The 113,294-nt window shown below is 72.6% G+C and carries 108 protein-coding genes, 3 tRNA genes and 2 pseudogenes (2 of these 113 cut by a window edge); 56 read left to right on the forward strand and 57 right to left on the reverse strand.

The features are described from left to right. Nucleotides 1-394: the 5' portion of a hypothetical protein gene (locus ABZ809_RS00550; RefSeq protein WP_357560190.1), read on the reverse strand. 338 nt of this gene lie to the left of the window's left edge; only the first 394 of its 732 coding nucleotides appear in the window; its start codon is at nt 392-394; its stop codon lies off the left edge, out of view. Continuing rightward, complete coding sequence (locus ABZ809_RS00555) at nt 391-939, reverse strand: DUF3883 domain-containing protein (RefSeq protein WP_357560191.1); 549 nt, start codon at nt 937-939, stop codon at nt 391-393. Before ABZ809_RS00555 ends, ABZ809_RS00550 begins: the two co-directional genes overlap by 4 nt. A gap of 174 nt (nt 940-1,113) precedes the next feature. Between ABZ809_RS00555 and ABZ809_RS00560 the strand changes: the two genes are divergently transcribed. From ABZ809_RS00560 to ABZ809_RS00570, 3 genes are all read left to right on the forward strand, one after another. Further along, nucleotides 1,114-1,611: a hypothetical protein gene (locus tag ABZ809_RS00560; protein WP_357560192.1), complete on the forward strand. Its 498-nt coding sequence runs from the start codon at nt 1,114-1,116 to the stop codon at nt 1,609-1,611. Between the two features lie 497 nt (nt 1,612-2,108). Further along, complete coding sequence (locus ABZ809_RS00565; protein ID WP_357560193.1) at nt 2,109-2,330, forward strand: hypothetical protein; 222 nt, start codon at nt 2,109-2,111, stop codon at nt 2,328-2,330. A 580-nt stretch (nt 2,331-2,910) separates the two neighbouring features. Next, a complete protein-coding gene (locus ABZ809_RS00570) occupies nt 2,911-3,651 on the forward strand; it encodes a hypothetical protein (RefSeq protein ID WP_357560194.1) in 741 nt (246 codons plus the stop codon). 278 nt (nt 3,652-3,929) lie between these two features. Here the strand turns inward: ABZ809_RS00570 and ABZ809_RS00575 are convergent, their stop codons facing one another. Beyond that, nucleotides 3,930-4,154 (reverse strand): winged helix-turn-helix domain-containing protein, encoded by a 225-nt coding sequence (locus ABZ809_RS00575; protein WP_357560195.1) that lies wholly within the window; start codon nt 4,152-4,154, stop codon nt 3,930-3,932. A gap of 218 nt (nt 4,155-4,372) precedes the next feature. On the opposite strand from ABZ809_RS00575, the gene ABZ809_RS00580 reads away from it, so the two are divergent. Genes ABZ809_RS00580 through ABZ809_RS00590 form a run of 3 tightly spaced genes read left to right on the forward strand, consistent with a single transcriptional unit; the run spans nt 4,373 to nt 5,027 of the window. After that, entirely contained in the window at nt 4,373-4,642 is a 270-nt protein-coding gene (locus ABZ809_RS00580; RefSeq protein WP_357560196.1) for a hypothetical protein, read from the forward strand. Then, nucleotides 4,639-4,857 carry a flavin reductase gene (locus ABZ809_RS00585; protein WP_357560197.1) on the forward strand — a complete coding sequence of 73 codons (219 nt, stop codon included), beginning with the start codon at nt 4,639-4,641 and terminating at the stop codon, nt 4,855-4,857. The genes ABZ809_RS00580 and ABZ809_RS00585 overlap by 4 nt, the downstream gene beginning before the upstream one ends. Next, nucleotides 4,854-5,027, forward strand: a complete 174-nt coding sequence (locus ABZ809_RS00590) for a hypothetical protein (protein WP_357560198.1) — start codon at nt 4,854-4,856, stop codon at nt 5,025-5,027. Before ABZ809_RS00585 ends, ABZ809_RS00590 begins: the two co-directional genes overlap by 4 nt. A 317-nt stretch (nt 5,028-5,344) precedes the next feature. On the opposite strand, the gene ABZ809_RS00595 is transcribed toward ABZ809_RS00590, so the two are convergent. After that, nucleotides 5,345-5,989 carry a hypothetical protein gene (locus tag ABZ809_RS00595; protein ID WP_357560199.1) on the reverse strand — a complete coding sequence of 215 codons (645 nt, stop codon included), beginning with the start codon at nt 5,987-5,989 and terminating at the stop codon, nt 5,345-5,347. Between the two features lie 484 nt (nt 5,990-6,473). Between ABZ809_RS00595 and ABZ809_RS00600 the strand changes: the two genes are divergently transcribed. Further along, nucleotides 6,474-7,130, forward strand: coding sequence for a hypothetical protein (locus ABZ809_RS00600; RefSeq protein ID WP_357560200.1), 657 nt, complete (start codon nt 6,474-6,476; stop codon nt 7,128-7,130). A gap of 354 nt (nt 7,131-7,484) precedes the next feature. Here ABZ809_RS00600 and ABZ809_RS00605 read toward each other — a convergent pair whose 3' ends face one another. Together ABZ809_RS00605 and ABZ809_RS00610 are read right to left on the reverse strand one after the other, a co-directional pair. Beyond that, a complete protein-coding gene (locus ABZ809_RS00605; protein ID WP_357560201.1) occupies nt 7,485-7,949 on the reverse strand; it encodes a DIP1984 family protein in 465 nt (154 codons plus the stop codon). Nucleotides 7,950-8,083: 134 nt separating this feature from the next. Then, entirely contained in the window at nt 8,084-9,067 is a 984-nt protein-coding gene (locus tag ABZ809_RS00610; RefSeq protein ID WP_357560202.1) for an NAD(P)-dependent alcohol dehydrogenase, read from the reverse strand. A gap of 106 nt (nt 9,068-9,173) precedes the next feature. On the opposite strand from ABZ809_RS00610, the gene ABZ809_RS00615 reads away from it, so the two are divergent. Further along, a complete protein-coding gene (locus tag ABZ809_RS00615; RefSeq protein WP_357560203.1) occupies nt 9,174-9,890 on the forward strand; it encodes a TetR/AcrR family transcriptional regulator C-terminal domain-containing protein in 717 nt (238 codons plus the stop codon). Nucleotides 9,891-9,895: 5 nt separating this feature from the next. On the opposite strand, the gene ABZ809_RS00620 is transcribed toward ABZ809_RS00615, so the two are convergent. The 6 genes from ABZ809_RS00620 to ABZ809_RS00645 all read right to left on the reverse strand — a co-directional run bounded on the left by ABZ809_RS00620 (nt 9,896) and on the right by ABZ809_RS00645 (nt 15,961). Beyond that, nucleotides 9,896-10,729 (reverse strand): TrmH family RNA methyltransferase, encoded by an 834-nt coding sequence (locus ABZ809_RS00620; RefSeq protein WP_357560204.1) that lies wholly within the window; start codon nt 10,727-10,729, stop codon nt 9,896-9,898. Nucleotides 10,730-10,781: 52 nt separating this feature from the next. Beyond that, a complete protein-coding gene (locus ABZ809_RS00625; protein ID WP_357560205.1) occupies nt 10,782-12,020 on the reverse strand; it encodes an RNA polymerase sigma factor in 1,239 nt (412 codons plus the stop codon). 82 nt (nt 12,021-12,102) lie between these two features. Next, nucleotides 12,103-12,474 (reverse strand): YciI family protein, encoded by a 372-nt coding sequence (locus ABZ809_RS00630; protein ID WP_357560206.1) that lies wholly within the window; start codon nt 12,472-12,474, stop codon nt 12,103-12,105. 54 nt (nt 12,475-12,528) lie between these two features. Next, on the reverse strand, nt 12,529-13,173 hold the full coding sequence (locus ABZ809_RS00635) for a DUF998 domain-containing protein (RefSeq protein WP_357560207.1): 645 nt from the start codon (nt 13,171-13,173) through the stop codon (nt 12,529-12,531). Between the two features lie 139 nt (nt 13,174-13,312). Next, nucleotides 13,313-14,812, reverse strand: coding sequence for a SulP family inorganic anion transporter (locus ABZ809_RS00640; protein ID WP_357560208.1), 1,500 nt, complete (start codon nt 14,810-14,812; stop codon nt 13,313-13,315). Nucleotides 14,813-15,100: 288 nt separating this feature from the next. Then, complete coding sequence (locus tag ABZ809_RS00645) at nt 15,101-15,961, reverse strand: SDR family oxidoreductase (RefSeq protein WP_357560209.1); 861 nt, start codon at nt 15,959-15,961, stop codon at nt 15,101-15,103. A gap of 119 nt (nt 15,962-16,080) precedes the next feature. Here ABZ809_RS00645 and ABZ809_RS00650 point away from each other — a divergent pair, with 119 nt between their 5' ends. Both ABZ809_RS00650 and ABZ809_RS00655 read left to right on the forward strand, forming a co-directional pair. Beyond that, nucleotides 16,081-16,698, forward strand: a complete 618-nt coding sequence (locus ABZ809_RS00650) for a TetR/AcrR family transcriptional regulator (protein WP_357560210.1) — start codon at nt 16,081-16,083, stop codon at nt 16,696-16,698. Between the two features lie 128 nt (nt 16,699-16,826). Next, nucleotides 16,827-17,333, forward strand: coding sequence for a hypothetical protein (locus ABZ809_RS00655; protein ID WP_357560211.1), 507 nt, complete (start codon nt 16,827-16,829; stop codon nt 17,331-17,333). On the opposite strand, the gene ABZ809_RS00660 is transcribed toward ABZ809_RS00655, so the two are convergent. Then, a complete protein-coding gene (locus ABZ809_RS00660; RefSeq protein ID WP_357560212.1) occupies nt 17,277-17,768 on the reverse strand; it encodes a GNAT family N-acetyltransferase in 492 nt (163 codons plus the stop codon). The genes ABZ809_RS00655 and ABZ809_RS00660 overlap by 57 nt on opposite strands. Before the next feature lie 76 nt (nt 17,769-17,844). After that, nucleotides 17,845-20,235, reverse strand: a complete 2,391-nt coding sequence (locus ABZ809_RS00665) for a glycosyl hydrolase family 65 protein (protein ID WP_357560213.1) — start codon at nt 20,233-20,235, stop codon at nt 17,845-17,847. A gap of 172 nt (nt 20,236-20,407) precedes the next feature. Between ABZ809_RS00665 and ABZ809_RS00670 the strand changes: the two genes are divergently transcribed. Beyond that, nucleotides 20,408-21,046, forward strand: coding sequence for a phosphatase PAP2 family protein (locus ABZ809_RS00670; protein ID WP_357560214.1), 639 nt, complete (start codon nt 20,408-20,410; stop codon nt 21,044-21,046). 308 nt (nt 21,047-21,354) lie between these two features. On the opposite strand, the gene ABZ809_RS00675 is transcribed toward ABZ809_RS00670, so the two are convergent. Continuing rightward, a complete protein-coding gene (locus tag ABZ809_RS00675; protein WP_357560794.1) occupies nt 21,355-22,110 on the reverse strand; it encodes an A24 family peptidase in 756 nt (251 codons plus the stop codon). A gap of 836 nt (nt 22,111-22,946) precedes the next feature. Here ABZ809_RS00675 and ABZ809_RS00680 point away from each other — a divergent pair. The 12 genes from ABZ809_RS00680 (at nt 22,947) to ABZ809_RS00735 (ending at nt 32,243) form a co-directional block, all read left to right on the forward strand. Continuing rightward, nucleotides 22,947-23,513 carry a hypothetical protein gene (locus ABZ809_RS00680; protein ID WP_357560215.1) on the forward strand — a complete coding sequence of 189 codons (567 nt, stop codon included), beginning with the start codon at nt 22,947-22,949 and terminating at the stop codon, nt 23,511-23,513. A gap of 149 nt (nt 23,514-23,662) precedes the next feature. Then, on the forward strand, nt 23,663-24,535 hold the full coding sequence (locus tag ABZ809_RS00685) for a hypothetical protein (protein WP_357560795.1): 873 nt from the start codon (nt 23,663-23,665) through the stop codon (nt 24,533-24,535). A 114-nt stretch (nt 24,536-24,649) separates the two neighbouring features. Further along, nucleotides 24,650-25,306, forward strand: a complete 657-nt coding sequence (locus tag ABZ809_RS00690) for an SAF domain-containing protein (RefSeq protein ID WP_357560216.1) — start codon at nt 24,650-24,652, stop codon at nt 25,304-25,306. A gap of 2 nt (nt 25,307-25,308) precedes the next feature. Then, on the forward strand, nt 25,309-26,109 hold the full coding sequence (locus ABZ809_RS00695; RefSeq protein WP_357560217.1) for a ParA family protein: 801 nt from the start codon (nt 25,309-25,311) through the stop codon (nt 26,107-26,109). Next, on the forward strand, nt 26,099-27,637 hold the full coding sequence (locus ABZ809_RS00700; protein WP_357560218.1) for an ATPase, T2SS/T4P/T4SS family: 1,539 nt from the start codon (nt 26,099-26,101) through the stop codon (nt 27,635-27,637). Before ABZ809_RS00695 ends, ABZ809_RS00700 begins: the two co-directional genes overlap by 11 nt. Continuing rightward, nucleotides 27,598-28,542 (forward strand): type II secretion system F family protein, encoded by a 945-nt coding sequence (locus tag ABZ809_RS00705; protein WP_357560219.1) that lies wholly within the window; start codon nt 27,598-27,600, stop codon nt 28,540-28,542. Before ABZ809_RS00700 ends, ABZ809_RS00705 begins: the two co-directional genes overlap by 40 nt. A 64-nt stretch (nt 28,543-28,606) precedes the next feature. Next, on the forward strand, nt 28,607-29,473 hold the full coding sequence (locus ABZ809_RS00710; protein ID WP_357560796.1) for a type II secretion system F family protein: 867 nt from the start codon (nt 28,607-28,609) through the stop codon (nt 29,471-29,473). Between the two features lie 25 nt (nt 29,474-29,498). Continuing rightward, a complete protein-coding gene (locus ABZ809_RS00715) occupies nt 29,499-29,702 on the forward strand; it encodes a hypothetical protein (RefSeq protein ID WP_357560220.1) in 204 nt (67 codons plus the stop codon). Nucleotides 29,703-29,798: 96 nt separating this feature from the next. Continuing rightward, nucleotides 29,799-30,227 (forward strand): TadE family protein, encoded by a 429-nt coding sequence (locus ABZ809_RS00720; RefSeq protein WP_357560797.1) that lies wholly within the window; start codon nt 29,799-29,801, stop codon nt 30,225-30,227. After that, complete coding sequence (locus ABZ809_RS00725; RefSeq protein ID WP_357560221.1) at nt 30,212-30,691, forward strand: TadE/TadG family type IV pilus assembly protein; 480 nt, start codon at nt 30,212-30,214, stop codon at nt 30,689-30,691. The genes ABZ809_RS00720 and ABZ809_RS00725 overlap by 16 nt, the downstream gene beginning before the upstream one ends. Then, on the forward strand, nt 30,688-31,137 hold the full coding sequence (locus tag ABZ809_RS00730) for a hypothetical protein (protein ID WP_357560222.1): 450 nt from the start codon (nt 30,688-30,690) through the stop codon (nt 31,135-31,137). The genes ABZ809_RS00725 and ABZ809_RS00730 overlap by 4 nt, the downstream gene beginning before the upstream one ends. 14 nt (nt 31,138-31,151) lie before the next feature. Then, nucleotides 31,152-32,243 carry a LysM domain-containing protein gene (locus ABZ809_RS00735; RefSeq protein ID WP_357560223.1) on the forward strand — a complete coding sequence of 364 codons (1,092 nt, stop codon included), beginning with the start codon at nt 31,152-31,154 and terminating at the stop codon, nt 32,241-32,243. A 38-nt stretch (nt 32,244-32,281) separates the two neighbouring features. On the opposite strand, the gene ABZ809_RS00740 is transcribed toward ABZ809_RS00735, so the two are convergent. Next, complete coding sequence (locus ABZ809_RS00740; RefSeq protein ID WP_357560224.1) at nt 32,282-33,133, reverse strand: Rieske 2Fe-2S domain-containing protein; 852 nt, start codon at nt 33,131-33,133, stop codon at nt 32,282-32,284. 188 nt (nt 33,134-33,321) lie between these two features. On the opposite strand from ABZ809_RS00740, the gene ABZ809_RS00745 reads away from it, so the two are divergent. Together ABZ809_RS00745 and ABZ809_RS00750 are read left to right on the forward strand one after the other, a co-directional pair. Then, the gene (locus tag ABZ809_RS00745; protein WP_357560225.1) at nt 33,322-34,239 is read left to right on the forward strand and encodes an EamA family transporter; all 918 of its coding nucleotides are present in this window, start codon (nt 33,322-33,324) and stop codon (nt 34,237-34,239) included. A gap of 42 nt (nt 34,240-34,281) precedes the next feature. Continuing rightward, nucleotides 34,282-35,025 carry a crotonase/enoyl-CoA hydratase family protein gene (locus ABZ809_RS00750; protein ID WP_357560226.1) on the forward strand — a complete coding sequence of 248 codons (744 nt, stop codon included), beginning with the start codon at nt 34,282-34,284 and terminating at the stop codon, nt 35,023-35,025. Nucleotides 35,026-35,084: 59 nt separating this feature from the next. Here ABZ809_RS00750 and ABZ809_RS00755 read toward each other — a convergent pair whose 3' ends face one another. The 9 genes from ABZ809_RS00755 to ABZ809_RS00795 form a co-directional block, all read right to left on the reverse strand. Continuing rightward, nucleotides 35,085-38,789, reverse strand: coding sequence for a discoidin domain-containing protein (locus tag ABZ809_RS00755; protein WP_357560227.1), 3,705 nt, complete (start codon nt 38,787-38,789; stop codon nt 35,085-35,087). Between the two features lie 184 nt (nt 38,790-38,973). Continuing rightward, nucleotides 38,974-41,859: a discoidin domain-containing protein gene (locus ABZ809_RS00760; RefSeq protein ID WP_357560228.1), complete on the reverse strand. Its 2,886-nt coding sequence runs from the start codon at nt 41,857-41,859 to the stop codon at nt 38,974-38,976. A gap of 138 nt (nt 41,860-41,997) precedes the next feature. Further along, nucleotides 41,998-43,644 carry a glycoside hydrolase family 13 protein gene (locus ABZ809_RS00765; RefSeq protein ID WP_357560229.1) on the reverse strand — a complete coding sequence of 549 codons (1,647 nt, stop codon included), beginning with the start codon at nt 43,642-43,644 and terminating at the stop codon, nt 41,998-42,000. 129 nt (nt 43,645-43,773) lie between these two features. After that, the gene (locus tag ABZ809_RS00770; RefSeq protein WP_357560230.1) at nt 43,774-44,661 is read right to left on the reverse strand and encodes a carbohydrate ABC transporter permease; all 888 of its coding nucleotides are present in this window, start codon (nt 44,659-44,661) and stop codon (nt 43,774-43,776) included. A 12-nt stretch (nt 44,662-44,673) separates the two neighbouring features. Beyond that, the gene (locus ABZ809_RS00775) at nt 44,674-45,630 is read right to left on the reverse strand and encodes a sugar ABC transporter permease (protein ID WP_357560231.1); all 957 of its coding nucleotides are present in this window, start codon (nt 45,628-45,630) and stop codon (nt 44,674-44,676) included. An 82-nt stretch (nt 45,631-45,712) separates the two neighbouring features. Further along, nucleotides 45,713-47,089: an extracellular solute-binding protein gene (locus ABZ809_RS00780; protein ID WP_357560232.1), complete on the reverse strand. Its 1,377-nt coding sequence runs from the start codon at nt 47,087-47,089 to the stop codon at nt 45,713-45,715. Nucleotides 47,090-47,578: 489 nt separating this feature from the next. After that, nucleotides 47,579-48,580, reverse strand: coding sequence for a LacI family DNA-binding transcriptional regulator (locus ABZ809_RS00785; RefSeq protein ID WP_357560233.1), 1,002 nt, complete (start codon nt 48,578-48,580; stop codon nt 47,579-47,581). Between the two features lie 57 nt (nt 48,581-48,637). Continuing rightward, on the reverse strand, nt 48,638-50,122 hold the full coding sequence (locus ABZ809_RS00790) for an NAD(P)/FAD-dependent oxidoreductase (RefSeq protein WP_357560234.1): 1,485 nt from the start codon (nt 50,120-50,122) through the stop codon (nt 48,638-48,640). A gap of 85 nt (nt 50,123-50,207) precedes the next feature. Continuing rightward, entirely contained in the window at nt 50,208-51,161 is a 954-nt protein-coding gene (locus tag ABZ809_RS00795) for a phytoene/squalene synthase family protein (protein WP_357560235.1), read from the reverse strand. Nucleotides 51,162-51,227: 66 nt separating this feature from the next. Between ABZ809_RS00795 and ABZ809_RS00800 the strand changes: the two genes are divergently transcribed. The 8 genes from ABZ809_RS00800 (at nt 51,228) to ABZ809_RS00835 (ending at nt 56,895) form a co-directional block, all read left to right on the forward strand. After that, nucleotides 51,228-52,376 (forward strand): polyprenyl synthetase family protein, encoded by a 1,149-nt coding sequence (locus tag ABZ809_RS00800; protein ID WP_357560236.1) that lies wholly within the window; start codon nt 51,228-51,230, stop codon nt 52,374-52,376. Beyond that, on the forward strand, nt 52,376-53,884 hold the full coding sequence (gene crtI / locus ABZ809_RS00805) for a phytoene desaturase family protein (RefSeq protein ID WP_357560798.1): 1,509 nt from the start codon (nt 52,376-52,378) through the stop codon (nt 53,882-53,884). The genes ABZ809_RS00800 and crtI overlap by 1 nt, the downstream gene beginning before the upstream one ends. 34 nt (nt 53,885-53,918) lie before the next feature. Next, nucleotides 53,919-54,560: an isopentenyl-diphosphate Delta-isomerase gene (gene idi, locus ABZ809_RS00810; RefSeq protein ID WP_357560237.1), complete on the forward strand. Its 642-nt coding sequence runs from the start codon at nt 53,919-53,921 to the stop codon at nt 54,558-54,560. Continuing rightward, a complete protein-coding gene (locus ABZ809_RS00815; RefSeq protein ID WP_357560238.1) occupies nt 54,550-55,515 on the forward strand; it encodes a MerR family transcriptional regulator in 966 nt (321 codons plus the stop codon). Before idi ends, ABZ809_RS00815 begins: the two co-directional genes overlap by 11 nt. A gap of 74 nt (nt 55,516-55,589) precedes the next feature. Further along, nucleotides 55,590-56,384, forward strand: a complete 795-nt coding sequence (locus ABZ809_RS00820; RefSeq protein ID WP_357560239.1) for a polysaccharide deacetylase family protein — start codon at nt 55,590-55,592, stop codon at nt 56,382-56,384. A 154-nt stretch (nt 56,385-56,538) separates the two neighbouring features. Continuing rightward, nucleotides 56,539-56,611: transfer RNA gene (locus ABZ809_RS00825), tRNA-Glu, on the forward strand. A 32-nt stretch (nt 56,612-56,643) separates the two neighbouring features. Next, nucleotides 56,644-56,720 (forward strand) — tRNA-Asp (locus tag ABZ809_RS00830). A 101-nt stretch (nt 56,721-56,821) separates the two neighbouring features. After that, nucleotides 56,822-56,895, forward strand: a tRNA-Phe gene (locus tag ABZ809_RS00835). A 233-nt stretch (nt 56,896-57,128) separates the two neighbouring features. On the opposite strand, the gene ABZ809_RS00840 is transcribed toward ABZ809_RS00835, so the two are convergent. Then, nucleotides 57,129-57,476 carry a hypothetical protein gene (locus tag ABZ809_RS00840; protein ID WP_357560240.1) on the reverse strand — a complete coding sequence of 116 codons (348 nt, stop codon included), beginning with the start codon at nt 57,474-57,476 and terminating at the stop codon, nt 57,129-57,131. Between the two features lie 383 nt (nt 57,477-57,859). Continuing rightward, nucleotides 57,860-58,918 carry a hypothetical protein gene (locus ABZ809_RS00845; RefSeq protein ID WP_357560241.1) on the reverse strand — a complete coding sequence of 353 codons (1,059 nt, stop codon included), beginning with the start codon at nt 58,916-58,918 and terminating at the stop codon, nt 57,860-57,862. Nucleotides 58,919-59,118: 200 nt separating this feature from the next. Here ABZ809_RS00845 and ABZ809_RS00850 point away from each other — a divergent pair, with 200 nt between their 5' ends. Beyond that, on the forward strand, nt 59,119-59,637 hold the full coding sequence (locus tag ABZ809_RS00850; protein WP_357560242.1) for an SRPBCC family protein: 519 nt from the start codon (nt 59,119-59,121) through the stop codon (nt 59,635-59,637). A 67-nt stretch (nt 59,638-59,704) separates the two neighbouring features. Here the strand turns inward: ABZ809_RS00850 and ABZ809_RS00855 are convergent, their stop codons facing one another. Both ABZ809_RS00855 and ABZ809_RS00860 read right to left on the reverse strand, forming a co-directional pair. After that, nucleotides 59,705-60,412, reverse strand: a complete 708-nt coding sequence (locus ABZ809_RS00855) for a DUF2786 domain-containing protein (RefSeq protein ID WP_357560243.1) — start codon at nt 60,410-60,412, stop codon at nt 59,705-59,707. Between the two features lie 114 nt (nt 60,413-60,526). Next, complete coding sequence (locus ABZ809_RS00860; protein ID WP_357560244.1) at nt 60,527-60,916, reverse strand: hypothetical protein; 390 nt, start codon at nt 60,914-60,916, stop codon at nt 60,527-60,529. A gap of 155 nt (nt 60,917-61,071) precedes the next feature. On the opposite strand from ABZ809_RS00860, the gene ABZ809_RS00865 reads away from it, so the two are divergent. Further along, the gene (locus tag ABZ809_RS00865) at nt 61,072-62,424 is read left to right on the forward strand and encodes an ABC transporter substrate-binding protein (protein WP_357560245.1); all 1,353 of its coding nucleotides are present in this window, start codon (nt 61,072-61,074) and stop codon (nt 62,422-62,424) included. A 64-nt stretch (nt 62,425-62,488) separates the two neighbouring features. Here ABZ809_RS00865 and ABZ809_RS00870 read toward each other — a convergent pair whose 3' ends face one another. Beyond that, on the reverse strand, nt 62,489-63,232 hold the full coding sequence (locus ABZ809_RS00870) for an enoyl-CoA hydratase/isomerase family protein (protein WP_357560246.1): 744 nt from the start codon (nt 63,230-63,232) through the stop codon (nt 62,489-62,491). Further along, a complete protein-coding gene (locus ABZ809_RS00875; RefSeq protein WP_357560247.1) occupies nt 63,229-64,086 on the reverse strand; it encodes a 3-hydroxyacyl-CoA dehydrogenase family protein in 858 nt (285 codons plus the stop codon). Before ABZ809_RS00875 ends, ABZ809_RS00870 begins: the two co-directional genes overlap by 4 nt. Nucleotides 64,087-64,248: 162 nt before the next feature. Between ABZ809_RS00875 and ABZ809_RS00880 the strand changes: the two genes are divergently transcribed. Further along, entirely contained in the window at nt 64,249-64,545 is a 297-nt protein-coding gene (locus ABZ809_RS00880) for a hypothetical protein (RefSeq protein WP_357560248.1), read from the forward strand. Nucleotides 64,546-64,632: 87 nt separating this feature from the next. On the opposite strand, the gene ABZ809_RS00885 is transcribed toward ABZ809_RS00880, so the two are convergent. Next, on the reverse strand, nt 64,633-65,412 hold the full coding sequence (locus ABZ809_RS00885; RefSeq protein ID WP_357560249.1) for a class I SAM-dependent methyltransferase: 780 nt from the start codon (nt 65,410-65,412) through the stop codon (nt 64,633-64,635). A 54-nt stretch (nt 65,413-65,466) separates the two neighbouring features. Between ABZ809_RS00885 and ABZ809_RS00890 the strand changes: the two genes are divergently transcribed. Beyond that, entirely contained in the window at nt 65,467-65,865 is a 399-nt protein-coding gene (locus tag ABZ809_RS00890; protein ID WP_357560250.1) for a PPOX class F420-dependent oxidoreductase, read from the forward strand. Between the two features lie 83 nt (nt 65,866-65,948). On the opposite strand, the gene ABZ809_RS00895 is transcribed toward ABZ809_RS00890, so the two are convergent. Then, nucleotides 65,949-66,158 carry a BldC family transcriptional regulator gene (locus tag ABZ809_RS00895; protein WP_007073996.1) on the reverse strand — a complete coding sequence of 70 codons (210 nt, stop codon included), beginning with the start codon at nt 66,156-66,158 and terminating at the stop codon, nt 65,949-65,951. A 250-nt stretch (nt 66,159-66,408) separates the two neighbouring features. After that, complete coding sequence (locus ABZ809_RS00900) at nt 66,409-67,248, reverse strand: hypothetical protein (RefSeq protein WP_357560251.1); 840 nt, start codon at nt 67,246-67,248, stop codon at nt 66,409-66,411. 169 nt (nt 67,249-67,417) lie between these two features. Here ABZ809_RS00900 and ABZ809_RS00905 point away from each other — a divergent pair, with 169 nt between their 5' ends. Both ABZ809_RS00905 and ABZ809_RS00910 read left to right on the forward strand, forming a co-directional pair. After that, nucleotides 67,418-68,500: a Glu/Leu/Phe/Val dehydrogenase gene (locus ABZ809_RS00905; protein ID WP_357560252.1), complete on the forward strand. Its 1,083-nt coding sequence runs from the start codon at nt 67,418-67,420 to the stop codon at nt 68,498-68,500. 287 nt (nt 68,501-68,787) lie between these two features. After that, complete coding sequence (locus tag ABZ809_RS00910) at nt 68,788-69,003, forward strand: DUF3073 domain-containing protein (protein ID WP_357560253.1); 216 nt, start codon at nt 68,788-68,790, stop codon at nt 69,001-69,003. Nucleotides 69,004-69,146: 143 nt separating this feature from the next. Here ABZ809_RS00910 and amcA read toward each other — a convergent pair whose 3' ends face one another. The 5 genes from amcA to ABZ809_RS00935 all read right to left on the reverse strand — a co-directional run bounded on the left by amcA (nt 69,147) and on the right by ABZ809_RS00935 (nt 73,905). Next, nucleotides 69,147-69,383 carry a multiple cyclophane-containing RiPP AmcA gene (amcA, locus tag ABZ809_RS00915; RefSeq protein WP_357560254.1) on the reverse strand — a complete coding sequence of 79 codons (237 nt, stop codon included), beginning with the start codon at nt 69,381-69,383 and terminating at the stop codon, nt 69,147-69,149. Then, nucleotides 69,364-70,455 carry a cyclophane-forming radical SAM peptide maturase AmcB gene (amcB, locus tag ABZ809_RS00920; protein ID WP_357560799.1) on the reverse strand — a complete coding sequence of 364 codons (1,092 nt, stop codon included), beginning with the start codon at nt 70,453-70,455 and terminating at the stop codon, nt 69,364-69,366. Before amcB ends, amcA begins: the two co-directional genes overlap by 20 nt. 169 nt (nt 70,456-70,624) lie before the next feature. Continuing rightward, complete coding sequence (gene purM, locus ABZ809_RS00925) at nt 70,625-71,779, reverse strand: phosphoribosylformylglycinamidine cyclo-ligase (protein ID WP_357560255.1); 1,155 nt, start codon at nt 71,777-71,779, stop codon at nt 70,625-70,627. A gap of 59 nt (nt 71,780-71,838) precedes the next feature. Continuing rightward, nucleotides 71,839-73,380, reverse strand: a complete 1,542-nt coding sequence (gene purF / locus ABZ809_RS00930) for an amidophosphoribosyltransferase (RefSeq protein WP_357560256.1) — start codon at nt 73,378-73,380, stop codon at nt 71,839-71,841. A 171-nt stretch (nt 73,381-73,551) separates the two neighbouring features. Next, on the reverse strand, nt 73,552-73,905 hold the full coding sequence (locus ABZ809_RS00935; protein ID WP_357560257.1) for a sterol carrier family protein: 354 nt from the start codon (nt 73,903-73,905) through the stop codon (nt 73,552-73,554). Nucleotides 73,906-74,065: 160 nt separating this feature from the next. On the opposite strand from ABZ809_RS00935, the gene ABZ809_RS00940 reads away from it, so the two are divergent. Continuing rightward, on the forward strand, nt 74,066-76,018 hold the full coding sequence (locus ABZ809_RS00940; protein WP_357560258.1) for a hypothetical protein: 1,953 nt from the start codon (nt 74,066-74,068) through the stop codon (nt 76,016-76,018). A gap of 185 nt (nt 76,019-76,203) precedes the next feature. Here the strand turns inward: ABZ809_RS00940 and ABZ809_RS00945 are convergent, their stop codons facing one another. The 4 genes from ABZ809_RS00945 to purS all read right to left on the reverse strand — a co-directional run bounded on the left by ABZ809_RS00945 (nt 76,204) and on the right by purS (nt 80,701). Further along, nucleotides 76,204-76,959 (reverse strand): 2-phosphosulfolactate phosphatase, encoded by a 756-nt coding sequence (locus ABZ809_RS00945; protein ID WP_357560800.1) that lies wholly within the window; start codon nt 76,957-76,959, stop codon nt 76,204-76,206. A 4-nt stretch (nt 76,960-76,963) separates the two neighbouring features. Continuing rightward, nucleotides 76,964-79,690, reverse strand: a complete 2,727-nt coding sequence (gene purL, locus ABZ809_RS00950; RefSeq protein ID WP_357560259.1) for a phosphoribosylformylglycinamidine synthase subunit PurL — start codon at nt 79,688-79,690, stop codon at nt 76,964-76,966. Nucleotides 79,691-79,757: 67 nt separating this feature from the next. Beyond that, nucleotides 79,758-80,441, reverse strand: coding sequence for a phosphoribosylformylglycinamidine synthase subunit PurQ (purQ, locus tag ABZ809_RS00955; RefSeq protein WP_357560260.1), 684 nt, complete (start codon nt 80,439-80,441; stop codon nt 79,758-79,760). Beyond that, complete coding sequence (gene purS, locus ABZ809_RS00960) at nt 80,438-80,701, reverse strand: phosphoribosylformylglycinamidine synthase subunit PurS (RefSeq protein WP_155329437.1); 264 nt, start codon at nt 80,699-80,701, stop codon at nt 80,438-80,440. Before purS ends, purQ begins: the two co-directional genes overlap by 4 nt. Before the next feature lie 400 nt (nt 80,702-81,101). Here purS and ABZ809_RS00965 point away from each other — a divergent pair, with 400 nt between their 5' ends. Continuing rightward, the gene (locus ABZ809_RS00965) at nt 81,102-81,785 is read left to right on the forward strand and encodes a trypsin-like serine protease (protein ID WP_357560261.1); all 684 of its coding nucleotides are present in this window, start codon (nt 81,102-81,104) and stop codon (nt 81,783-81,785) included. A 24-nt stretch (nt 81,786-81,809) separates the two neighbouring features. Continuing rightward, nucleotides 81,810-82,376 (forward strand): YbjQ family protein, encoded by a 567-nt coding sequence (locus ABZ809_RS00970; protein ID WP_357560262.1) that lies wholly within the window; start codon nt 81,810-81,812, stop codon nt 82,374-82,376. A 142-nt stretch (nt 82,377-82,518) separates the two neighbouring features. Here the strand turns inward: ABZ809_RS00970 and purB are convergent, their stop codons facing one another. The 7 genes from purB to ABZ809_RS01005 all read right to left on the reverse strand — a co-directional run bounded on the left by purB (nt 82,519) and on the right by ABZ809_RS01005 (nt 90,644). Beyond that, nucleotides 82,519-83,943, reverse strand: a complete 1,425-nt coding sequence (purB, locus tag ABZ809_RS00975; protein WP_357560263.1) for an adenylosuccinate lyase — start codon at nt 83,941-83,943, stop codon at nt 82,519-82,521. A gap of 173 nt (nt 83,944-84,116) precedes the next feature. Next, nucleotides 84,117-85,385, reverse strand: coding sequence for a hypothetical protein (locus ABZ809_RS00980; RefSeq protein ID WP_357560264.1), 1,269 nt, complete (start codon nt 85,383-85,385; stop codon nt 84,117-84,119). Beyond that, nucleotides 85,382-85,891, reverse strand: a complete 510-nt coding sequence (locus ABZ809_RS00985) for a SigE family RNA polymerase sigma factor (RefSeq protein ID WP_357560265.1) — start codon at nt 85,889-85,891, stop codon at nt 85,382-85,384. Before ABZ809_RS00985 ends, ABZ809_RS00980 begins: the two co-directional genes overlap by 4 nt. Before the next feature lie 186 nt (nt 85,892-86,077). Then, a complete protein-coding gene (locus ABZ809_RS00990; RefSeq protein ID WP_357560266.1) occupies nt 86,078-86,326 on the reverse strand; it encodes a hypothetical protein in 249 nt (82 codons plus the stop codon). Between the two features lie 27 nt (nt 86,327-86,353). Next, nucleotides 86,354-87,232 carry a TNT domain-containing protein gene (locus tag ABZ809_RS00995; protein ID WP_357560267.1) on the reverse strand — a complete coding sequence of 293 codons (879 nt, stop codon included), beginning with the start codon at nt 87,230-87,232 and terminating at the stop codon, nt 86,354-86,356. A gap of 128 nt (nt 87,233-87,360) precedes the next feature. Then, the gene (locus ABZ809_RS01000) at nt 87,361-89,073 is read right to left on the reverse strand and encodes a sugar ABC transporter permease (protein WP_357560268.1); all 1,713 of its coding nucleotides are present in this window, start codon (nt 89,071-89,073) and stop codon (nt 87,361-87,363) included. A 278-nt stretch (nt 89,074-89,351) separates the two neighbouring features. Beyond that, complete coding sequence (locus ABZ809_RS01005) at nt 89,352-90,644, reverse strand: acetyl-CoA C-acetyltransferase (RefSeq protein WP_357560269.1); 1,293 nt, start codon at nt 90,642-90,644, stop codon at nt 89,352-89,354. Nucleotides 90,645-90,699: 55 nt separating this feature from the next. On the opposite strand from ABZ809_RS01005, the gene ABZ809_RS01010 reads away from it, so the two are divergent. The 7 genes from ABZ809_RS01010 to ABZ809_RS01040 all read left to right on the forward strand — a co-directional run bounded on the left by ABZ809_RS01010 (nt 90,700) and on the right by ABZ809_RS01040 (nt 98,001). Further along, the gene (locus ABZ809_RS01010) at nt 90,700-92,064 is read left to right on the forward strand and encodes a 3-oxoacyl-ACP reductase (RefSeq protein WP_357560270.1); all 1,365 of its coding nucleotides are present in this window, start codon (nt 90,700-90,702) and stop codon (nt 92,062-92,064) included. A gap of 176 nt (nt 92,065-92,240) precedes the next feature. After that, nucleotides 92,241-93,065, forward strand: a complete 825-nt coding sequence (locus ABZ809_RS01015; RefSeq protein ID WP_357560801.1) for a MaoC/PaaZ C-terminal domain-containing protein — start codon at nt 92,241-92,243, stop codon at nt 93,063-93,065. Between the two features lie 97 nt (nt 93,066-93,162). Next, nucleotides 93,163-93,915 carry an NUDIX domain-containing protein gene (locus ABZ809_RS01020; RefSeq protein ID WP_357560271.1) on the forward strand — a complete coding sequence of 251 codons (753 nt, stop codon included), beginning with the start codon at nt 93,163-93,165 and terminating at the stop codon, nt 93,913-93,915. Continuing rightward, a complete protein-coding gene (locus tag ABZ809_RS01025) occupies nt 93,912-94,883 on the forward strand; it encodes a serine/threonine protein kinase (protein ID WP_357560272.1) in 972 nt (323 codons plus the stop codon). The genes ABZ809_RS01020 and ABZ809_RS01025 overlap by 4 nt, the downstream gene beginning before the upstream one ends. A 9-nt stretch (nt 94,884-94,892) precedes the next feature. Continuing rightward, on the forward strand, nt 94,893-95,849 hold the full coding sequence (locus ABZ809_RS01030) for a hypothetical protein (protein ID WP_357560273.1): 957 nt from the start codon (nt 94,893-94,895) through the stop codon (nt 95,847-95,849). 46 nt (nt 95,850-95,895) lie between these two features. Continuing rightward, nucleotides 95,896-97,158 carry an adenylosuccinate synthetase gene (locus ABZ809_RS01035; protein WP_357560274.1) on the forward strand — a complete coding sequence of 421 codons (1,263 nt, stop codon included), beginning with the start codon at nt 95,896-95,898 and terminating at the stop codon, nt 97,156-97,158. 228 nt (nt 97,159-97,386) lie between these two features. Further along, nucleotides 97,387-98,001, forward strand: a complete 615-nt coding sequence (locus tag ABZ809_RS01040) for a DedA family protein (RefSeq protein ID WP_357560275.1) — start codon at nt 97,387-97,389, stop codon at nt 97,999-98,001. 155 nt (nt 98,002-98,156) lie between these two features. Here ABZ809_RS01040 and ABZ809_RS01045 read toward each other — a convergent pair whose 3' ends face one another. Next, on the reverse strand, nt 98,157-99,596 hold the full coding sequence (locus tag ABZ809_RS01045; RefSeq protein WP_357560276.1) for a hypothetical protein: 1,440 nt from the start codon (nt 99,594-99,596) through the stop codon (nt 98,157-98,159). A gap of 107 nt (nt 99,597-99,703) precedes the next feature. Then, nucleotides 99,704-100,342 (reverse strand): TetR/AcrR family transcriptional regulator, encoded by a 639-nt coding sequence (locus ABZ809_RS01050; protein ID WP_357560277.1) that lies wholly within the window; start codon nt 100,340-100,342, stop codon nt 99,704-99,706. 66 nt (nt 100,343-100,408) lie between these two features. On the opposite strand from ABZ809_RS01050, the gene ABZ809_RS01055 reads away from it, so the two are divergent. The 4 genes and pseudogenes from ABZ809_RS01055 to ABZ809_RS01070 form a co-directional block, all read left to right on the forward strand. Then, the gene (locus tag ABZ809_RS01055; RefSeq protein WP_357560278.1) at nt 100,409-100,861 is read left to right on the forward strand and encodes an SCP2 sterol-binding domain-containing protein; all 453 of its coding nucleotides are present in this window, start codon (nt 100,409-100,411) and stop codon (nt 100,859-100,861) included. Between the two features lies 1 nt (nt 100,862). After that, on the forward strand, nt 100,863-102,077 hold the full coding sequence (locus ABZ809_RS01060; protein WP_357560279.1) for an acyl-CoA dehydrogenase family protein: 1,215 nt from the start codon (nt 100,863-100,865) through the stop codon (nt 102,075-102,077). A 21-nt stretch (nt 102,078-102,098) separates the two neighbouring features. Next, nucleotides 102,099-103,661 carry an AMP-binding protein gene (locus ABZ809_RS01065; RefSeq protein WP_357560280.1) on the forward strand — a complete coding sequence of 521 codons (1,563 nt, stop codon included), beginning with the start codon at nt 102,099-102,101 and terminating at the stop codon, nt 103,659-103,661. A gap of 127 nt (nt 103,662-103,788) precedes the next feature. Then, nucleotides 103,789-105,042 (forward strand): annotated as a pseudogene (locus ABZ809_RS01070) (MFS transporter); the annotation flags it as partial. A 236-nt stretch (nt 105,043-105,278) separates the two neighbouring features. On the opposite strand, the gene ABZ809_RS01075 reads toward ABZ809_RS01070, so the two are convergent. From ABZ809_RS01075 to purD, 3 genes are read right to left on the reverse strand one after another with little or no spacing between them, the layout of a single operon-like run. Then, nucleotides 105,279-106,130, reverse strand: a complete 852-nt coding sequence (locus ABZ809_RS01075) for a hypothetical protein (RefSeq protein ID WP_357560281.1) — start codon at nt 106,128-106,130, stop codon at nt 105,279-105,281. Next, the gene (locus ABZ809_RS01080) at nt 106,123-106,641 is read right to left on the reverse strand and encodes a SigE family RNA polymerase sigma factor (protein ID WP_357560282.1); all 519 of its coding nucleotides are present in this window, start codon (nt 106,639-106,641) and stop codon (nt 106,123-106,125) included. The genes ABZ809_RS01075 and ABZ809_RS01080 overlap by 8 nt, the downstream gene beginning before the upstream one ends. A 59-nt stretch (nt 106,642-106,700) precedes the next feature. Then, nucleotides 106,701-107,948, reverse strand: a complete 1,248-nt coding sequence (purD, locus tag ABZ809_RS01085) for a phosphoribosylamine--glycine ligase (protein WP_357560283.1) — start codon at nt 107,946-107,948, stop codon at nt 106,701-106,703. Nucleotides 107,949-108,201: 253 nt separating this feature from the next. Between purD and ABZ809_RS01090 the strand changes: the two genes are divergently transcribed. After that, a complete protein-coding gene (locus ABZ809_RS01090) occupies nt 108,202-108,861 on the forward strand; it encodes a hypothetical protein (RefSeq protein WP_357560831.1) in 660 nt (219 codons plus the stop codon). A gap of 21 nt (nt 108,862-108,882) precedes the next feature. Here the strand turns inward: ABZ809_RS01090 and ABZ809_RS01095 are convergent. Next, nucleotides 108,883-108,927, reverse strand: a pseudogene (locus tag ABZ809_RS01095) (hypothetical protein); the annotation flags it as partial. A gap of 229 nt (nt 108,928-109,156) precedes the next feature. After that, nucleotides 109,157-110,446, reverse strand: a complete 1,290-nt coding sequence (locus ABZ809_RS01100; RefSeq protein WP_357560284.1) for an adenylosuccinate synthase — start codon at nt 110,444-110,446, stop codon at nt 109,157-109,159. Between the two features lie 123 nt (nt 110,447-110,569). Here ABZ809_RS01100 and ABZ809_RS01105 point away from each other — a divergent pair, with 123 nt between their 5' ends. Both ABZ809_RS01105 and ABZ809_RS01110 read left to right on the forward strand, forming a co-directional pair. After that, the gene (locus ABZ809_RS01105) at nt 110,570-111,646 is read left to right on the forward strand and encodes a hypothetical protein (RefSeq protein ID WP_357560285.1); all 1,077 of its coding nucleotides are present in this window, start codon (nt 110,570-110,572) and stop codon (nt 111,644-111,646) included. Nucleotides 111,647-111,791: 145 nt separating this feature from the next. Further along, nucleotides 111,792-113,294 carry the 5' portion of a chromosome partitioning protein gene (locus ABZ809_RS01110; protein WP_357560802.1) on the forward strand. Its footprint extends 795 nt past the window's final position, so only the first 1,503 of its 2,298 coding nucleotides appear in the window; it begins with the start codon at nt 111,792-111,794; its stop codon lies off the right edge, out of view.

Raw genomic sequence — 113,294 nt, forward strand, 5'->3', positions numbered from 1 at the left:
CGAGGAGCGCTTGCACCGCCCCGGACCGGCTCGTCTTCCCCATCGTGCCCCAGAGAAGGGTGCCAACCTCGTTGACCGCTGCGTTTCGCTCTTCGAGGTCTGGGTGATCCTTGGGATTCTTCTTGAGGAGTAGCCGCTCCTCGTCGTTTAGCTGGTGCTTTTCCCTGAACCCTGGAAGGACCTTGTCGAGCAACTCCGGTTTCGTCAACCCAACCTGAAAGAGTCTGCTCTTCTTGTCGAGCACGTCGTCGTTCGAGGCTCTCACGGGGGTCCGGAGGAAGACATCCCTCAGGGAACTCGCCAAGGTGTCTTGGTGGAGAGTCCTGGTTTCCTCGTCGTAGTAGCCCTGCACTGCAAGGGCGTTGAGGGCCAGCTCATTGTCGCGCCAACTCATGTCAATCCTATCCCTCGTGCGGGTCGACTCCCCAGTGGAGTGTTGCCGGTCAGAGGCCGTTGACGGTACGTGACGATGCTGGGTCGCTGCAACCCTGCTTGGGCCTCCTTCAGGGTCGTCGGGTCGGATGGACTTCCCATCGGAGCGTTGAAGTTCGGTGACCAGGCAATGTGCTGGCGCGGAACCAGCAGTTCGTCGATGTGGGCTGGCGGTCGATACCAGTACCTGGAAGGCGTCAAGTGCTCCTCCGCTGACGTCCGCGAGGTCCAGCGGCGGGCTCGTCCTCCGCTGATCTCGACGGTGCCGTCGGGGAGCTTGCGCCATTGGATCTGGCCGACTATGACGAGGTAAGTTTCGGTGTCGTACGCGTGAGCAACCTCGTTGAAGGTCAGCTCGACCTTGTCTGCCAGTCCTGACGAGCCCTTGACCTCGATGTGCAGCTCCTCGACCCCGCGGGTCGCCCGAACGTCGTAGCTCTCGCGGGCGCCGACATTTTCCACGGCGTATTTTTCGACATCGTGGTAGTGGTTGAGGACGATCTGCACGGCATGACTTCAATCACGGCAGCGTCCACTTTGCGAGGCCTGACGTCGACATTGCCGGAACAGTCTCTTTAGGATCAAGGCGCCGCGCAAGCGCGGCGCGCTCGCTCGCGTTCGGCCTGCTGGCGGCCTCCGGCCGGCATCGGCCGACGCGGCGGGCAGGCATCCTCATCATGGGTGTACAACTACGCCGTGGATGCTGCGGTGCTCAGGCAGGCGCTAGACGACGTTTTCGACCAAGCGCTGGTGTACCACGGGTTTACCGACTACATGCGTGACTACGAGGTCATCGTGTATGCCACTGCGGACCCTGACACCGGGATCCAGCCTGCCTACCTCCGTTACCTGTTCCGGTACTGCGTCGAGGCAAGCTGCCAAACGACTGTAGCGCCGCCGACCTGGCGCGAGTCCCTGGACGATCGCCTCATCGACCATGAGACCGGCGTCGACCTGGACGGCTATGTATGGGGCGTGAAGTGGCACTCCCTCTACCCAGGCGCGCAGGTGGTGGACGAATCGCCTTCGGCGCACAGTTGGGCCGAAGCGGTCGGCATCGAGTTCCATGAGGTGCGGATCGAGACCAACGCTCACGCCCTCACCGTGATCTTCTCCGACTTGCAGGTCAGCGAACTGCCGCACGGATACAGCCCGTTCGTGGCCGGAGAGGACGTCTAGCCAACGGCGGCCCCGGCGATTGAAGCCTACGGCCGTTGCCGAGCGGCACCCATGCGTGTGGATCCCGAGACTTTGTCCGGAGCCCGTGCCCGCGGGCGCAGCCGGAACGCGCGATGCCGTGACGATCGCGTGGGTAGTCGGCTGTCGCTGCACCTGGGGCGATCGACTGCCGCGCCGCTTCGCGGCTTGCCATCGGATACCGGGGTCCAGGCGCGCGGAGAGCTGGCGACACGGCAAGCCGCCCCCGGCCCGAAGGCCAGGGGCGGTGAGCCGCGCCGCCAGACAGCCGCGCACCCCATCGCGCAGCCGTGCCACCCATGTGCCCGTAGCCGGTGTCCCAAACGGTCAGCAGCGGTCATGATCGGGCACCACGGCACCGTCAGTGACCAGGTACAACGGACAGACCGGGACAGCCGGAAACGATCTTTTAAACTGCGGTTGCCGGAAGACGACTGCATGCGTGTCGACTCGTCAGCGGCCCGGGAGAGAATCGTCCAGTGACGACCGTCGAGCCGCCGCAGGTAGTTGCCGAGCAGGCCGTCTTGCAGCTCCTGCACTTGGCCTTCCTGGAGATCCGGTTCTACACGGCTCCGGTGGACGACGAGTCGCTGGAGACCTTGCTGAAGCGGCGTGAGCAGATCAATGAACTTGCCGACCTCTGCCATGGGCTACCCGGCTGTGTCGCCCCGGAGCGACGGCACCTGCTGGGCAAAAACTGAGGTACCTGTGGCGTACCTCCTCTGTCCGGAGGCAACGATGGATGCGTTCTCACTGGGATCATCTTGGCTACGACCACCGCTGGCTCACGGACTCGGATGCACCTCGTCGGGCGGACGCAGCAGCCCAAGACGCCGGACCGGGGGCCGTGCAGAGTACGTGCAATGATCTTGGACGACCGCGTAGGTGACTGAGCCATTCGGCCAGGTCAAGGACATGCTCACCAACCCGCCGCAGTCGCCTTCCTAAACCGTGTGTCGTAGGCGAGCAACCAACAGAGCAGCCAAGCCGACGACCAACGGCGGACCGCAGGCGGGGGGGGGGGACACGGACTAGGACCACGCTGGCGAGCAGGCCGCGAGACTCGTAACGCGTAGGTCGCCAGTTGCACGCCGCGAGGTCCGCTTGGCGGCAGCCCACCCTTCAGAGTCCTCGAAGTAAGGTGCGTCTGTGCGCCAGTTCCCCCCTGGATACCCGGATGACCTTCGGTCTGAGCGGAAGCGCCTCCGAGACTGGTCGAGCTATGAAGGCGACTTTGAGGGTGCCGCCGCCCGAGTAGTAGCCCGGCTCACGGGTGAGTACGTGGTGCTTCAAGATGACGGCAGTGCCGACGGTATGCCGGATCTCCGGATCGAGTATCGGGACGGTCGAACCGCGTACGGTGAGATCACTCAGGACCTAGACGAGGCCTACGCCGCTCTCGGCAGCGAAGTGCTCAAGCGTCAGTTCCAAATGGCCGCCCCAACCCTGGGAAGGGTCTGGTGGGTCACTCTGGCGGCAACAGCCCGAGTCGGCAGGTTGGAACGATCATTACCACCGATCCTCGAAAAGCTCGATGCAAGCGGCGACACCTTCGAGATCGCCGTGTTCGACCAACGCCTCGAACAACACCGCAACGTCGATGTTCGCCTGCTCGCCGCGGCGGGCGTGGTACGGCTGGCGTCGCGGAGCATCCGGGCAGCGGAGACGCCGGTGATCCACATTGCCGCCCATGGGATAGGTGGTCCGGCGGAGTTGGACTGGGCCTTTTTTGGCGACTATCTTGCCTCGTTCGTGCGCGATGAGCGACGGCTCGATGTCCGGCGCAAGCTGGCGACTACGGGATCCGACGAACGACACGCCTTCATAGGCTTCTCGTTCAGCACGCCATGGCCCGCCTGGCATGCACTGGACGAGGGCTACAGCGAGCTGCCGACGGAGCCTCCGCACCTACCGAGAGAGATCACGCACCTGTGGGTGTGGGCCTACCCGCTCGGGCGATGCATCGCGTGGTTCCCCGACCTTGGATGGTTCGCCCCACGTAGCCGCTGGGCTACGCAGTAATCGGGGCCGATTTCCCCAGCGGTGCTGACCGCGAGGCGGCCCGCCACCAGGTGGAAGCGACCGATAGTTCACGTCCGCATCCTCAAGCGGGGCCGACCTGGGGCGCTGACGGAACGGCTGTCGACAGCAACGCTGACAGCAACCGCGCCGGACGGCAGCACGCTGAGGCGCGCTGGCACGGACTAACCTCCGAGCGTGCAGCCCTTCCCGGACGAGGGCGGACGCGACGCACAGAGCTTGTAAGCGAGACGTCGCGCCCTTCAGAGGGCGACCGGGGCTTACCTGGGAAGCGGGTTGGCGATGTAGACGCCCTTGCCTTGCCGGCCGTCGATCAGGCCCTCGGCCTTGAGCAGGAGCATGGCGGCGCGGATGACGGTATTGCTGACCTCGTAGTGCTCACAAAGGGCGGCGAACGAGGGCAGCTTGTCGCCCGGCTTCAACTGGCCGGAGCTGACCTGCTCTCGGATCTCCCGGGCGACCTGTAGGTAGGCAGCTTCAGACATAGGTGGTGCTCCCAGCTTGGCGGCTGGTGCAAGCAGACCACACCTCTGGCTCGACTTACAACGCTATGTGTCGTAGCTGTTGACCCTGCGCACATTGCGTCTTAAGTTGCTCGTGGGGCTACCCAGCTTGGCGGCCGGGTCGTCCTGCCGTGGGTGCCCTGTCTCCGGACACGGCTGACCGGGTGCCCACGGGATCCCAAGCGTCGGCGGGAGGTGTGATGACCAGACCGAACGATGCAACTGGTTCGACCGCAGGTGGCGTGCGGGATACCGGCTACCACCAGAGGCAGGACAACAGCCGGCGGCGCGTGTCCTACGACGAGTACGTCCTGGCTGCGGCGCTGACCCTCGCCCGCCGGCACCGACCCGTCTGGTCATGGCAGCACTGGCGGCGCATCTGCCGCTGTGGCGGCGACCTGCCCTGCCGAAGCCGTCATCCCATCCCGATCAACCGCGGCCACTGGCCGAGCCAGGATGCGCCGCGATGACGACGCACCTCCCGATCACACCAGCTTGGACATGCGACGGATGCGGTGCCGACTGGCCCTGCCAGACCCGAAGGCGCGAGCTACGAGCGGAGTACGACCGCGCCCCGGTGTCGCTAGCCCTCTACCTGGCCGCCCAGCTCGTCGACGCCGCACAGGACCTGGCCCACGTTCACGCCGGCCACCTGCACCACCGATTCCTCGGCTGGACCCGATGAGCATCCTGCGACCCGGCGACGAGAAGTTCCACTACAGCGACGGCTCCCACAAGTGGATCCCACCCGACCCCGACTACGACCAAGAGGCCTGGAACGAGCAGGTCCGCCAGCACAAGGAAGGCCACCTGAGAAACGAGCAGCCCAAGGTCCGCATCCAGCGCCTCATCTGACGCCAGCAGTACAGCAGCGAAGTACAGCAACCGTGCCAGCCGAACCGGACCGAGATACCCGTCTACAGGCCGGATGACCTCGAACAACACCCGGATCCAACCGGTTCGCCGGCAATCCATAGGTTCAGGGTTCGAGTCCCTGGCGGCCCACCACATACCGCCCCTGAGCTGCCGAAACGTCGGACGCCGATCATCGGACACAACCAGGGCACAACTCAGCTCCAATCCTGGTCTGCGCGAGGTGCTCCAGTTGACGCGTGACGGATTGAGGTCAAATGATGGCGACATGTCCGGCTAGACGATCTTGTAGCCGTCGGCTAGGGCATCGATACGGCGCGTGGCCAGCCTCCAAGGTGCGGGAACTGGCGTAGGTAGCGTTCGCATCTCATGACAAACGCACCCTGGCCGCGTGGCAGGCGAGTCGCCGTGACGACGTGGCGGGGGTCTGTGTGGCCGGGGCGCAGCATTTGAATCTGCTCGTCGATGAACTCTCCACCCGCGAGGTCGGCGACGGCCAGAGCCATGGCCGTCGCTACCACAACGCTCACACACGTGCGGTAGGGACTGAAGACGGCTCCGACATCGCCGCCGGCCCCTGGAGCATGGTCCATGAGCATCAGCCAGACGCCGTCCTTGCTGTCCGAGATGTCGATTTCATAGTGGATCGAGCCAGGCGAACCGTTGGACTTGGGGTCGATGGGGCTGCCGATGGCGGTGGACACCAATTCCGCGCTACCAAGCCGCCGACTCGCAGCGATGCGACGCCCCTGCTCGTAACGTCGGTCAACGACCACGTGCAACTCGGGTGTCTCGTCCATGCCGAGAAGTTCCGCCAGGGTGCTCCGTGCGGCAGCCATCACGGCGGCGAACGGGACGGGTCTCGGCAAGAACGCCTCAAGGTCAATCGACACGGGGAAACCGTAGCGCCCGGCCGCGTCGACTCCGTCAATGCCGTCACGCATCAAGTGAAGCCACCGTTTAACGCATCATCCAGAGTCGGACAGGTGGCCGGAGCGTAGTGTGCTCGGACATTCTTTACTTGTCCAGTGGGCACATGGTCTGCCGCTAGACCGTGAATGCCTGAAGCGTGTCGTGCTGGCCCGCCAGCTGCCATCGGAGGGCGCAGGATGCCGATGAGCACGGCGCCCCACGCCTGTACTGGAACACTGAGGTCGACGCGACGATCGCGAGCTATACGACAAGATCGCCGTTCATAGGGGCTATATCGTGTACAACTACTCATGGTCTGCGACTACCACCGTGACGTGAACCGGATGATCTCATCGGCCACGCCGACCCCGCTACTCGACAATAGAGTGTTCGCGAGTCTTTCCCGGAATTGAGAACCACTGACCACAGCGACCAGATGGACGCCCTTGATCTTCCGGGGCGGTTCAGGGGAAACCCTGTGGTCGGGGCTGCCGGGAAGGAGAAGGATCGACCAGCATGACGAAGCAACTGGCATCAGGCGTACGCCGCTGCATCCGGCAGACGTACGGCACCGCCATGTGGCGCAAGCTCGGTGTGGCGGTGGTCGCGGTGCCGTCCGCCATGCGGGCCATCGCGTCCCGCCGGTTCGTGTCCGGCGTACTCGCGCTGCCGTTCGCGGCGGCGGCCACCGCCGTCACGGCCGTGCTCGCCGGACTGATGTTGGTCAACGTCGGCTACCCGCTGCGGCCCCTCCTCGGCCTGGTTGCTCACGACGGCAGCGTCTGGGCCAGCACGTACTACGACGCCTGGGGCGGCCCCACGCTGGCAGGCGCCTGGGCGGTGCACGGCATCGGCGTGCTGTTGTTCGTCTTCCCGCTGCTGGGCTGGGCGGTGCGCGGACTGCTGCGGGTGCAGGCCGCCCTCACCGGCACGGGGCCGGCACAGACCGGGGCAAAGAACGCGGTTTCGGTGCCCGCCCGGGTCCCGGCGGCCGGCTTCGCCACGTGCCGGGACGACGCGACCCGCCGGGACGACGCGACCCGCCAGAACGATACGACCTGCCAGGACCATGCGAGGGGCCGAGGCGATACGGCGCCGGGTCGGCGTGACCGCAGCGGCGCTTTTGTCGGCGTACGGCTTGGCGCTGCGCGCCCACGCGGCGGGGATCGGTGACAACGTGCTCTGGTTGCCGCGCGACTTCCGCAGTGGGCTGGCACTGGTCGTCGTACTCGCACCCGTCGTTGTCGCCGCCCTGACGGTCCGAGCCTGGTGGTGCCAACCGCCCGGCACCGTCCGGGCGCAGTAGGAGGTCGCGGAAGTCCCCTGTCCCACCCTCGCCGTCGTGGATCTGCACCCGGTGGTGTGCCGTGCCCTGTGCGCCGTCACCTGTGTGCTGTGCTGGGCGTGCGGTGTGTGCGGGGAGTCGAACCCCTGCGCCTGCCCTCGGCGCGCCAGGAGTGAGCCGGATTACCCGCCGGCTCTCGGGTTCGTGCACGCCTCCACGTCGGCTACCTGCTCCGCAACTCCTCAGTCCAGCAGCTCGACCTCCCAGTTCGTACGCTGGATCAGCGTGTCGACCTCGCGCAGTTGCCGGGCGAGATCGTCGGCCTGCCTGCGCAGCTCCGCCACCGGCAGTGCCGGGATCATCTTCAGCTCCGACCGCAGCTGCCGGTACGCGCGCTGGCCCTCGCCGGCCGCGGCGTCCGCCGCCGACGTGACCACGTTGTGGCGCAGACGGAGCACGTCGCGGCGCGCGAGTGCGTCGGTGAGCGTGCCACCCTCCAACCTGGTGGCGGCGTTGGTGCGGTTGATCCGCCGGATCAGCGATTCCAGTTCGCCGAGCGCCTCGCCCGCCTCCGCGAGGAGAGCCGAGGCGTCCTCAGCGGGTGCCTCGCCCTCCTGGTAGCGGGCGCTGGCGGTGATGCGGGCGCGGAGTTGCTCGGCGCGGCGCGCCGCATCCGCGCGCAGCGCAAGTGCCTCAGCCAGCTTCATGGACACCAGTATGGCCACCGAAGATCAGCATCGCTCGCCCATTTTCCGCCCTGCCGATACGCCCGTCGGCACATTTCGACGGCACGTTGGTAGTGCCGGAATGGAGAGCAGCACCATCACGCAGGTGCCGTGTATCAGAGGGTGATGACGACTTTCGCCCGGGCGTGTTCGCCTTCGAGGTAGCGGATGGCCTGGGGCACCTCGTGCAGCGGATAGGTCCGGTCGATGACCGGGGTGAGGCGGCCGGCCTCGGCGTGGGCGCGGAGCGTTTCGAGGTGTTGACGGCTGGGCGCCGTCGTGAGGGTGACGATGCGCTGCCGTACGAAGGGGGCCAGCAGCCGCCCGCGCGTGAGGAGCCAGACCGGTCCGACGAGGCTGCCGCCCCGGTACACGCCGCCGCCGGAGAGCACCAGCGTCCCGTTCGGAGTCAGGGCCCGCCGGAGCGCGGCGAGTGAGCGGTTGCCGACCAGGTCGAACACGACGTCGTGCCGGCGGGCGTCGCGGGTGAAGTCGTCGCGGGTGTAGTCGACGACGTGGTCGGCGCCGAGGGAGCGGACCAGGTCGACGTTGCGGGTGCTGCACACGCCGGTCACGGTCGCGCCGAGCGCCTTGGCCAGTTGGACGGCCAGGGTGCCGACGCCGCCGGAGGCGCCGTTGACGAGGACCCGCTGGCCGGGCTCGACCTGCCCGACGTCGCGCAGCCCCATGAGCGCGGTGACACCGGCCAGTGGCAGGGCGGCGGCCTGCTGCGGGGTCAGGTTCGCCGGCTTCGGCGCGATCATGGTGGCGGGCAGGCACACGTACTCGGCGAACGCGCCGTTGGCGTCGCCGAGGTCGCCGAAGACGGCGTCGCCCGGGCGTACCTCTCGCACGTCGGCGCCGACGGCCTCCACCCGGCCGGCGAAGTCGCGGCCGCGGATGCGCGCCCGGGGCCGCGACCGCCCCATGGCCAACCGCGCCATCCGGGGATCGCCACGCATGGCATGCCAGTCGTACGCGTTGAGCGCGGCGGCCTCGACCCGCACGAGCACCTCGCCGGCGGCGGGCACGGGCGCGTCGACATCCGCGAGCTTGAGCGTCTCCGGCGGGCCGTACCGGTCCTGGACTATCGCTTTCATCTTTCCCTCCCTCTGGGTGTACGCCGTACACTCAATGTAGGTGTACGGCGTACACCCGTCAAGGCGGTTATGGTTTCAACCGCCGCCGACGACGACGAGGACCGAGATGGCTGAGCAGGCTGAGACGCTGCGCCGGACCCCGCTGAGCAGGGACCGGGTCCTGCGGGCCGCCGTCGCGCTCGCCGACGGGGCTGGAATCGAGTCCCTCAGCATGCGCAACCTCGCCCAGGATCTCGGCGTCGTGCCGATGGCCCTCTACAAGCACGTGGCCAACAAGGACGAACTGCTCGACGGCATGATCGACGTCGTCGTCGGCGAGATCGACCCGCCGGTGCCCGATGCCGGCTGGAAGCACACGATCCGCAGCCGCATCCTCTCGGCGCGGCAGGTGCTGCGGCGCCACCCCTGGGCGCCGCTCGCGATCGAGACGCGGAGCATGGCGACGCCGGCCGTCCTCGCCTACCTCGACTCGATGGTCGGGACGTTCCGGGCCGGGGGGTTCTCCGCCAACCTCGCCCACCACGTGATGCACGCGATGGGCAGCAGGATCCTGGGCTTCAGCCAGGAGCTCTTCGACGCCTCCCGGCAGGCCGGCCGGTCCGGCGCGACCGAGCCGGAGCCGCCGGCGGCCCTACCGCCGGAGGTCGCGGCCCGGTTCCCCCACCTCGCGGAGATCTCCACGGCGGCGTCCCACGACGACGCGTCGGTCGTGGGGCAGGGCTGCGACGACCAGTTCGAGTTCGAGTTCGCACTGGACCTGCTGCTGGACGGCATCGAACGGCTGCAACAGCAGGACTGGACGTCGTCGCGCCGCCCCCGTTAGGACGGTCAGCGGGCGCGGCCCGCCGCTCGTTGCCGGGCCGCCTCGTACAACACGACAGTCGCCGCCGAAGCCGCGTTCAGGGAGCTGGCCGCCCCGACGATCGGGATCCGCACCATCCGGTCGCAGGACTCCCGCCAGGCGGCGCTGAGCCCATGCGTCTCGTTCCCCACCGCGATGATCTTCGGCCCGCAGAGGTCGTGCTCGGCGATGTCCACGTCGCCGTGTTCGTCGGTCCCGACGACCTCGACGGGCAGCCCGGCGGCGCGCAGCGAGCCGGCCCAGTCCAGCACCTCGCGATGGCTCGGCACCCGGACCACCGGAACCGCGAACAGCGAACCGGTGCTGGCCCGCACCGCCTTGGGGTCGTAGGGGTCGGCCGCGTGCCCGGTGATGACCACGCCGGAGGCTCCGAAGGCGTCCGCCGATCTGACCAGCGTGCCGATGTTGCCCGGAGTGGTCGGCCGGTCGAAGACCATCAGCAGCATGTCGGCGGTACGGGGTACACGTTGCAGATCGTCCTCCGGCAGCCCGACCACCGCGAGCAGCTCGGGCGATTCCTCGTCCTTGCCTCCGAGCTCGCGCAGCAGCTCCGGCGCCAGCGCCACCCGGCTGGCGCCGCCGACCCGTTCGAGGACGCCCCGGGCCCACCCGGAGAGGGCCCGCCCGTCGGCGTACAGCAGTGCGCGGATGGCCCAGCCGTGCTCGACCGCGAGGGTGATGGGCCGGACCCCCTGGACCAGGAACTCGCCCGCCCGCTGGCGCTTGGTGCGGTTGGTCAGCAGCGCCTGCCACTGCTGGAAGGTCGCGTTCCGCGTGGTGATCTTCAGTGTTCTCGCCACGAGTTCAGTAGTCTACGTCCGGGGAAGCGGTTGGTTCGTCACGAGAGGCCGGTCACCTGTCGGCACTCAACGCGTCGGCCCGGGCCTGGAACAGATCGCGGGTCCGGGCGTTGCCGCTCATCCGGGCCGCCCGCTCGAACTCCGCACGGGCCTCCGCGTCACGACCGAGCCGGGCCAGCAGGTCCGCGCGTACGGCCGGGAGCAGCGGGTAGTGCGGCAGGACCAGCCCATCGACGATCTCCAGCCCATGGGCCGCGCCGTACGCGTGGCCGACCGCCACCGCCCGGTTGAGCTCCACGACCGGGGACGGCGAGACGTGGGCCAGTACGGCGTAGAGCGCGGCGATCCGTTCCCAGTCGGTCTGCTCGTTGCTGCGCGCACGGGCGTGGCAGGCCGCGATCTCGGCCTGCAGGACGTACGGCCCGAAGGTGCCTTCGGCGTGCGCGAGTGCCGCCAGTCCCCGCCGGATGAGCAGGCGGTCCCAGCGCCCCCGGTCCTGGTCCTGCAACAGGATCGGGTTGCCGCGCGGATCCGTCCGGGCGGGCGTCCGCGACGCCTGCAACTCCATGAGCGCGACAAGGCCGTGCACCTCCGGCTCCCGAGGAGCCAGGGCGGCGAGGATCCGGCCGAGCCGTAACGCCTCCTCGCAGAGCGCGGGCCGCAGCCAGTCCGTGCCGGCCGTCGCCGCGTACCCCTCGTTGAAGATCAGATAGACGGCCTCCAGCACCGAGGCGAGCCGCTCGCCGGCCTCGGCCGGCGGCGGCAGTTCGAAGGGCACCCGTTTCTCGGCGAGGGTGCGTTTGGCCCGGCTGATGCGCTGGCCGACCGTGGCCTCCGGGACCAGGTAGGCCCGCGCGATCTCACCGGTGGTGAGCCCGCCCAGCAGCCGGAGGGTCAGCGCGACCCGGGACTCGGTCGACAGCACCGGGTGGCAGGTGGTGAAGATGAGTCGCAGGACGTCGTCGCCGACGTAGTCGTCGAGTGCGCCGGCCAGGTCGGGCTCCTCCGCCTCCGGCGTCGCCCTGCCGATCTCCTCAAGTTTCCGCTGGTAGGTGCCGCTACGCCGGAGCGCGTCGATGGCGCGGTGTTTGGCGGTGGCCATGAGCCAGGCACCGGGCTGGTCCGGCACCCCGTCGACCGGCCACCGCTCCAACGCGATGACCAACGCGTCCTGGGCCAACTCCTCGGCCAGGCCGACGTCGCGGACGATGCGGGCCAGCCCGGCGACGATCCGGGCGGACTCGATACGCCACACCGCCTCCACGGCCCGGCGGGGATCGGTAGCCGCCACCGCTACCGGTCCCCGCTTCTCGCCGTCGGCCGCCGGGCCGCCGCCCGCCCCGACCAGGCGGGCGGTGCCGGGCGGGCGGGCGTCACGCCGGGGGCGGGAAATCCTCCGGGCCGAAGACCTTCAGCACCTCGACCTCGCCCTCCCAGCCCTCCCACATGTCGCGGTGCAGCTTCATGAACCGGGAAGCCCACTCCACCGCCTCCTCCCTGGTCCGCACCTGGTAGAGCGCGTAGCTGATGGTCTCCTTCGCCTCGGCGAACGGGCCGTCGGTGACGCTCAGCCTGCCACCGTAGAGGCCGACCCGGGCTCCGGCGGAGCTGGGTGCCAGGCCCGCGGTGTCCAGCAGCGCGCCGGACGCGGCTGCCTCGGCCCCGAGCTTCGCGATCGCATCCATGAGGCCGGGCGGCGGCGGGGTCGGCGGCTGGGCACTCTTCAGCAGGGTCAGGTAGCGCATGATCGGATTCTCCTTCGGTCTCGTGGACGGGGCCAATCAGTCGAACAGGGATGATCAGGCGGTGGCGCGGTAGTAGTGCGCCGACAACACGGCCAGCCAGGCGCAGACGGTCACCACACCCGCGACGAACACGAGGACGGCCGGGCCGCCGGCGCCGCTGGCGAGACCGGCGAACGACGCGACGAAGAACACGCCCGTGCCGCGGGAGAACCATGCCAGGCCGCGGCGGCCCTCCCGGGACAGGCGGTTGGCCAGGACGAGGCAGGCCGCGCTCAGGCAGAGGAAGCCGACGCCCGCGACGGCCAGGTGCAGCATGCCGTGCCAGCTGGGCGTCACCGTTTCCGGGGCGCCGACGGGAAAGCCCGACCCGGGGTCCGCGCGGAAGATGCCGGCTCCCACCAGGCTGACGCCGTACGCGCCGATCAGGTACGGCCCCCAGGTGGCGCCCCGGCCGGGCGCCAGTGCCCGACGCAGGCCGACCGCCGCCGCCACGGTCATCAGCCCGGTGAGTACGAGGTTGACGATCTGGATCCAGCCGAAGTCGCCGTTGGCGAGCATACTCCAGGCGTGCCGCCGCAGGTCGAAGCCGTCGCGGGTCAGCGCCTGGGCCAGGGCGACGGCCACGTAGAACGGGCCGGCGATGACGCCGTAGCCGAGCAGGGACGTGATTGGGCCGGCGGGGGTGCAGTCGGTCTTCATGTCTGGCCTTCCTGTCGTTCGAGGTCTCTACTCGTGCCTCGAACGGGACGACCGGATTTCGACAACACCCTCCAAAGTTTTTTCGCTGACCCACAACGGGCCCGTACGCAGGCAGGATGCCGTTCATTTCCAGGGTGGGTCAGTGGCCCACGCCGAGCCGGCCGGCGAGGGTGCCGTGGATGCGGGCGCTGGGGGTGTTCAACTCGATGATCTCGACGGTCTTGCCGCGGGCGGCGTACTTGGTGGTGATCGCGTCGAGGGCCGCCACGGAGGAGGCGTCCCAGACGTGGGCGTGCGTCATGTCGATGACCACCGTGTCGGGGTCGTTCGCGTAGTCGAACTGGCCGACGAGGTCGTTGCTGGAGGCGAAGAACAGCTCGCCGTGCACCGAGTAGACCCGGCTCGTCCCGTCGGGGTCGAGGACGCTTGTCACCGCCACCAGGCGGGCGACCCGGCGGGCGAAGACGACCATCGCGGTGAGCACGCCGACGATGACGCCGATGGCGAGATTGTGGCTGGCCAGGGTGGTGCCGACGGTGGTCAGCATGACGACGGTCTCGCCGAACGGCATCCGCCGGAGCGTGGCTGGGGCGACCGAGTGCCAGTCGAACGACGACACCGCGACCATGATCATGACGGCGACCAGTGCCGCCATCGGGATCAGCGCCACCACGTCACCGAGCGCTACCACCAGGAACAACAGGAAGGCACCGGCCAGGAACGTCGACAGTCGGGTGCGGGCGCCGGACACCTTCACGTTGATCATCGTCTGGCCGATCATCGCGCAGCCGCCCATCCCGCCGAAGAACCCGGTGACGATGTTCGCCACGCCCTGCCCCCACGCCTCCCGCGTCTTGCTGGACGGGGTGTCGGTGATGTCGTCGACCAGTTTCGCCGTCAGCAGCGACTCCATCAGCCCGACCAGGGCGATCCCCAGGGCGTACGGGGCGATCAGGGTCAGCGTGTCCGTCGTCCACGGGATCTGCGGTATGCCGAGCGTGGGCAGGCTGTCCGGCAGCGCCCCCTCGTCACCCACCGTCGGGACCGCGACGTGGGCGACCACCGTGACCACGGTCAGCACCACGATGGTGACCAGCGGCGCCGGTACGAGCCGGGTGACCCTGGGCAGCCCCACCATGATCACCAATCCGACCGCCACCAGCGGATACACCAGCCACGGCACGCCGAGCAGATGCGGGACCTGGGCGGCGAAGACCAGGATGGCCAGGGCGTTGACGAAGCCGACCAGCACGCTGCGCGGGATGAACCGCATCAGCTTCGCCACCCCGAGCACCGCCAGCAGGATCTGGATCACGCCGCCGAGGATCACCGCCGCCACGAGGTGGTCGAGGCCGTGTTCCCTGGCGAGGGGAGCGACCACCAGGGCGACCGCGCCGGTGGCGGCGGAGATCATCGCCGGCCGGCCGCCGCAGATCGCGATCGTCACCGCCATGGTGAACGAGGCGAAGATCCCCACCCGGGGGTCGACCCCGGCGAGGATCGAGAAGGAGATCGCCTCCGGGATCAACGCCAGGGCGACGACCAGACCCGCGAGGGCCTCGGTCCGGAAGACCTTCGGCGACAGCCAGGACGGCCGGGGCAGGCGCGGGCGTGGGGCCGCGGACAGCACAGACGACATACAGCCATTTCCGCTCGGGGAGCACGTCGACAGGCGTGCACCACCCCCTCGACCGGGGGCGGGTCAGTCAGGGTCACATCGCGTACGGACCCGACCACCGGGGTCGTCCAGGCGTCGTTGCCCAGGTCCACGCGGGCTGCGGTCGCGCAGGACGACGGCCCACCGGACCCTACTCTTCCGGGGCGGTGGAGGCCCCGCCCGCATGGCGATCGTCACGACCGGGAGGGCGTCCCCGGACGGCCGAGGATGGGGACGGTCTCCCCGCATCCCCGCCCACACGGCCGGCGGTCAGGTCGGCTCGGTGCCCGGCGCCGGGACCGCCTTCTCGGCGGCGCGACTCACCTCTTCCCAGCCGGCCCAGGTGTCCATGCGTCGCTTCGAGATGTCGAAGGCGAGGTCGTAGACCATGCTGCCGAGCAGCAGCCGCAGCGGCGGATCGTCACTGGCGACCAGCGTCATCAGCGCCTCCGCGGCGAGCCGGGGTTCGCTGTCGACCGACCCCTCCGCCCACTGCTGCTCCAGCTCCGCCCGCAGCGGGTCGTAGGCGGGGTTCGGGGTGGCCGCCGTGCTGCTGGTGTAGAGATCCGTCCAGTAGCCGCCCGGCTGGACGATGGTGACCTTGACGCCGAACCGGGCGGCCTCCGCGGCAAGCGCCTCGCTCATGCCCTCCAGCGCGAACTTGCTCGCGCTGTAGAGCCCCGTGCTGGGGAAGCCGCCGAGCGCGCCGATGCTGGAGACCTGCACGATGTGCCCGCCCCCCTGGGCCCGCAGGTGCGGCAGGACGGCCTGGCTGACCCAGAGCGCGCCGAAGAAGTTGAGGTCCAGTTGGGCGCGGGCCTCGGCCTCGGTGAACTCCTCGACCATGCCCATGAAGAGCGCCCCGGCGTTGTTCACGACCACGTCGAGCCGGCCGAAGTGCCGCACCGCCCGGGCCACGACGTCGAAGACCGCGGGGCGGTCCGTGACGTCGAGGCGCAGCGCCAGCAGACGGCCGGGGTGTCGGGCGGCGAGGTCGTCGAGTGGCGAGACGTCCCGGGCCACGCCGACGACCCGGTCTCCGGCGGCGAGTGCGGCCGCCGCGAAGGCACGCCCGAGACCGCGGCTGGCCCCGGTGATGAACCAGACCCGCGATGTGGCAGAGGTTTCCATGAGGTTCCCTTCCTCAGGCGAGACGGACCGTCTCGTCTTGTCGAGGTGGCCGACACTACCCGATCAACTCCTCTTGTCAAGACGGACCGTCTCGTCTCATCTCTTGCTAGAGTGCGCCCGTGCCCACGCCGAAGGTCGCCCCCGACTCCAGCCGCCGCAGCGAGACGGCGCGGCGGGCCATCCTCGCCGCGGCCTTCGACCTCGTCGGGGAGGTGGGCTACGCGAAGCTGAGCATCGAGGGCATCGCCGCGGCCGCCGGCGTCGGCAAGCAGACGATCTACCGCTGGTGGCCCTCGAAGGGCGCCCTGCTGTTCGACGCCTTCCTCGCGCTCACCACCGACGGCGGACAGGACGGCCAGCAGGCAGCCCTGCCCGACACCGGCGACCTGGCGGCCGACCTGAAGCTGGTCCTGCGGGCCATCGTCGACGAGCTGAACGACCCGCGCTACGACCAGCCGATGCGCGCCCTGCACACCGAGATCGTCCACGATCCCGCCCTGGCCGCCGACTACACGAAACGGCTGGACGGGCCCATGCGGGAGCTGAAGAAGGAGCGCCTGCGCGCCGCCCGGCGCGCGGGGCAACTGGCTGAGGACATCGACCTGGAGGTGGCCGTCGACATACTGTTCGGGCCGGTCCTCAACCGGTGGCTCCAGCGCACCGGCCCCCTGACCCACGGGTACGCCGACCAGGTGGTGGACGCCGCACTGCGCGGCCTGCGCCCCCGCCACCCGTAGGCGCCGAGGTGGCGCGGGTCGGTGAGAGTCGCCGGGTAGCGGTCGGCGGGCGCTGTCGTTGATCCGGTTGAGCCTGCCCGCCACCTGCTCGGACGGTGGGGGCACCGACCGTGGAGGAGGCACCGCCGATGACCAGTCAGCGCGAGACCGTGGAGGTCGACCCGGTCCTGTTCCGCGCCGTCTACGACTCCCCCGCCTCACTGCCCGGCGAGCACCGGTGGACCACGCCCGAGTCGGACGTGCGGCGGATCGAGAAGCTGCTCGGCATGCCGCTGCGCAGCATCGGCGCCCCACTGTGGGTCAGCGGGGACCAGCCGGACTGCCCGAAGTGCGGTCGCCGGGTGAACTGGTACGACATCGTCTCCTCGGCGCTCTCCGGCGTACACGACCGGATGATGATCGCGACGGTCATCCTCGGCGACCGCAGGTACGTCAACACCGAGGTCCCGGACGCGATCGCCGGGGTGCGCTGCTCCGACTGCCGCACCACCATCGAGGGGCTGCGCAGTTTCAAGTGCCACAACTGGGCGTACGCCTTCGAGGCGCTGGAGGCCGTCCGGCAGCGGATGTCCGGCGTGTCAGTCGTCGGCCGTCAACTCGCGGACGAGCCGCAGACCGGGACGCCCGTCGAGTGACACCGCGCCGACGGGCGTGAACCCGGTGCGCCGCAGCACGGCGAGCGAGCCCGCGTTGTCCAGGGTCGTCTCGGCGGTCAGCCGACGCAGCCCGTACGCCTGACGGGCCAGCACGACGACGCGGCGTACGGCATCGGTCGCCACCCCGCGCCCGGCGGCCCGCTCGGCCACCCGGTAGCCCAGCTCGGCCTCGCCGTCGGCGACGTCGACCAGGTTGAACCTGCCCAGCACCGCCCCCTCGGCGTCGACCAGGACGTGGAAGTGGCAGGCCCCGGTTGCCTGTTCGGCGAGCAGGCCGGCGTGCCGCGCGTCGAAGTCGGCGAAGTACGCGTCGCCCCGGTCCGGCACCGACCGCGCGAACCACTCCCGGTTCTCCCGCTCGAAGCGCAGCAGCTCGGCGGCGTGGTGGGCGGCGAGCCGCTGGAGATCGAGCACCGCGCCACCCTACCCAGGTGTAAGGAAGGGCCCCTTCCTATCGCGTACGCGATAGGAAGGGGCCCTTCCTTACACCTCAGCGGTGGGTGGGGCGGCGGCCGGGCGGGGCGGGCGGCTCCGGCCCCGGGTCGGGCACCTCGGGCATCGGCCGGGTCACCGGCCCCGCGCCGGTGACCCGGATCGGCTCGCCGTGGTGCCACACCTCGATCCCGGTTCCGGGGTCGGCATCCGGCAGCTCGTAGCGGGCCTCGTTCCGGGTCAGGGTGACCAGCAGCCGGTGGCCGTGCCAGCGCAGGCCGAAGGCCACCCGGTCGACCGCCGCCGGCAGCCGGGGGTCGAAGGAGAGCACCCCCCGGTCGTCGCGCATCCCGCCGAAGCCCTGCACCAGCGCCAGCCAGGCCCCGGCCAGCGACGCCAGGTGCAGCCCGTCGCCGGTCTTGTCGCCCAGGTCGGCCAGGTCCTGCAGCACCGACTCGGCGAAGAGGTCGTACGCCAGGTCGAGGTGCCCGACCTCGGCGGCGAGCACGGCCTGCGGGGACGCCGACAGCGACGAGTCCCGGACGGTCCGCGCCTCGTAGTAGGCGAAGTTGCGGGCCTTCTCGTCGGCCGTGAACTCCCCCGGGCAGCGCTGCATGGCGAGCACCAGGTCGGCCTGCTTGACCACCTGCTTGCGGTACAGCTCCAGGTAGGGGAAGTGCAGCAGCAGCGGATAGTCGTCGTCGGAGGTGTGCGCGAAGTCCCACTCCGGCTGCTCGGTGAAGCCGGCCGCCTGCTGGTGCACGCCGCGCTTGCGGTCGTACGGGATGAAGACCGCGTCCGCCGCGGCCCGCCAGGCCGACACCTCGGCCGCGTCGACGCCGAGCCGGGCCGCCGCCCCGGGATGCTGCTCGGCAGCGTCGGCGGCGCCTTGCAGGTTGCGCCGGGCCATCAGGTTGGTGAAGAGGTTGTCGTCGACCAGGGCGGCGTACTCGTCCGGGCCCGTCACGCCGTGCAGGTGGAAGGTGCCGGTGTCGGACCAGTGGCCGAAGCCGTGCCAGAGCCGGGCCGTCTCCACCAGCAGTTCCAGCCCGGTGTCGAGGAGGAACTCCCCGTCGCCCGTGGCGGCGACGTAGCGCAGCACCGCGTCGGCGATGTCGGCGTTGACGTGCAGGCCGGCGGTGCCGGCCGGCCAGTAGCCGGAGCACTCCCGCCCGCCGATGGTCCGCCAGGGGAAGGTCGCTCCGGCCAGCCGCAGTTCCGCCGCGCGTTCGCGGGCCTCCGGCAGGTGGGCGTGCCGCCAGCGCAGCGCCGACCGGGCCACCTGCGGGGCGAGGTAGGTCAGCACGGGCAGCACGTAGCCCTCGGTGTCCCAGAGCACGTGCCCGTCGTAGCCGTTGCCGGTGAGCCCTTTCGCCGGGATGGTCCGGTCGCCGTCCGGCCGGCCCGCCTGGAGCAGGTGGAACACCGAGAAGCGGATGGCCTGCTGGAGCTCGGGGTCGCCGTCGAGCTGCACGTCGGCGGTCTGCCAGGCGGCGTCCAGCACCGCGCGCTGGTCGGCGAGCAGGGCCTCGAAGCCCTCCGCGCGGGCCGCGCCGGCCTCGCCGACGACGAGGCGGGCCAGCTCGTCCGGGGGCGCGGCGTCGACCAGGTCGCACTCGTACGCGGCGAACCTGGTCACCTGGAGTCGCTCGCCGGCGGGCAGCGTCCCGGTCAGCGTGAGGCGCAGCCGGTCCGGGGTGCAGTCGACGCCGCTGCCGAAGCCGTCCGGGATCGCCAGCTCGTGTGCGACGGCCACGGCGACCCGCTGGCCGCTGCGCTCGGTGCGGTGGACGAGGACGCCGTCGTGCCCGTCGGAGTGGCGGTGCTCGGCGGTCAGGGGGTCGGTGATCACCGAGGCGGCGCGGGGGTCGTCGGAGCGCTCGGGCACCCGCTCGTTGGCGAGCAGGTCGGCGCAGACCCGCACCTCGACCGCGCCGTCCAGCGGCTCGACGGCCCACCGGACGGCGGCCACCGCGTGCCGCGACAGCGAGACCAGCCGGGTGCTGCGGACGCGGACGCCGTGCCCACCCGGTGACACCCACTCGGTGTGCCGCTCGACAACTCCGGCGCGCAGATCGAGCACCCGCTCGTGCGTACGCAGGGTGCCGGTGCGCACGTCCAGCGGCTCGCCGTCGACCCACAGGCGGATCAGGGCGGCGTTCGGGGCGCTGACGACCGTGTCGCTGAGCTGCGGGAAGGCGTACCCGTCCTCGGGGTAGGTCAGCTCACGCCGTTCGTGGAAGCCGTTGAGGTAGCTGCCGGGCATGCCGTAGGGCGTGCCCTCGTCCAGGTTGCCGCGCCAGCCGACCCAGCCGTTGCTCAACGCGAAGATCGATTCGGTCTCGGCGAGGCGGTTCAGGTCGGCCTCCGTACGCCGGATCCGCCAGGCCTCGTCCTCCCCCACGGTCCCCCCGGTCGGCAGCCGGTCGGGGGTCGGGGTGTCCTGCACGGCGCCTCCAGAAAAGTCCGACTTACCCGGCCAATCCAAGCAGACCGGCCTGAGAGGTCGCTGAGACAAAAGTCAGGGTCGCCACCCGACCAACGCACACTGCGTCCGACTTCCAGGTGTTCCAGGGTTGTCTGCGAGGTAAACACGGTATGAACGATGGGTGAGGTGAAACATGATTGATGCGGACGCGCCGGGTGTGCCCGAGATCAGTGTCGAGTGGTACCAGGACATCGTCGACTTCGCCGCCGACACCCCGCAACCGCTGCAGTGGTTCGCCGAGCACTTCACCGAGGGCGCGATCCTGCTGCTCGGGGCACTGTGGCTGGTCGCGGCCGTGTCCCGGCTCCGAGGCGGGCCGCTCGACCGGGCGTACGCCCTGGTGTCGCCGCTGCCGGTGGTGCTCGCGTACGGGCTGAGCGAGTTGCTGAAGACCGTGGTGGACCAGGAGCGTCCGTGCCGGGTGGTCGTCACCGAACTCGCCATCGTCGCGGGCGAGTGTCCGCCGACGGGCGACTGGTCGTTCCCCAGCAACCACTCGACGATCGCGGGCGGGCTGGCGGTGGCGACCCTGCTGCTGTCCCGCCGGGTCGGCCTGGTCGCGTTGCCGCTGGCGGCACTGGCCGCGTTCTCCCGCACCTTCGTCGGCGTGCACTACCCGCACGACGTGGTCGCTGGCGTCCTGCTCGGGGCGCTGGTCGCCGCGCTGCTCACCCCGCTGCTCGCCCGCGCCGTCGCCCGCCTGCTGACCCGCCACACCCACCCCACCGAACACCCCACCCGCAACCCCGCCACCCCGACCTCCCCCCGCTGACCACCCCGCCCGTCGCCCCGTCGCCCCGTCGCCCCGTCGCCCCGTCGCCCCGTCGCCCCGTCGCCCCGTCGCCCCGTCGCCCCGTCGCCCCGTCGCCCGCGATCTTGCACAATGTGCCCTGACAAAACGGCCCAAACTCACATTTCAAGGGCCCAAAGTGCAAGATCGCGAGTGAATGGGCCAGAAGTGCAAGATCGCGGGGTGGGGTGGGGTGGGGTGGGGCGGGGTGGGCGGGGTGGGGGCGCGAGGCGGGGGCGGGGCAGGAGCACGGAGGGTGGGGACGCAAGGAGCGGGGACGGAAGCGGGGGTCAGATCAAGAGGAGGGTGGCGAGGGTGGCTAAGGCCAGGAAGGGGCCGAAGGGAAGGTCACTGCGCCAGCCGACGCGACGGGTGATCAGGAGCACGATGCCGACCAACCCGGAGAGCATCAGGGCGATCACCAGACCGGCCACCGGGACGACCCAGCCGTACCAGCCCAGCAGGGCACCGGCGCCGAGCGCCAACTTGGCGTCGCCGAGGCCGAACCCGCGCCGGCCGAGCAGCAGTGTGGTGGTGGCGAAGAAGAGTGCCAGGGCGATGCCGGCCCCGGTCGCGCGCAGCCACGGCTCCGAGCCGGCACCGGCAAGGGCGGCCGTACCGAGCAGCAGCCAGGTCCCGGCCGCGGCCGGCCAGGTGAGCCGGTCGGGCAGCCGGTGCACGGCCGCGTCGACGAAGACCAGCGGAATCGCCCAGCCGAGCCACCAGGCGGTGGCGGCCAGCACAACGGCGGGTGTCCCGATCAGCACCAGCACCCCGAGCGCCGCCGCGACGGCGAGTTCCACCGTGCCGGGCGGCGGGCCGACGCGCGTTCGGCAGCGCCCGCACCGGGCCGCCGGGCTCAGCGCCGGCCAGGGGCTGGCCAGCCCGATCGGGGCGCCGCACGCGTCGCACCCGGTCCGGGTCGCCACCCCCGGCGGTACGGCGTACCGAAGCACTGCGAGCCGGAGCACCGGTGCGAGCGCGAGAACGGCCAGCAGCCGCGCCCCTCGCGAGGCGACCAGCGGTGCGGGCGGCGCCACCGCCACCGGCGGAAGGACCGACTCGGCCACCGGCCGGAGAAGCGGCTCCACCACCAACGAAGGAGCGGGCTCCACCACCGGCGAAGGAGCCGGCTCCACCACCGACGGAGGAGCGGGCTCCACCACCGACGGAAGGACCGGCTCCACCGGCACAGGCGGCTCCGCCATCTCGGCCGGCTCGATCGGCTCCGCCGTCTGTGGGCGGCACTCGCCCCGCGCCGGCATCCCCACCGGCTTCTCGGTCAGCGCCACGATCGCCCCCCGAACTGAAGGCCAGGCCTGGCTACGGAGAGTGTTTTCTCTGATCGCTCTTCGTAGCCGCCCGAGCGGCCCGCGACGCTTCCGCGGAAATCGCGGCAACGTACATGGGAATTGCGCACCCACATAGGCGGGAATCCCGATCGGACACATTTGCGCCCCATCCAGACAGGGGACGGATCGGACCTGTCGCCACGACCGGGACACGTGCCGGACGTCGCGACGGAAGCCTGCCCGGCCGGCGCACTTCGCACACCACCACATCCCCGGCCAGCTCGCCCATCACCCCCGCACGGCCCGTCCAGACCAGGCGCGACCACCCGCTGCCACCACCAATCACTACCCAGAGTGTTCAGATGAATTGCCACTGTTGCATCGGCGGACGTCAGCCTATGCTCGCCCCTTGGGTGCGGTGCAACCCCCCGACGAAAAGCACGGCGACACGGGATGGTTGATATTTAGAGATCCACAACGGCAAATGCGACGACGCTCTTCGACAGGGTCGGACAACACCGTCCGGTCGCGCCGTCGCATGCCCGGAGGCTGCCACGGCGGCCGCCGGGTGGCCACCGAGGAGGCACGACGTGCGCAGATGGCGGTTCAGCCGAGGGGCGATCTGCCTGCTCGTCATCGCGGCGGCCGGCTCGGCTTCCGCCTGCGGCACCGAGCCCGGTACGAACACTCGGGCCACGACCGCTGACAGCGCCCCGAGCCCCACCCACCGGCCTGCCGACGAGCAGGCGGCGAAGCAGGCGGCGCTGGCCGCGTACGCCGGATATCTGGCCGCGTCCCGTACGGCGAGCGGACGCAGCGACCCGCACCACCCGGCATTGTCCCGATATCTCGCCGATCCGCTGCTGACCCGGGTCCGGGTGTCCATCCGCGAGGCGAAGGAGCATGGCGCTGTGCGTACCGGCAGGTTGGTCTCCGACCCCACGGTGACCTCGGTGAGTCTGGATTCGAGTCCGCCCGCCGTCGAGATCCAGGACTGCCTGGACGCCACGGGCTACCGGCTGGTTTACGCCAGGGACCGGCGGGTCGTGCCCGGCACCGGCGGAACGCGGCACCTGGCCACCGCCACCGCCACCCGCTACCCGGACGGCCGCTGGCTGATCAGCGCCGGTGCCGCCCACGAGGACCTGCCGTGCTGACCCGGACGGCACGGGACACGTCGACCGTCGCACCGACCGGGCCTGGGGTGAGCAGCCGTACCGCCGGGGTGCCTCGCCAGCGTACTGGCGACGGCGTCGGGGCCGGGACGGCCCGGCGGTCGCTCGTGGGCGCCGCACTGGTCCTGCTGCTGGCGTTCGGGGCGGCCGTGCCCGCGGTCGGCGCGGGACGCGCGGGCCCCGGCGCGGAGTGTCCGCCGGGGCAGAGCGACTGCAGCGTCTGGGACGACGATCCCGGCACCCCCGGAAACCCGGGCGGCGGGGACGACGGCGGTGGCGGCGACCCTGGTGGCGGCGGGGGCGGCGGCAAGTGCCAGTGGAACGGCCGCACCGTCAAGTGCTACGACGAGTTCCTCGGCTGGTTCAACAACGAAGACGGCTGCTACTACAAGCTCGCCCAACCGCAGCCCGAGGCCCCCGAGGGCAAACAGTGGTACACGCGCACCTGCAATGGCGGCGAACTCGGCAGCGACACCAACGTGCTGCTCGACAGCCCGCCGCCCGGCTTCGGCGCGCCACCCGACCCGGAGGAACTCGCCCGCCGGGCACTCGCCAAGATCACCATCGCGACACCCCGGATCGCGGTCGCTCCGCGCCGCAGCAACGGTCCCGGCCTGGTCGGGCTGCCGGTCTGGATGTGGGCCCAGAGCGACGATCCGAAGTACTTCGGGCCGACCCAGGAGGCGTCCGAGACCGATCGGGGCCTGACCGTGCGGATCGAGGCCAGGTTCGACCGGATCGTCTGGGACATGGGCAACGGCAGCAAGGTCACCTGCGATGGCGCCGGCACCCGGTACACGGCCAGCGGCCCGCGCGCCGGCAGGCCCTCCCCCGACTGCGGTTACGACAGCGGCTACCCGAAGGCCGGCGACTACCAGGTATGGGCCAGAACGCACTGGACGGTGACCTGGTGGGGCGGCGGCGAGAGCGGCGTCATCCCCCAAACCCGGACCACGGGGACGATCCCGGTCCGGATCAACGAACTACAGGTGGTGGCCCAGTGAGCGCGAGGAGTGAGCCGGGTTTGCGAGCCCCGCAGTCGCGAACGGAGATGTCACGGTGAGCGCGAGGAGTGAGCCGGTCTTGCGAGCCCCGCAGTCGCGAACGGAGATGTCGCGGTGAGTGTGGCGACCCGGAACGGAACCGGGCCGGTGGACGCGCCGGTCGCCCCGCCCAGGGTGGTCCGGCAACGCCGGATGCGGCCCGGGCTGCTCGGCCTGGCCGTACTGCTGATCGCCCTCGGCGGCCTGGGGGCGGCGTTCGCGGTCACCTCCGTCCGCGCCACCGGAAGTTATCTGGCCGTGGCCCGGGCGGTCGAGGTCGGCCGGCAGATCAGCGCCGACGACCTGGTCCCGGTGCAGGTGGCCGGCGGCCAGGGGCTGTCGCCGGTGCCCGCCGGGCGGCTCGACGAGGTGGTCGGCAAGCGGGCCGCCGTATCGCTGACCCCCGGCACGCTGCTGACCATGGCCCAGCTCACCGACGACCCGCTGCTCGGGCCCGGCCAGCAGCAGCTCGCGCTGGGCCTGGACCCCGCCGAGGTGCCCGCCCGCAGGCTGCATCCCGGCGACAAGATCCTGCTGGTGAGCACGCCGGCCGACGACGACGGCCCGGCGGGTGCCGCCGCCCGGTTCGAGGCGACCGTCATCGACGCCGTCACCTCCGACGACGATGACGAGGTGGTGGTCTACCTGGCGCTCGCCGTCCGGGACGTGCCGGCCGTGGTCGCGTTGTCCAGTCAGGAGCGGCTCGCCGTCGTGCTGACCGAGGCGGCCTGAGCATGGCGATCATCGCGCTGGTGTCGGCGAAGGGCTCCCCGGGCGTCACCACCTCCGCCCTGGCCTGTGCCCTGACCTGGCACCGGCGGCTGGTGCTCGCCGAGTGCGACCCGGCCGGCGGGTCGATTCTCGCCGGCTACCTGGGCGGTGCGCTCGACGGGCCCCGGGGCATCGGCGAGTTGGCGGTCGGCGAGTTGCGCGCCGGCAATCTGGAGGCGGCCTTCTGGTCGCAACTGGTGGACCTGGACGCGCCGAAGCGGGAACGACTGCTGCTGCCCGGCGTCGTCGACCCCGCCCAGGCCGGCAGCGTCACCCCCCTCTGGCAGCGGTTCGCCGACTTCTTCGGCAGCCTCGACGGCGGCGAACCCCCGTACGACGTGGTCGTGGACTGTGGCCGGCTGCACGTCGTCGGCCCGCCGTGGCCGATCCTGCGGGCCGCCTCGATGGTGCTGCTGGTCAGCCGGGCCCGACTGCCGGACCTCTCCGGTGCCCGGGCCGCGGCGAAGGCGATCGAGCGGGACTTCGCCGAGCACCGGGTGCCGCCGGGCACCCTGCGGCTGCTGCTGGTGGGCGACGGCCACGGCAGCGGCGAGGTCAGCAAGGCGCTGCGGCTTCCGGTGATCGCCCGGTTGCCGGACGACCCGCGTACGGCGGACGTGCTCGGCCTGGGCGGCACCGTGCGGGCCGGTCGGCCGCTGATGCGCGCGGCCGGGGCCCTGGAGGTGCCGGTCGGGGCGCTTCTGGACCGCAGGCGCGCCCGACTGGCCTGGCCCGTGTCGCAGGGAGCGTCGGATGCGGTTTGAGCCGGTCTCCGCCGACCCGCGCCGGCAGCCGCCCGGCGCGACCTCCACCGCGCCGCCGCTGGCCCCGCCCAACGGTCGGCACCACCATGCGGCTCTGCCGCCGGTACCGGTGGCCGACGGGCCGCGACCGGAGCCGCCGCCCCACCCACGGGTCGACTTCCAGGTGGTACGCGAGCTGCGCCGGGAACTCAGCGAGCGGCTCGCCCTGTGGCAGCGCGGCCGGGAGTTCACCGTCGACGAGGAGGACACCGAGCGCGCCCGGCTCGCGGTGACGGTGGTGGCCGAGTACGCCGACGCGGTACGTCGGGCCGGCACCCCGATGGCGGCCGGCGAGGAGCGGCTCCTGCTCGACCAGGTGACCGCCGAGCTGGCCGGGCTCGGCCGCCTCCAGACGCTGCTGGTCGACGACACCATCGAGGAGGTGCACATCCTCGGCTGCGACCAGGTCCGCGTCACCCGGCACGGCGGCGGGGTCGACTGGGTGGAGCCAATCGCCGACAGCGACGACGAGCTGGTGGAGATCCTCCAGGCGGCGGCCCGCCGGGCCGGGGCCACCGAGCGGTCGCTGTCGACCTCCAAGCCGACGCTCGACCTGCAACTGCCCGACGGCAGCCGGCTCGCCGCGGTGTTCCTGGTCAGCCACCGGCCGTACGCGGTGATCCGCAAGCACAACACGCTCGACGTCAGCCTCGACGACCTGGCCGGCGGCCGGGGCGACCTGGACGAGATGATCGACCCGCTGGTGCGCGACTTCCTCCGCGCCTCCCTGCGCGCCGGGCTGAACATCATGGTCGCCGGCCTCGCCGGGGCCGGGAAGACCACCGTCATCCGGGCACTGATGGACGAGATCCCGGCCGACGAGCCGTACGTGCTGCTGGAGGAGAGCCGGGAGCTGCTGCCGGCACGCCGCCGGCTCAAGCACCGGGCGGTGATGAGTTTCGAGGCCCGGGAGGGGCACGGCGAACGTGGGCCGGACGGCCGCCCGGCCGGTGAGGTGAGCATCGCCGACCTGATCCCGGTCTCGCTGCGGATGGGCGTGCTGCGGATCATCGTCGGCGAGGTCCGGTCCCGGGAGATCGTCCCGATGCTCCAGGCCATGACCACGAGCCGCGGCTCCATGTGCACCATCCACGCGCGTACGCCCGCCGGGGTGAGCGAACGGATCATCGAGCTGGCGCTCGCGCACGGCCGGGAGATGACCGTCGACCAGGCCCGCCGGATGGCCGGCAACGCGCTCGACCTGATCGTCTACGTCACCGTCGAGGACGAGACCGCGATCGGCGGGCGCAAGCACCGCTTCGTCTCGCACGTCGAGGAGGTGATCGGGGTCGGTGACGGCAGCAGAATCATCACCACCCAGGTGTTCGGTCCCGGGCCGGACGGCCGGGCCGTACCCCGGCACCTGCCGGAGCGGATCCGCGCCCAGCTCCTCCGGGTCGGCTACGACGCCCGGCTGCTCAGCCGGTGGATCGAGGCCGGCGCCGGCGCGTGGCGGCGGCCCCGGCAGACCCGCCTCGGGCGGCGGTGACACGGGTGCTGGACAACGTCGAACTCATCGCGGTGGCCTCGGGGGCCGCCTGCGTGGCCGGGCTGCTGCTGGCGGTCGTCGCGCTGGTCGGCACCCGCCGTCCTCCCGGCAGGCCCGGCGCGGGCCGAGGGCTCGACCGGTTGTGGAAGGGCTCGGGCGCCACCGCCCGCGAGCAGCGGGCCCACCAGGCCCTGCTGGTCGGCGCCCTGGTCGCGGGCGCGCTGGCGTTCCTGGTCACCGGCCTGCCGGTGGTCGGTCTGCTGGTCGCGGTGGCCGTCCCCGGTACCCCGTGGCTGTTCTCCGTCGGCAGGGCCGAACAGCGGGCCATCGCGCGGATCGAGGCGGTCGGCGAGTGGACCCGCCGGCTCAAGGACGTCTCGGCCACCGGCCAGGGCCTCCAGCAGACGATCATCGGGACGGTCGCCACCGCCCCCGACGAGATCCAGGAGGAGGTACGGCTGCTCGCCGCCCGCCTCCAGGCCGGCTGGCTGGCCCGCTCCGCGCTGCTCGCCTTCGCCGACGAGATCGGTGATCCGGTCTGCGACCAGGTGGTGGCGGCGCTGATCCTGCACGTGACCGACCGGGGCGAACGCCTCGGCGACGTGCTCGGCTCGATCGCCGGGGCGGCGGCGGCCGAGGTGGCCACCCGCCGGGAGATCGAGGCGAAGCGCACCCAGCCCCGGTTCGCGGTTCGCTTCCTCACCGGGATGACCCTCGCCACGGTCGCGTACGGGCTGCTCAACACCGAGTACATCAGCCCGTACGGCACGCCCTTCGGGCAGCTCGTGATGGCCACGCTCGGTGCGGCCTTCGTCGGCCTGCTGGCCTGGGTGCGGTCGATGAGCCAGCCCCGCCGACCCGCGCGCTTCCTGCCGTCCCCCGACCCGCAGGAGGTGCTGGCGTGAGCGCGAGGAGTGAGCTTGCGAGCCCCGCAGTCGCGAACGAAAGGCCAGCCCCGTGAGTGTGGTCATCCTCAACTGGCAGCTCGCGGTCGCGGTCTGCGGCGGGGCGGCCGTCGGGCTGGGCGCGTTCCTGGTGATCCGCGAGCTGGTGCCGGCCACCCCGGCGCTCGGGCCCGCGCTGCGTCGGCTGCACCAGCCGCCGGGCGGGCAACTCGCCGCCTCCGCCGGCCGGCGGCTGGAGTGGCTCACCGACCTGTCCCGCTGGCTGCGGCCACCGCACCGGCAGCTCGCCCTCATCGACCAGAGCCCCGAGCAGTACGCGTGGTCGATGTTGCTCTCCGCGCTGGTCGGGCTCGCCGCGCCGACGCTGCTCAGCGCCACCCTGTTCACCGTCGGCGTGCGGCTTCCGGTGGTCGTACCCGTGCTCGGGAGCCTCGGGCTGGCACTGCTCTGCGCCCTGATCGCGCACCGGTCGGTGCTCGACCGGGCGGACAAGGCCCGCGACGAGTTCCGGCAGGCGATCTGCACCTACCTCGACCTGGTCGCGTTACAGCTCTCCGCCGCCCACGGGCCGGTGCAGTCGCTGGAACGGGCGGCGGCGGTCTGCGACGGCTGGGTCTTCGACCGCATCTCGGAGGCCCTACGGATCGCCCAGATGCAGATGCACTCGCCCTGGGACGAGCTGCGCGACCTCTCCGAACGCATCGGCATCCCGGAACTCGGCGACGTCGGGGCGATCATGCGCTCCTCCGGCAGCGAGGGCGCGCAGGTGCACGAGACCCTGCGCAGCCGTGCCGACTCGCTGCGCGACCAGATCCGCACCGACAACCTGGCCCGGGCCGAGGGGGTGACCAGCCGTCTCGACATCCCCGGGGCGTTGCTCGTCTTCGTCCTGCTCGGCTTCGCCGTCTATCCGTTCATCGCCCGCCTGTGATCCGTCCCCGACAGAAGGAGCACCCATGTCCGTCATCAACTACCTGCACGTCGTGCTGAGGACGCGCCTCGCCGAGCTACGGAGGGACGGCGAGCGGGGCGACAGCCCCGTACCCACCGCCGTGATCATCTTCGGCCTGGTCGCCGTCGCGATGGCGGTCACCGCCGCCGCCCTCGGCGCGGCCAACGACTGGATGAGCAACATCCCGAAGCACCAGGACCCGAAGTAGCCCTGGTCCGTGAGCCGCGCAGACTCCTCGCCGGGGCGCCGGGCCGTCGCCCGGTGCCCCGCCCGGCCGCCCGCACCAGCCGCCGTTCGCTGCGGCATGGCCGCCGCCCGCCGTCCCTGGCTGGCCGTGGCCCGGCGGCTGGCGGCCGGCGGCGCCGACCGGGGGGCCAACCCGGTCGAGTTGGCGGTGGCGATGCCGGCGATCCTGCTGCTGCTCTTCGCCTCGATCCAGACCGCGGCCTGGTTCGTCGCCCGTTCCACCGCGCTGAACGCCGCGCAGAGCGCGGTCAACGCGCAACGGCTGTACCAGGCGCCGCCCGGGGCCGGCGAGGCCCGGGCCACCCGCTTCCTCCGGGCCGCCGGCGGCTGGCTCGTCGACTGGGACAAGCCCGGCCCGAGCTGCGAGAGCAGCACGACCGAGGTGACCTGCACGGTGCGCGGGCGCTCCCTCTCGGTCGTCCCCGGGGTCAGCTTCCCGGTGCGCCAGACCGCCCACGGGACGGTGGAACGGTGGACCACGCCGTGAGCCGTACCGCCGAGCGGGGCTCGGTCTCGATCGAGGTGGCGGTCCTCGCCCCGGCCTTCATAGCGCTGATCGTGCTGGCCGGCGTCGCCGGGCGTACCGCCGTGGCGGCCGAGGCCATCGACGCCGCCGCCCACGACGCCGCCCGCGCAGCCTCGATCTCCCGGGACGCCCGTACCGCCCGCGCGGCGGCCCGGGACGCGGCCCGCCGGCAGCTCGACTGGCGCGGCCTGGAGTGCACCGGCACCCCGGAGGTGACCTTCAGCGGCGCGGTGCGCGGCACCCCGACCAGCTTCGACGCGGCCTTCCGCAGCCCGGCCGGCCGGGACGCCTCGGTCACCGTCCGGATCGCCTGCACCGTGTCCTACCGGGACCTGCGCCTGTCCGCCCTGCCGGGAATGCCCGCCGGCAGCCGGGTGTCGGCGAGCTTCACCTCGCCGCTGGACCGCTACCGGAGCCGGGGATGAGCGGCGACCAGGGCGGGCCGGGGCGGCGCGGCGGGCGGGACGAGGGCCGCGTGAGCGTCTTCCTCGCCGTGGCCATGGTCGGCGTCCTCGCCGTCATCGGCATGGCCTTCGACGGCGCGGGTCAGCTACGCACGTTGCAGCGCGCCGACAACCTCGCGGCCGAGGCCGCCCGTGCCGGCGGCCAGGCCATCGACCGGGCCACCGCCATCGCGGGCGGGCCGACCCGGATCAACCGCCCCCAGGCGCGCCGGGCCGTCGCCGCCTACCTCGCCGCGGCCGGCGCCACCGGCCACACCGTCAGCTTTCCGGTCGTCGACGGGGAGACCCGGGTCCGGGTACGCGTCACCGTCACCCACCACAGATCCATGCTCGGCCTGTTCGGCTTCGACGAGACCGTCACCGTCTCCGGCGAGGCGACCGCGCGGCCGCTCACCGGGGCACCGTAGGAAGGAAGGCAGCCATGGCCGCATCGGGGCGTTCCGCCGTACGGCGGGTCGGACACATCCTGACCGGGTTCGGCGCGCTCGTCGTGCTCTGCGCGGTGCTGGTCGGCGCGCCCGTGGCGCTGCTCGCCCTCGCCGGCAACCCGCTGCCCGACCACCTGCCCACCGTCGCGGAGATCGGCGCGACGCTGACCAGCCGCGACGACGGGCGGCTCTTCCTGCGGGCGCTGGCGCTGGCCGGCTGGTTCGGCTGGGCGACTTTCGCCTTCTCCGTGCTGGTGGAACTCTGCGCGCAGGCGCTGCGCCGGCCGGCGCCCCGGCTGCCGGGGATGAGCCGTCAGCAGCGGGCCGCCGCCGCACTCGTCGGTTCGGTCGCGCTGATCCTGGCGGCCAGCCCGGCGGCGAGCGCGGCGGCGACGGTCACCGGCCCGTACGCCCTGCCGGCGACGGCCACGCCGACGACCAGCCTGGCCTCCGCCGCCCGGCCCGCCCCCATTCCGGCCGCCGCCGACGACGGGGTGGCGGTCTACCGGGTGGCCCGGGGCGATCACCTCGGCACCGTGGCCGAGCGCTACCTGGACGAGTTCGCCGACTACCGGGAGCTGGCGAAGCTGAACCGACTCGGCGACCCCGACCGGATCCACCCGGGCCAACTGCTGAAGCTGCCCTCACAGGCCGATGACCAGGGTGCCCGGCGGCACGCGACCGGCCGCCTCGTCGCGCGCCCGGCCCCGCCCGCGCCCGGCCGCCCGGCCCCCGCACCCGCGCCGGAGCGGGCCGCGCCGACACAGCCCACGCCGGAGCAGGCGGCGCCGAAGCCGACCGCGCCGGAGCAGGCTACGCCCGGTCGAAACGCGTCACCGTCACCGGCGACCGAGGCTCCGGCCCCGCCACGAACGGACGCGGGTGGCGGCGACACCCCGACGGTGACGGTGGGAGCCGCCCGGGCCGGCGAGCCCGACCGGGTGAACCGACCGCTCGCGGTCTCCGCCGTCCTGGCGGTGGCCAGCATCGTCGGCGCGCAGATCGGCGCGGTCCTGGGCCTGCGCCGCCGCCCGACCCAGGTGCCGGCCGGCGACATCCCGATCGGCCGCCACCGGCGTCCCTGACCTGCGGCCGGGAAGCTCGGCGAACCGGCGGGGGCCGATCAGGGCAGCCGGGTCTCCAGGACGCCGTTGACGACCCGGGTCGGCAGGGTCTGCTGGTCGTTGCCGGACGGCCCGTGCACGACCTCGCCGCCGTTGAGCCGGAACGCGCTGCCGTGCCACGGGCAGACCACGCACGCGTGCCCGTCGATCTCCTGCACCTCGCCCTTGCCCAGCGGGCCGCTCTGGTGCGGGCAGCGCTCAAGCATGACGGTGACGTCGTCGCCGTGCCGGTAGAGGATCACCGAGACGTCGTCGACCTCCCGGGTGATCAGCTTCCGCTGCGGCAGGGCGGACATGTCCGCCAGCGCGTGCCAGCCGTCGCTCATCCGGTGCAGCTCGGAGATGCTCTGGTTGACCTGCGCACCCTGCTTGTACGCCAGGTGCCCGCCGAGGTACGCCCCCATGCCGGCGGCGCCGAGCCCGAGGAAGCCGAGCGTACGGCCGAGGTTGTGCCGGCCGGCCATCCGGGCGGCGACCGAGCCGGCGTAGAACGTCAGGCCGACGCCGTTGGCGGCGGCGTGCACCAGGCCGACCCGGCGCTGGTCGCGGGCGAGGGCCGCCCAGTCGTTGAGCCCGGCGATCGCGGCGGGCAGCGCACTGACCGTGCCGACGGCGCACAGGGTCGCGGCGGCCCGGCGCTGCCCCGGCCTCAGGTCCAGCACCGCCGTGCTGAGCCACGCGCCGACCGGCACCTGCACGAGCGCCGGGTGCAGCGGATGGCCCAGCCAGACGCCGTGCAGCAGGTCGCGGACCCGCCGCGGGCGGAGGGTGGCCTGGACGGCACGCTGCAACCGGTCGCCGACCCTGTCCAGGCCGGACGCCTGCTCGATCTTCGTCAGTAGTGCTCGCACCCGTACCGACTTCCCGGCAGGAGCGACCGCAAACCGGTCGCCGGTGACGGATCCGCAGCGGCACGTGACGAGGGCCGTGCCGGCCCCGAACCGGACGCGCCCGGCGGCGGCTGGGCGGCGTCCGGAGAGGACGGGCGGGCATGGAAATCCGGTCGCGGGCAGCGCCGCGTGCGGCCAGTGTGTTCCGGGTGTACGCACTCTCCTCCAGCCCCGTGCCGGCCGGCCGACCGGCGCCCCGGCTGATCGTCGCGCTCGGCCGGCCCGAAGCCGTGCCGCCGCCGCTGCTGATGCTGCTGGGCATGCTGTCCACCCAGGTCGGGGCGGCCGTCGCCAAGCAACTGTTCGGCAACACCAGCGCCGGCGGTACGACCACGCTGCGGCTCGGCTTCGCCGCACTCATCCTGCTGGTGCTGGCCCGGCCAGGGCTGCGCCTGGGCTGGCGTACCGCCGGCCTGGTCGGGGCGTTCGGGCTGACCCTGGCGATGATGAACCTCGCCTTCTACGCGGCCCTGGAACGGGTGCCGCTCGGCGTCGCGGTCACCATCGGTTTCGCCGGTCCGCTGCTGGTCTCGCTCGCCGGCAGCCGCCGGCTCGCCGACGTGGCGTGGGCGGCGCTGGCCGGCGGCGGGGTGCTGCTGCTCAGCGGGCTCGGCGGCACCGGGGTGGACCGGCTGGGGCTGCTGTTCTGCGTCGCCATCGCGGTCGGCTGGGCCGGCTACGTGCTGCTGGGCAAGGCGGTCAGCGCCCGGGTGCCGGGCAGCCGGGGTCTCGCGCTGGGCATGGCGGTCGCCGCGCTGGCCGTGCTGCCGTTCGGGGTCGCCGGTAGCGGCACGGCGCTGCTCGACCCGTGGACCCTCGCGCTGGGTGCCGCGGTGGCGCTGCTGTCGTCGGTGCTGCCGTACTCGGCGGAGCTGGCCGCGCTCCGCCGGATGCCCGCCCGGGTCTTCGCGATCCTGCTCAGCCTGGAGCCGGCGATCGGCGCGCTCGTCGGGCTCGTCCTGCTGGGCGAGGTGCTGGCCTGGTCGCAGGCGGCCGGGGTGGCCTGCGTGGTCGGCGCGGCGCTGGGCGCCACCCTGGTCCGCCCGCAGCGGCCCGACCGGCTCTGACGCCACTGGCGCCGCCGGCGCCCTCGGGGGGATGCTGTCCCGATGGGGGTACGCGTCGAACGCGCCGCGGCGGTGACCACGGTGATCCTGGACCGGCCGGCGGCCCGCAACGCGGTCGACGGGCCGACGGCACGGGCGCTGGCCGACGCGTTCCGCGCCTTCGAGGCCGACCCGGAGGCGGCGGTGGCCGTGCTCTGGGGTGCCGGCGGCACGTTCTGTGCCGGGGCCGACCTGAAGGCCATCGGCACCCCGAGCGGCAACCGGGTCGAGGCGCAGGGCGACGGCCCGATGGGTCCGACCCGGATGACACTCAGCAAGCCGGTGATCGCCGCGATCTCCGGTCACGCGGTGGCCGGCGGGCTGGAGCTGGCGCTCTGGTGCGACCTGCGGGTGGCCGAGGCCGACGCGGTGCTCGGGGTGTTCTGCCGGCGCTGGGGGGTGCCGCTGATCGACGGGGGCACGGTCCGGCTGCCCCGGCTGATCGGCGAGAGCCGGGCGATGGACCTGATCCTCACGGGGCGGCCGGTGCCGGCCGAGGAGGCGTACGCCATGGGGCTGGTGAACCGGCTGGTCGCGCCGGGTGAGTCCCGGGCGGCGGCCGAGCGGCTGGCGGCCGAGATCGCCCGGCATCCGCAGACCTGCCTGCGCAACGACCGGGCCGCCGTGCTCGCTGGGGCCGGCCTGCCGGAGCCGGCGGCGCTGGAGGTGGAGTTGGCGTACGGGATGGAGTCGCTGGCCGCCAACGCGCTGGCCGGGGCGGCCCGCTTCGCCGCCGGCGAGAGGTAAGGAAGGGCCCCTTCCTAACGCATAGCGTTAGGAAGGGGCCCTTCCTTACACAAGGTGGGTCAGTTGCGGTTGATGGTGAACGTCGAGGTGGTGTTCTGGATGTCCACCGCGTTGTTGCTCAGCCGCAGGTTGTTGAAGGTGACCGACCCGACGGCCGGCCCCTGTCCCGCCTCCGGCATCGGGTTGGCCCAGATGCCGAAGCCGGACTTCGCGTCGTACGCGTCTCCGCTCTTGCGGGCTCCGCTGATGGAGACGTTGGTGAAGACCGTGTCGGTGACGGGGAACTGCGGCTGCCCGCCGACGTAGTTGGTCTGGAACATGATGCCGCTGTAGGTCGGGTCGACGATGTCGACGTCGCTGACCCGGATGCCCTGGAACACCTTCGAGGCGGAGAAGACCCAGATCGCCGGGAAGGTCTGCGCGCCCCAGAAGTGCCCGCCGGCCCGGACGATCGAGATGTTCTCGAACCGGGTGGGCGGGTCGGCGCCGAAGCCGTTCATCGGGTAGCCGAAGTCGAGCGAGCTGATGGTGATGCCGGAGTAGACGAGCGTGTCCGCGATGTAGATGTTGCGGAACGTGTTGCCGTAGCCGCCGTAGACGGCGACGCCGGCGGCCCGCCAGGTCAGCGTCGAGGTCAGGTTCTCGTAGACGTTGTCCTTCATGTCGGCGCCGCCCGCGTCGATCGCCGAGAACAGCGCGAAGCTGTCGTCGCCGGTGGCCCGGGCGTCGTTGTTGCTGACCAGGTTGTTGGTGCTCCCGTTGGTCATGTTGATGCCGTCGGCGAACATGTTCCGGATCCGGGAGTTCTTGATCGTCATGTAGTCGGTGTTCGCGCCCCAGTAGAGGCACACCATGTGCTCGTTCCAGATGTTGTCGATCACGATGTTCGACACGTTGGAGAAGTCGAACACCTTGCCCGGCCCGTCGATCCGCGAGGTGTAGTTGCCGAAGTAGGCAAAGTTCGCGAAGGACGATCCGGCCGCCGAGTTCTCGGCCCGGAAGCCGATGTCGGTGTTGTCCTGGCCGGACGGGGCGTTGAACCGGGTGTACCAGGGCCCGGCGCCGGTCACCTTCACCGCCTTGCCGTACACCTGGAACTTCGACGCCGTGGAGTAGCTGCCGGCGGGCAGGTACACCCCGACGAGGTTGCCGGTGGCGTCCATCCGCACCCGGTCCAGGGCGTTCTGCACATCCTGGTGGGTGAAGCCGGTCGGCGTGGCGTAGCGCGCCGGGTCCGGGTTGGCGATCGGCGAGACCTGCTCGGTGTTCATGAAGTCGATCGCGTACGTGGTGGTGTTGGCCGGGTCCTTCTGCAGGCGGATCCTGCTACCCGCCGGCACGGTCGAGTTGAGCATGACGTTGGCCTCGTCGTAGATGTGCCGCGGTCCGCCCGCACTCGGCGAGTTGCCCGGGCTGGCCTCGTTGCCGTAGAGCCAGGCGTACCGGGACGTCAGGTCGATGGCCTTGTGGAACGTGCCGTTGACGTAGACGTTCAGCGTCGAGTTGATGCCGCCCCCGCCCGGGGCGTCGGGGATGGAGAAGCGGGTGACGAGCGTGTTGGTGCTGGCCCGGGTGGTCCACTCGACGTAGCTGCCGGTCGAGTTGAGGGTCACCGCCCGCCGGCCGGACGCCTCACCGGCGAGGTCGCCGACGGTCCGGTTCGGCCCGACGACGCTGGCGCCGCCGCCGACCACGCCGTCCTCGGCCTCGTACATGTCGTACGGCATGTTGGCGCCGCGCCCCACGAAGAGCGGGCGCTCGCTGGTGTTGTTGCCCTGCTTGACCGGCAGCTCGTTGCCGTCGGCGGCGAGCACCACCCGGACGGTGTACCGGCCGTTCGCGGCGGTCCAGGTGCCCAGGTTGACCGGGCCCACGGTGGCCCCGGCGTTGATCACCCCGGAGTACGAGCCGGTCAGGGTACGCACGGCCGTGCCCGCCTCGTTGAGCACGGTGAGCGTGATGCCGTGCGCGCCGGAGGCCGACGCCACGCTGCCGGCGTTACGGATCGACACCGAGAAGCTGACCGTGCTGCCGGCCGCCGGGTTGCCCGGCGACCAGGCGACCGCCGAGGCGACCAGGTCGGAGCTGGCGACCGGGCTGACCACCAGCGGGCTCGGGTTGGTGTAGCTGTTGTTGGTGTCGTCCTGCTCGACGACGGTGTTCGACTCGTCGACCTTCGCGCTGAGCGGGTAGCTGCCCGCGTCCCGGGTGCCGATGTTCGCCGAGACCGTGGTCGACGCGCCGGCCGCCAGGCCACCGACCGACGCGGTGCCGACCCGGTTGGTGCCCAGGTAGAAGTTGACGTTGGTGGCGCCGGAGGCCGCCGTGCCGGCGTTGCGCACGGTGGCCGAGAGCGTGACGGCGCTCGTCTCCACGGGCGCGGACGGGCTGAACGACATGCCGGTCACGGTCAGGTCGGGATTCGGCGCGGGGGTGCCGATGACCTGGAACTCGGCGACCTGACCGGCCGGGGCACCGGTGTTCGAGGCGATCGAGAGCCGCACGTCGGCCGCCGCGCCGGAGACCGGGATGGTCACCGTGTTGCCGCTGGCCGGGTTGAAGCCGTAGTTCGCCGCGCCGACCAGCGTGGTGAAGGTCGAGGAGCCCTGGTCCCGGCCGAGCACGGTGATGTTCTGCGTACGCGCCCCCCACGCCGAGTCGGGGTTCAGCTTCAGCACGACCTGGCTGAGGCTGGCGTTGGCGCCGAGCTGCACGGTCAGCGTGCTCGGGTTGCCGTTGCCCTCCCAGTAGGTGGCCACGTTGTTGTCGTTGGCGTTTGTCGCCACGAACGTGTGCACGTGCCCGGAGGCGGCGATCGGCTTGCCGACCGCCAGGTTGCTGCCGACCGGCGGGTTGCCGGTGCCGGTCCGGGTCACGGTGTTGCTGTTCGCCGACTGGTTGCCGGCCGCGTCCTTGGCCCGGACGTAGTAGGAGACCGTGGCGCTGTCCGGCTGGCTGTCGGTGTACGTCAGCGTGGAACCGTTGACGCTGCCGCGCAGCCCGCCGTTGGCGTACACGTCGTAGCCGGTCACGCCGACGTTGTCGGTGGACGCGGACCAGGTGAGCCGGATCTGCCCACTGGCGGGCTGGGTGTACGCCAGGTTCCCGGGGACGCTGGGGGCCTGGGTGTCCGGGTTGCCGGCGGCGCCGTAGACCTCGACCTCGGAGAACTGGCCGGCCGGCCAGCCGGTGTTGCCGGTGACCTGCACCCGCACGTACCGGGTGCTGGCCGCGGTGAAGCTGACGGTCGCGGTGTTGCCGGTGGCCGGGTTGAAGGTGTAGGTGCCGGATGCCTTCAGGGTGGTGAACGACGAGCCGTTGGTGGAGCCGAGCACCGACAGCGTCTGGGTGCGGGTCTGCCAGTCCGACGTCGGCGGCAGTTTGAGCACCACCCGGTCGACGGTGACGGTGGCGCCGAGGTCGGCCTGGATCCACTGCGGGAACGCGTTGTTGGCGCTCTCCCAGTAGGTGGCCGCGTTGCCGTCGTTCGCGTTGCTCGCCACGTAGTTCTGGTTGTGGCTGCTGGCGCTCATGGTGGCGGCGAGCCCGGCGAGCAGGGCCGCGCGGGCGGCAGCCGCCGACGGGTCCGCCGCCGGTGCGGCGGCCGCCGGGGTCACGGCGGGAACGGCGGTGAGGAGCAGCCCGGCGAGCACGCCGGCGAGCAGCCGCCGGTGGGCCGGCCGCCGCGCCGACCGGGTCGACCGTGGGGCGGGATCGGGCGCGCCGATCGGCGGACTGCCCTGTCTGGTGCCGTTTCTGGACATGGGGTGGCTACACCTCTTTCGGGGGTGGGGTGTGGGTGCGTTGCCCGGCTACGGGTGCAGGGGTACGCCCGCCGTGCCGCGACAGGGTGGGGGAGGTGCGGGACGGATCAGTCGGACCGGGCCACGCTGCGCCGGGCCGCCCGTGCCGGGGTGCCCCCGCCCGGGATGGGCGGGGGCACCCGACCTAGCTGGCGTAGACCTCGAACTCGCTGAGCTGGCCGGCGGGCCAGCCGCTGTTTCCCGTGAACGTCAGCCGCAGGTACCGCTGGCTGGTCGCCGCGAAGGTCACGGTGACCGTGTTGGCGCTGGCCGGGTTGAAGGTGTAGCCGGCCGACGCCTTGAGAGTGGTGAACGACGAGCCGTCGGTGGAGCCGAGCACGGACAGCGTCTGGGTCCGGGTCTGCCAGGCCCACGACGGCGGGAGCTTCAGCACGACGCGGGACACCGACCGGTTGGCGCCCAGATCGACCGTCACCGACTGCGGGAAGGCGTTGTTCGCGCTCTCCCAGTAGGTGTTGGCGTTGCCGTCCACGGCGTTCGGGGCGGCGTACACGTCGGAGTGGCTGGTTTCGGTGATCGGCCGCCCGGCTGCCAGGTTCCCGGTGGCCGGCGGCGGGGTCGTCGGCGGCGGTGTGGTGGGCGGCGGGGTGGTCGGGGGCGGCGTGGTGCCGCCGCCGTAGACCTCGAACTCGGAGAGCTGTGCCGCCGACCACCCGGTGTTGCCGGTGACCGTCAACCGGACGAACCGGCGTCCGCCGGACGGAAGCGGGATCGACACGGCGTTGCCGGCGGCCGGGTCGAAGGTGCGTCCGGCCGATCCGGCGAGCGTGGCCCACGACGAGCCGTCCGTGGAGCCGAGCACCGACAGGGTCTGGGTCCGTCGCTCCCAGCCGGCGGGCAGTTTGAGCACCACCCGGTCGACGGTGCGCGCCGCGCCCAAATCGACGGTCAGCGACTGCGGGAAGGCGTTGTTCGCGCTCTCCCAGTAGCTGGCCGCGTTGCCGTCCACCGCGTTCGCCGGCACGTAGTTCTGGTTGACGCTGGACGCGGTCACCGGCCGGCCCTGCGCCAGGTTCCCGCCGGTCGGGGGCGGCGTGGTCGGCGGGGGCGTGGTCGGCGGCGGGGTGGTCGGGGGCGGGGTCGTCGGGGGCGGGCTGGTCGGGCCGCCACCCCACTGCGGCTGCGGCCAGGGCCCGCAGTACGGCGTCGGCGTGTACCAGCCGGAGTTGCCGGTGCCCTGGGTGATCTGGAAGCCGCTGCCGACGCAGTTGTGCATCGGGTTGGCCTGGGCGATCCCGGTGGCCCGGACGTTGGTGAACGACACCTGGCTGGGCGCCTGCACCTGGAGGGCGTACGTGCCCGCGCCGTCGATCCGTACGTTGTTGAAGCTGATCCCGCTGGTCTGCCCCTCGATCCAGTGCAGCGCCGCGTACGAGCTGTCCAGGATGTCGGTGTCGGTGACGTTGATCGACGCGCCCTGGATCGGTTCGTTGAGCGCGGAGAACCAGATCGCGCCGACGCCGAACTGCCAGTTGTAGTCCGAGTTGCCGTTGCGGATCAGGGTGTTGCGGGCGACGGTGATCGTCCCGGAGACGGCGGTGGGGCCGGTCACGCCGGGATAGCGGTTGGCGACGTGGATGCCGCCGCCGTTGGTGACCGAGTCGGCCGTGACGTTGTCGGTGATCTTGATGTCCCGCCCGCCGTAGGTGACCAGGTGGTTGGCGAGGATGGTCACGCCGATCGTGTTGCGGGTGAAGGAGTTGTTCACGTTCGGGACGCTCTGCGCCCACATCGCGAGGGCGTCGTCGCCGGTGTTGCGCACGAACGTGTTGGTCACCGTGGAGTTGGTGACGCCCCAGTGGAAGTTCACCCCGTCGGCGGTCTGGTCGAGGATCCGGCTGTTGCGGATGGTGAAGTTGTCCATCGGGCCGTCCATCCAGGCCCCGACCTTGGTGTGCTGCATCCAGACGTTGTCGACCACCGAGTTCGACATCGCCCCGCCGATGGCGTTGACCTGGTCGTCGTCGATCCGCTCCCGGATGTCGCCGATGATGGCGAAGTCGCGCAGCGTGACGTTGCGGCTGGGGCCGCCGGCCTCGTGCGGCCGGATCTCGCCGCTGTAGCCGCCGCCGGGCACGTACTTGCCGTAGATGCCGGCGGCCCGCTTGCGGTCGGTCGGGTGCCGCCCGCCGAGCACCGAGTACCACGGGCCCGCCCCGCGCAGCGTCACCCCGTCGACGACGACGTGGTCCCAGAGGGTGAAGGTGCCCGTCGGGATCCAGACCTCCCGGCCCTGCGCCCTGCCGGCGTCCACCGCCGCCTGGAACTTCGCGGTGGAGTCGGTCGCCCCGGTCGGGTCCGCGCCGAAGTCGGTGACCACGTCGAGCGCTCCGGCCGGCTTGGCGATCGCGTTGCCCACCAGCTCGAAGTCGGCCAGGTCGATGGTGAAGGTCGGCGACTGGGCGGTCGAGGAGACCTGGAGGCGGATCTTCGTACCGGCCGGGTACGTGGTGCCGAACATCGTCCGGGTCTCGTCGTAGAAGTGGTGCGGGTTGGTGTCGCCCGGGTTGTTGTTGAACGGGTACCCGCCGTAGTACCAGCCGTACCGCGAGGTCACCGGCACCGCCTTGACCAGGGTGCCGTTGGCCCGCAGGTCGATGCTGGCGTCCCGGCCGGTGCCGGCGGCGTTGTCGGGCAGGCTGTACCGGAAGGTGACCGCGTTGGCCGGCGCGGTCAGGGTGAACTCGACGTACTCGCCGACCGCGTCGAGGGTGACCGCCTCGCGGCCGGAGGCCTCGGACGGCAGCGTGCCGTAGCGCCGGTCCGGGCCGATCCTGGTGCCCGTGTGCGCGACCTCCTCCGCCTCCTGCTCGACGAACGGGACGGTGGCGCCCCGGCCGGGAATGTCGAACGGGGAGAGCCCCGCCGCCTGGGCGGGAGTGGCGGTGCTGGTCAACGCGATGACGGTGAGCGAGGTCGCGGTGAGGGCGACGCCGGCGAGGGCGGCGATGCCCGCCCGGGTCCTGACTCCTGGGGGCGCGTGCGGGGTGGCGGTGGCGTGGTCGGGCATCGGTAGAGCTCTCCCTTTTCTCGGTGGTCCAGGTCCCCCGTGCGTTACGGCGTGGCGCTGGAGCGACGTACCTCCTTCTCGGGATCGGGGTGGCGCGGTGCCGGCGGCCGGGACGGGCCGCCGGCACCGCGCGAGGGGTCAGGCTGGCCCGGCCCCGGCCGGTTCGGCGGTACGCAGCCAGACGGCGGTGTCCGGCGGAAGCAGGTCGTCGTCGAGCGGCCCGCTGACGAGCAGTCGATCGGTGTGCGGCGGCAGCGGCACCGCGACGTCGGAGAGGTTGACCAGGCAGGTGAAGCCGGGTCGACGGTAGTAGGCGAGCACCCCGTCCGGGGCGGGCAGCCAGGTCATCGACCCGTCGCCGAGAGCCGGCTCGGCCCGCCGGATCCGGATCGCCGCCCGGTACAGCTCGAGCATCGAGGACGCGTCGCCGGTCTGCGCCCGGACGGTCTGGTCCTTCCACCCGGCCGGCTGGGGCAGCCAGGGCGCGGCGGCGCCGTCCGGGCTGAACCCGAACGGCGGTTCGTCACCGGCCCAGGGCAGCGGCACCCGGCAGCCGTCCCGGCCCGGGTCGATCCGGCCCGAGCGCTCCCACATCGGGTCCTGGCGCAGCGCGAACGGGATGTCCTCGACCTCCCAGAGGCCCAGCTCCTCGCCCTGGTAGACGTAGGCGGCGCCGGGCAGCGACAGCGACAGCAGCACGGCGGCCCGGGCCCGGCGGGTGCCCAGCTCCAGGTCGGTGGGCGTGCCCTCGCGCTTCGCCGCGAAGCTGAACGTGGTGTCCTCACGGCCGTAGCGGGTGACGTGCCGCGTGACGTCGTGGTTGGAGAGCACCCAGGTTGCCGGCGCGCCGATCGGCGCGTGGGCGCTCAGGGTGCCGTCGATGCTGTCGCGCAGCGCCGTGGCGTCCCAGGCGCAGCCGAGGAAGTCGAAGTTGAACGCGGCGTGCAACTCGTCCGGGCGCAGGTAGTTGGCGAACCGCTGCCGGTCCGGCATCCACACCTCACCGATAAGTGCCCGGTCGCCGGGGTACTCGTCGGCGATCCGCCGCCAGGCACGGTAGATCTCGTGCACGCCGTCCAGGTCGCGGAACGGGTGCGGCCGGTCCGGCAGGGTCTCGGGCAGCGTCCCGTCCTTGACCAGCAGCCCGGCCGAGTCGATCCGGATGCCGGCCACCCCCCGGTCGAACCAGAACCGCAGGATGTCCTCGAACTCCGCCCGCACCCTGGGGTGGTCCCAGTTAAAGTCCGGCTGCTCGGCCGTGAACAGGTGCAGGTACCAGTCGCCGGGTGTGCCGTCCGGGTTGGTGGTCCGGGTCCAGGTCTCGCCGCCGAACTCGCCGACCCAGTCGGTGGGCCGCTGGTCTCCGTTCGGGCCCCGGCCGGGCCGGAACCAGAACAGCTCCCGCTCGGGCGCGTCCGGCCCGCCGGCGAGGGCCGCCTGGAACCAGGGGTGCGCGTCGGAGCAGTGGTTCGGCACCACGTCGACGATGGTCCGCATGCCGAGCGCGTGGGCCTCCGCGATCAGCGCCTCGGCCTCGGCCAGGGTGCCGAAGACCGGGTCGATGTCGCGGTAGTCGGAGACGTCGTAGCCGGCGTCGGCCATCGGGGAGGGGTACCAGGGACTGAACCAGATCGCGTCGACGCCGAGCGCGGCCAGGTGATCGAGCCGGGACCGGATGCCGGCGATGTCGCCTATGCCGTCGCCGTCACCGTCGGCGAAGCTACGTGGGTACACCTGGTAGATCACCGCTCCACGCCACCACGGACTGTTGTCTGCTGTGGACACGGACACCTGCTTTCTGCGTCGGCACGTCGGCGTGACCGCCGGCCTGGATGTGTTGTCGGGCGAACGGTCGTTGGTCGCCGACGGGGGTCTCGGTGGTGGTGATGTGGTGTTGCGCCGGTGCGGCCGGCCCTATCCCTTGAGGCTTCCGGTGGTCAGGCCGGACATGATGTTGCGTTGGAAGATCAGGAAGACGATGACGGTCGGGATCGCGGCGATGACCGACGCGGCGACCACCACGTTCATGGGCGTGCCGCCCGCGAAGGCGTAGATGCCGACGCTGACCGTGCGGGTCTCGGGCGACGGCATGACCAGCTTCGGCCAGAGGAAGTCCTTCCAGACCGCGGTGACGGCGAAGATCGAGACCACCCCGAGGATGGGGCGCGACATCGGCAGGACGATCGACCAGAGCGTGCGCAGCGGCGTCGCCCCGTCCATCAGGGCGGCCGACATCAGGTCCTCCGGGATCGAGTCGAAGAACCGTTTCAGCAGGAAGATGTTGAACGCGTTCGCGACCAGGGGCAGCCAGATCGCGAACGGCGAGTCGAGCAGGTTGATGTGCAGGATCGGCAGGTCGATCACGGTCACGTACTGCGGGACGATGAGGACCATCGCCGGGATCATCAGCGTCGCCAGCATCAGGCCGAGGATCGCGTTGCCGAAGATCGGCCGGAGCTTCGACAGGGAGTACGCCGCGGCGGTGTCGAAGACGAGTTGGAACAGCACCGCGCCGGCCGCGTAGTAGAACGTGTTGAACAGCAGCTTGGCGAGATCCAGGTTGTTCCACGCGTCGACGTAGTTCTGCGGCTGCGGATCCTTCGGGAACAGCGACGGCGGGGTCTGCGCGATCTCCTGGCCGGACTTGAGCGCGCCGGTGACCATCCAGTAGAGCGGCCCGAGGAAGACGAGCGTGAACACCGCGACGACGACGGCGAGCAGCGTCCAGTAGACGACCTTGCCGCGCCCCCGCCGGAGCTGGGCGTGGGAGATGAGGGTCCGGGTGCCGGAATCCTGTGCCATTCCTCGTCCGTCCTAGTCCTGTTTCGCAGTCAGCCGCACGTAGACGGCGGAGAACCCGGCCAGCACCACGAGCATGATCACGCCGAGCGCCGCGGCGCCGTTGAGGTCGTTCTGGAAGAAGCCGTGCTGGTAGATGAGGTACGCGACCGAGGTCGCCGAGTCCTCCGCACCCGCGCCGTTGGCGAGGATCAGCGGCTCGATGAACAGCTGCATGGTGGCGACGATCTGAAGCATCGCCAACAGGGCGAGGATCAGCCGGGTCTGCGGGATGGTCACGTGCCGGATCCGCCGCCAGACCCCGGCGCCGTCCAGCTCGGCCGCCTCGTAGAGCTCGCCGGGGATGTTCTGCAGCGCCGCCAGGTAGATCAGCACCGCGCTGCCCATGTTCATCCAGGTCGACGCGAGGACCATCGCCGGCATCGTCATGTCGGGCGACTGCATCCACTGCGACGTCGGCAGGTGCAGCGCCTTGAGGATCGCGTTGAACAGCCCCGCCTCGCTGGGGTCGTACGCGTAGAACTTGAAGAGGAAGAGCGCCGAGGCCGGCGGCAGCATCACCGGCAGGTAGACCAGGATCCGCAGGTACCCCTTGGCGTGGCGGAACTCGTTGAGCAGGATCGCCACGAAGAACGGCACCACGTACCCGAGGACGAGCGCGAGGACCGTGAAGTAGAAGGTGTTCTTCCAGGCGGTCCAGAAGCTCGGGTCGTCGAGAATGCGGGCGTAGTTGTCCCAGCCCACCCAGGTCGTCTCGCCGCGCCGGGTGCGCTGGAAGCTCATCACGACGCCGCGGATCATCGGGTACCAGGAGAAGACGACGAAGCAGAGCACCGCACCGATCAGGAACGCGTGCCCGGTGAGGTTGTCCCGTACCTTGCGGCCGAGGCTCGTACGCCGCGGCCCTGCCGGGGACGGCGGTGCGGGGCGGGCCGTCTCGCTGACGGCCCCCGGGGCGGAGATGATCGCCAAGGCAACTCCTGGTGAGTCGGTGACCGGAGGGTGCGGTGCGGTGCGGATCGGGTGGGGACGGGCCGCCCCCACCCGATCGGGATCACTTTCCTGCGGCGAGAAGCTGGTTGACCTTGTCTTCGGCCGTCTTGAGGAGCGCGTCGACGTTCGCGTTCGGGTTCGTCAGCACCCCGGACATCGCCGCGTCGAGCACCGCGTAGACCGCCTGTGCGTTACGCGGTTCGCCCTTGATCGGGACCGGGGTCGCCTCGAAGAGCGTGAAGTTCGCGGTGTCGACGTTCGCGTTCGCCTTGCGCAGTTCGAGTTCCTGCTTCTGCGCGTCGCTGCCGTTGGCGAAGAGCAGCGGCTGGGGCAGGCCGACCGGGTAGTTCTGCGGCTTGGCCCGCACGTAGTCGAACTGGCCCTTGCCCGGCGTCAGCTTCTGGTACGCGATCCACTTCAGACCGGCCTTGACCTGCTCGGGAGAGAGCCCCTTCTTGAAGAAGTAGCCCTCGCCGCCGCCGAGCGTGCCCTTCGCCGACCCGTCCTGGCCGGGCAGCGGAGCCATCGCCCAGTCCTGGAACTTGCCCTGGAACTGGCTGACGATCGCCTGGGTGCTGTCCGGCGCGCCGATGAACATGCCCACCTTGCCGGCGGCGGCGTTGGTGAGCAGGTCGCCCCACTGGAGCAGCTGGCGGCTGCCCATGCTGTTGTCGCCGTACCGCATGTCCTTGAGGTTCTGCAGGACCTGCTTGCCCATCGCGTTGTTGAAGTCGGCCTTCTTGCCGTCCGCCGTCAGCACCTGGCCGCCCTGCGAGTAGAGCAGCGAGGTGAAGTGCCAGCCGCCGGTGTTGCCGGCGCTGTACTCCGAGTAGCCGGCGATTCCGTTGCCGAGCGCGGCGATCTTCTTGGCGGCGTCCCGCACCTCGGGCCAGGTCTTGGGCGGGTTGTTCACGTCGAGCCCCGCCTGCTGGAACAGGACCTTGTTGTAGACCAGGCCCATCGAGTAGTTCTTCACCGGGACGGCGTAGAGCTTGCCGCCGTCGCTGAAGACCTCCTTGAGCGCCGGGTCGACGCTGTCCCAGGTCGGCACGGTGTCCTTGTTGGCGTACTCGCCGATGTCCATCGCCTGACCGGAGTCCAGCACCTGCTGGAGGTCGGTCATGTACCCGTAGAACACGTCGGTCACGGTGCCGCCGGCCAGGCGGGCGGTGAAGTCCGGCGGGTTGTTGCACTGCTCGCCGACGCTCACGCTCTTGATGACGATGTCCGGGTTCTGCCGCTGGAACTCGGCGACATCGTCGTTCCAGTTCTGCAACAGCTCCTTCTGGGAGCCAACCGGCTGGCAGTCGACCGTGATGGTGACCTTGCCGCCTGCGGTCGAGTCGTCGTCGCTCTTCGTGGAGCATGCCGTGAGGCTGAGCCCCAGGCCGGCCACGAGCGCTAACGCCGCAGCCTTCCGGTACTGCGGTACGGACATCTGTCCATCCCTTCGGGAACGGGTGTCTCCATGACCTTCGCTGACCTGCGGTGATCGTCACCGCGGCGATGCTCTCTGCTGTTTTGTGTCCGTGCGACCCGGTCCCCGCGACTTCCTGGGGGCCGGGCCAGGGTGGAGTCACTGTAACGAGGCCGACTCATTCCAGCAAGGTTTCGATCGTGGTCTGAAAGAACACGACTTGGTGACGAGATATCCCGACAGGAACGTGTGAATCGTGCAGAATCTGCCACTTCGTGCCTATTTTGGCGCCCACAATCGGGACTTCGACGCCGATGGATCAGGGCCGCGTCACTCGCGCGGGCACGACAGAACGGCTACCGGAACGACGAAACCGGCCGCCGACCGCGAGCAGGCGGTCGACGGCCGGAGCGTCGTTCGGCGGCCGGTTTGCGGCCGGGTCAGTGGGCGGAAGCCGAGCCGGGTCAGCGGCCGGGTGCGGGCCGGGTCAGCGGCTGGGTGCGGGCCGGGTCAGCGGCCGGGTGCGGGTGCGGTGGAGCCGCGCACCACCAGCTCGGGCTCGAACAGCAACTCGTCGTGCAGCACCCCGGCACCCTCGATCTGGGTGACCAGCAGGTCCACCGCGGCCTGCCCCATCGTCTCGATCGGCTGCCGCACCGTGGTCAACGGCGGGTCGGTGCAGGTCATGAAGGCGGAGTCGTCGAAACCCACCACCGACACGTCGGTCGGCACCGCGCGCCCCAGCCGCCGGGCGGCCCGGATGGTGCCCAGGGCCAGCACGTCGCTGGCGCAGATGATGCCGGTCACGCCACGCTCGACCAGCTTGGTCGCCGCGACCCGCGCCCCCTCCATGGAGAAGTTGGAGCGCTCGACGTACTCGGTGTCGTCGGTCCAGCCCGCGACCTGCACCATCGCGTCCAGCTTGCGCCGGGACGGCACGTGCCCCTCCGGGCCGAGCACCATGCCGATCCGCTCGTGCCCGAGCGAGCGCAGGTGCCCGTACGCCTGCTCGACCGCCACCGCGTCGTCGCTGGACACCCTCGGGAAGCCCAACTCGTCGACGCCCGCGTTGACCAGCACCACCGGCAGCCCCCGGTCGGTCAGCCGCCGGTAGTGCTCGTGCGAGGCGTCGACCAATGCGTACGACCCGCCGGCGAAGATGACCCCGGAGACCTGGTGGTCCAGCAGCATCTCCACGTAGTCCGACTCGGAGACCCCGCCGATGGTCCGGGCGCAGAGTGCGGGGGTGAACCCGCGCTGGGCCAGCGAGCCGGTGACCACCTCGGCGAGCGCCGGGAAGATCGGGTTCTGCAACTCGGGGAGCACCAGCCCGACCAGCCGGGCCCGCTCGCCCCGCAGCTTGGTCGGGCGCTCGTAGCCGAGCACGTCCAGCGCGGTGAGCACCGCGGTCCGGGTCGCCTCGGAGACGCCACCGCGCCCGTTGAGCACCCGGCTCACGGTGGCCTCACTGACGCCCGCCTTGCGGGCCACCTCGGTCAGCCGTTTCGTCACGGCCGCAATCCTACGTCGTGCGGCTGCAAGAAATGAACAGGGATCTGCCGCCGGACGTCAGGACGGCGACGTCAGGTTGCGCAACGCCTCCTGGACGGCGCGGTGGAAGGTCGGGTACGCGTAGATCATGTGGCGGAGCTGGGTCAGCGGCACGGCCGCGTGCACCGCCACCGCCAGCCCGGAGAGCACCTCGCCACCGGCCGGCCCCACCGAGGTCGCGCCGACGAGCACGCCCTGGTCCGCGTCCGCGACCAGCTTGACGAAGCCCTCGTTGCCGCTCTTGTGGATCCAGCCGCGGGTCGACGACGGCAACTCGGCGAGGCCGACCTGCACGTTGACGCCCCGCTCCCGGGCCTGCCGCTCGGTGAGGCCGACCGCGCCCACCTCGGGGTCGGTGAAGGTGACCCGGGGCAGCGCCCGGTAGTCGGCGCGCGGCACCGAGCCGGCGGAACCGCTCGACCCGGTCGCGCCGAGCGCGCTGGCCACGCCGGCCGCGCCGCCCACCACGCTGGCGGTGCCGCTGGGATCGGCCCCGCCGTCGGCGCGCCGCGCGTGGTCGAGCACGTCGGCGACGACGATGCCCGCCTGGTACATCGCGACGTGGGTGAACGCGCCCTCGCCGGTGACGTCGCCGACCGCCCAGATCCCCTCGGCGACGTGCATCCGGTCGTCGACGGCCAGGTAGCGCCGGCCGGCGTCCAGCCCGACGGTGTCCAGGCCCAGCTCGTCCAGGTGGGCGCGGCGGCCGGTCACCACCAGCAGCCGCTCGGCGGTGAGCGCCGTCCCGCCGGTCGCGTGCAGGGTGAAGCCGTCCGCGTCGTGGCTCACCCGTTCCGCCCGTACCCCGGTGTGGATCTCCACCCCGTCGGCGCGCAGCGCGGCGGCGGCCAGCTCGGACGCCTCCGGTTCCTCGACGGCGAGCACCCGGTCCAGGGCCTCGACCACGGTGACCCGGACGCCGAACCGGGCGAAGACCTGGGCCAGTTCCAGCCCGATCGCCCCGCCGCCCAGCACCAGCAGCGACGCCGGCAGCTCCTCGACCTCGATCGCCTGGCGGTTGGTCCAGTACGGCGTGTCGGCCAGGCCCTCGACCGGCGGCACGGACGGCCTGGTGCCGGTGCCGAGCACGATGCCCTGCCGGGCCTCGAAGACCCGCTCGCCGACCCGGACCCGGCCGGGCCCGTCGAGGCGGGCGCTGCCCCGGACGAACCGCCCGCCCTTGCCGGTGAACCGCTCCACCGCGGCCGTGTCGTCCCAGGTGTCGGTGGCCTCCTCGCGGATCCGCCTCGCCACCGGCGCCCAGTCGGGCCGGACCTCGGCGGAGCCGGCGAGGCCGTCGACGCGGCGGGCCTCGGCGATCACGTTGGCCGCCCGGATCATCATCTTGCTCGGGATGCAGCCCCAGTACGGGCACTCCCCGCCGACGAGGTCACGCTCGACGCCGACGACGGTCAGCCCCGCCTCGGCGAGTCGCCCGGCCACCTCCTCGCCGCCGACACCGAGCCCGATCACGACCACGTCCACAAGTTCCGGATCCGCCATCCCGCCAGCATCGCGCACCGCCCGGCGGTGGGCCAGCCGGTCGCCGGGAAACCCGCGACCGGGTCGACGCGCACCGGCCGATCCCTCACGGGCGGTGGCCGGCGGGTCCGAGGGGCTCCCGCACGATCGGGCCGACGGCCGGCCCGGGAATCACCACCGGGGTGCCGGCCGGAACGAGCAGGGCGCGGGCGGCCACCGCCAGCCGGCGACTGCGCGGCACCAGCGCCCGGGCGGCGAAGACGTCGTAGTCCTGGGCGGCCACCTCGTCCAGGATGCCGCCGTACAGCGCGTACGCCGTGCGCATACAGGCCTGGGAGGCGGGCGAGAGCAGGGTTATCCCGGGGGCCGCGGCGGCGTAGTGCGCCTGGGCGCGGGCCACCTCGTACGCGATGAGCTGCCGGATCCGGGGCGAGGCGCGGTGCCGGGCGCGCGCCTCGGCCAGCTCCTCGCGGGTGACGCCGAACAGGGCCAGGTCCTCGTCGGGCAGGTAGGTGCGCCCCCGGTCGAGGTCCTCGGCCACGTCCCGGACGAAGTTGGTGAGCTGGAAGGCGAAGCCGAGCTGCCGGGCCGGTTCCCGGGCCGCCACCGGGTCCGAGCTGCCCAGGATCGGCAGCATCATGGTGCCGATCACCGCCGCCGAGCCCTCCATGTAGCCGAGCAGGTGGTCGTAGGTGCGGTACGAGGTGACCGTCAGGTCCATCGCCATGCTCTTGAGGAACGACGCGAAGTCGTCCTGGTCGAGACCGAAGACGGCGATCGTGTGCAGCACGGCGGGCAGCAGCGGATCGTCGACCGGCTCGCCGTGCAGCCCGGCGACGAAACGGCCGGCCCAGTCGTCGAGTCGCGCGGCGCGGTCGGCCGGCGGCAGCTCCTCGGTCCGGTCGACGATCTCGTCGGCGTAGCGCGTGAATCCGTACAGGGCGTGCACATGCCGTCGTTTCCAAGCGGGGAGCAGCCGCGTGGCGAGATAGTAGGTACGGCCGTGTCGGCGGTGCAGCTCACGGCAGCGGTCATAGGCAGCGGTGAGATCCGTGTCCACCCGGCCCTCCTCCGAAATCGACTCACCAATCGACGCAACTCGTAACCCTAGGGTACGCTCGGCCGCATGGCCAACGACGCAGTTGCGGGTGGCGCGCTCCAGGTGGCCGGCCCGGCCGATGGGGACGACCCGGTCCGCGTGGTCCTGGCCGCGTACACGAAGGACCTGGTCGACGCCGTGGAGGACACCCTCGGCACCTTCCTCGCCGCCGAGGTCGACGCGCTGACCGAGATCGACGCGGCGATGGGTGGATTCGCCGCCACGGCGCGTGACTGCGTACTGGCCGGCGGCAAGCGGGTCCGCCCCACGTTCGCCTACTGGGGATGGCGTGGCGCGCTGGGCTCCGCGGGCGCACTGCGGCCGGTGCTGCCGGCGTTCGCCGCCCTGGAACTGCTGCACACCTTCGCCCTCGTGCAGGACGACGTGATGGACGCCTCCACCACCCGGCGGGGCCGGCCGACCGCGCACGTGGCGCTGGCCGCCCGGCACACCGAAGCAGGCCACCGGGGCGACCCGCGCCGGTTCGGCGAGGCGGTGGCGGTGCTGATCGGCGACCTCTGCATGGTCTGGGCCGACCGGCTCCTCGCGCACGCCGCCCTGCCGCCGGACCGCCTGCTCGACGTCCGGCGCTGCTACGACCAGATGCGCGTGGAGACCGTGGCCGGGCAGTTCCTCGACGTGCTCGGCGAGAACGACGCGGCGAACTGGTCGGTCGACCGCGCGCTGCGGGTCGCCCGCTACAAGACCGCGAGCTACACCGTGCAGCGACCGCTGCTCTTCGGCGCCCGGCTGGCCGGCGTCGGGGCCGACGCACCGCTGACCGCCGCCTACACCCGCTACGGGATCGCGGTCGGCGAGGCGTTCCAGCTCCGCGACGACCTGCTCGGTGTCTACGGCGACCCGGCGGCCACCGGCAAGCCCGCCGGCGACGACCTGCGCACCGGCAAGCCGACCGTGCTGCTCATGCTGGCCCGGCAGCTCGCCACGCCGGCCCAGCGACGCGCGCTGGACCGGGCCGGCCAGGGCGTCGGGGCCGGGGACACGGCCCGGCTCGCCGAGTTGGTCGCCGACACCGGGGCGGTCGACCAGGTCGAGCTGATGATCTCCGGCCGGGTCACCGAGGCGCTGACCGCGCTCGACACGGCGTCGATCGACGAGACGGCGCGCACCGCGCTCGCCGGCCTCGCCACCGCCGCCACCAGCCGACAGGCATGATGGGCAACTTCGCACAAGGAGGTGGTCGCGTGCGCACCGTTGGCGGGCGTACGGACCGGGTGGTCGTCGTCGGTGCCGGGCTGGGCGGGCTGGCCTGCGCGCTGCACCTGGCCGGCAGCGGTCGACAGGTGACCGTGCTGGAACGCGAGCCGGTGCCCGGCGGCCGGGCCGGCCGGCTCGGCGTCGACGGCTACGAGTTCGACACCGGCCCCACGGTGCTCACCATGCCGGAGCTGATCGCCGAGGCGCTCGCCGCGGTCGGCGAGGAGCTGGACGACTGGCTCGACCTCACCCCGCTCGACCCGGCCTACCGCGCGTACTACCCGGACGGCTCGACACTCGACGTCATCACCGACACCACCCGGATGGCCGCCGAGATCGCCCGGGTCTGTGGTCCCCGGGAGGCCGACGGCTACCTGCGCTTCGTCGACTACGCCCGCAGGCTCTGGCAGTGGGAGCGCGCCGACTTCATCGAGCGCAACCTGGACGCGCCCACCGACCTGCTCACGGGCAACCTCGTGAAGCTGCTGGCGGGCGGTGCCTTCCGGCGACTCCAGACGAAGATCAACCAGTTCTTCCGGGACCCGCGTACCCAGCGGATCTTCTCCTTCCAGGCGATGTACGCCGGCCTCGCGCCGCACGACGCGCTGGCCATCTACGCGGTCATCGCGTACCTCGACTCGGTGGCCGGGGTCTACTTCCCGCGCGGCGGCATCCACGCGGTCTCCCGGGGCATGGCCGGCGCCGCCGAGAAGCACGGCGTCGAGATCCGGTACGGCACGACGGTGACCCGGGTGGAGACCGCGAACGGTCGGGCCACCGGCGTGCTCACCGCCGACGGCGAGCTGATCCCGGCCGACGTGGTCGTGCTCAACCCCGACCTGCCCGTCGCCTACCGCGACCTGCTGCCGGCAACCCGCCAGCGCCGGCTCACCTACTCGCCGTCCTGCGTGGTCCTGCACGTCGGTTCGCGGCAGGGATATGGGAAGATCGCCCACCACAACATCCACTTCGGACGGTCGTGGAAGGGCACCTTCGATGAGGTCATCCGGCGGGGCGAGCTGATGAGCGATCCGTCGCTGCTGGTCACCAACCCGAGCCGGACCGACCCGTCGGTGGCGCCCGCCGGGCGACACAGCTACTACGTGCTGGCCCCGGTGCCCAACCTCGACCGGGCGCCGTTCGACTGGCGGGGCGACCTCACCGACCGCTACGCCGACCAGCTCGTCAGGACCCTGGAGGAACGCGGCTACGTCGGTTTCGGCGCGGGCGTCGAGGTGCTGCGGGCCGTCACCCCGGCCGAGTGGGCGGAGCAGGGCATGGCCGCCGGCACCCCGTTCGCCGCCGCCCACACCTTTTCCCAGACCGGCCCGTTCCGCCCGTCGAACCTGCACCGGACGCTGTCGAACGTCGTCTTCGTCGGCTCGGGCACCCAGCCGGGGGTCGGTGTGCCCATGGTGCTCATCTCTGGCAAGCTCGCCGCCAGCCGCGTCACCGGAAGATCCTGATGACCCCTTCCCGCCGACCCGAGAGGCACCTGCCGTGACCACCCGCGAGAAGCACCTCGTCGAGCTCGTCGACGAGGCCGGGCGGCCCCGGGGCGAGACCACCGTGTCCGCCGCGCACCAGCCGCCGGGTCAGCTCCACCGCGCCTTCTCGGTGCTGCTCGTCGACCCGGGCGGCCGGGTGCTGCTGCAACGGCGGGCCCCGGTCAAGACCCGCTTCCCGCTGCGCTGGGCCAACTCGTGCTGCGGCCACCCGGGGCCGGGCGAATCCCTGGTCGAGGCCGCCAACCGCCGGCTCCGCGAGGAGCTCGGCGCCGGCCCGGTCGAGCTGACCGAGGTCGGGGTGTACGTCTACCACGCCGAGGACCCGACCACCGGCCGGGTCGAGTTCGAGTACGACCACGTCCTGCGGGGCGACTTCCGGCCCGGCGCCCCGCTGCTGCCGGACCCCGACGAGGTGGCCGAGTTGCGCTGGGTCGACCCCGCCGCGCTGGCGGCCGACCTCGACGCCGACCCCCACGCGTACGCACCGTGGCTGGGCGGCGTGGTCGACCAGCTGCTGCGCGCCCCGGGGCCGGCAGGCAGCCCGACCAGCCCGGCAGGCAACCCGACCGACCCGGCCACCACCCCGGCCGGTCCGGCGACGGACGACGCGGCGGAGCGGCCAGGTGGCCGATGAGGCGCTGAGCGCGGGAGCCGTCGCCCGCCGCCTGGGGGTCGCGGTGACCACCCTGCGCACCTGGCACCAGCGCTACGGGCTCGGGCCCAGCGAACACGTCTCCGGGCAGCACCGGCGCTACACCCCGGCCGATCTCGCTCGGCTGGAGATCATGAGGCGGCTCACGGGTCAGGGCGTCGCCCCGGCCGAGGCCGCCCGCTGGGCCTGCCGCGCCCCGGAAGCCGCGCCCACCGACGTACGCCCGCCAGCGGGGGCCACCGGCGGGCGGGACGGCGGCGGGCTGACCATCCCGGTCGGCCGGGCCGGGCCGGCGGCCCGTGGGCTGGCCCGCGCCGCCATGCGGCTCGACTCGGTGGCCATCAGCGCGACGATCGCCGAGGCCGTCGAGGCGCACGGGGTGATCGCCACCTGGGACGGGCTGCTGCGCCCGGTGCTCGTCGGCATCGGGGACCGGCACGCCGCCACGGGTGCCCTGATCGAGGTCGAGCACCTGGTGTCACGCTGCGTCTCGGAGGCGTTCGCGGCGGTCGCCCGGGGCGGCACACCCGCCGGGCCGCCGCACGTCCTGCTGGCCTGCGCCGACGAGGAGCAGCACAGCCTGCCGCTGGAGGCGTTCGCCGCCGCGCTCGCCGAGGCCGGGGTCGGCTACCGGATGCTCGGCGCGCGGGTGCCGACGCCCGCGCTGGCCGAGGCCGTCAACCGGACCGGGCCGGCCGCCGTGATGATCTGGTCGCACACCCGGGAGACCGCCGATCCCGCCCAGCTCGACGCCCTGCTCCGCGCGCCCCGCCGGCCGCCGCTGGTGCTCGCCGCCGCCGGGCCGGGCTGGCAGGCGGACACGCTGCCCGCCGGGGTGGTGCGCCCGGTCGACCTCACGGAGGCCGTCTCGCTGGCGCTGGCCGTACGCGACTTCGCTGGACCGGGCGCCGGACTGACCGGGGAGCCGGCGGACTGACCGGGGGTGCCGGGGCGGCACGCCGTCCACTAGCGTCGGGAGGTCCGCCGACCCCGACCCTCCGGGAGCGAACGATGCGCCCACGCGCTGTGCTGGCCTCCGGTCTGTGCCTGGCCCTCCTGCTCGGCGGCTGCGGCGACAGCACCACGAGCGATCGGAAGAACGCCGGCCCCAGCCCCGTCGCCTCGGCCCCGCTGCCGGCCGAGCCGTCTCCCGCCACCCCCGCGCCGACCCGCAGCCTCGACCCCAGGCGTCCGGTCCGCCCGTTACCGCCCAAACTGCCGGCGGGCCTGCACCGCACGACCGGCGTACGGGCGGTGGCGTTGACCTTCGACGACGGGCCGGATCCGGTCTGGACGCCGAAGGTGCTCGACCGGCTCCGGGCAGCCCGGGTCACCGCCACCTTCTGTGTGGTGGGCACCCAGGCCCGACGCCACCCCGACCTGGTCCGGCGGATCGTGCGGGAGGGCCACCAGCTCTGCAACCACAGCTGGCACCACGACATGGATCTCGCCCGGCGGCCGGCCGCCGAGATCCGGCGCGACCTCGCCCGCACCAACACGGCGATCCGGGCGGCCGTGCCCGGCGCCAAGGTGCCCTTCTACCGGCAGCCGGGCGGCCGGTGGACGCGCGAGGTGGTGACGGTCGCCAAGCAGCTCGGCATGCGGTCGCTGCACTGGAACGTCGACCCGCAGGACTGGGGCAAGCCGACCGCCCCGACGATCACCAAGCGGGTACGCGCCGCTGCCCGGCCCGGCTCGGTCGTGCTGCTGCACGACGGAGGCGGTAATCGGGCCGCCACGCTGGCCGCCTGCCCGCACCTGATCACCGACCTGAAGCGCCGCTACGGCGTCACCCGACTCCGCTAGACCCCCGCTGACCTGGGGATTTGTGGGCGGTTGTGGCCAGGGCCATACCGGTTTGGTCCAGGGACCGACCATCACGTAAGCTATCGAAGCCTCCGGCGGGGCCGGATGGGAGCAAGTCCGCTTGAAGTTGCAAGTGTGCAATGATGGCGGGGCCGCCCTCATCGTCTAGCGGCCCAGGACGCCGCCCTTTCAAGGCGGTAGCACGGGTTCGAATCCCGTTGGGGGCACGATCCGGCTTCGGCCGGAGGCAACAAAGCTAGGTCCTGTGGAGCAGTTGGAGTGCTCGCCGCCCTGTCAAGGCGGAGGTCGCGGGTTCAAGTCCCGTCAGGACCGCCAGCGCTGACGCCGCGCCCACCACGCGCGGCGTTCTGCGTATCGGAGCGTGTGACCCTCCCGGCGGGCAATCCGTCGTGCGGGTAGCATGAACCGAGCAACACGGCCAGGTAGCTCAGTTGGTACGAGCGTCCGACTGAAAATCGGAAGGTCGGCGGTTCGACCCCGCCCCTGGCCACATAGCCTTTCGCCGGGCTAAAGAGGTCCCCACCAGCGGAAACGCCGGTGGGGATCTTCTTGTGTGCCCTCCTGACGCAATCATCGGCGTTGCCCGTGGTTGACCGTCCTTGACGCCCTGAACGCCGCCGCTCCTTGCACCTTCTGGGCCAGTAAGCAGATCCTCGACGCCGCCAAGCCGACCTCTCGCCGTAATCACCTACTGCTGGACAACGAGAAACCAGTGGAACGGGCTCAAGGAACCCGACGCGGGCCCTCGCTCCGGAGCAGGACGTGCCAGGCCATCGCGGTCACGGCGAAGAACAGTGCCAACCCGAACAGGGCGCGCCCCAGCAGGTGAGGCATGGGAACGAGAAACGGTGCCTGCTGGAACAGCAGACACGCGCCGACCAACGCCTGGCCGCCGCCGATCCGAACGGGCTGGGACCGCTGCTTCCGCGGCAGTCGCACGGCCCGCACCCAGCGCGCGGGAAACCGTCGCGACACGGCGACGCGTACGCCGACGCCGATCATGCCGAGGTTGACGACCACGATCACGAGACGCAGGGCGATCCACACCGGCTCCGGGTCAGTCACGCTCATGCGGCCCATCATCGAGGAGAGTTTCAAGGCCGCAATCGCCCGGCGACCTCCCGCGCCACTCTGAACTGCGAAATGTGGTGCCTGATGAATCGGAGGGCCAACGGTTCGACCCCGCCCCTGGCCCCTGGTCACTCACCCCCACGCCGTGCTCGCGTGTCGTACCTCGCTCAACCTCCAAGATCGTGCTCGATCCTGGATCCAGTGGCCATTCTGGCGATTGGATGCCACTGGATCCAGGATCTAGTGCGATCTTGTATGCCCTGGTGCTGCGCGAGGCCGGCGTGTTCGACTCCGAACGTCGCCGGACGTGGGTCTGGTCCGCGCTCCCGGTCGCCGCGCCTGCCGGACGTCCCGTCGCCAGCGCCCATCTCAGGCTGACGGTGTCAGTGCCGCTGCTGACGATGTTGGGCCATTCCGCCCTGAATCGCCTCCCAGACGCTCCGTCCGGCCTGCCGCAGCGTCTCCCCCGCCTGCTCGGCGAGCTGGGCCGCGCTCTGCGCCCCGCCGGAGGTCTCGGCCGACCGGCCCGCCCCGCCCTCGGACGGGCCGCCCGACGGCGCACGCTTCCCGGCCTCCGGCCCGCCAGCGCCACGACCAGCGCCGACTTCTCCAGGCGTGGCGCCCCCGCCAGGCCCACCGACCCGCTCACCGCCCGGTTGCCGCGCGCTCTGCTCCGCGCGCCCCGGCTGCTGCCCGCCGCCCTCACCACCCGGGCGCTCCCCGCCACGCTCACCACCCGAGCGCTCCCCGCCACGCTCACCACCCGGACGCTCCCCGCCACGCTCACCACCCGGACGCTGCCCACCGCCCGGCTGCCCACCGCCCTCACCACCCGGCCGCTGCCCGCCGCCCTCACCACTCGGACGCTCCCCACCACGCTCACCACCCGGCCGCTGCCCGCCACGCTCCTCGCCGCCCGGCCGCTGCCCGCCCTGCCCCGGGGCGGCCTGGCCGGGCTCCCGCGTCTCGGGTCCGCCCTGCCCCCGCGGGGGCCGGTCGGCGACCGCACCGATCGCGCCCACCTGCTGACCGAGATCATCGGTCGCGCCGCCGGCCCGCTCCACCGGGGCCGTGAGCGGCGCCGGCGTGGCCACCGGTGGCGTCACCCGGTTCACGTCGGCGGGCACCGCCGTCGCCGTACGCGACAGTGCCTCGATGACCTGCGGGTTACGGTCGATGGTGGTGAGTGCCCGGTCGAGGATGTCCACCAGCTTCTCCAGCCGCACCTTGAGCAGCGCCTCGGCGTGCACGCCCGTGATGTCCAGCTCGACGCCCTTCAGGTGCACCCGGATCCCGGCGTCGAGTTCGAGGAGGTTGGCCAGCCGGGTCCGTAGCGACACGTCGGCGTCCAGCCCGTCCACGGCGAGCCGGATCGAGTCGACCGACACCTTCGGGATGTCCAACAGGACGTCCGGATCCCGCTCCTGCGCGTTCTCGCTCATGCTCCCCGCTCCGCATCCGCCGCCCGGGCCGGCCGGCACCGTCCGGCCCGCGTACCCGCTATCCGGCCGAACATCCCGCCGCACCGGCGTGCTGCCCCGTCAGCGGCGATTCCGGCCCGCACAAGGAGGTGTGAAGGGTCCGGAAAAGGACGTGGTTACGAAGCTGCGCACCTGGGCATCGGGCGGTATGGTCCGGGCCTATGGGACAGGAGATGGGTGATCCGGCCGACATCCGGCAGGAGCCCGATCAGTTCTCGCTGCGCAGCGTCCTCCTGGTCCCCGCCTCCGCAGAGCGGGCGTTCGAGGTGTTCACCGGATCTCTGATGCAGTGGTGGGTGGTGGAATACACCTGGTCCGGGCCGGAGAAGCTGGTCGAGCTGGGAATGGAACCGCGCGCCGGTGGGATGCTCTACGAGATCGGCCCGCATGGCTTCCGCTGCGACTGGGGCCGGGTGCTGACCTGGGATCCGCCCGAGCGGTTGGTCTTCACCTGGCAGATCGGGGCGGACCGGGCGCCGGTGCCGGATCCGGCGCGTGCGAGCGAGGTGGAGGTGCTCTTCCACCCGGACGGGCCGGAGCGGACCCGGGTGGAGGTCGCACACCGGTACTTCGACCGGCACGGCGAGGCCGCGGAGGGTTACCGGCAGGCGCTGACCGCCGGCTGGCACGAGCTGCTCAGCCGCTACGCGGCCAGGGTGGTCGGCCGCGTCGCCGGCTGACCGCCCCGCACCACTGACCGACGCCGACCACCCGCCGCGCCGACCGCCGGCCCGGGCGGTCAACCGGTCAGCGACCGATGCCGGGACGCCCGCCCGGCGCGGTGTCGACACCCCGGCCACCGAGATCGGCACGGCGACCCGCCTCCGCGCCCGAGCCGAAGCCGCCACCGGCCAGCCGACGCGGCGCGGCGGTGCGCAGTCGTGGGTACACCTCGGCGACGCGGTGCTGGACCCGGTGCGACCGGTCGGCCAGGACCAGCGCCATCGACCCGGTGCCCGCCTCGGCGACCGCCCCGGCCTCCGCCGCCCGCAGCCGTACGCCGACGACCTGGGCGAAGCCGGCCAGCCAGGAGCGCCGGAAGGCAGCGGGGTGCGCCCCCGTCGGCACCTCGGCACCGGCAAGCCCGTGCGCGGCCTGTACCAGCAGCGACGTGAAGAGCAGCTCGACCCGGGCCAGGTCGCTGGCGAAGCCGAACAGGTGCATGGTGAAGCCGGCGCCCTGCCGGCGGCGGACGCAGCGGCAGCGCAGCGGGTCGGCGACCGCGGCCAGCAGGCCGGCCTTGTCCCGGGCGTACGGGGCGACGACCTCGACCACCCGGTCGCCCACCGGGTCGGTGGCCGGGTCACGGGCGGCCAGCAGCGCCCGGTCCACGCCGTAGCGCGCGATCAACTCGGTCGCCTTGGCCGTGAACGCGGCCGACTCGGCGGGGGTGCAGGCCGGGTCCTCGGCCTGGGCCAGCAGTTTGCGCACCTTGCTGAGCATGGCGTCGGACATGCCCCTCAGCCTGTCACGGCGGGCCGACCCCGCCACGGCGCGACCTGCCCTCCCGCGCCGGCCGCAGGGCAGCACGTCAGCCGGCCGGGACGTCAGCCGGCCGGGCCGGGACGGTCAGCTGGCCCGGCTCCGCAGCGTCGCCACGGTCGAGCCGGCGAGGGTGAGCAGGCACTCCGGCAGCAGCCCGTCGGCCGCCGCCGCACCGAACAGCGCCTCGCCGGTGTCGGCGTCGGCGTTGGCGTACGCGCTGACGAAACGCGCCACCCAGCGGGTGTCGTAGTTCGCCTCGTCGATCCCGGGGAAGTCCAACGCGCAGGTGCCGGTCGGCACCCGCTCGCCGACCATCGTCGCGGCGAGGCACCAGGCCACCCCGTACGCACCGGCCAGGCCGGACCGGTCGACGACCGCGTCGAACGCCCCCACCACGGCATCGCCGTCCCCGGCCAGCGCCGAGCGGAGCACGGCGGTCGCGTCGTCGAGGGTCTGCTGTGGTGAGTCGGTCACCCACAGCACGGTAGAGGAAAGGGTCAAGACGTGCACGCCCGACCACTCTCCGTAGCCGGCGCTGGCTACCTGCGGATTGAGCCGCCTCCGTGGCCCCGCCGTACGCCCCGGCACGCTAATGTGCGCAGCGGACCTTCGCCGGAGGAAGGACGACCATGTTCAAGTCACGCCGCGTCTCGCGGGCGGCCACCCTTGCCGCCTGTACGACGTTCCTGCTCGCCGCAGGCGCCTGCGGGACCGAGGAGCCCGAGGAGGCGACCACCCACCAGGCGCGCCTCTACGGCACCGACGGCAACATGCTCAACTCGTACCCCGCCGAGCTGAAGGACCGCGCCGGCCTGGTCGACGGCATGAAGGGCACCACGCCGCTGACGCCGCTGCCCGAGGACTTCAAGAACCGGCTGAAGTCCGTCGACCCGGCGCTGGGCGACTTCCTCTACGCCGCCGAGGCGTACGACGCGGTGGTGATCAGCGCGATCGCCGCCCAGCTCGCGGGCACGACGGAGCCGGCGGCGATCGCCAAGCAGATCGTCGGGGTGACCAACGGCGGGCAGCGCTGCGAGGACCCGGCGGAATGCCTGGCGCTCGCCCGCGCGGGGCAGGACGTGGAGTACCGCAGCGTCTCGCTGACCCGGGCCGGTTTCACCGACGCCGGCGAGCCGTCCACCGCCAGCTACGCCACCCTGCACTTCGACGGGCAGCAGCTCAACGACGGCAAGACGGAGTTCGTCGGGGCCGGAGACGAGTCGTCGGCGAGCACCAAGGCCCCACCGAAGCCCAGCAAGCAGCGCGGGGGCCGGTCCGACCGCAGCGACGGCTCCCCGCTGGTCATCGGCGGCCTGATGCCGCAGACCGGTGACCTGGCGCTCGCGTACCCGCCGATGTCCGCCGGCACCCGGCTGGCGATCAAGGAGATCAACGCGGCCGGCGGGGTGCTCGGCGAGCCGGTGGTCTGGATCGACGGCGACGACGGCACGAGCCCGGCGGTCGCCAAGGCCACCGTTGCCAAGCACGTCGGGCAGAACGTGCACGTCATCATCGGCGCCGGCGCCTCCGGGATCTCCCGCGAGGTGCTTGCCGACGTGGTGGCGGCCGGGAAGGTGCTGTTCTCCCCGTCGAACACCGACGCCAGCCTGACCGAGCTGGACGACAAGGGCCTCTACTTCCGCACCGCCCCGCCGGACAGCCTCCAGGGCCGGGCGCTGGCCGACGTGATCCTCCGCGACGGGCCGCAGAAGATCGCCATCGTGGCCCGCAAGGACTCGTACGGCACGGGCCTGCAGGAGACCGTCCGGGCCGAGTTGGAACGCGCCGGCATCGCGGGCGACCGGCTCAAGCTGCTGACCTACGATCCGCCGGCCGACGCCAAGGCGAACCCGGTGAACTTCACCGCCGGGGCACAGGAGATCAAGGACTTCGGCGCCGAGGCCGTACTGATCATCGGCTTCGCGGAGTCCGCGCCGGTGATCCGGGCGCTCGCGGACGCCGGCGTCCAGATCCGGCACTGAACCGCCGACCCCTCCGGCCCTGACGGCCGCACCGGTGACCGGTGCGGCCGTCGTCGTTGCGGGCTCAGCGGGGGCGTCGCCGCTCCAGGAAGTCGGTCATCCGCCGGTGCTTCTCCTCGTCCTCGAAGAGCACCGCCTGGCTGACCAGGTCGAGGTGCGGGTGGGCGGCGGCCGGCGCGTCGACCGCCAGCTTGGTCAGCCGCAGCGCCAGCGCGGATCCCTTCGCCATCTCGTCCAGCAGCCCGTGGGCCGTGGGCAGCAGCTCGGCGGGCTCGGCCACCACCCGGTTGACCAGCCCGATCCGCAGCGCCTCCTCGGCGTCGACCCGCCGGCCGGTGAAGAGCAGCTCCTTGGCGCGGGCCTCCCCGACCAGCGCCGGCAGCCGGTGGGTCGCGCCCGCCCCGGCCAGGATCCCCAACCGCACCTCCGGCTGGCCGAACACGGCCCGCGCCGTGCAGACCCGCAGATCGCAGGCGTACGCCAGCTCGGCGCCGCCGCCCAGCGCGGGCCCGTCCACGGCCGCGACGGTCGGCATCGGCAGTGCCCTGATCCGGGCGAAAGCCGCCGAGTTGATGGCCGCGAGGGCATCCAGCCGACCCCGCTCACGCAACTGACCGATGTCCGCCCCGCCGGCGAAGATCCCCTCGGTGCCGCCGGTGAGCAGCAGCAGGCGGGGGTGCGCCTCCAGGTCCGCGCAGACCGCGTGCAGCTCGGCGATCAGGTCGGCGTCGATGGCGTTGCGCTTCTCCGGCCGGTCGAGGGTGACCACCAGCCGGTCCGGGTGCTCCTCGATCCGCAGCCCGCTCATGAGGGAACGCCGCCTTCCCAGCGGTAGAAGCCCTGGCCGGACTTCTTGCCCAGACGGCCGGCGGCCACCATCTCCACCAGCAGCTCAGGCGGCGCGAACCGGTCCCCGTACGCGGCCTGCAGGGTGCGCGCGATGTCCAGCCGCACGTCCAGGCCGACGATGTCGGTCAGCTCCAGCGGGCCGACGGGGTGCCGGTAGCCGAGCACCATCGCCTTGTCGATGTCGGCGGGGCTGGCCACCCCGTCGGCGACCATCCGGATCGCCTCCAGCCCGAGGGTGACCCCGAGCCGGGAGGTCGCGAAGCCGGGCATGTCGCGTACGACGACGGGGTCCTTGCCCAGCCGGCCGGCGAGCGCGACGGCCGCCGCGGCGGTCTCCTCGGCGGTGGCCGGGCCGACCACGATCTCGAGCAGCGCCATCGCCCAGACCGGATTGAAGAAGTGCAGCCCGAGGAAGCGTTCCGGCCGGGCCAGGCCCTCGGACAGCTCGGCGATCGGGATGCTGGAGGTGTTGCTGCCCAGCAGCGCCGGTCGCAGCGTCTCGGCCTCGCGCAGCACCGCGCGCTTCAGGTCCGGCCGCTCCGGTACGGCCTCCACCACCACGGCCGGCTCCTCGGCGACCTCGGCGAGCGCCGCCCGCAGCGTCACCCGCTCCTGGTTCGCGGCGGCCTGGTCGGCGCTCAGCTTGCCGCGCGCCACCGCCCTGTCCCACAGCTCCCCGAGCCGCTCGACGGCCGCCGCGCCCCGTGCCCGGTCCACCTCGACCAACTCGACGGTGTGCCCGGTCCCGGCCGCCACGTACGCGATGCCGAGCCCCATCGTGCCGGCCCCGACGACGACAAAGCGGTCGCTCATGACGCCTCCCTGTCTCCGGTGGCGGGCCGGGGTTGACCCGTGCCCCGCCGCCCGCTCCACTCGCTCATGGGCCGACCCTATGCAGCGACGATCTCCCCGGCATGCGTGGGGGCGCGGCGGATCGGGTAACAACGGCCGTCAACCGAGGGAAGGACGGGTCAGATGAGCCAGGCACCGGAGACCGCGCACAGCGCGGACACGGCGGAGACCGTGGAGACGCGCGGGGACGAGCGGGTCGACCTGTTGCGGGCCGACACCAACAACGACGGCCGCACCGACGTCTGGATTGCCGACACCGACGGTGACGGCAAGCCCGACCTGTTCCAGTTCGACACGAACGGTGACGGCAAGGTGGACATCACGATGGTCGACCTCGACGAGGACGGCACCCCGGACGAGGTGGTCGACGGCGACGGCGGCCTGCCGCCCGAGCAGCTTCCCCCGACCGTCCAGGTCTGAGACTCCGCCCGGGCCCCGCCCGCAGGCCGCACTGAGCCGTTAGAAAGGGCACCTTCCTCTACCGGAAGCGCTAGGAAGGTGCCCTTCCTAACCGGCCAGGCGCAGGGTGGCCAGGTAGTACGGCGCGTCCCGGTCGTCCACGTCGGCCAGTCGCCACGCGGTGCCCCGGACCAGCTCCGCCAGCTCGTCCGGCGAGCAGACCAGGTAGTCGAACCACTCGGTGCCCAGCTCCCGGTAGCGCAGTCGGAGCCGGAGCTGCCCGCCGAGCCGGCCCCGGCGCCGGTTGCGCTCGTGATATCCCGTGTGCACCGGGTCCCGGGTGCCGTACGGGTCGGTGCCCTGCGCGATGACCTGCGCCCCCGGCCGGGCCAGCGCGGCGAGGGCGGCCAGCAGGACCGGCGCCCGGTCCCGCCCCTCCAACAGGCCGACGTTGTTGCCGAGCAGCAGGAAGGTGTCGTAGCGGCGGCCGTCCGCGACGTGCTCGTCGACCGTGCCGTGCACCAGGTCGCGTACGCCCCGGCGCCGGCACACGGCCAGCGCCCCGGCCGAGGTGTCCAGCCCGGTCACCGGCACGCCCCGTTCCTGGAGCAGCAACGCGATCCGTCCCGCCCCGACCCCGACATCCAGGGTCGCGCCCCGGGCCCGGTCCACGGCCCGGTGGTCGTACGGCTGCCAGTCCGCCGGCCCGTCCAGGTAGTGCGCGGCGGGTGCGCCGTTGACCAGCCCGTCGTCGCGTTCGATGATCTCGATGACCGGTCGCGGCAGCCGCCCGCCGGCCAGCGGCCGGGGGCCGACCCCGGTGGCCACGGCGAGCGCGTCGCGCAGCACCTCGCCGAACACGTCACCGATCCGTGGCTCCACCGTCACGGGCTTCACGCTATCCGGCCGCTCAGTCAGCCGCACCGGCCTTATCCTTGCGGAATGACCACCCTGGACCGCCTCACGGCGGAGAAGTACATCCTGCTCACGACCTTCCGCAAGGACGGTCGTGCGGTGCCGACCCCGGTCTGGGCGGTGCGCGACGGCGACGCGCTGGCGGTGTGGTCGGCGGCGGACGCCGGAAAGGTGAAGCGGATCCGGCGCAGCGGCGACGTGACGGTGGCGCCGTGCGACGTCCGGGGCCGGCCGCACGGCGAGGCGGTCGCCGCCCACGCGACCCTGTACGACGCGGCCGACACCCGGCGGGTGCGCGAGCTGCTCAAGCAGAAGTACCGGCTGCTCGGGCGGCTCACCCTGCTCGGCAGCCGGCTGCGTCGCGGCGAGGGCGGCACGATCGGCATCCGGGTCGCCCTGACGGACCAGCCGCCGGCCGGCGCCTGATCCCGCCCGGGCTCCACACACGACGAGGGGCGACGGACCTGGTCCGTCGCCCCTCGTGGTCACACCTCTTGACTACCCGTTGGTCAGTCCCCTTGGCGCTGCTGGGGGATCTGTCCCTGTAGCAGGGCCCTGACCTCCGACTCACGGTACCGGCGGTGGCCACCCAGCGTGCGGATGGCGCTGAGCTTGCCTGCCTTGGCCCACCGGGTCACCGTTTTCGGGTCGACACGGAACATCGACGCCACCTCGGCCGGTGTGAGTAGCGGCTCTGGTTCGTGCGTTCGCGATGCCATCGGTCACTCCTCCACATGTATAGACATCGGCCGGGGTCCCGCCGGCCGACGCGTCTCCCATGGTCCGGCTAGTCCCCGATGTCCGACATGGGCCGAACGGCCGAACGTCCCTAGACGGACGGATGAACCATGCCCGATTTATGCAACTTTAATATGGCAGAAAGTACCTTATTCGGACTCATGATCACGGTTCGTGAAGCGTCAACTACGAGCGCATCTCGACTTCGGGGCGCTCTCTGGGGGATTTCGGTCAATTGCACCGTTCCAGTAGCTGCACCGCGCGCCACCGGGCCACCAACGTGTCGTACGCCGTCGAGGCCTCCTCGGCCTCGCCCCGGGACAGCCCGGCGAGCCCCTTCGCCACCAGTTCGGGCGAGTCGTCGGCGGTCAGCTTCTCGTCCGGGAGCAGGTCGACCAGGCCCCCGTAGTCCAGCTCCACCATCGACCGCGGGTGGAACTCCTCGAGCCAGCGGGCGGCCTCCTCGACCGCCTCCGTGATCGGCGCGTCGCCGACCGACTTGCGCAGCACCGACAGGGCGCGCGAGGAACGGCGTCGCGCCTTGGAGATTTCCGTCCGGTAGCGCAGCGCCCGCCGCCCGGGGTGGGTCACGTGGTGCCGCTCCTCCGCGTCGAAGAGCACGAACCAGCGCAGTGGAACGCCCCACGTGGCGATCTGCTCGTGCACCCGCGGCACGCCGTGCTCCAGCACCCGGGCCCCGCTGCGCCAGTCCTCCACCACGGCCTTGGCCTGACCGGCGAGCACCGGCGGCACGAAGGCGTCGGCGAGCACCGGCGGTACGCCGTCACGCGCGTTCAACGCCGCCTCGGCCACCCGGATCCGCAGGTTCCACGGGCAGACCAGCAGCGTCTCGTCGGTCTCCAGGACGTACGCCTCGTCCGGCAGGTCGGGCAGCCGGGTCCAGCCCGCCCCGAGCGCCTCGATCACCGACGTCCGTTGCCGGCCCGGCCCCTCGACCGGTGCCACCGCCCGCCCCTGATCGACGTAGCGCCGCCAGTACGACTGGCGGTCCCGGTCGAAGGCGGTCAGCGGCTCGTACACGCGCAGGTATGAAGCGAAGAGCGACGGCACGGCGCGATCCTCCCACGAATTGGAACCCGGCCGTCGTCGCGCCGCGAGCACGCAGGCCGTGGCCGGTCGGACGGCGTCGGCCGATACTAGGCTCAGCGGCACCGGCAGCATCCCGCCGGCGTCCACCGGTCCGCGTCCCACAAGGATGCACCCACACCAGGAGCGAGTCATGGGCGTATTCGCCAGCAACGACGACCCGGGATCCAGCGGCCACGAGCAGGTCGTGTTCTGCCAGGACAAGCAGTCCGGCCTGAAGGCGATCATCGGCATCTACTCCACCGCGCTCGGCCCCGCCCTCGGCGGCACCAGGTTCTACCCGTACGCCAGCGAGTCCGACGCCCTCGCGGACGTGCTCGACCTGTCCCGGGGCATGGCCTACAAGAACGCCCTGGCCGGGCTGGACCTCGGCGGCGGCAAGGCGGTCATCTGGGGTGACCCCGAGCGGATCAAGAGCGAGGCGCTGCTGCGCGCGTACGGCCGCTTCGTGGAGTCCCTCGCCGGGCGCTACTACACCGCCTGCGACGTCGGGACCTACGTCGCCGACATGGACGTGATCGCCCGCGAGACCTCCTACGTCACCGGCCGCAGTGTCGAGCACGGCGGCGCCGGTGACTCCTCGATCCTCACCGCGTGGGGCGTGTTCCAGGGCATGCGGGCGGCGGCCGAGCACGTCTGGGGCGCCCCGACCCTCGCCGGCCGGCGGGTCGGTGTGGCCGGCCTGGGCAAGGTCGGCAAGTACCTCGTCGGTCACCTGCTCGACGACGGCGCCGAGGTGGTGGCCACCGACGTCAGCCCGAGGGCCCTGGAGTGGGTACGCGACAACCACCCGCAGGTCGCGCTGGTCGACGACACCGCCGCGCTGGTCGCCAGCGACATCGACGTGTACGCCCCGTGCGCGCTGGGCGGCGCGCTCGACGACGACACGGTGCCGGTGCTGCGTGCCCGGGTGGTCGCCGGCGCGGCCAACAACCAGCTCGCCCACTCGGGCATCGAGAAGATCCTGGCCGACCGGGGCATCCTCTACGCGCCGGACTACGTGGTGAACGCCGGCGGCGTGATCCAGGTGGCGGACGAGATCGAGGGCTTCAACTTCGAGCGGGCCAAGCTGCGCGCGACCCGGATCTACGACACCACCCGGGAGATCCTGCGGCTGGCCGACGCCGAGGGCGTTCCGCCGGCGGTGGCGGCCGACCGGTTGGCGGAGCGGCGGATGGCCGACGTCGGCCGGCTGCGCACGATCCACCTGCGCTGAGCGCTCCGGGGGCGGAGCGGACGTTTCGCCCCCGGCCCCGGCGAGCGGCGCGTCCCGTTAAGCTGGATTCGCGGGGCTATGCCCGGTGTCACGGGCGCCTCCCAATACCGCTCCTTACCGGGTACAATCGGTGACGGCCGGTTGACCGCGACGCGCGGTGCCGGCCGACGGTAACCCGAGGTGCCGAACGGTGGCATCCCCATGTACCGTAAGAGCCACGAGAGATGCCTGACGTCATCGGGGCCCGCCTTCGGGCTGCCCCGCATTCTGTGCGAGGGGGTCGAGCCATGGGGCGCGGCCGTGCTAAGGCCAAGCAGACGAAGGTGGCCCGGGAGTTGAAGTACCACTCCCCGAACACCGACCTCACCGCCTTGCAGCGCGAGTTGGCGGGTGCTGGTAAGTCTGAGCACAACTTCGACGACGACTACAAAGAGTACGTCGAAGACGATGATGAGGATCACGCGGACGAAGACCCGGATCCCTGGGTACGTCCGACCCGCTGACCTCCGGTAGCAGCTGAGCACGCGGTCATCGCCCGCGTGCTCACGCATGTGCTCATCGAAGCGGCGCCACAACCACGATTAGGGACCTGACCCCTGCCGGAGACTCCTCCGGCCCGTGGTCGGGTCCCTGATCGTGGTGTGTCTCAGCGGGGACGGTTGTTCCAGTTGTAGAACGTCGGGATGTTCTCGAAGTGGTTCCAGGCGCAGACGGCGCTGGCACCGTCGCCGCCCGCCACCTCCGCCCGCAGTCGCCGCGCGACCTCGGCCTCGTGGAGCAGTGCGGTGAGCCCCGGCGCGGCGTCCCGCACCCGGTCGGCGACCTCGTCCGGGGCGGCGTGCGCCCTCTGGTCAGGCTGCCGGTCAACGGTGGTCTCGGGCATGCTCCAACACTCCCTCCAGTAAGTGGATCTTGCTGTTGCGGCAGTGCGTGGTCTGCGTACCGTCGAAACGCCCCTGCTCGAAGTAACGGTTGGCCGCGTGGCCGCCGCCACAGAAGCCGAAGTAGGGACAGGACGAGCGGCACGCCTCGACGCCGGCGAGGAACTCGCCGACCCAGGGCGTCCGGTCCGCCTGGACGAGGATCTCAGCCAACGGGGTGGCCAGCACGTTACCGCTGCTGAAGTCGCCGTACCGGGCGTCGGTGAAGCCCGCCAGCTCGGGCGAGAGCACGGTGACCGAGCCGTCGTGACCGACGGTCGGGATCGGGTCCAGCCGCCGGGGCAGCAGCTGGTCGGCGGTGCCGTCCAGCACCGCCGCGGCGTACCGCAGCGACCACTCCACCTCACGCAGGTGGATCCGGGGGTCCCGGCGCCAGGCCGCCAGCAGCTCCGCCCAGAAGGCGGTCACCTGCCGGTCGTCGTGGGAGTTGTCCCGGACGTTGACCCCCTCGGTCTCCTCGATGTTGACGCCGAGCACGTCACACCCCAGACCGAGGAAGTAGTCGTACAACTCGGCGGCGCGGCCCGGCTCGGGGCGTCCCACCACCGCCAACGCCGAGAACGGCAGGCCGTGTCGGCGCAGGGCCGTCACGCCGCGCATGATCCGGTCGTACGCGGGCCGCCCGCCCCGGGTGACCCGCTCGCCGTTGCGCTCGCGCGGGCCGTCCACGCTCACGCTCACCCGCACCCCGTGCTCGACGAAGAACGCGCACCAGGCGTCGTCGATCAGCGTGGCGTTGGTCTGCACGTGGTGCTCGACCTCGGGCCCGAAGGGCGCGATCAGCGCGGCCAGGTGCTCCCGGCCGGCGGCCAGCGGCTCGCCACCGTGCCAGACGACGGAAAACCGGCCCGCCGCCGCCCACGGGTTCACCGAGGCGGCCACCGCCTCGGCGACCGCCACCGACATCCGTCGATCGGCTTGCCGGAACGGCAGGTAGCAGTAGGCGCAGTCCAGGTTGCACAGGGTGGTGGGCTGCATGACCACGTACGAGGGGACGGCGGCCAGGCCGCGCATCCCGCTGAACGACTGTCCACGGGCAGCCATTGCCCTCCTCAGCGCCTGAAGGACTGCCGGGGAATCCGGGCGGATCGCCCCGACAGGTTGAGGGTGCCCTTCAGGCTAGGCGGCGACGGCCACTCGGGTGAAGCCCTGATCAGGTGTCCGTATGATCACCTGAGCGTGATCATCCCCGGGTGTGCTGGCCGATCATCTGCACGTTGCCGGAGCCCTCGATGATCTCGCCGGCCTGCCACGCGTCGACGCCCCGGCCGGTCAGGGTGGCCAGCGCGCGGTCCGCGTCCTCGGCGGAGACGATCGCGAACATGCCGACACCCATGTTGAAGGTCGCCTCCATCTCCGGGTCCTCGATCCGCCCCTTGGACTGGATCAGGTCGAAGATCGGCTGCGGCTTCCAGGTGGAGCGGTTGACCACCGCGTCGACGTGCTCGGGGAGCACCCGGACGAGGTTGCCGGGGATGCCGCCGCCCGTGACGTGGGCGATCGAGCGCACCTCGGCCTCGGCGATCAGCTTGAGGCAGTCCTGCGCGTAGATCTTGGTCGGCGTGAGCAGCTCCTCGCCGAGGGTGCGCTGCCGGCCGAAGTCGTCGATCACCACGTCGAGCCGCATCCGACCGGCGCCCAGCAGCACGTGCCGCACCAGCGAGTAGCCGTTGGAGTGCAGGCCGGAGGAACGCATCGCGATGACCACGTCGCCCACCTCGACCCGGTCCGGGCTGAGGATGTCGCTCTCCTCCACCACGCCGACACCGGTGGCGGAGATGTCGTACTCGTCCGGACGGAGCACACCCGGGTGCTCGGCCGTCTCGCCGCCCAGCAGGGCGCAGCCGGCGTACCGGCAGCCGTCGGCGATGCCGGCGCCGATCTCGGCGACCTTGTCCGGCACGACCTCGCCGGTGGCGATGTAGTCGAGCAGGAAGAGCGGCTCCGCGCCGCAGGCGACCAGGTCGTCGACGACCATCGCGACCAGGTCGATGCCGACCGTGTCGTGGATGTCCATCTGCTGGGCGATCACCAGCTTGGTGCCCACGCCGTCCGTGGACGAGGCCAGGATCGGGTTCTTGTACTTCTTCGTGTCCAGCCGGAACAGGCCGGCGAAACCGCCCAGATCGCCCATCACCTCGGGGCGCCGGGTCTGCTTCACCTTCGACTTCAGCAGCTCGACCGCGCGGTCACCCGCCTCGATCGAGACGCCCGCGTCCGCGTACGAGACCGAGCGTTTGCGCGCCTGGCGACCGGTGCCCGCTGTCCAGGGCTGGCGGTCGCCGCCAGCGCCGGTCGGGCTGCTTCCTGCGCCGCTGCGCTCGGACACGTGCGTCACGGTTCTCCCCTTTGTGGTTCTGGCGTCGCGTCGGCGGTGACCGACCACGCCGGGCGGTGCTACGGGCGGTGTGTGGTTACGCCGCCCGGAGTGGCGACGAGCGGAGGAACGGGGTGCTCAGCGGTCTCGGGCGCCTCCGCGACGACCCGCCGGCCCACCCCTTCGAGCACGTGCTTGCCGATCATGTTGCCGGCGGGCAGCTCGATCGGGTACTCCCCGTCGAAGCACGCGCGGCACAGCCGGGTCTTCGGCTGCTCGGTGGCGGCGATCAGGCCGGGAAGCGACACGTAGCCGAGCGTGTCCGCCCCGATCGAACGCCGGATGCCGTCGTTGTCCAGCCCGTTGGCCAGCAGCTCGGCCCGGGTGGCGAAGTCGATGCCGTAGAAGCACGGCCAGTTGACCGGCGGCGAGGAGATGCGTACGTGCACCTCCAGCGCGCCGGCCTCGCGCAGCATCCGCACGATCGCCCGCTGGGTGTTGCCGCGCACGATCGAGTCGTCGACCACGACCAGCCGCTTGCCCCGGACGTTCTCCCGCAGCGGGTTGAGCTTGAGCCGGATGCCGAGCTGGCGCAGCGTCTGCGACGGCTGGATGAAGGTGCGCCCGACGTACGGGTTCTTCATCAGGCCGGCGCCGTAGGTGATTCCGGACTCCTCGGCGTAGCCGATCGCGGCCGGGGTGCCGGACTCCGGCACCGGGATCACCAGGTCTGCCTCGACCGGGTGCTCCCTGGCCAGCTGGCGGCCGATCTGCACCCGGGCGGCGTGCACGTTCCGGCCGGCGATGGTGGCGTCCGGGCGGGCGATGTAGACGTACTCGAAGAGGCAGCCCTTCGGCTCCGGGGCGGCGAACCGGCTGGAGCGGAGACCGTCCTCGTCGATCGCGATCAGCTCGCCGGGCTCGACCTCACGGACCACGCTCGCGCCGACGATGTCCAGCGCGGCGGTCTCGCTGGCCACCACCCAGCCGCGCTCCAGCCGACCCAGCACCAGCGGGCGTACGCCGTGCGCGTCCCGGGCCGCGTAGAGGGTCGACTCGTCCATGAACACGAAGCTGAACGCGCCACGAAGCTGCGGCAGCACCTCCAGCGCCGCCGCCTCGACCGACAGGTCCGGACGGCTGGCCAGCAGCATCGTCACCAGGGAGGTGTCGTTTGTCGAACCGTCGGCCTCCAGGCCCCGCTCGGCGACCTCGCGCTGGAGCTCGGCGGTGTTGACCAGGTTGCCGTTGTGCGCCAGCGCGATGGTGATGCCGGACGTGGTGGACCGGATCGTCGGCTGGGCGTTTTCCCAGGTCGAGCCGCCGGTGGTGGAGTAACGGACGTGGCCGATCGCCAGGTGCCCGCGCAGGCTCGCCAGGGTCGGCTCGTCGAAGACCTGGGCGACCAGGCCGAGATCCTTGTAGACCACCACGCCCGAACCGTCGCTGACGGCTATGCCGGCGGCCTCCTGGCCCCGGTGTTGCAGGGCGTAGAGACCGAAGTAGGTCAGGTTGGCGACCTCCTCCCCGGGCGCCCAGACGCCGAAGACGCCGCACTCGTCCTGTGGGCCTGGTTGTTGGGGATCAAGGTCGTGGCTCAGCCGGCCGTCGCCTCGGGGCACCTGCGCTCCCTCATGCTGATCTGGACCGGCCTTGCGGAGCCTCGCGGGAAGGGAATCCGCACTTCTCGGCCGGGACCACCGTCGTCGCCTGACAGTGTACGCGAATCGCTGTCGACACAGAAAGTCACGATCCGGCTCCGATCCGTCATCGGTCGATGGCCATCGGCGCAGCTAGAGCGGCAGATGCGCGGAGAGATCTGCCCGGATTCCACTCATCCGTACGCGACCCTGGGTGACTGCGACGGCCCATTCGAGCCGCCCGGTGGCCACCGCCAGCCAGGTCTCCGGATCCATCTCGACGACGTTCGACGGGGTGCCACGGGTGTGTCGGGGGCCGGTAATGCACTGAACTGCGCCGTAAGGTGGGACACGCACCTCCACCGATCGGCCGGGGGCGCGCTCCGCGAGGACGGTCAACAGGGCACGTACCGCCTCCCGGAGAACCGGTCGATCCGGGGCCCGCCCCTCGTCAAGCGCCGACAACGCCGCCGCGACCGCGGCGGACTTAATGTGCGGAGAGGACACGACGGGACGATACGGCCCCGACGCAACACGTCTCACGCTGGCCCTGGGTCGCGCTGATCCGGTCAGACAAGGCATAGTTGCCGACGGCGTATTCGTACCGTGATGATCCCCGGCCCGGCGCCCCGCCGGTCGAGGGAAGTCAGTCCGGAAGGCGGTGGACGTGTCAACACACCGACGTGCCTGGAAGCAGCGGGCCGGTGTGGTCGTGGCGCTGGTTGTCGGCGCCCTGCTCGCCGCCCCTGCCACACCAGCCCTAGCTGCCGACGTTACCGTGTCGCCCGGCTCGGTCACCCTCAACGCCGGCAGCGACGCCGCCGTCACTGTTCTGGTAAGACCAGGCAACGGTGACGACAAGGCTCGAATCAGCCTCGCTGGCCTACCGGGTGGCGTGAGCTGCTCTGGCGGCTGCGGGGATATCGACTTCAACAACGGCCAGCCAAAGCCCCATCTGCTGCGAATCAGGGCCAACGACAACGCCGGGGACGCGAACGTCACCGTGACGGTTGCGGTCGAGGCCAACTCTGGCCCGGGCACCGCCCCCCTTCAGCTAACCGTGAAGGGCCGGGCGCAGCCGACCCAGGCGCAGCCGCAGACCGTCAAGTCGGTCTCCGGCAAGGTGGTCGCCCAGGCCAACGGCAAGGCCGTGCCGAACGCCGTGGTGATGCTCCAGGACGGTGCCGGCAAGAAGATCGACACGGTCAGCGACGACGACGGCAACTTCCGCTTCAACGGCACGACGGACCGGCCGATCGCGCCGGGCCGACTCGCCGTCGGCGCCAGCGTCGGTGAGGTGTACGCCACCAAGAGCTTCGACGCCGCCGCCGGGCAGTCGATCACCGGCCAGCGCATCACGCTGGCGATCAAGGTCGAGACCACCCCGAGCCCGACCCCGTCGACCTCCGAGGAAGCCGTTCCCACCGAGGAACCCCTCGAGGAGACCCCCACGGAGAGCGCCGACGCGGCCCCGGGCGCGGCGGCCAACACCAGCAACGAGGACTCCGGCGGGATGGGGTCCTGGCTGATCATCCTGCTTGGCGGCCTGCTCGTCGCCGCCGGTGTCGGCACCATCGTGCTGCTGTGGATGCGGCGCAAGGAGAACGGCGACGAGACCGACGACGCCCCGGCGGGTGCCGCGGCCGGCGCGATCCCGGCGGCGCGCGGTGGGTTCCGTGGTTCGGACGACCAGACCCGGGTGGTCAACCGGGTCGGCGCCGGGCCGGATCCGACGATGGTCGGCGGTGCCGCGCTCAGCGACGCCCCGACGATGATGCAGCGCCCCGTGGTCGACGACGTGCCGCCGGACCCGTACGGCGCTCCCCCGCAGCCCTACGGCGCAGCGGGCGGCCAACAGGGCTGGGGCGGCAACAGCGGCTACGGCGACGAGCCGTCCGGTTCGGGTGGCTACGGCGGCTACGGCAACGCGCCGTCGTCCGGCAGCGGCGGCTACGGCAACGCGCCGTCCTCCGGCAGCGGCTACGGCAACTCCGGCGGCGGCTACGGCAACGCCCCCGCCTCGGGTGGCGGCTACGGCGCCGACGACTACGGCTCGGCGGGTGCTGGCGGCGGCCGGGGTTACGGCGAGCGGTACGACGAGCCGACCGGCCGCTACACCGGCGACGCCACCCAGTACCCGGCTCCGGCCGACCCGTACGCGACCGGCGTCTACCAGCCCGACCAGGGCCAGGGCTACGGCCAGTCCGACAGCGGGGCGTACCGCCGGGGCGGGGAGCCGACCGGTGGCTACGAGCGCGGCGGCTACGACCAGCAGGGCGGTGGCTACGGCGGCCAGCAGGGCGGCGGCTACGGGCAGGAGCCCGCGCAGCGCGGCGGCTACGACGACCGGGGCGGCTACGGCGGCCAGCAGGGCGGCGGCTACGGCCAAAGCGGCGGCTACGACCAGCCCACCTCGTACGACAACCAGGGCGGCTACGGCGGCCAGCAGGGCGGCTACGGGCAGGAGCCCTCGCAGCGCGGCTACGACGACCGGGGCGGCTACGGCCAGGGCGGATACGGCCAGCAGGGCGGATACGACGAGCAGGCCGGTCGTGGGCGCGCGGACGGCCCGCCGCAGCAGGACCGGGGCGGTCGCCGGCTCGACTGGCTGGACGACTGACCCACTCGGGGCACAGGCCTCGAAGCCCAGCGACCACACGGCGAGGGCCGTCCGGAGCGATCCGGGCGGCCCTCGCCACTGTGCGGGTGAGCTGGCTGGACCGACGCGTGGCCGGCGGGATCGAGCGCACGGACCGCTCCGAGACGCGGGGCTGGCCGGGCGGAATCGCGTCGGGCGGCATCGAGTCAGGCGGCGGAGAAGACGCCCTGACGCAGGACCGGGACCACGTCCGAGACGCCGACCCGGACGGCGACCTCCACGTCCCCGGCGAAGCCGCCCTCGACGAGCTCACGGCCGGACACGCAGCCGCGTACGGCAGCGGGGACGTCGGGGGTGCTGGCGAGCGCGGCGAGGGCCATGGCCGCCTCCACGGAGAGACCGCCGGGCACACCGGAGAGGGCATCCAGCACGCCGGCCGCCCCGAGCTGATCCTCGACGGACGGGCGCAGCGACCCGTCCGGCCAGCGTTCGCCGGCGGCTATCACGCCGATCGGGGCGTTCGTCGAGCCGTACCCCTGCTGGCGCAGCCACCGGCCGACGGCGCCCGCGTTGCGCAGGCAGGCCGCGACCACCGGCAGCCCGGTGGCACTGGCCGCCGCGCTGATCGCCGAGCCGTTCGGCGAGGGCAGCACCAGGTCGGCCACGACCGGCGCGGTGGTCAGCGCCGCCGGCGAGAGCGACCACGGGTGGTCCGGGGCCGTCTGCCGGCGGCCCACCGCCGCGACGGCGCCGACCCGCCGCGCGTACTCGGCCGCCTGTGCGCCCCACGGGAACGGGTGCACCCGCATGCCGCGCCCGACCGCGACGTCCACGGCGGTGGTGAACGAGAGCACGTCCACCACCACCAGCACCGCGCAGACCCGGCCGAGTTCGGCCGCCCCGGTCAGCCCCCAGTCGAACCGGGCGCCGGAACCGGGTTGGGTCTGGACGGCCGCCGCCAACGCCTCAGCGCTGGCCGGGCTCGGTGTCACCGGTTTCGGGGGCGGGCGTCCCGCCGGTCTCGGCCGGCCCGTCGGCGGGATCGGCCGCCGGCTGCGGACCTGACCCGGCCGCGTCCGCCGGGGTCACCGGCTCGACGGCACCGGTCGTCGGAGCCGGCGCGGCCGACGCGATCGGCTCGGCCGCGACCTCCGCCGGGTCCACCGGTGCCGCCTCGGACGGCTCGGCGACGGGCAGCGGCACGGCCTCGACCGCACCCGCCACACCGGCGGCCGGAGCGGGCACGTCGACGACGCCCGCGCCCCCGAAGAGGCGCGGCAGCGTCTCGCCGTGCGCGGCGCGCAGCTCGTCCAGGTCGATCCGGAACTGGCCGTGCACGTCCAGGGCACCGCCGGCCGGATCGGTGACGCCGATCAGCTCGAACGGCACCCCGCGCTCGGCGCACAGGGCCGTGAACGCCTTCTCATGGCCGCGCGCCACCGAGACCAGGACCCGCCCGGCGGACTCGCTGAACAGATAGACGAACGGCATCGAACCGCCGTCGAACCGCTCCGGCACCGCGATCCGGGCACCGACGCCGCGCCGCAGGCAGGACTCCACCAGGCCCTGCGCGAGACCGCCGTCGGAGAGGTCGTGCGCGGAGCTGAGGTGCCCGACGCGCGCGGCCTCCGCCATGAGGTCGGCCAGCAGCCGCTCACGGTCGAGGTCGACCTGCGGGGGTACGCCACCGAGGTGCTCGTGGGTCACCCAGGCCCACTCGGAGCCGGAGAGTTCCACGTGCGTCTCGCCGAGCAGGAAGATCTGGTCGGGCTCGCCGCCCGGCCGGGGCGCGAAGCCCATCGGCACCCGGTCGGCCACGTTGTCGAGCACGCCGAGCACGCCGACCACCGGGGTCGGGTGGATCGGCGCCGCGCCGGTCTGGTTGTAGAAGCTGACGTTGCCGCCGGTGACCGGGATCCCCAGCTCGGCGCAGCCGTCGGCCAGACCACGGACGGCCTCGGCGAACTGCCACATCACGCCCGGGTCCTCCGGCGAGCCGAAGTTCAGGCAGTTGGTGACGGCGATCGGCTTCGCGCCCGTGACGGCGACGTTCCGGTACGCCTCGGCCAGCGCGAGCTTGGTGCCATGGTAGGGGTCGAGCCGCGCGTACCGACCGTTGCCGTCCACCGAGAGCGCCACGCCGAGCCCGGTCCGCTCGTCGATCCGGATCACGCCGGAGTCCTCCGGCTGGGCGAGCACGGTGTTGCCCAGCACGTACCGGTCGTACTGCTCGGTGACCCAGGTCTTGTCGGCCAGGTTGGGCGACGCGATCATGCGCAGCACGGTCTCGCGCAGCGCCTCGGGGGTGGCCGGCCGGGGCAGCGTCTCCGCGCGGTCGGCCTGGAGCAGGATCAGGTCGGCCGGCTCACGCATCGGGCGGGCGTAGACCGGACCGTCGTCGACAAGCGAGCCCGGCGGCACGTCGACCACCAACTGGTCCCGCCAGGTGATCAGCAGCCGGCCCGGCCGGCCGTCCGGCTCGGGCGGCGTGACCTCGCCGATGGCGGTGGCCCAGACGCCCCACTTGTCGGCGGTCTTGAGCACCGCGTCGAGCTTCTCCGGCTCGACCACCAGCAGCATCCGCTCCTGGGACTCGCTGGCCAGGATCTCGTGCGGCTCCATCGAGGGCTCGCGCAGCGGCACCAGCTCCAGCCGGACCCGCATGCCGGTGCCGGCCGCCGCGGCGGTCTCGGTCAGCGCACAGGTCAGGCCGGCGCCGCCGAGGTCCTGGATGCCGACGACGAGCTGGGCGTCGTAGAGCTCCAGGCAGGCCTCGATGAGCAGCTTCTCCATGAACGGGTCGCCCACCTGCACCGACGGGCGGCGCTTCTCGCTGCCCTCGTCGAAGGTGGCGCTGGCCAGCACCGACACGCCGCCGATGCCGTCCCGGCCCGTCTTGGCGCCCATCAGCACGACGACGTTGCCCGGGCCGGCCGCCGCCTTGTTCTGCAGCCGGTTGACCGGCAGTACGCCGAGGCAGAGCGCGTTGACCAGCGGGTTGCCCTGGTAGCAGGGGTCGAAGACGACCTCGCCGCCGATGTTCGGCAGGCCGAGGCAGTTGCCGTAGCCACCGACGCCGGCGACCACGCCGGGCAGCACCCGGGCGGTGTCGGGGTGGTCGGCGGCGCCGAAGCGCAGCGGGTCCATCACCGCGACCGGGCGGGCGCCCATGGCCAGGATGTCGCGGACGATGCCGCCGACGCCGGTGGCGGCGCCCTGGTAGGGCTCGACGAAGCTCGGGTGGTTGTGCGACTCGACCTTGAAGGTCACCGCCAGCTCGTCGGAGATCTGCACCACGCCGGCGTTCTCGCCGATGCCGGCGAGCAGCCGGTCGCTCGGCGGGGCCTTCTCGCCGAACTGGCGCAGGTGGACCTTGCTCGACTTGTAGGAGCAGTGCTCGCTCCACATGATCGAGTACATCGCCAGCTCGGCCTGGGTGGGCCGGCGGCCGAGGATCTGCCGGATCCGGTCGTACTCGTCGTCGCGGAGGCCGAGTTCGGCGTACGGCTGGAGTTCGTCGGGGGTGCCCCCGGCGAGCGGCACCGTGTCCAGGCCGGGGGCCCAGTCGGCGGTCGCCGGCCCGGTCCGCCCGACCGGCGGCACGATGTCGGCCGGACGCGGCTCCACCGGCTGCGCCGGGGCGGCCGGGAAGGCCTCCGGGTTCTCCCGTACCTCGTCCGGGTGGGTGCTCATGACCTCTCCTCGCTGCGCTCGCGCCCGCCGGACGGGCGGGTGAGCCGACCGATGATGCCGCGCACGGTCACGCCGGCGCCCCCACCAGGTGCTTGAGCACCGAGGTGAAGAAGCCGAGCCCGTCCAGGGAGGGGCCGGTGAGCGCCTCCACCGCGTGCTCGGGGTGCGGCATGATGCCGACCACGTTGCCGGCAGGGTTCGTGATCGCGGCGATGTCGCGCTGCGACCCGTTGGGGTTGCCGCCGACGTAGCGGGCGACCACCCGGCCCTCGGCTTCGAGCTGGTCCAGCGTCGCGGTGTCGGCGACGTAGCAGCCCTCGCCGTTCTTGACCGGGATCAGCACCTCCTGGCCGGGCTGGAAGGCGTTCGTCCACGCGGTGCCGACCGACTCGACGCGCAGGATCTGGTCGCGGTTGCGGAAGTGCAGGTGCTGGTTGCGGGTGAGCGCCCCGGGCAGCAGGTGCGCCTCGCAGAGGATCTGGAAGCCGTTGCAGATGCCGAGCACGGGCAGGCCGCCCCGGGCGGCGTCCACGATCGTCTCCATCACGGGGGCGAACCGGGCGATGGCCCCGCAGCGCAGGTAGTCGCCGTAGGAGAAGCCGCCGGGCAGGACGACGGCGTCCACCCCGTGCAGCCGCGGGTCACCGTGCCAGAGACGGACCGGTTCGGCGCCCGCGATCCGGACGGCCCGGGCCGCGTCCCCGTCGTCGAGCGAGCCGGGGAAGGTGACCACACCGACCCGGGCGGTCACGAGCGGGCGTCCACGGTCTCGTCGGCCTCGACCAGACGGACCGTGAAGTCCTCGATGACCGGGTTGGCGAGCAGCTTGTCGGCGATTTCCCGGGCCCGGTCCAGATCCGGTTCGCCGGTGAACTCGATCTCGATCCGCCTGCCGATCCGAACCGAGGCGACGTCGCTGACGCCGAGCCGGGGCAGCGCGTTTGCGACGGCCTGGCCCTGGGGATCGAGGATCTCGGGCTTGAGCATGACGTCGACGACGACGCGAGGCACTGGGGCACTCCTGACTGTGTACGCAGTTGGGTGCCGACCCACAACGGGCGAGCGCAGCCAGCCTACCTGGCAGATAACGCCCCGGACGCACCGGCCGGAGCAGTTCAGGCAGTGATTGGCGGCACCGTCGCCGGGCCCGGGAGACCGATACGGGTTCGTTGCGATCTCGATGCGTGTCCGTTGCCGATCGATCCGTTTCGCCCCGCTCCGCGGACCGCCGGCCCGCCCGGCCCGCCATACCAGGCGATCCATAACCCTCGATGGATATCTTGTGAGCCACCCCTCCGGGGCCCTACCGTACATCGTCGTACGTCGATCAGAGTAGGTGGCCGCCGGGCCCCCGCCCGCCGGCCGACAGTTCGCCCCGGTGAAACCCGGGCCCCGCCCCGAAGGAGCCCCCATGCGCATCCGATCCATGATCGCGGTGCTGGCCACCGCAGCGGCCGGCCTGCTCGGCGCCAGCTCCGGCGCCCTCGCCGCCCCGGCCGGTCCGCAGCCCATCATCGGCGGCGGCACCGTCTCGTCGGCCCCGTGGGCCGCCGCCGTGCTCAGCAACGGCTCGTTCACCTGCTCCGGCACCATCATCGCGCCGGACTGGGTGCTCACCGCCCGGCACTGCGTCAGCGGCACGATGTCCGTCCGGGTCGGCAGCGTCAACCGCACCTCCGGCGGCCAGACCCGCACGGTCAGCGCCACCTACAGCCGGTACGACCTGGCCCTGATGCGGCTGTCCAGCTCCGTCAGCACCTCGTACGTCACGCTGGCCAACAGCAACCCGCCGCTCAACTCCACCAACTCGATCTACGGCTGGGGCATGACCTGCTACAGCGGCTGCTCGGCGTCCACCCAGCTCAAGACGGCCACCGTCCGGGTGACCAGCAACAGCGCCACCGACGCCTACGGCGGCCAGGCCATCCGGAGCACCCGGATCAACGGCAACGCGTGGCGGGGCGACTCGGGCGGCCCGCAGTTCTACAACGGGGCCCAGGTCGGCGTCGCCTCCACCGCCGACGGCCAGAGCATCCAGAACTACGGCAGTGTCGCGTACAACCGGGCCTGGATCACCCAGACGGCCGGTGTCTGACGGTTAGCGCCCCGGGCGGCGCGGATGGCCGGCGAGGTGCCGGCCGTCCGCGCCGCGCCGTTTTGCAGCATCCGATCAGGTGACCAGGGCCGCCGATCGGGCGCCGGTCACCCTGACAGCATCGGAAACGTGCTGGTCGTGACGACGGAGCAACTACCCGGGTACGAGATCCGCCAGATCCTCGGCGAAGTGGTGTCATCGATGGCCAGGACGCGGAACCCGTACCGCGAGGGGGTCAAGAACCTGCGCGGTGGCGCGTACGACCCGATGGCCCCGGACAACCTGACCCGGTGGCGTACGGACTCGGTGGCCCGGCTCGGCGAGGAGGCCCGCCGCCTCGGCGCGAACGCCGTGGTGGGGATGCGCTTCGACAGTCGCGACTGCGGCGAGATGTGGATGGAGATCTGCGCGTACGGCACGGCCGTGATCGCGGTCGCCAAGGTGCCCGACGTCATGCCGCACGACCAGCCGCTGGTCGCCGCGGAGACAGCGCAGGACCCCGCCTTCGCCGACTCCCCGGGCGGCATCGCCGAACCCGCGAGCGCCCCCAACCTCCGCTCGGCGGCCGAAACCCCCACCCGCGACGCCTAACCCGCCCGACCCCGCCCTCTCCCCCTCCGTCCCCGCCCTGACCCCGTTGATCATGAGGTTAGCGGCGGTTTCTGAGATCAACTTCGCCGCCAACCTCATGATCAACGGGATCTTGGCCGGGGGGAGGGGAGAGGGGGAGGGGTTAGAGGATGGGGGGTGGGGTGTAGGTGGCTGCGGTGGGGTGGGCGTTCAGCACCGCGGCGACGCGGCGGGCCACCGCCTCGACCTGGGCCGGGGCGGCGCCGACGAAGGCGGAGCGGTCGGCGACCAGGGCGTCGATCTCGGCGCGGGTCAGGCCCAGGCGGCCGTCCGCCGCGAGGCGGTCGAAGAGGTCGTTCTCGGCGGCGCCCTTCTCGCGCATGGCCAGGGCCACCGCGACCGCGTGCTCCTTGATCACCTCGTGGGCGACCTCACGCCCCACGCCGCGCCGGACCGCCGCCACCAGGATCTTGGTGGTGGCCAGGAACGGCAGGAAGCGCTCCAGCTCGCGGTTGATCACCGCCGGGTACGCGCCGAACTCGTCGAGCACGGTCAGGAAGGTCTGGAACAGCCCGTCGGCGGCGAAGAACGCGTCCGGCAGGGCGACCCGGCGGACCACCGAGCAAGAGACGTCCCCCTCGTTCCACTGGTCACCGGCCAACTCCCCGACCATCGACAGGTAGCCCCGGATGATCACCGCGAAGCCGTTCACCCGCTCGCTCGACCGGGTGTTCATCTTGTGCGGCATCGCGCTGGAGCCCACCTGGCCCGGCTTGAAGCCCTCGGTGGCCAACTCCTGGCCGACCATCAGCCGGATCGTGGTCGCCAGCGACGACGGCGCGGCGGCGATCTGGGCGAGCGCGGAGAGCACCGCCAGGTCGATCGAGCGCGGGTAGACCTGGCCGACGCTGTCGAGCACCCGACTGAAGCCCAGGTGCCCGGCCACCCGGCGTTCCAGCTCGGCCACCCGGTCGGCGTCGCCGTCGAAGAGGTCGAGCTGGTCGGCGGCGGTGCCCACCGGACCCTTGATGCCGCGCAGCGGGTACCAGTTGATCAGGTCGTCGAGCCGCTCGTACGCGATCAGCAGTTCCTCGGCGGCCGACGCGAAGCGCTTGCCGAGCGTGGTGGCCTGCGCCGCGACGTTGTGCGAACGGCCGGTCATGACGAGGTCGGAGTGCTCGACGGCGAGCCGGGCCAACCGGGCCAGCGTGGCGACCACCCGGTCCCGGACCAGCTCCAGCGAACGGCGCACCTGGAGCTGCTCGACGTTCTCGGTGAGGTCCCGGGAGGTCATCCCCTTGTGCACGTGCTCGTGCCCGGCGAGCGCGCTGAACTCCTCGATCCGGGCCTTCACGTCGTGCCGGGTGATCCGCTCCCGCTCGGCGATCGAGGCCAGGTCGACCTGGTCGAGCACCCGCTCGTACGCCTCGACCACGCCGTCCGGCACGGGCACGCCGAGGTCCCGCTGGGCCCGGAGCACGGCGAGCCAGAGCCGCCGCTCCATCCGGATCTTCTCCTCCGGCGACCAGAGGGCGACCAGTTCGGGCGAGGCGTACCGGTTGGCGAGCACGTTCGGGATCGTCGTCACGTACCTCATTCTCCCGTACGCCCGAGGCGCGGCCCGTACGGGCTCCAGCCGTCACCGGTCAGGAGGAAGGAGAAGTCGGCAGGTGGCATACCCGTGCCGGGCTGGGCGAACCACGTCTGTCCGGCAACGCCCGCCCGGTTTTTCACCGGGCGGGCGTCGGTCGTTCAAGGAACTCAGCGGCCGGGCAACGTGACCGTCGGGTCGAGGGCGATCCCCAGTTGCTGCGTCGCGGTCAGAGGAAACCGGCCCGTCGCGTTCGCCGCGAGCGTCACCCGCAGCCACATGCCGTCGCCACGCCGTACGTCGATCTCCCGCTGCGTGGCGACCCCGCCGGCATCCCGGGTCGTGATGGTGCGGTGCCGCTCGCCGCGCGGTCCCGCGCCCGCCGCACAGACCCGGGTCGGGGTGGACTCACCGCAGACCAGGTCACCGGCCGGAGCCGCGTCGCGTCGCCGGATGTCCACCGACAGGAGCCCGGCCACCCGCTTGACCATGACCCGGCCGTAACCCCAGTAGGTGTCCGTCGTGTTCCGGGTCTCGGCACCGCGGTCGCTCCAACCCGCGCCCAGGTCGTTCGCGGTGAACACCGGGCCCTCGCCTTCCGCGCCGGTGACACCCGGGGCCTGCCGCTGAATCGCGGCGAGCACCCAACTGTTGATCAATTGCTTGCGGACCCGGGCGTCCCCACGGAGCGGATCAGCGGCCACCTCGGCGACGGCCGGGTCGAGCACCAGCGCGGTCAACTGCGCCTCGGTGAGCGGCGGATCCTCGTCCTCACCCGTGATGCGGACGTTGAGGACCACGCCGTCGGGACGCTGCACCCAGACCGAATGGGTCATGGTGAAGCCGGTCGGACTCCGGCCGAGCCTGCCATGCGGGTTGCGCGTGGAGCTGGTCTGGATCGTCTCGCCGGCAGGTCCGGTCCTGGTGGCGCAACGGGCCTCCTTGACCTCCCGGGGCGAGCAGGACCGCAACGCTCCCCAGTCCAGCGGGATGCCCAGGGTTAGGTAGCCGAACCGGTCACCGGCACGGACCCGCCCCTGGCCCATATAGCCATCCGGGGTGTAGCCGCGGGTGCTCGCCCCGGAGCCCCAGACCACCCCGCCCTCCCAGGCGCCGTCCTGCCGTATCCATTCGAGGTCCGGCGCCACCCGGCTCATCGCCTCGAAGATCGCCCGGTCGGTGGGGGTGAAGACCTGGTTCTGGCCGGGCGGTGGGATGCGTACCGTCGGGTTCGGCACCGCAGGCGGGGCCGTTTGCTGGTGACCGCCGGTGACGGCAACACCGACCATGATCGCGCCGGCCGCGACGGCCGCCGTCCCGATCACGGCGAGCCGGCGCAGTCGCAGGCGACGACGCTGTCGGGAGATGACCCGGTCCAGGTCGATGGAGCTGGGCGGTACCTCACTGACCGCCTCGTCGAAGATCGTCCGGTAGCTCATGCGCCCTCCCTGCCCGCGTCCATCGGCACCAGGGCTCGCAGGCTCTCCAGCCCTCGTGCCGCCTGGCTCTTGACGGTGCCCTCGCTGATTCCCAGCGCACGGGCGGTCTCCTCGACCGAGAGGTCGCAGTAGAAACGCAGGACCACCACGGCCCGGCGGCGTGGCGGTAGCTGCGCCAGCAGATCCAGGAGCAGTTCCCGGTCGGCGAGTACCACCTCCGGCACGTTCGGCTCGGCCCGGTCGGGCAGTTCGTCGGTGGACCTCTCCCGGCGCCAGGGCCGGCGCCGCTCGTCCAGCCAGGCGTTGGTGAGCATGCCGCGGACGTACGCGTCGACGTGCTCCACGCGGCGCACCCGCCGCCAGTGCCGGTAGAGCTTGCCGATGGTGATGGACACCAGGTCGTCCGCGGTGTGCCAGTCACGGCAGAGCAGGTATGCCGTGATGCGCAGTGGCTCCAACCGGGCGCTCACGAACTGCCGGTACTCGTCCTCGTCGGCCCGGTTCACCGCGCCGGACCTTGCGTTGGCCTCATGCCTGGGGAACGGGACGACGGGTCGGTGAGGTTGCTCGGCGGCCGGAGCGGGCAGTCTCGATCCTCACTGCGTGGCCAGTGCTGGAACACTCGACAAACGGGCGGCGTTGTGGGCTGATTTGCCCCGCCGAGCTCGCATTCGGTCAGCGCTCCGACCGGCTCAGGGTGCGGGGCGGCCGGTGAGGGCCCGCCACAGCACGGCGCACGCCTCCGCCTCGGTGTCGACGACCAGCCGGACGTCGTACCGGCCCCGCTCGTAGGAGCCGACCTCCCACCGGCCACCCGGCGACCGGCGTACGAACCAGAAATCGGGCGGGACCGGCACGTGTTCGTGCACGCCTTCCAGCTCGAACGCGTCCGGGGACATCCCGGTCGCCAGCAGGGCGTCACGCACCTCGTGCCGGTCCACTCCCCTTACCTCCCCTGTCGACGCGGCTCAGCAGACGGGAACGCCGCCGCCCGCCCCACCCTGCCTCGGCACCGCCGTCGTCGGGCACGGCGGGGCGACGCCGTCGAGGTACTCCTCGACGAGGTAGTGGTGGTCGATCAGCCACTGCACGTTCAGGAGACCGCCGGCCTGCGGCACGTAGGCCGGGTTGAGCTGGAACTGGGTGCCCATTCCGGGCTGCGCGAACCACGGCGTGATCGGGCCGGAGTCGACGTCGAACGGCTTGAGCACGCAGTAGGTGTGGTAGTTGGCCAGCGGGGCCGCCGGCGGGACGCCCGGCGGGGGCGGCGGGATCGGCGGCGTGTTCAGGCTCTGCGGCGCGAGCGAGCGGGCGCTGAACGGGGTACCGGGCGGAGCGAGGAAGGCGCCGCCGGGGAAGCCGAAGCGGTCGAGGCGGTACCCGGGCAGCAGGGTCTGCCGGGCCTTGATCGGCTCACCGTGCGGGCCGAGGACGTAGCCGTCCTGCGGCGGGAAGCGCAACTGCGCGGGGCTTCCGAAGGTGTAGTTCGTCAGCCACTGGCTCTCGGTCTGCAGGCCGAGCCGCTGATAGCCGGCGAGCAGCGGGCCGACCGGCGAGGCGAAGGGCAGTTGGGCCGGCCCGAGCAGCCGGTTGCCGGCGAAGAACTCGGTGGTCTCCGGCGCGTTCGGTGGCAGCCCGGGACGGCAGAGGCCCGGCGAGGGCTGGCCGGTGGTGCCGCCCGGCCGGGCGCCGGCCTGCCCGGTCGGCGGCCGACCGTCGTCCGAGCCGTCGTCGGAGGGCGCGGCGGCCAGCGCCACTGCGGGCGGGGCGGCGACGTACGAGGCGCCGGGGAGCAGGACCAGGGCCGCGCCGGAGAGTACGGCGACCAGCCAGCGTCTGGAATTCACGACAAACCTCCTCATGAAGGACAAACAGCGTCTTCATCTTCAGGAAGTTCGAAGGTGAATATGAGGTTTTGTTCGTTTTGTCCACCTACGGGCGAGCGCGCCGTCAGGAACGGCTGCCCGGGCCGCGATCAGTCGGGCCGGCTCGCCGTCGGCCCCGCCCGCACCACGAGCCGGTCCAGGTAGAGCAGCTGCAACGCGACGAACCCGGCCAGGAACAGCACCAGCATCGGCAGCGGCAGCACCTGGGCGATCAACCCCTGTGCGGCGTCCCCGTCGCCGAACCTCTCGGCGAGCCGCATGACGACCAGGTTGGTCGCGGGGGCGTGTTGGACGTCCCGGACCACGAGCTGCGGCCACAGCCAGCCCTGGGCACCGGCCAGCCAGCTCACCAGCCCGGCGCCGGCCAGCAGCGGCAGGGCGGGCAGCAGCATCGTCGGCGCGAACCGGCCGCCGGCCGCCCAGCGGTCCCGCTGGCCCCGGAAGAACAGGGTGAACAGCACGAGCGCGGGGATGGAGAGCCAGCCGGGCGGAATCAGCCCGACGAAGGTGTCGACCTGGTCGGCCTCCCGGGCCCGGAGGAAGTGGGCGAGGGCCAGCGGGCCGTCACCGACGAAGAGCCAGGGCGCGAACGGTAGGAGGAGCAGCTCGCTGGCCCGGCCCAGCGGGCGCAGGCCGCCGACGGCGAAGCCGGCCAGCGCGGCGAGACCCACTCCGACCACCGCCGAGATCAACGGCGGGAGCCAGGTGTTGGCCTGGATCGACCCGGTGGAGACGCCGGAGGGCAGCGGCGGCGTGTCGGCGGTCAGCGCCCGCAGCCAGGGTGCCAGCACGTACGCGAGCACCCCGAGGAACACCAGCAGCCCTACCGCCAGCAGGCCGAGCGCGGCGGGGTTCCGCCCGCCTGCCTCCGGCGTACCGCCGGCCGGCCGGTCGCGCCACCCGGTGAAGGAGATCCTCGTCCGGGTCACCAGGAGCAGGCCGACGGCCAGGAGGCCGAGCACGGCCAGCAGCACCAGCAGCAGCACGCTGCCGGCGGCGCCGACGCCGAACTGGGCGCGGACCAGGCTGTCCCGGACGATCCGCACGAGCGGGCCGGCCTCGTCGCCACGCGCCGCGAGAACGGGCCACTGGAGGGACCACGACTGCACGGTCACCGCGACGACGGTCAGCCCGAGCACGCCGCCGACGGCAAGGGCCGCCGGGCCGGAACGGCCATCGCCGGGCCTGCCATCGCTGGTACGTCGGCGCAGCGCGCCCAGGAAGAGGGTGGTGCCGACCGCGACCACCAGCCCGGCCGTCAGCAGCGCCACGGTGCGTACGGCGGTCAGCGTCGGCGCCTGGGCCCACGCGTCCCGGTCGGACTCGAACCGGTCCAGGGTCCACGCCGCCCCCACGGCCACCGGGGCATAGGCGGCCAGCGGCAGGGCCAGCAGCGCCCGGGTCACCAGTCGGGGCCCCCGGCCGGCCCGCTCCGCGACGAACGCGAGCAACGGGGCGACCACCAGCGCGAGCAGCAGCGGCACGAGGGCGAGCAGCAGCGCGAAGCCCAGGTCACCGAGGAATCCGCGCTCGATCACCTGCGCATAGTTGTCGCCGCCTGCCGACTCGGTCGGCCGGCCCGGCAGGCCGCCCCGCCGGAAGCTCTTCACAAGCGTGCTGACCGACGGCAGCACGTACGACCAGAGCAGTGCGCCGACCGCCGGCACGAGCAGCAGCAGGCCGGTGACGACCTGGGCGACCCGGCTGATCCCGACCCCTCCGGACGACTCCGGACCGGGCGGGCCGGCCAGCGGAGACGAAGAGGCTTTCGGGTCGGGCACGGACGTCGGGGTGGCAGACACCGGAACGGTCCTTCCGGTCAGTCGGGCAGGAGGGCAGGCCGCCTCAGGCTAGGCCACCGGCCCGACACCGCGTCGACCCGCGACCCGCACCTCCTCAACCCCCGCCCCGCCCCGCCCTGGCCCCGGCCCCGGCCCCGACCCCCGCCCGCGATCTTGCACTTTCGGCCCGCTCTTTGGGGGAAACGCGGCATTTGCCCGGGCACAAAGTGCAAGATCGCGGGGCGGGCCGGGGTGGGCTGCCGGGCCGCAGCGGGGGCTGCCGGGCGACGACCGAGGGGTCAGCGCTCCAGGATCGCGGTCACGCCCTGGCCGCCGGCGGCGCAGATGGAGATCAGGCCCCGGCCGCCGCCCTTTTCCGCCAGCAGCTTCGCCAGGGTCGCCACGATCCGGCCGCCGGTGGCCGCGAACGGGTGCCCGGCCGCCAGCGACGAGCCGTTGACGTTGAGCTTCTCCCGGTCGATCGCGCCGAGCGGGGCGTCCAGCCCGAGCCGGTCCTTGCAGAACTCGGGCGACTCCCAGGCAGCCAGGGTGGCCAGCACCTGGGAGGCGAACGCCTCGTGGATCTCGTAGAAGTCGAAGTCCTGGAGGGTCAGCCCGGCCCGGGCCAGCATCCGGGGCACCGCGTAGGCGGGGGCCATCAGCAGCCCCTCTTCGCCGTGCACGAAGTCGACGGCGGCGGTCTCCGACCAGGAGAACCAGGCCAGCACCGGCAGGCTGTGCTCGCGGGCCCACTCCTCGCTGGCCAGCAGCACGGTCGAGGCGCCGTCGGTCAGCGGCGACGAGTTGCCGGCGGTCATGGTCGCCCGGTCGGCGTCGGGCCCCTTCGCGCCGAAGACCGGCTTCAGCGAGCCGAGCTTCTCCAGGGTGCTGTCCGGCCGCAGGTTCGCATCCCGGTTCAGCCCGAGGTACGGCGTCAGCAGGTCGTCGAAGAACCCCCGGTCGTACGCGGCGGCGAGCCGCTGGTGCGAGCGCAGCGCCAACTCGTCCTGGGCCTGCCGGTCGACCTGCCAGCGCAGCGCGGTGCGGGCGGCGTGCTCGCCCATCGACAGCCCGGTACGCGGCTCGGCGTTGCGCGGGATCTCGGGCCGGAACGGCTGGCTCGGCCGCAGCTTCGCGGCGATCCGCAGCCGTTCGCCGAGGGTGCGGGCGCTGTTCAGCCTGAGCAGCGTGCGACGCATCTCCTCGTTGACCGCCAGCGGCGCGTCGGAGGTGGTGTCCACGCCACCGGCGATGCCGACGTCGAGCTGCCCCAGGGCGATCTTGTTGGCGACCAGGATGGCCGCTTCGAGCCCGGTGCCGCAGGCCTGCTGGATGTCGTACGCGGGGGTGTGCGGGTCGAGCTTCGAGCCGAGCACCACCTCGCGGGTCAGGTTGAAGTCCCTCGCGTGCTTGAGCACCGCGCCGGCCACCACCTCGCCGACCCGCTCACCGGCCAGGCCGAACCGGGCGACGAGCCCGTCCAGCGCCGCGCCCAGCATGTCGGCGTTGGACGCGCTCGCGTACCGCGAGTTGGACCGGGCGAAGGGGATGCGGTTACCGCCGATGACCGCCACCCGCCGGATGCTCTGCACGATCCCGCCTCCTCGAAAGCCTTGCCCGTAGCCTACTCACCAGTAGGCTACGCCTATGACCGACAGGTACGCGAGCTTCGTCCGATCGGGGGCCGGCCGCACGCTGGTCAAGCGCCTCGGGCTGCCCGACCCGCCGCGACTGCGCCGGCACACCCCCGGCGATCCCCTGGCACCCGGGCCCGTCCTGCTCGGCGCCGCCACCGGCGGCCGGCTCGCCGAGCCGGTCGGCAGGTTCCTGGCCGCCGCCGGGGTCGAGCTGCGCGATCCCGGAGCCGCCGATCCCGCCACCGACGGGCAGCGGTACGCCGCCCTGGTCTTCGACGCCACCGGCATCACCGACTCCACCGACCTGCGCCAGCTGTACGACTTCTTCCACCCGCACGCCCGGTCGGTGCTGCCCAGCGGCCGGGTGGTCGTGCTCGGCACCCCGCCCACCGAGTGCGGCTCGCCCCGGGAGGCGACCGCGCAGCGGGCCCTGGAGGGGCTGACCCGCAGCATCGGCAAGGAGTTCGGCCGGGGCGTCACCGCCCAGCTCGTGTACGTCACGAAGGCCCCCGACGCCGGCAGCTGGACCAGCCTGGAGGCGACCCTCCGGTTCCTGCTCTCCGGGCGGTCCGCGTACGTCTCGGGGCAGGTCGTCCGGGTCGGCGCCGGCACGGCCGAGCCGCCGGCCGACTGGGACCGCCCGCTGGACGGGCAGGTCGTCCTGGTCACCGGGGCGGCCCGCGGCATCGGCGCGGCGCTGGCCCGGGTGCTGGCCCGCGACGGCGCCCGGGTCGTCGCGCTGGACGTCCCGGCGGCCGGCGACGAGCTGGCCACGGTCGCCAACGAGATCGGCGGCACGGCCGTCCAGCTCGACCTGACCGCCACCGACGCCCCGGCCCGGCTCGCCGAACACCTGGCGGGCCGGCACGGGCGGGTCGACGTGGTCGTGCACAACGCCGGCATCACCCGGGACAAGACCCTCGGCCGGATGGACGCCGACCGCTGGGACTCGGTCGTCGACGTCAACCTCTCCAGCCAGGAGCGGATCAACGACGTGCTGCTGGAACGGGAGCTGATCCCGGCCGGCGGGCGGATCGTCTCGGTCTCCTCGATCGCCGGCATCGCCGGCAACCGGGGCCAGACGAACTACGCCACCAGCAAGGCGGGCGTGGTCGGGCTCGTCGAGTCGCTCGCCCCGGCGCTGCGGGAGCGGCAGATCAGCGTGAACGCGGTCGCCCCCGGCTTCATCGAGACCCGGCTGACCGCGCGCATCCCGCTGGTGCTGCGCGAGGCGGGCCGGCGGATGAACAGCATGTCCCAGGGCGGCCTGCCGGTGGACGTCGCCGAGACCATCGGCTGGCTGGCGTGGCCCGCCTCCGGCGCGGTCAGCGGCAACGTCGTCCGCGTCTGCGGCCAGAGCCTGTTGGGGGCGTGATGGCGACCGACGACCGCCCCGGCCCCGCGCCGTCGGACGAGGCGGTGCCCGACCGTTCCGGCCCCGCGCGGCCAAAGGAGGCGACGCCCGACCGTCCCGGCCCCGCGCGACCGGATGAGGCGACGCCCGAGGCGGCCGGGCACGCGGGGGCGCGGCGGCGCGTCGAACTGCCCCGGATGCCGGCCGCCGGGGCGCTCTACCGGCGGGCGCTGCTCGGCGCGCTGCCCGGTCTCGGCGGTGGGCGGAGGCCGGCGGACAGCCCGGCGGTCGAGCTGGCCGTCAACGGTGTCGCCGTCGACCGGGCCCACCTGGCCGACTACGACCGGGTCTGCGGGTTCCGGCTCACCGACCGGCTGCCCGCCACGTTCCCGCACGTCATGGGCTTTCCGCTGGCTCTGCGCCTGATGACCGGGCCGGGCTTTCCCATCCCGCTCACCGGCGTCGTGCACGTCGGCAACCGGATCACCGTGCACCGGCCGGTCAACGCCGACGAGGCCCTCGACTTCACCACGTACGCGGAGAACCCGCGCCCACACGACCGGGGGCGGCAGATCGACGTGGTGCTGGTCGGCTCGGTCGGCGGCGAGGAGGTGTGGCGCGGCGTCTCGACGTACCTCGGCAGGGAGGGCAAGCGGGGCGGCGGCGGGCGGCGCGGCCAGGGTGAGCGGCCCCCGGCCCCGGCCGGTTCGGCCCGTTGGCGGGTCGAACCGCGGGTCGGCGCGGACTACGCGCGGGTCTCCGGGGATCACAACCCGATCCACACCTCCCGCGTCAGCGCCCGGCTGTTCGGCTTTCCCCGGCCGATCGCGCACGGCATGTGGAGCAAGGCCCGCTGCCTGGCCGCCTTGGAGAACCGGCTGCCGGACGCCTACACCGTCGAGGTGGCCTTCAAGCTGCCGGTGCCGCTGCCGAGCACGGTGAGCTTCAGCACTCTGCCGGCCGGCGGGTTCGCCCTGCACGACCAGCGCGGCCGACCGCACCTGGTGGGCTCCGTGCGCTGACGCGCCCCTGCCGAGCCGCGTCCGGGGGCTTGGCAGGGGCACTTTTCTGCGCTACGTTGTTCTCACACCGAGATGTTCTCAGATTGAGAGAGACGTTGTGGACGAGCAGGACTTCCTGGCCACGTACGAGCCCCGGAACTACCCGGCGGTCGCCGTGACCGTCGACGTGGTGGCGCTGACCATCCGGGACGGCGCGCTGCACCTGCTGCTGATCCGGCGCGGCCAGCCCCCGTTCGAGGGGCACTGGGCGCTGCCCGGCGGCTTCGTCCACCCCGACGAGGACCTGGCCACCGCCGCCCGGCGGGAGCTGGCCGAGGAGACCGGGCTCGGCGGCGCGGGGCTGCGGCGCGTACACCTGGAGCAGTTGGCCAGCTACGGTGCCCCCGACCGCGACCCCCGGATGCGGATCGTCTCGGTCGCCCACCTGGCCTTCGCGCCCGACCTGCCCGACCCGGTCGCCGACACCGACGCCGACGAGGCGATCTGGCTGCCGGTGACCGAGCTGACCAGCCGACAGCTCGCCTTCGACCACGGCCGGATCATCGACGACGGGCTGGAGCGGGCCCGGTCCAAGCTGGAATACACCCCGCTCGCCACGCGCTTCCTCGCCCCCGAGTTCACGATCGGCGAGCTGCGCGCCGTCTACGAGACGGTCTGGGGCCACCCGCTGCACGCCGGCAACTTCCACCGCAAGGTGCTCTCGGTGCCGGGCCTCGTGGAGAGCACGGGCGCCAGCACCGAACGCGGCGGCGCCCGGGGCGGCCCACGCGCCAAGCTCTACCGGGCCGGCGACGCCCGCCTGCTGCACCCGGCGCTGCTGCGGCCGGCCCGGGAGGAGACGGTCCGATGATGACCGCAGAGGCCATCCGCCTGGTCACGGCCGCCCGCACCGACGACGACCTGTTCGGCACGGACCAGCCGGCCCGCCGCTACCGCGAGCTGGTCGCGGCCCTGCACCCCGACCGCCTGCCGGCCGACCCGGCGGTACGCGCCGACGCCACCGACGCGTTCGTCCGGGTCACCACCCGGTGGCGGGCCCGGCAGGTCACCGTCCTCGGCGACTACCGCCTCGGGCGGCCGGCATACTCCGGCGACCTGGCCGACCTCTACGACGTCGGGGACGACCGCCTGCTCAAGCTGCCCCGGCGGCCCACCGACAACGACCTGATGGCCCGCGAGGCGGACGCCCTGCGCACCCTCGCCGAGCGGGGCGACCCGCGCTACCTGCCGTACGTGCCCCGGCTCGTCGAGACCTTCCGGCACCGGGACGCCGCGACCGGCGCCGAACGGCGGGTCAACGTGCTCGCCGCCGCGCCCGGCCTGCACGACCTCGCCGAGGTGCGGCGCGCGTACCCGGACGGGCTGGACGCCCGCGATGTCGCCTGGATGTGGCGCCGGCTGCTGGTCGCGCTCGGCCTGGCCCACCGGGCGGGCGTGGTACACGGCGCGGTCCTGCCGCAGCACGTGCTGATCGAGCCGGACGGCCACGGCGTGGTGCTTGTCGACTGGTGCTTCTCGGTCACCGGCGGCGGCACCGTCCCGGCGCTGGTGCCCGGTCACGAGGACTGGTACCCGCCCGAGATCCTCAGGAAGCAGCCCTGCGGGCCGGGCAGCGACATCGCCATGGCCACCCGCTGCATGACCTGGCTGATGGGCCCGCACGCACCACGCGAGCTGCTCACCTTCGCGCAGGGCTGCCGGCAGCGGTTCCTGACCAAGCGGCCCGACGACGCCTGGCGCCTGCTCGGCGAACTCGACGAGGTGCTGGAGCGGCTCTACGGCCCCCGCACCTTCCGACCCTTCACCCTCAACCCCTAAGGAGCTGTCATGGGCAGTGGAATCTGGTCCACCGACGTGTACGACGCCGCCGACCGCTACCGCCGGTCCACCGGCAAGAGCGCGTTCTCCTACAGCGACAGCGGGGCACGGAAGGTGCACGCCGCCCTCGACCCGCGCGACGCGATGCGCGAGAGCCGCGACTCCGACGAGCACCCGCAGTCGACCGCCATCGCGGTGCTGTTCGACGTGACCGGCTCGATGCGCAGCGTGCCGCGCGTCCTCCAGACCAAGCTGCCGCAGCTGCTCGGGCTGCTCCAGCGGCAGGGCTACGCCAGCGACCCGCAGATCATGTTCGGCGCGATCGGCGACGCCACCTGCGACCGGGTGCCGTTGCAGGTCGGCCAGTTCGAGTCGGACAACCGGATGGACGACGACCTCGGCCGGATCGTGCTGGAGGGCGGTGGCGGCGGGCAGATGACCGAGTCGTACGAGCTGGCCATGTACTTCATGGCCCGGCACACCGTCACCGACTGCTGGGAGAAGCGCGGCCGGCGCGGCTACCTGTTCATCATCGGCGACGAGCTGGCCTACCCGCAGGTGAAGGCCCGGGAGGTGGCCCGCCTGATCGGCGACGACCTCGGGGAGGACGTGCCGCTGCGGCAGGTGGTCGACGAGGTGACCCGCCGCTGGGACACCTACTACCTCCTGCCCGCCGGCAGCCACTACGCGGGCAACGCCAAGGTGCTCGACTTCTGGCGGGACCTGCTCGGGCAGAACGCCGTCGTGCTGGACGACCTGGACGCGGTCTGCGAGACCATCGCGCTCACCATCGGCCTCGGCGAGCAGGCCATCGACCTGGACGAAGGGCTGCGCGACCTGGAGCGCGCCGGCTCGGGTGCCACCGGCACGGTGTCCAAGGCCCTGGCCCGGCTGGGCCGGGGGCGGCGCGCCGAGGTGTCGACGCTGCCCGCCTTCCGCGACACCGGCGGGGTGACCCGGCTGTGAGACACGTGGCGATGATCGACCTCGGCGACGGCGAGGTGGCCCGGCGATGAGACACGTGGCGGTGGTCGACCTCGGCTACGGGGACGCCGGCAAGGGCACGGTGGTGGACTGGCTCTGCGCCACCCGGCCCGTCCACACGGTGGTCCGTTTCAACGGGGGCGCGCAGGCGGCACACAACGTCGTGCTGCGCGACGGGCGGCAGCACACCTTCGCGCAGTTCGGCGCCGGCACCTTCCACCCCGGCGTCCGTACGCACCTGTCGCGGTACGTGGTGGTGGACCCGCTGGCCCTGGCCGCCGAGGCCGACCACCTCGCCTCGGTCGGGGTGTCCGACGCGCTCGACCGGTTGACCGTCGACGGGGAGGCGCTGCTCGCCACCCCGTACCACCGGGCCGCCAACCGGGCCCGGGAGATCGCCCGGGGAGCCGACCGGCACGGTTCCTGCGGGCTCGGGGTGGGTGAGACCGTCGCGTACGGTCTCGCCCACCCCGACGAGGCGCCCCGGGTGGCCGACTGCCGCACCCCGGCGCTGCTGCGCCGCAGGTTGACCGCCCTGCGGGACCGGCTGACCGCCGAACTGGGCCCGCTGGACGCCCCGCCGGTCGAGGACTGCCTGCCCGCGTTCACCGCGTTCGCCGAGCGGGTCGCCGTCGTCGACCGGAGCTGGCTGGCCGGGGCGCTGCGCGCCGGCACCTGCGTCTTCGAGGGCGCGCAGGGGGTGCTGCTCGACGAGTGGCACGGCTTCCACCCGTACACCACGTGGAGCACCACCACGTTCGCCAACGCGGAGAGCCTGCTCGCCGAGGCGGGCCTGCCGGGCGGCGCGACCCGGCTCGGGGTGCTCCGGGTGGTCACCACCCGGCACGGGCCCGGCCCGCTGGTGACCGAGGACCCGGCCCTGCCGCTGACCGACCCGCGCAATCCGACCAACCCGTGGCAGGGCCGCTTCCGCTTCGGCCACTTCGACGCGGTCGCCCACCGGTACGCCCGGGACGCGGCCGGCGGGGTCGACGCCCTCGCGCTGACCCACCTCGACCTCGCCGGTCCCGCGCTGCGGATCTGCCGCCGCTACGACACCACCGACCGCCTCACCCCGGGCCCGCCCGGTGACCTGGACCGGCAGGCCGCGCTCACCGCCCGCCTGCTGCGCTCCCGCCCGCTGTACGACGACGCGCCCGCCGACTGGACGGAGGCGGTGAGCGCGGAACTGGCCGCCCCGGTGGTCCTCACCTCCCACGGCCCCACCGCCAACGACAAGACCCCCCACACCCACCTACTAACCCCACCCACCCTCACCCCCACGCCCTAACCCCACCCACCCTCCCCGCCCTCCCCGCCTCCCCGCCCTCCTCCCCCTCCCCGCCTCCCCGCCCCCTCGGCTCGTCGATCTTGCACTTTCTGCCCTCGTTATGCGGCATTTGCTCCTTTGGTCGGGGCGCAAGGTGCAAGATCGACGGGCCGAGGGGGCGGGGAGAGGAGGGGGTGGGGTTCCGGGTAGTGGGGGTCGGAGGGGGGTTGGGCGGCGAGCATGGGAGGCGTGGAGTCTGCGATCGACCTGCTCCGGCAGCTCGTCACCTCGCCGTGGGTGTACCTGCTGTTGTTCGGGCTCACCGCGGTCGACGCGTTCTTTCCGGCGGTACCCGGCGAAGCCGCCGTGATCACCGCCGCCGTACTCGCCGCCAGCGGCAGGCCGAACCTGGTGGCGGTAATCGTCGCCGCCGCGCTCGGGGCATGCGCCGGCGACCACATCTCGTACGCCATCGGACGGGTCGGCGGCGCACAACGGCTCGCCCGTTTCCCCGACGGCAGCCGGCGGCGGGCCGGATCGGAGTGGGCCCGTCGGGCGATACACCAGCGCGGCGGCCTGATCCTGACCACCTCCCGGTACGTGCCGGGCGGCCGGACAGCAGTCACGCTCACCATGGGCGCGGTCCGCTACCCGCTCCGATCGTTCCTGCTCTTCGACGCCATGGCGGCAGTGAGCTGGGCGCTCTACTGTGCCCTGCTCGGCTATTTCGGCGGGCTGGCCTTCGAACGCGACCCGATCAAGGGCATCCTCGCCGGAATCGGCCTGTCGGTAATGATCACGCTGCTGTTGGAAGCAACCCGCTGGCTACGCCACCGCAAAACCCGCCCCACCCCCCACCCCTAGCACCCCCCGCCCCCGCCCTTCCGCGCCCGCGCCCGCGCCCGCGCCCGCGCCCGCGCCCGGCGATCTTGCACTTTCGGCCCTCTCCTTGTCGCAGATGCGTTATATGTCGGGGCAGAAAGTGCAAGATCGCCGCACAGAGTAGGGGCGGGGCGGGGTCAGGTGTCGGTGGGGGTGTTCAGGTACGTCCGGAGGGCGTTGTGGGTGCGGGGTAGGCCGTGGTCGCCGACGAGCATGGCGAAGTTGCCGAACGGGTGGCCGTCGAGCTGCCAGGTCTCCGGCGATCGGGCCAGCACCTCGGCAAGCCGCCGCTGTCGTGAAGTCAGCGCTTCGGGGGGCGTACCGTCGGGCAGTTGACCGTCCGGGAACGCGAGGGCCAGCGCCTCGGTCGTCACCGGCAACGCCTCGACACCGGTGACGGCGGGAAGCCGGTCGAGCAGGGCGTCGAACGCCCGGTCGGCATGCCCTGGGCCGAGCTGCCGCAACGCCAGGGCCGCGTAACCGGGCAGGTCACCGCCGTGGAACGGCACCACGGCCGCACCCGTGGTCGCCGAAAGCGCCGCGGACACCGCTGCGGCCTCCGGGACCGCCGCAGCCTGGCCGGTGGTCGCCGGGAGCGACACAGGCAGCCCTGCCGCCGGGAGCGACACAGGCAGCCCTGCCGCCGGGAGCGGCGCAGACAGCCCTGCCGCCGGGAGCGGCGCAGACAGCTCCGCGGGCGCCGGGAGCGGTGCTTCCGGGGCGTACCCGGCGTCGTCGGCAGGCTCCCGCCCCGCGTCGGCCATCGCCGTCCAGCTCAGCAGTTCCTCGACGGTCGCCTCGTCGGCCGCCGCGCCGAGCACCCGGGCCCGCCCGACCGCAGCGGCCCAACGGACCTCGGGACGCGGGTCGGCGAGCAGCTCGACGTCGGGTGCGGCACCGAGCAGCCCGACCGACACCAGGGCGGTGCCGGCCACGCCGGCCTCAGCCTCGCCGGCCGCCACCGCGAGCAACGCCGGCAGGCTGCCGGCCGCGTCCTCCGGGAACCAGCCGAGCAGGTACGCGGCCCCGGCGCGCAGCCCCGGGTCGGCGTCGTCGAGCAGGGCACGGAACAGCGGCACCCCGGTCCGCACGGCGTCGTACGCGGCCAGCTCGATGTGCGCCCAGAACCGTCGCTGGTCCTCCGCGCTCAGCGACTCGACGTACGCGTACTCGACGTATTCCTTGTCACTCTCGTCGTCGCCGTCCCACGGGGGCGGCTTGGCGGCGAGCAGCTCCCGCCCGCCCTCGGCCACCCGGCGGAACTCGGCCACCGGGAAGCCCTCGGGCAGCCAGCTCTCGTCGTAGCCGACCGCGAGGGCCGCCAGCAGGGCGAGCAGCGCGTCGCGGTCTGGCGTGGCCGGGTCGGCCAGCAGGTCGAGCAGGAACGGCACCGCGTGGGCCGTCGCCTCGAAGCGGCTGCCCTGGTGGAGGATGTTGGCGTAGAGCTCGCCGAGGGCTTCACCCCGCACCTCCGGGTCGGGCGAGCGCAGGGCGCGGAGCTGGCCGGGCACGTCACCGGCCGACCCGTAGGCGTGGCCGAGCCGCCGCCAGTCCACCTCATCCAGACCGTCGAGCACCCGCACATCCTCGCGCCACCCACCGACAGTCCCGCGCCGCGGACGCGACCGGGCTCCGCCGCGATCCCGCTCCGCCCGAATGCGTCAGCTCGGCCGGAGGGGCGCGCTCACGCCTGGGGCGGGTGCCAGGTGACGCCGTGGAGAAGCTGGCCGGCGCCCAGCCAGGCGGCGTTCATCATCCGGGTGGCGGTCTTCTCCGGGTCCGCCTCCGGGTGGTCGGCGAGCCAGTCGGCCAGCGACTCGGTGGCGCCCACCAGGGCGTACGCGACGACTTCCAGATCGGTCTCGCCCACCTCGCGCCCCTCGGCGCGCAGCGCGTGGTCGAGCATCCCGGCGACCACCTCGACGAGCCGGGCGCGCATGCCGGCCAGCTCGCCGGCGAAGGGCTGTTCGCCCCGGGCCTGCCGGTAGAGCACCGCCCACCCGTCCCGGTGCGCCCCGACGAAGCCGAAGAAGGCGCGGAGCCCACGCCAGAGCCGCTCGTCGGCCGGCAACTCGGGGGCTGCCGCCCCGGCGATGGCATGCGTCATCCGGGTCGCCTCGCGGTGCAGGCAGGCGACGAAGAGTTCTTCCTTCGTGCCGAGATACGCGTAGACCATGGGCTTGGAGATGCCCGCGTCCTCGGCGATCTCGTCCATGCTCGCCGCGTGGAAACCCCTGCGTGAGAACACTTTGACGGCCGCGTCGAGCATCTGCTGCTCGCGTACGGCCCGGGGGAGGCGCTTGAAGGCGGGCGGGGTGGACACCTTGCGAGCATACCTACCCGGCCGTAAGGTTACGCACGAGTAGCCAATCCCGGAAGGTGCAGCCCAATGACTGACTTCGACCCGGCCAACTTCGCGAACGTCGGCCCCAAGGAGTTCGCCCAGCTGGTCAAGTCCACCCCGGACGACAAGATCGCCGAGGTGATGTCCGGCGACCTGCGCGGCAAGATCCTCAGCGAGGTCTTCGGTCGGATGCCGCAGCTCTTCCGCGCCGACCGGGCCGGCTCGACCAACGCGGTCATCCACTGGGGCATCACCGGGCGCCCCGACGGCGGCACCGACACCTACGAGGTGGTCGTCGCCGACGGCACGTGCACCGTCAACGAGACCCCGCAGCACGACCCGAAGCTCAGCCTCACCATGGGCCCGGTCGAGTTCCTGAAGATCGTCTCCGGTGGCGCCAACCCCGTCATGATGTTCATGACCGGCAAGCTCAAGGCCAAGGGCGACCTGGGCCTGGCCGCCAACATCGCCAACCTGTTCGACATCCCCAAGGCCTGACATGGCCGAGTTCTCGCTCGACCTGAACGAGGAACAGCGGGACCTACGCGACTGGGTGCACGGCTTCGCCGCCGAGGTCGTGCGCCCGGCCGCGGCCGAGTGGGACGCCCGGGAGGAGACTCCCTGGCCGATCATCCAGGAGGCGGCGAAGGTCGGCCTCTACGGCTTCGAGTTCCTTGCCACCTGCTGGGCCGACCCCACCGGCCTCTCCCTCCCGATCGCCAGCGAGGAACTCTTCTGGGGCGACGCCGGCATCGGGCTGGGCATCTTCGGCACCTCCCTCGCCGTGGCCGCGATCTACGGCACCGGCACGCCGGACCAGATGGTCGAGTGGGTGCCGCAGTGCTTCGGCACCGTCGACGACCCGGCCGTCGCCGCTTTCTGCACCACCGAGCCCGAGGCCGGCTCCGACGTCGGCGCGATGCGCACCCGGGCGGTCTACGACGAGGCGACCGACGAGTGGGTGCTCAGCGGGCAGAAGGCGTACGCCACAAACGGCGGGATCGCCGGCGTGCACGTGGTCACCGCCTCGGTCGACCCGTCGCTCGGTTCCCGGGGGCAGGCGGCGTTCGTCGTACCGCCGGGCACCGCCGGCCTGACCGCGACCCGCAAGCTGCGCAAGCTGGGCCTGCGCGCGTCGCACACCGCCGACGTCTTCCTCGACGACGTACGCGTGCCGGGGCGCTGCCTGCTCGGCGGCCGGGACGCCCTGCTCGAACGGCTCGACCGGGCCCGTACCGGTAAGCGCGCCTCGGGCCAGGCCGCGATGCGCACCTTCGAGCTCTCCCGGCCCACGGTCGGCGCGCAGGCGCTGGGGGTGGCCCGGGCCGCCTACGAGTACGCCCTGGACTACGCGAAGGACCGGGTCCAGTTCGGCCGGCCGATCATCGAGAACCAGGCGGTCGCGTTCGCGCTGGCCGACATGAAGATGGAGATCGACGCCGCCCGGCTGCTGGTCTGGCGGGCCTCCTGGATGGGCCGCAACAACCGGCCGTTCACCGCCGGCGAGGGCTCGATGTCCAAGCTGAAGGCCGGCGAGGTGGCCGTCTCCGTCACCGGGCAGGCCGTGCAACTGCTCGGCGGGGCCGGGTTCCTGCGGGACCACCCGGTCGAGCGCTGGTACCGGGACGCCAAGATCTACACCATCTTCGAGGGCACCTCCGAGATCCAGCGACTGGTCATCTCCCGAGCCATCTCCGGCGTTCAGATCCGCTGATTCCCTACCGGGGGGCGCGTCATGGACCTGCCGTTCGTCGTCGCCACACTCACCCGGCGCGGGCTGCTCGCGCCGGGCCGCCCGATCCGGGTCTCCGCTCAGCTCCAGGCGCTGCGCAGGTGGGGCTGGAACATCGCCGGCGAGCTGCGCCAGGCCGCCGCCCGCGACCCCGGCCGGACGGCCGTCGTCGACGAGCGGGGCGCCGAGCTGACGTACGCCGAACTGCTGGACCGCGCCGAGCGGCTGGCCCGGGGGATGCGGGCGGTGCTCGGGGTGCGGGCCGGGGACCGGGTCGGCGTGCTCTGCCGCAACCACCACGGCCTGATCGAGGCGGTGGTGGCCGCCACCCTGCTCGGCGCGGACGCGGTGCTGGTCAACACCGGGCTCTCCGCCGCGCAGCTCGCCACCGTGGCGACCGAGCAGCGGCTGCGGGTGCTGGCGCACGACACCGAGTTCGGCGACCGGATCGTCAGCCTGCCGGCCGAGGTGGGGCGGCTCGACGAGCGGGCCCGGGAGGAACTGCTCGCCGGTGCCCTCCCCGGCGAGCTGCGCCCGCCGGAGCGCGACGGCCGGATCATCGTGCTCACCTCCGGCACCACGGGAACGCCCAAGGGTGCCCGGCGGCCCACCCCGAGCGGCTTCGGCCCGCTGGTCTCCATCATCGACCGCATCCCGCTGCACGCCCGGGACCGGGTGATGATCGCCGCCCCGCTCTTCCACACCTGGGGGTACGCCGCCCTCCAGGTCTGTTTCGCCCTGCGGGCCACGATCGTGCTGCACCGCCGCTTCGACCCGGCCGCCACGCTGGCCGCCCTGGCGGAACAGCGCTGCGACGCCCTCTTCGCCGTACCGGTGATGCTGCAACGGCTGCTGGAGGTGCCGCCGCCGGACCCCCGTCCCCCGCTGAAGGTGGTCGCGGTCAGCGGTTCCGCCCTGCCGGGCGGCCTCGCCACCAGGTTCATGGACGCCTACGGCGACGTCCTGCACAACCTCTACGGCTCCACCGAGGTCTCGTGGGCCTCCATCGCCACCCCCGTCGACCTGCGCGCGTCGCCCACCACCGCCGGCCGCCCGCCGCACGGCACCCGGTTGGCGATCCTCGACGCGGCGGGCCGGCCGGTGCCGGCGGGCCAGGTCGGGCGGATCTTCGTCGGCAACGAGATGCTCTTTGAGGGCTACACCTCCGGGGCCACCCGGGAGCACCGCGACGGCCTGCTCGAAACGGGCGACCTGGGGCGGGTCGACGCCGACGGCCTGCTCTTCGTCGAGGGCCGGGCCGACGACATGATCGTCTCGGGTGGGGAGAACGTCTTCCCCGCCGAGGTGGAGGACCTGATCGCCCGGCTGCCGCAGGTGCGGGAGGTGGCCGTGATCGGCGTACCCGACCCGGAGTACGGGCAGCGGCTCGCCGCGTTCCTCGCCCTGCGCCCCGGCGAGACGCTCGACCCGGAGGCGGTCCGCGAGTACGTCCGGCACTACCTGGCCCGGTTCTCCGTGCCAAGGGACGTCGTCTTCGTGAAGTACCTGCCCCGCAACGCCACCGGCAAGGTGCTGGCCCGCGAACTGAGCCGCTACCACGGTTGACCGTTCCCCGGTCGTTACTGGCCGGATGCCCCGCTGCCCATAGGCTGGCGGCACCATGATCGGCTCCGGACCTCGCCGCCGCGCCCGTCACCGCCACCGTCCCCGCCACCGCCTGCCCGGGCCACGGATGGCGCCGCTGCTGCTGGTCGAGGCGGCGACGCTGCTCTCCAACACCGGCAACGGGGTGGCCAACGTGGCCCTGCCCTGGCTGGTGCTGGAACGCACGGGCAGCGCCACCGCGGCCGGCGTGGTCGCGGCGGCCGCCGCCCTGCCGCTGCTGCTGTCCGGCCTGTTCTCCGGCACCGTCGTGGACCTGCTCGGCCGGCGGCGTACGGCGCTGGTCTCCGACACGCTCTCCGCCGCCTCGGTCGCCGCGATCCCGGTGGTCGACGCCCTGCTCGGGCTGGACCTCGGCTGGATCGTGGCGCTGGCCGTGCTCGGCGCGGTGTTCGATCCGGCCGGGCTGACCGCCCGGGAGACGCTGCTGCCCGCCGCCGCGCAGGCCGCCGGCTGGCGGATCGAACGGGCCAACGGGGTGCACGAGGCGGTGTGGGGGCTCGCCTTCCTGATCGGGCCCGGCGTCGGGGGCATCCTCATCGCCGCGTTCGGCCCAGGATCGACGCTCTGGGTCACCGCCGCCGGGTTCGCGCTGGCCGTCGTGATGATCGCCGCCGTCCGGCTGCCCGGGGCCGGCCGGCCGGAACGCCCCCCGGAGGGCCTGTGGCGGGGCACCGTCGAGGGGCTGCGGTTCGTCTGGCGGGACAAGCTGCTGCGTACCATCGCGCTGCTCACGATGGTGCTGGCCGCGCTCTACCTGCCGGTCGAGGGCGTACTGCTGCCGGCGTGGTTCGTCGCCCAGGGGGAGCCGGCCCGGCTCGGCGCGATCCTGATGGCCATGAGCGCCGCGGGCGTAATCGGGGCGCTCGCCTCCGGCGTGGCGGGTCGGCGGGTCCGTCGCCGCACCCTGCTGGTGACCTCCCTCCTGGTCATCGGGGTGTCCCTGGTCGGCCTGGCCACCCTGCCCCCGTTCCCGGCCATGATCGGTTTCGCCGCCGGGATCGGGCTCGCGTACGGGCCGGTCAATCCGCTGTCCAACTACGCCATGCAGACCCGCACCCCGGAGCGGCTGCGCGGCCGGGTGGTCGGGGTGATGACCTCGTTCGCGTACGCGGCCGGCCCGGCCGGTTACCTGCTCGCCGGGCCGCTGGTGGAACAGATCGGGCTACGCCCCGCGTTCCTGGCGCTGGCCGGGACGCTGCTGCTGGCGGTGCTGGTCGCCGCGCCGCTGCCGGTGCTGCGGGCACTGGACGACCCGCCCCGCTACCCACCCGCCCCGCCCGGCGACACGTCGGGCCGGGCCGAGGCGCCCGTCCCGCCCGGCGGCGCGTCGGACCGCTTCGAGTCGCCCGTCCCGCCCGGTGGCGCGTCGGGCCGTTTCGAGTCGCCCGTCCCGCCCGGCGGCGCGTCGGGCCGGGTCAAGGTGCCCGCACCGCCCGGCGGCGCGTCGAGTTGGGTCGGGCCGCCCTACCCGTCGGGCGGCAGGTCGGGCCGGGCGGATGGGACGGCCGTCCCGCCCGGCGGGCAGTGGGACCCCGCAACCCACCCCATCACCGCCGGTCAGGGATAGAGCGTCAGCCCCGGCGTGTTCGCGATGGCCGCCAGATCCTCGACGCTGAGCACCGGTGGCGGGCCGAAGGAGTCACGTCGCGCACCGCTCTCGCCGTCGACGATGATCTGGTTGTCCGTGGTCACCGTGACGGTCGTGCCGTCCGCCCGTTGCACCTGCGCCCAACGCAGTTCGAAGCCCTCGTCGCCGGGCTTGGCGTCGCCGAAGGCGAGGGTGCCGCCGTCCGGCAGTGTGCTGCTGCCTCTGCAGGAACCAGGACTGGGCGCGGTGGCACAGCCGAGGGGCGCGTCGGCGGCCGTCGGGAAGAGCCTCACCGTCAGGTTGTCGGCCTGCCCGCCGCTCAGCAGCCGGACGTGGGCGTTGTAGAAGCGGTGGCTCTTCTCGTAGGTGAACTGGGTCGTGGCGCAGCCCGGCAGCGTGCCGCCGATCAGCAGCCCCGCCGGCAAGACGCCTGCCAGCACCGGCCGCAGCGCGAGGGTCAGCCGGGCCACGCCGGTGTCGGGCCGCTCGGTTGGCCGTGGCCGCACGGTGTCGTGTGACTGCCGAGGGGCCGGCGGGCCACTGGGGCTCGGCTCCACAATCGCGCAGGGCGACGCGGCGGCGGACGGCGAGACCACGGCGGCCGGTGGCAGGGTGAACCCGTCGGGCTCTGCGGCCGGGCCGGTGAGCAGCGCCGGCGTCAGCATGCCGGCGGCGACCGCCGCGGCGACACCACCGCCGGCCAGCATCCGGGCGCGGTGGCGGCGGCGCTGCCGGTCGGCGGCGATCAGGTGGTCCACGTCGATCCGGGTCGGCGGCGCGGCGGCCACCGCCACCCGCAACTGCTCGGAGAGATCATCCATCGGTGCGTGCCCCCTCGGGTCGGGCCGGCACGTCGACGAGGCGGCCCCGCAACGCCTCGATCGCGCGCGCCGACTGGCTCTTGACGGTGCCGGCGGTGCAGCCGAGTTCCCGGGCGGTCTCCTCGACGGAGAGGTCGCAGAAGTAGCGCAGCACCAGGACCGCGCGGCGGCGCGGCGGCAGCTCGGCGAGCAGGGCGAGGATGGTCAGCCGGTCGGCGGCACCGTCGCTGGCGGACCGGACGGCGGCGTCGGGGACCTCCGCCCAGGAGGCCTCGCGCCGCCACGGCCGGCGGCGCTCGTCCAGCCAGACCCGCAGCAGGGTACGCCGGACGTAGGCGTCGGGGTTCTCCATCCTCGACACCCGGCGCCAGTGCCGCAGCAACTTGACCAGCGCCGTCGACACCAGGTCGTCGGCCGTGTGCCAGTCACCGCAGAGCAGGTACGCCGTGCGGCGCAGCGGTTCCAGCCGGGCCCCGACGTACTCGCGGTAACCCTCGATGTCGGCAGGCAATCCCGCCACCTCCTCGCCTCACCGCTCAAACGGAGGCGAGGAGGGAGTGGGTTGCCCGGTCAGCCCGGAATCGTGATCCGACCCTCGACGGCGGCGGAGGCGATGTCGGTGCGGTGGTGCGAGCCAGCCAACTCCACTCCGGCGACCAGCGCGTACGCGGCGTCCCGGGCGGCGGGCAGGTCGGTGCCCGTGGCCGTGGCGCAGAGCACCCGGCCACCGGCGGAGAGCAGCGCGCCGTCGGCGCCCCGTCGGGTGCCGGCGTGGATGATCCCCGGCCCCTCAGCCCCGGTGATCACGTCGCCGGTACGCGGGGCGGCCGGGTAATTCTCGGCGGCCACCACCACCGTGACGGCGGCGCCGTCGCGCCAGCGCAGCGGCGGGTGCCCGGCCAGCGTGCCGGTGGCGGCGGCGTGCAGCAGCCCGGCCAGCGGTGTCTCCAGCAGCGCGAGCACCACCTGCGTCTCCGGGTCGCCGAAGCGGGCGTTGAACTCGATCACCCGGGGGCCGTCGGCGGTGATCGCCAGCCCGACGTAGAGCAGGCCCGCGAACGGGGTGCCCCGGCGGGCCATCTCCGCCAGGGTCGGGTGGACGACGTCGCGCATGACCTCGTCGACCAGGCCGGCGGGTGCCCAGGGCAGCGGCGCGTACGCCCCCATGCCGCCCGTGTTCGGGCCGGTGTCGCCGTCGCCGACCCGCTTGAAGTCCTGCGCCGGCAGCAGCGGCACCGCCGCCTCGCCGTCGGTGACCACGAAGAGGGAGACCTCCGGGCCGGCCAGGTACTCCTCGACGACGACCCGACCGCACTCCTCGGCGTGCCGGAGCGCGGCGGCGCGGTCGTCGGTCACCACGACGCCCTTGCCGGCGGCGAGCCCGTCGTTCTTGACCACGTACGGGGCGCCGAACTCGTCCAGCGCCCTGCCGGTGCTCTCCGCGTCCGTGCAGGTGTACGCGCGGGCGGTCGGTACGCCTGCGGCGGTCATCACGTCCTTGGCGAACGCCTTCGAACCCTCCAGCCGGGCGGCCTCGGCGGACGGCCCGAACGCGGGAATCCCCTTGGCGCGTACGGCGTCGGCGACCCCGGCCACCAGCGGCGCCTCCGGCCCGATCACCACCAGGTCGACCCCGGCCTCCACCGCCAGCGCGGCAACGGCGGCCGGGTCGGCCGGATCCACCGCCCGCAGCGAGGCGAGCGAAGCGATGCCGGGATTACCCGGCGCCGCGATCAACTGCTCGACGGCCGGATCACCAGCGAGGCCCGACGCGAGCGCATGCTCCCGCCCCCCACCACCAAGAAGAAGAACCCGCACCCCCGCATCCTACTGACCTTCTCGCCGACCCTCGTTGATCATGAAGTTTGCGTCCCATTTCCGCACCAGGACGGGCCAGAACCTCTTGATCACGCCGAGCGGGTGGGTCAGTAGGGGTGTAGGGCCGCTTTGATCGTGTGGGGGATGTAGTCGGGACGCAGCGTGTCGGCCCAGGTGAAGCGGAGGATCCGCCAACCGGCGTTGACCAGCCGTTCTGCCGCGCCCGGTCCTCGAAGACCGCCCCGGGCGTGTGGTGGGGGGCCTGTCCGTCCGCCTCGGCGATCACCCGCGCCGCTCGCCAACCAAGGTCGCCGATGCCGAGCAGGCAGCCGTCCCCGTCGCGGACCTCCAACTGAAGTACGTCGGGCGGTACGCCACCATCGACGCACCGCAGCCTCGTCCGGGTCTCCAGCGGGGACTGCGCCCGCCCGTCGGCCTCAGCCAGGTGACGGCGGGCCGCGACGGCTCCCCTACGGCCCACGAAAAGGGCCGGCATCCGGGCCAGGTCGCGCTCGGTGACGACCCGCCGATTCAGCGCGGAGTCGAGCACGCACACCGCCAAGTAACGGTCCACCCGGAGGATGACATCGGCCAACGTTCGCAGTGGGGTGGTCACGGGCATCCCGGCGACCTCGCCCACGGCGTGGGGATCGATGGTGAGCTGGTGCACCACGACGTCAGGATCGGTGATCCGCTGTGGGCGCGGCCGGTTCGGCGGCAGGGACACATGGATGGCGGCCGCCGGACGGAGCCCGGCGATCCGATGCAGCTCGGCTGCGGTGTCGAGAACGACGACCGAACCCGGCCCGAGGATGGCGACCGCAGCCCGGACGCGGGCTCTACGCAGTGCCGCAGGGCTCAACTCGGGGGCCGGCACGAAGCAGCCCCTCGCCACCCGAAGCCAACGGCCTGAGCGACACAGGTGCCGGATCTGGCTCCGGCTGAAGCCGGCGGACAATGCTTGGACGGCCGTCACCATCCCGTCCTGGCGACCGGCGATGCGGCGGAGAACATCGACACTCACCCCACCACGATGACGGCCCGCCCACGCTCCGCGCCGCCCCTGTGGACAACCCCGCCCCTCCTGTGGACACGCCCACCCTCTCCGTGTTGATCAAGAGGTTTGCGTCCGGATCCAGGCCGGACCAGGACACAAACCTCTTGGTCAACGCGCAGGCCGCTGGGGGGTGGGGGCGGGGGTTAGGGGGTTAGGGGAGGAGGGGGTGGCGGACCACGTTTTCCTCGCGGCCCGGGCCCACGCCTACGACGCTGACGCGGGTGCCGCAGAGTTCCTCGATGCGGGCGATGTAGCGGCGGGCGTTCTCCGGCAACTCCGCCTCGGTGCGCGCCTCGGTGATGTCCTCCCACCAGCCGTCGAGCTCCTCGTAGACCGGAGTCGCGTGGTGGAAGTCGGTCTGGGTCATCGGCATGTCGTCGTAGCGCTTGCCGTTGATCTCGTACCCGACGCAGATCGGCACCTTCGGCAGGCCCGTGAGCACGTCCAGCTTTGTGACCACCAGGTCGGTGACCCCGTTCAGGCGGCAGGCGTACCGGGCGACGACCGCGTCGAACCAGCCGCAGCGGCGCTCCCGGCCGGTGGTGGTGCCGTACTCGTGGCCGACCTTGCGCAGGTGCTGACCGTTGTCGTCGAACAGCTCGGTTGGGAACGGGCCGGAGCCGACCCGGGTGGTGTACGCCTTGCTCACCGCGATGACCTTGTTGATCGCCGTCGGCGGGATGCCGGCGCCCACACAGGCCCCGCCGGCCGTCGGGTTCGACGACGTGACGAAGGGGTACGTGCCGTGGTCCATGTCGAGCATGGTGGCCTGGGCGCCCTCCAACAGGACGGTCTCGCCCCGGTCCAGCGCGTCCCAGAGCATGACCCGGGTCTCGGCGATGTACGGCTTGAGCCGCTCCGCGTACCGCAGGTATTCCTCGACGGTCTCGTCGACGTCGATCGCCTTGCGGTTGTAGATCTTGAACAGGAGCTGGTTCTTCTCGCGCAGCGCCAGTTCCAGCTTCTTGCGCAGGATGCCCGGGTCGAGCAGGTCCTGTAGCCGGATGCCCATCCGGGCGACCTTGTCGCCGTACGCCGGGCCGATGCCCCGACCGGTGGTGCCGATCCGGGAGCTGCCGAGGTAGCGCTCAACCACCCGGTCCAGGGCCCGGTGGTGCGGCATGATCAGGTGCGCGTCGCCGGAGATCCGCAGCCGGCTGACGTCCACCCCGCGCTCGGCGAGCCCGTCGATCTCGGCCAGCAGCACCTTCGGGTCGACCACCACACCGTTGCCGATGACGATCATCGCGCTCGGGGAGAGCGCGCCCGACGGCATCAGGTGCAGCGCGTACTTCTGCCCGTCCGGGGTGATCACCGTATGCCCGGCGTTGTTGCCGCCGGAGTAACGCACGACGTAGTCGACCCGCTCACCCAGCAGGTCGGTAACCTTGCCCTTGCCCTCGTCGCCCCACTGGGCGCCAAGGAGCACGATCGCTGGCATCTTCTCGCCTCCAGAAGGCTCGGGTGCCAGGTGGCGACCGGTCAGCGAGCCCGGGGTGTCAGGCTAACAAGTAGTGGCGGCGCGGCCGGCAGGGGTCGTGTCGGGAGGTAGGAGGCCGTTTCCGTGTACGACGTGGTGCTACTCACCCTCGGCTCGGAGCGCGACGCGGCTGGCGGGGCCTGCGGCAGCGGCGGCTGCTGCGGCACGGCGCCGCAGAAGGGGGCCGCCCCGGCCGACGCCTGCGCGACCGACGGCGCCACGGCCGACGCCTGCGCCCCCGCCGGCGGCACGGCCACTGACGCCCGCGTCCCCGCCGACGGGCGCTGCGACACGCCCCGGGTGCCGGTGCTGGCCTGCGCGGACGCGCTCACCGCCCGGGGCGCCCGGGTGGAGACGGTCACCGCCCGCTCCGACGCCGAGATCGACGAGGTGCTGGCCCGGTTCGACGGCCCGCCCCGCGCGGACGGCCTCACCTGGCCGGATCCCGACTCCAAGGCCCGGCTCGTGGTGGCCTCGGCCAGCGACGCCCAGTTGCGCACCGTCGTGCGCCGACTGGTCCGGCGGTACGCTCCGCCGCCCAGCCGCCGCCCCGACGACCTGCCCGGCAACCGGACGGTGCCGGACCTGCCGCCGATCGGCGTACTCCCGCTCGATCCGGCACGGGGTGCGACGCATCGTGACCTGGCGGCGCAGCTCGGGCTGCCCCGCGACCCGGCGGCGGTGGCCGCCGCGGTGCTGGACGGCACGCCCCGCAGGCTCGACCTGCTGCGCAACGACGGCGGCTCGGTGACCCTGGACGGGGCGCTGATCGGTGCCGCCGACGACGACGGCCGGCCGCTGCACTGGCGCGGCCGGGTGGAGGTGGACGACGCCGTGCTCTCCCACGGCGACGACCCGCTGGTGGCCTGCGCCATCGGCAACGCCGGCGGGTACGCCCAGCTCGACGACGTGACCCTGCTCGGCGGCCCGGACCCGACGGACGGGCTGGTCGAGGTGGCGGTGGCCGTTCCCGTGGTCACCCGTTCGGCGTTGGGCAGGAAGCGGGTACGGCTGGAGGTACGCCGTGCCCGGGGACGGGCCGTGGCCGTGCTGCCCCGCGAGGGGAAGATCCCGTTCCTCGACGACGGGGCCGAGGGCGAGCTGAGCCGGAAGCGGTCCTGGTGGACCGAGCCGGGCGCCTGGGCAGTCTGGACGAGCTGACCTGGGCGTCCTCTGAGCCATCGACGCGGCTGGTTCGCAGCGGCCGGCTCGACTCGGCCACTGGGCCTATCCTCGGCAGGAGGAATGGGGAGGAACCGTGGCGGACGAGAACGTCGACCGGGTCCACGTACCCGGTCAGCAGCCGATGCCGGAGCGCGACATCGAACCGCTCTGGCCACCGGACCAGATCGACGGTGGCGCGCCGACGTGGGCGCCGACCGCCACACCGACCGTCCCACCCCGTAGCCGGCCGGGCCAGCCGCCCTCGCCCGCCGACTACCCCTCGCTGACGGAGGGAGTGCCGGCGCTCGGCAGCCGGCCGGCCGCGTCGCAGGGTGCGGCAACGGGTTGGGTTCCCCCTCCTGCTGCGGCCACCGGCTGGGAGCCGGCGTCCCCGGCCCCGACTGCGCCGCCGGCCCCGGAGGCGGGCGGAGCACCGGCTCCCCGCGCACCGCAGGCCGCCCCCGCGCGGGTCGACCTTCACATGCCCTTCAGCCTCGACCAGCCGGCCACGCCCACCCCGGTCACGCCAGCACGGGTCGCGCCCATTCCGATCACGCCCGTCCCGGTCACTCCCGCGCCGGTCGTGCCCATTCCGGTCAGGCCCACGCCGGTAACGCCCTCGCCCTCGACCGGTGGCGGTCCGGTCACCGCAGCGACGGAGGCCAGCCCGGTGACGGACGTCGGACCGACGGATGCCGGACCGACGGACCCCGGACCGACGGGCGCCGGAACGACGGACGCCGGCTATACGAACGGTGGCCCCGTGAGCGGCGTCCCGGTAAGCGGTGGCCCCGTGAGCGGCGTCCCGGTGAGCGGCGGCCCCGTGAGCGGCGGCCCGGTAAGCGGCGGCCCCGTGAGCGGTGCTCCGGGGAACGGTGGTGGGACGCGGATGCCGACGGAGTCGCCATGGGCGCAGCCGCCGCAGCGGCCCACCACGACCGCCGTCGCACCCGAACCGGCGACCGGCACCCCCGACCCGACGCCAGCAGCCCAGGGCGCGGCGCCCCGACCGGGCGAGCCCCGATTGAGCACGGACCAGCAGGGCACGGACCAGCGCGCCGTGGACCAGCACGCCGCGGACCAGCAGGGCACGGACCAGCACGCCGTGGACCAGCAGGGCACGGAGCAACAGGGCACGGAGCAACTCGACGCAGAGCGGCCCTACGCAGACCGACAGCACCCGGACCAGCAGGACGCGGCGACCGGACCGGCGGTGGGCCCCGATCCGGCAGCGGCACACCCGACCGCCCCGCCCGGGCCGTACCCGCCCCACCAGGCCGGGCCGTACCCGCCACAACAGGCCGGGCCGTACCCGCCACAACAGGCCGGGCCGTACCCGCCGCAACAGGGCGCGCCGCAACAGGCCGGCCCGTACCCGCCCGGCTGGTATCCACCGCACTGGCAGCCGGTCGCCCCCGGCGTCGCCGCCCCGGCGCCGCAGCAGGCCTACCAGCCGGCGGAGGGGGCCGCCCCGATGCCGGCCCAGCCCGACCCCAACTGGCACCCGTCGATCACCACGCCGCCGACCGCCGAGGACTTCGCCCGCCGCCGTCAGGGGCGCCCCGCCGACCCCGTGGCGGCGATGGGCGTACGGGCGGTGGCCAACCGGCTGGGCCTGCGGCTGGCACCCGGCCGGCACGAGCAG

Origin of the sequence: Micromonospora sp. NPDC047074 (genome assembly GCF_040643815.1) — a bacterium.
Classification (GTDB): Bacteria; Actinomycetota; Actinomycetes; order Mycobacteriales; family Micromonosporaceae; genus Micromonospora.

Excerpts from the sequence above, each read along its gene's own strand:
- amcB (WP_357560799.1), bottom strand. The coding sequence starts at position 70,455 with ATGCGCGGCCTGGCCGCCGTCCCCTCGTACGTGGTCATGCAGCCCACC.
- ABZ809_RS01025 (WP_357560272.1), top strand. The coding sequence starts at position 93,912 with ATGATGACCGCAGAGGCCATCCGCCTGGTCACGGCCGCCCGCACCGAC.
- ABZ809_RS00790 (WP_357560234.1), bottom strand. The coding sequence starts at position 50,122 with ATGGCGGATCCGGAACTTGTGGACGTGGTCGTGATCGGGCTCGGTGTC.
- ABZ809_RS00770 (WP_357560230.1), bottom strand. The coding sequence starts at position 44,661 with ATGGCACAGGATTCCGGCACCCGGACCCTCATCTCCCACGCCCAGCTC.
- ABZ809_RS00720 (WP_357560797.1), top strand. The coding sequence starts at position 29,799 with ATGGCCGCCGCCCGCCGTCCCTGGCTGGCCGTGGCCCGGCGGCTGGCG.
- ABZ809_RS01010 (WP_357560270.1), top strand. The coding sequence starts at position 90,700 with ATGACCGACAGGTACGCGAGCTTCGTCCGATCGGGGGCCGGCCGCACG.
- ABZ809_RS00735 (WP_357560223.1), top strand. The coding sequence starts at position 31,152 with ATGGCCGCATCGGGGCGTTCCGCCGTACGGCGGGTCGGACACATCCTG.
- ABZ809_RS00890 (WP_357560250.1), top strand. The coding sequence starts at position 65,467 with ATGACCACCCTGGACCGCCTCACGGCGGAGAAGTACATCCTGCTCACG.
- ABZ809_RS00670 (WP_357560214.1), top strand. The coding sequence starts at position 20,408 with ATGATTGATGCGGACGCGCCGGGTGTGCCCGAGATCAGTGTCGAGTGG.
- ABZ809_RS00840 (WP_357560240.1), bottom strand. The coding sequence starts at position 57,476 with ATGAGCGTGACTGACCCGGAGCCGGTGTGGATCGCCCTGCGTCTCGTG.
- ABZ809_RS01015 (WP_357560801.1), top strand. The coding sequence starts at position 92,241 with ATGCCGGCCGCCGGGGCGCTCTACCGGCGGGCGCTGCTCGGCGCGCTG.
- ABZ809_RS00595 (WP_357560199.1), bottom strand. The coding sequence starts at position 5,989 with ATGCGTGACGGCATTGACGGAGTCGACGCGGCCGGGCGCTACGGTTTC.
- ABZ809_RS00575 (WP_357560195.1), bottom strand. The coding sequence starts at position 4,154 with ATGTCTGAAGCTGCCTACCTACAGGTCGCCCGGGAGATCCGAGAGCAG.
- ABZ809_RS00730 (WP_357560222.1), top strand. The coding sequence starts at position 30,688 with ATGAGCGGCGACCAGGGCGGGCCGGGGCGGCGCGGCGGGCGGGACGAG.
- ABZ809_RS00610 (WP_357560202.1), bottom strand. The coding sequence starts at position 9,067 with ATGAAAGCGATAGTCCAGGACCGGTACGGCCCGCCGGAGACGCTCAAG.
- ABZ809_RS01030 (WP_357560273.1), top strand. The coding sequence starts at position 94,893 with ATGGGCAGTGGAATCTGGTCCACCGACGTGTACGACGCCGCCGACCGC.
- ABZ809_RS00640 (WP_357560208.1), bottom strand. The coding sequence starts at position 14,812 with ATGTCGTCTGTGCTGTCCGCGGCCCCACGCCCGCGCCTGCCCCGGCCG.
- ABZ809_RS00590 (WP_357560198.1), top strand. The coding sequence starts at position 4,854 with ATGAGCATCCTGCGACCCGGCGACGAGAAGTTCCACTACAGCGACGGC.
- ABZ809_RS00615 (WP_357560203.1), top strand. The coding sequence starts at position 9,174 with ATGGCTGAGCAGGCTGAGACGCTGCGCCGGACCCCGCTGAGCAGGGAC.
- ABZ809_RS00700 (WP_357560218.1), top strand. The coding sequence starts at position 26,099 with ATGCGGTTTGAGCCGGTCTCCGCCGACCCGCGCCGGCAGCCGCCCGGC.
- ABZ809_RS01035 (WP_357560274.1), top strand. The coding sequence starts at position 95,896 with ATGAGACACGTGGCGGTGGTCGACCTCGGCTACGGGGACGCCGGCAAG.
- ABZ809_RS01055 (WP_357560278.1), top strand. The coding sequence starts at position 100,409 with ATGACTGACTTCGACCCGGCCAACTTCGCGAACGTCGGCCCCAAGGAG.
- ABZ809_RS01065 (WP_357560280.1), top strand. The coding sequence starts at position 102,099 with ATGGACCTGCCGTTCGTCGTCGCCACACTCACCCGGCGCGGGCTGCTC.
- ABZ809_RS00695 (WP_357560217.1), top strand. The coding sequence starts at position 25,309 with ATGGCGATCATCGCGCTGGTGTCGGCGAAGGGCTCCCCGGGCGTCACC.
- ABZ809_RS00905 (WP_357560252.1), top strand. The coding sequence starts at position 67,418 with ATGGGCGTATTCGCCAGCAACGACGACCCGGGATCCAGCGGCCACGAG.
- ABZ809_RS01060 (WP_357560279.1), top strand. The coding sequence starts at position 100,863 with ATGGCCGAGTTCTCGCTCGACCTGAACGAGGAACAGCGGGACCTACGC.
- ABZ809_RS00980 (WP_357560264.1), bottom strand. The coding sequence starts at position 85,385 with ATGAGCTACCGGACGATCTTCGACGAGGCGGTCAGTGAGGTACCGCCC.
- purL (WP_357560259.1), bottom strand. The coding sequence starts at position 79,690 with ATGAGCACCCACCCGGACGAGGTACGGGAGAACCCGGAGGCCTTCCCG.
- ABZ809_RS00875 (WP_357560247.1), bottom strand. The coding sequence starts at position 64,086 with ATGAGCGACCGCTTTGTCGTCGTCGGGGCCGGCACGATGGGGCTCGGC.
- ABZ809_RS00630 (WP_357560206.1), bottom strand. The coding sequence starts at position 12,474 with ATGCGCTACCTGACCCTGCTGAAGAGTGCCCAGCCGCCGACCCCGCCG.
- ABZ809_RS00780 (WP_357560232.1), bottom strand. The coding sequence starts at position 47,089 with ATGTCCGTACCGCAGTACCGGAAGGCTGCGGCGTTAGCGCTCGTGGCC.
- ABZ809_RS00750 (WP_357560226.1), top strand. The coding sequence starts at position 34,282 with ATGGGGGTACGCGTCGAACGCGCCGCGGCGGTGACCACGGTGATCCTG.
- ABZ809_RS00965 (WP_357560261.1), top strand. The coding sequence starts at position 81,102 with ATGCGCATCCGATCCATGATCGCGGTGCTGGCCACCGCAGCGGCCGGC.
- ABZ809_RS00865 (WP_357560245.1), top strand. The coding sequence starts at position 61,072 with ATGTTCAAGTCACGCCGCGTCTCGCGGGCGGCCACCCTTGCCGCCTGT.
- ABZ809_RS01100 (WP_357560284.1), bottom strand. The coding sequence starts at position 110,446 with ATGCCAGCGATCGTGCTCCTTGGCGCCCAGTGGGGCGACGAGGGCAAG.
- crtI (WP_357560798.1), top strand. The coding sequence starts at position 52,376 with ATGGGCAACTTCGCACAAGGAGGTGGTCGCGTGCGCACCGTTGGCGGG.
- ABZ809_RS00655 (WP_357560211.1), top strand. The coding sequence starts at position 16,827 with ATGACCAGTCAGCGCGAGACCGTGGAGGTCGACCCGGTCCTGTTCCGC.
- ABZ809_RS00895 (WP_007073996.1), bottom strand. The coding sequence starts at position 66,158 with ATGGCATCGCGAACGCACGAACCAGAGCCGCTACTCACACCGGCCGAG.
- ABZ809_RS00800 (WP_357560236.1), top strand. The coding sequence starts at position 51,228 with ATGGCCAACGACGCAGTTGCGGGTGGCGCGCTCCAGGTGGCCGGCCCG.
- ABZ809_RS00760 (WP_357560228.1), bottom strand. The coding sequence starts at position 41,859 with ATGCCCGACCACGCCACCGCCACCCCGCACGCGCCCCCAGGAGTCAGG.
- ABZ809_RS00845 (WP_357560241.1), bottom strand. The coding sequence starts at position 58,918 with ATGAGCGAGAACGCGCAGGAGCGGGATCCGGACGTCCTGTTGGACATC.
- ABZ809_RS01075 (WP_357560281.1), bottom strand. The coding sequence starts at position 106,130 with ATGGATGATCTCTCCGAGCAGTTGCGGGTGGCGGTGGCCGCCGCGCCG.
- amcA (WP_357560254.1), bottom strand. The coding sequence starts at position 69,383 with ATGCCCGAGACCACCGTTGACCGGCAGCCTGACCAGAGGGCGCACGCC.
- ABZ809_RS00820 (WP_357560239.1), top strand. The coding sequence starts at position 55,590 with ATGCGCCCACGCGCTGTGCTGGCCTCCGGTCTGTGCCTGGCCCTCCTG.
- ABZ809_RS00585 (WP_357560197.1), top strand. The coding sequence starts at position 4,639 with ATGACGACGCACCTCCCGATCACACCAGCTTGGACATGCGACGGATGC.
- ABZ809_RS00850 (WP_357560242.1), top strand. The coding sequence starts at position 59,119 with ATGGGACAGGAGATGGGTGATCCGGCCGACATCCGGCAGGAGCCCGAT.
- ABZ809_RS00580 (WP_357560196.1), top strand. The coding sequence starts at position 4,373 with ATGACCAGACCGAACGATGCAACTGGTTCGACCGCAGGTGGCGTGCGG.
- ABZ809_RS00635 (WP_357560207.1), bottom strand. The coding sequence starts at position 13,173 with ATGAAGACCGACTGCACCCCCGCCGGCCCAATCACGTCCCTGCTCGGC.
- ABZ809_RS00755 (WP_357560227.1), bottom strand. The coding sequence starts at position 38,789 with ATGTCCAGAAACGGCACCAGACAGGGCAGTCCGCCGATCGGCGCGCCC.
- ABZ809_RS00910 (WP_357560253.1), top strand. The coding sequence starts at position 68,788 with ATGGGGCGCGGCCGTGCTAAGGCCAAGCAGACGAAGGTGGCCCGGGAG.
- ABZ809_RS00600 (WP_357560200.1), top strand. The coding sequence starts at position 6,474 with ATGACGAAGCAACTGGCATCAGGCGTACGCCGCTGCATCCGGCAGACG.
- ABZ809_RS00880 (WP_357560248.1), top strand. The coding sequence starts at position 64,249 with ATGAGCCAGGCACCGGAGACCGCGCACAGCGCGGACACGGCGGAGACC.
- ABZ809_RS00970 (WP_357560262.1), top strand. The coding sequence starts at position 81,810 with ATGGCCGGCGAGGTGCCGGCCGTCCGCGCCGCGCCGTTTTGCAGCATC.
- ABZ809_RS00855 (WP_357560243.1), bottom strand. The coding sequence starts at position 60,412 with ATGTCCGACGCCATGCTCAGCAAGGTGCGCAAACTGCTGGCCCAGGCC.
- ABZ809_RS00715 (WP_357560220.1), top strand. The coding sequence starts at position 29,499 with ATGTCCGTCATCAACTACCTGCACGTCGTGCTGAGGACGCGCCTCGCC.
- ABZ809_RS00645 (WP_357560209.1), bottom strand. The coding sequence starts at position 15,961 with ATGGAAACCTCTGCCACATCGCGGGTCTGGTTCATCACCGGGGCCAGC.
- ABZ809_RS00605 (WP_357560201.1), bottom strand. The coding sequence starts at position 7,949 with ATGAAGCTGGCTGAGGCACTTGCGCTGCGCGCGGATGCGGCGCGCCGC.
- ABZ809_RS00870 (WP_357560246.1), bottom strand. The coding sequence starts at position 63,232 with ATGAGCGGGCTGCGGATCGAGGAGCACCCGGACCGGCTGGTGGTCACC.